General features: G+C 71.4%; 101 protein-coding genes, 5 tRNA genes and 3 pseudogenes (2 of these 109 only partly in view). 80 read left to right on the top strand and 29 right to left on the bottom strand.

Annotated elements, in window-relative coordinates; genetic code table 11:
• The 5 genes from OG627_RS08500 to OG627_RS08480 all read right to left on the bottom strand — a co-directional run.
• Positions 1 to 2,707: the 5' portion of a sensor histidine kinase gene (locus OG627_RS08500; protein WP_329063017.1), read on the bottom strand. The gene continues 548 nt to the left of window position 1, outside the view; 2,707 of the gene's 3,255 nt are visible here — the first part of the coding sequence; it begins with the start codon at positions 2,705 to 2,707; its stop codon lies off the left edge, out of view.
• A gap of 349 nt (positions 2,708 to 3,056) precedes the next feature.
• The gene (locus tag OG627_RS08495; RefSeq protein ID WP_114662275.1) at positions 3,057 to 3,644 is read right to left on the bottom strand and encodes a GTP-binding protein; all 588 of its coding nucleotides are present in this window, start codon (positions 3,642 to 3,644) and stop codon (positions 3,057 to 3,059) included.
• On the bottom strand, positions 3,625 to 4,032 hold the full coding sequence (locus OG627_RS08490) for a DUF742 domain-containing protein (RefSeq protein ID WP_114621845.1): 408 nt from the start codon (positions 4,030 to 4,032) through the stop codon (positions 3,625 to 3,627). The genes OG627_RS08495 and OG627_RS08490 overlap by 20 nt, the downstream gene beginning before the upstream one ends.
• Positions 4,033 to 4,141: 109 nt before the next feature.
• Entirely contained in the window at positions 4,142 to 4,555 is a 414-nt protein-coding gene (locus OG627_RS08485; RefSeq protein WP_030351794.1) for a roadblock/LC7 domain-containing protein, read from the bottom strand.
• A 9-nt stretch (positions 4,556 to 4,564) separates the two neighbouring features.
• Positions 4,565 to 8,536, bottom strand: coding sequence for a nitrate- and nitrite sensing domain-containing protein (locus tag OG627_RS08480; protein ID WP_329063011.1), 3,972 nt, complete (start codon positions 8,534 to 8,536; stop codon positions 4,565 to 4,567).
• A gap of 514 nt (positions 8,537 to 9,050) precedes the next feature.
• On the opposite strand from OG627_RS08480, the gene OG627_RS08475 reads away from it, so the two are divergent.
• The 8 genes from OG627_RS08475 to OG627_RS08440 all read left to right on the top strand — a co-directional run bounded on the left by OG627_RS08475 (position 9,051) and on the right by OG627_RS08440 (position 12,434).
• Complete coding sequence (locus tag OG627_RS08475) at positions 9,051 to 9,287, top strand: hypothetical protein (protein WP_329073216.1); 237 nt, start codon at positions 9,051 to 9,053, stop codon at positions 9,285 to 9,287.
• 186 nt (positions 9,288 to 9,473) lie between these two features.
• Complete coding sequence (locus OG627_RS08470; RefSeq protein WP_329063008.1) at positions 9,474 to 10,259, top strand: fumarylacetoacetate hydrolase family protein; 786 nt, start codon at positions 9,474 to 9,476, stop codon at positions 10,257 to 10,259.
• Entirely contained in the window at positions 10,252 to 11,742 is a 1,491-nt protein-coding gene (gltX, locus tag OG627_RS08465) for a glutamate--tRNA ligase (protein ID WP_329063006.1), read from the top strand. The genes OG627_RS08470 and gltX overlap by 8 nt, the downstream gene beginning before the upstream one ends.
• 215 nt (positions 11,743 to 11,957) lie before the next feature.
• Positions 11,958 to 12,029: transfer RNA gene (locus OG627_RS08460), tRNA-Gln, on the top strand.
• An 18-nt stretch (positions 12,030 to 12,047) separates the two neighbouring features.
• Positions 12,048 to 12,120: transfer RNA gene (locus OG627_RS08455), tRNA-Glu, on the top strand.
• Between the two features lie 61 nt (positions 12,121 to 12,181).
• Positions 12,182 to 12,254 (top strand) — tRNA-Glu (locus OG627_RS08450).
• 17 nt (positions 12,255 to 12,271) lie between these two features.
• Positions 12,272 to 12,343: transfer RNA gene (locus OG627_RS08445), tRNA-Gln, on the top strand.
• 18 nt (positions 12,344 to 12,361) lie between these two features.
• A tRNA-Glu gene (locus OG627_RS08440) sits at positions 12,362 to 12,434 on the top strand.
• Between the two features lie 64 nt (positions 12,435 to 12,498).
• Here OG627_RS08440 and OG627_RS08435 read toward each other — a convergent pair.
• Entirely contained in the window at positions 12,499 to 13,158 is a 660-nt protein-coding gene (locus OG627_RS08435; RefSeq protein ID WP_329063003.1) for a MerR family transcriptional regulator, read from the bottom strand.
• 94 nt (positions 13,159 to 13,252) lie between these two features.
• On the opposite strand from OG627_RS08435, the gene OG627_RS08430 reads away from it, so the two are divergent.
• Positions 13,253 to 13,741 (top strand): DUF4188 domain-containing protein, encoded by a 489-nt coding sequence (locus OG627_RS08430; protein ID WP_329063001.1) that lies wholly within the window; start codon positions 13,253 to 13,255, stop codon positions 13,739 to 13,741.
• Between the two features lie 116 nt (positions 13,742 to 13,857).
• Here the strand turns inward: OG627_RS08430 and ndgR are convergent, their stop codons facing one another.
• Entirely contained in the window at positions 13,858 to 14,574 is a 717-nt protein-coding gene (gene ndgR / locus OG627_RS08425; protein ID WP_114621840.1) for an IclR family transcriptional regulator NdgR, read from the bottom strand.
• A 181-nt stretch (positions 14,575 to 14,755) separates the two neighbouring features.
• Between ndgR and leuC the strand changes: the two genes are divergently transcribed.
• The 4 genes from leuC to OG627_RS08405 all read left to right on the top strand — a co-directional run bounded on the left by leuC (position 14,756) and on the right by OG627_RS08405 (position 17,926).
• Positions 14,756 to 16,195 carry a 3-isopropylmalate dehydratase large subunit gene (gene leuC, locus OG627_RS08420; RefSeq protein WP_329062998.1) on the top strand — a complete coding sequence of 480 codons (1,440 nt, stop codon included), beginning with the start codon at positions 14,756 to 14,758 and terminating at the stop codon, positions 16,193 to 16,195.
• Positions 16,196 to 16,197: 2 nt separating this feature from the next.
• Entirely contained in the window at positions 16,198 to 16,806 is a 609-nt protein-coding gene (gene leuD / locus OG627_RS08415; RefSeq protein ID WP_329062997.1) for a 3-isopropylmalate dehydratase small subunit, read from the top strand.
• Positions 16,807 to 16,910: 104 nt separating this feature from the next.
• The gene (locus tag OG627_RS08410) at positions 16,911 to 17,138 is read left to right on the top strand and encodes a hypothetical protein (protein WP_114621837.1); all 228 of its coding nucleotides are present in this window, start codon (positions 16,911 to 16,913) and stop codon (positions 17,136 to 17,138) included.
• Between the two features lie 143 nt (positions 17,139 to 17,281).
• The gene (locus OG627_RS08405) at positions 17,282 to 17,926 is read left to right on the top strand and encodes an HU family DNA-binding protein (protein WP_329062994.1); all 645 of its coding nucleotides are present in this window, start codon (positions 17,282 to 17,284) and stop codon (positions 17,924 to 17,926) included.
• A gap of 105 nt (positions 17,927 to 18,031) precedes the next feature.
• On the opposite strand, the gene OG627_RS08400 is transcribed toward OG627_RS08405, so the two are convergent.
• Positions 18,032 to 18,235 (bottom strand): hypothetical protein, encoded by a 204-nt coding sequence (locus OG627_RS08400; protein ID WP_114621835.1) that lies wholly within the window; start codon positions 18,233 to 18,235, stop codon positions 18,032 to 18,034.
• A gap of 43 nt (positions 18,236 to 18,278) precedes the next feature.
• Positions 18,279 to 18,968: a 2-phospho-L-lactate guanylyltransferase gene (gene cofC, locus OG627_RS08395; RefSeq protein WP_329062992.1), complete on the bottom strand. Its 690-nt coding sequence runs from the start codon at positions 18,966 to 18,968 to the stop codon at positions 18,279 to 18,281.
• Between the two features lie 170 nt (positions 18,969 to 19,138).
• Between cofC and OG627_RS08390 the strand changes: the two genes are divergently transcribed.
• From OG627_RS08390 to OG627_RS08380, 3 genes are read left to right on the top strand one after another with little or no spacing between them, the layout of a single operon-like run.
• Complete coding sequence (locus OG627_RS08390) at positions 19,139 to 19,885, top strand: lysophospholipid acyltransferase family protein (protein WP_329062990.1); 747 nt, start codon at positions 19,139 to 19,141, stop codon at positions 19,883 to 19,885.
• A complete protein-coding gene (locus OG627_RS08385) occupies positions 19,882 to 20,883 on the top strand; it encodes an NAD(P)H-dependent glycerol-3-phosphate dehydrogenase (RefSeq protein WP_329062988.1) in 1,002 nt (333 codons plus the stop codon). The genes OG627_RS08390 and OG627_RS08385 overlap by 4 nt, the downstream gene beginning before the upstream one ends.
• 56 nt (positions 20,884 to 20,939) lie before the next feature.
• A complete protein-coding gene (locus tag OG627_RS08380) occupies positions 20,940 to 22,118 on the top strand; it encodes a D-alanine--D-alanine ligase family protein (RefSeq protein ID WP_329062986.1) in 1,179 nt (392 codons plus the stop codon).
• 11 nt (positions 22,119 to 22,129) lie between these two features.
• Here OG627_RS08380 and OG627_RS08375 read toward each other — a convergent pair whose 3' ends face one another.
• The gene (locus OG627_RS08375; protein ID WP_329072486.1) at positions 22,130 to 22,570 is read right to left on the bottom strand and encodes a DUF3515 domain-containing protein; all 441 of its coding nucleotides are present in this window, start codon (positions 22,568 to 22,570) and stop codon (positions 22,130 to 22,132) included.
• A gap of 190 nt (positions 22,571 to 22,760) precedes the next feature.
• A complete protein-coding gene (locus OG627_RS08370; protein ID WP_329062984.1) occupies positions 22,761 to 22,994 on the bottom strand; it encodes an Lrp/AsnC family transcriptional regulator in 234 nt (77 codons plus the stop codon).
• A 206-nt stretch (positions 22,995 to 23,200) separates the two neighbouring features.
• Here OG627_RS08370 and OG627_RS08365 point away from each other — a divergent pair, with 206 nt between their 5' ends.
• Together OG627_RS08365 and thiD are read left to right on the top strand one after the other, a co-directional pair.
• Positions 23,201 to 24,172 carry a thiamine-phosphate kinase gene (locus tag OG627_RS08365; RefSeq protein WP_329062983.1) on the top strand — a complete coding sequence of 324 codons (972 nt, stop codon included), beginning with the start codon at positions 23,201 to 23,203 and terminating at the stop codon, positions 24,170 to 24,172.
• 63 nt (positions 24,173 to 24,235) lie between these two features.
• Positions 24,236 to 25,072 (top strand): bifunctional hydroxymethylpyrimidine kinase/phosphomethylpyrimidine kinase, encoded by an 837-nt coding sequence (gene thiD / locus OG627_RS08360; protein ID WP_329062981.1) that lies wholly within the window; start codon positions 24,236 to 24,238, stop codon positions 25,070 to 25,072.
• A 101-nt stretch (positions 25,073 to 25,173) separates the two neighbouring features.
• Here thiD and rpmB read toward each other — a convergent pair whose 3' ends face one another.
• Entirely contained in the window at positions 25,174 to 25,359 is a 186-nt protein-coding gene (gene rpmB / locus OG627_RS08355) for a 50S ribosomal protein L28 (protein ID WP_078877327.1), read from the bottom strand.
• Positions 25,360 to 25,626: 267 nt separating this feature from the next.
• Here rpmB and OG627_RS08350 point away from each other — a divergent pair, with 267 nt between their 5' ends.
• The 9 genes from OG627_RS08350 to mutM all read left to right on the top strand — a co-directional run bounded on the left by OG627_RS08350 (position 25,627) and on the right by mutM (position 34,979).
• A complete protein-coding gene (locus OG627_RS08350) occupies positions 25,627 to 27,270 on the top strand; it encodes a DAK2 domain-containing protein (protein ID WP_329062977.1) in 1,644 nt (547 codons plus the stop codon).
• A 36-nt stretch (positions 27,271 to 27,306) separates the two neighbouring features.
• Positions 27,307 to 29,493: an ATP-dependent DNA helicase RecG gene (recG, locus tag OG627_RS08345; RefSeq protein WP_329062975.1), complete on the top strand. Its 2,187-nt coding sequence runs from the start codon at positions 27,307 to 27,309 to the stop codon at positions 29,491 to 29,493.
• A gap of 218 nt (positions 29,494 to 29,711) precedes the next feature.
• Positions 29,712 to 30,296, top strand: a complete 585-nt coding sequence (gene rsmD / locus OG627_RS08340) for a 16S rRNA (guanine(966)-N(2))-methyltransferase RsmD (protein WP_329062973.1) — start codon at positions 29,712 to 29,714, stop codon at positions 30,294 to 30,296.
• A 26-nt stretch (positions 30,297 to 30,322) separates the two neighbouring features.
• Positions 30,323 to 30,802, top strand: a complete 480-nt coding sequence (gene coaD, locus OG627_RS08335; RefSeq protein ID WP_329072484.1) for a pantetheine-phosphate adenylyltransferase — start codon at positions 30,323 to 30,325, stop codon at positions 30,800 to 30,802.
• A gap of 100 nt (positions 30,803 to 30,902) precedes the next feature.
• A complete protein-coding gene (locus OG627_RS08330) occupies positions 30,903 to 32,120 on the top strand; it encodes an ATP synthase F0 subunit B (RefSeq protein WP_329062971.1) in 1,218 nt (405 codons plus the stop codon).
• 189 nt (positions 32,121 to 32,309) lie between these two features.
• Positions 32,310 to 32,951 (top strand): YceD family protein, encoded by a 642-nt coding sequence (locus tag OG627_RS08325; RefSeq protein ID WP_329072482.1) that lies wholly within the window; start codon positions 32,310 to 32,312, stop codon positions 32,949 to 32,951.
• A gap of 2 nt (positions 32,952 to 32,953) precedes the next feature.
• Positions 32,954 to 33,127 carry a 50S ribosomal protein L32 gene (gene rpmF / locus OG627_RS08320; protein ID WP_053675094.1) on the top strand — a complete coding sequence of 58 codons (174 nt, stop codon included), beginning with the start codon at positions 32,954 to 32,956 and terminating at the stop codon, positions 33,125 to 33,127.
• 19 nt (positions 33,128 to 33,146) lie between these two features.
• On the top strand, positions 33,147 to 34,022 hold the full coding sequence (gene rnc, locus OG627_RS08315) for a ribonuclease III (RefSeq protein WP_329062969.1): 876 nt from the start codon (positions 33,147 to 33,149) through the stop codon (positions 34,020 to 34,022).
• 96 nt (positions 34,023 to 34,118) lie between these two features.
• Positions 34,119 to 34,979: a bifunctional DNA-formamidopyrimidine glycosylase/DNA-(apurinic or apyrimidinic site) lyase gene (mutM, locus tag OG627_RS08310; protein WP_329062967.1), complete on the top strand. Its 861-nt coding sequence runs from the start codon at positions 34,119 to 34,121 to the stop codon at positions 34,977 to 34,979.
• Positions 34,980 to 34,993: 14 nt separating this feature from the next.
• On the opposite strand, the gene OG627_RS08305 is transcribed toward mutM, so the two are convergent.
• Together OG627_RS08305 and OG627_RS08300 are read right to left on the bottom strand one after the other, a co-directional pair.
• Positions 34,994 to 35,395, bottom strand: coding sequence for a winged helix-turn-helix transcriptional regulator (locus tag OG627_RS08305; protein WP_329062965.1), 402 nt, complete (start codon positions 35,393 to 35,395; stop codon positions 34,994 to 34,996).
• A 100-nt stretch (positions 35,396 to 35,495) separates the two neighbouring features.
• Positions 35,496 to 36,464 (bottom strand): CAP domain-containing protein, encoded by a 969-nt coding sequence (locus OG627_RS08300; RefSeq protein WP_329062963.1) that lies wholly within the window; start codon positions 36,462 to 36,464, stop codon positions 35,496 to 35,498.
• Positions 36,465 to 36,599: 135 nt separating this feature from the next.
• Here OG627_RS08300 and OG627_RS08295 point away from each other — a divergent pair, with 135 nt between their 5' ends.
• The 4 genes from OG627_RS08295 (at position 36,600) to OG627_RS08280 (ending at position 43,017) form a co-directional block, all read left to right on the top strand.
• Positions 36,600 to 36,881: an acylphosphatase gene (locus OG627_RS08295; protein WP_329062960.1), complete on the top strand. Its 282-nt coding sequence runs from the start codon at positions 36,600 to 36,602 to the stop codon at positions 36,879 to 36,881.
• 379 nt (positions 36,882 to 37,260) lie between these two features.
• Positions 37,261 to 37,479 (top strand): hypothetical protein, encoded by a 219-nt coding sequence (locus OG627_RS08290; protein WP_114621816.1) that lies wholly within the window; start codon positions 37,261 to 37,263, stop codon positions 37,477 to 37,479.
• A 198-nt stretch (positions 37,480 to 37,677) separates the two neighbouring features.
• Positions 37,678 to 41,355, top strand: coding sequence for an AAA family ATPase (locus OG627_RS08285; protein WP_329062956.1), 3,678 nt, complete (start codon positions 37,678 to 37,680; stop codon positions 41,353 to 41,355).
• A gap of 240 nt (positions 41,356 to 41,595) precedes the next feature.
• A complete protein-coding gene (locus OG627_RS08280; protein ID WP_329062954.1) occupies positions 41,596 to 43,017 on the top strand; it encodes a sugar porter family MFS transporter in 1,422 nt (473 codons plus the stop codon).
• Between the two features lie 4 nt (positions 43,018 to 43,021).
• Here the strand turns inward: OG627_RS08280 and OG627_RS08275 are convergent, their stop codons facing one another.
• Entirely contained in the window at positions 43,022 to 44,488 is a 1,467-nt protein-coding gene (locus tag OG627_RS08275) for a purine-cytosine permease family protein (RefSeq protein WP_329062952.1), read from the bottom strand.
• Between the two features lie 170 nt (positions 44,489 to 44,658).
• Between OG627_RS08275 and ftsY the strand changes: the two genes are divergently transcribed.
• Positions 44,659 to 45,858 carry a signal recognition particle-docking protein FtsY gene (gene ftsY, locus OG627_RS08270; RefSeq protein WP_329062950.1) on the top strand — a complete coding sequence of 400 codons (1,200 nt, stop codon included), beginning with the start codon at positions 44,659 to 44,661 and terminating at the stop codon, positions 45,856 to 45,858.
• Between the two features lie 84 nt (positions 45,859 to 45,942).
• Here the strand turns inward: ftsY and OG627_RS08265 are convergent, their stop codons facing one another.
• Entirely contained in the window at positions 45,943 to 46,614 is a 672-nt protein-coding gene (locus tag OG627_RS08265; protein ID WP_329062948.1) for a bifunctional DNA primase/polymerase, read from the bottom strand.
• Positions 46,615 to 47,063: 449 nt separating this feature from the next.
• Between OG627_RS08265 and nsdA the strand changes: the two genes are divergently transcribed.
• From nsdA to ffh, 5 genes are all read left to right on the top strand, one after another.
• Positions 47,064 to 48,542 (top strand): transcriptional repressor NsdA, encoded by a 1,479-nt coding sequence (gene nsdA, locus OG627_RS08260; protein ID WP_329062946.1) that lies wholly within the window; start codon positions 47,064 to 47,066, stop codon positions 48,540 to 48,542.
• 346 nt (positions 48,543 to 48,888) lie between these two features.
• The gene (locus OG627_RS08255; protein WP_329062944.1) at positions 48,889 to 50,178 is read left to right on the top strand and encodes an ammonium transporter; all 1,290 of its coding nucleotides are present in this window, start codon (positions 48,889 to 48,891) and stop codon (positions 50,176 to 50,178) included.
• Complete coding sequence (locus OG627_RS08250) at positions 50,175 to 50,513, top strand: P-II family nitrogen regulator (RefSeq protein WP_101390346.1); 339 nt, start codon at positions 50,175 to 50,177, stop codon at positions 50,511 to 50,513. Before OG627_RS08255 ends, OG627_RS08250 begins: the two co-directional genes overlap by 4 nt.
• Positions 50,514 to 50,529: 16 nt before the next feature.
• Positions 50,530 to 52,998, top strand: coding sequence for a [protein-PII] uridylyltransferase (locus tag OG627_RS08245; RefSeq protein WP_329062940.1), 2,469 nt, complete (start codon positions 50,530 to 50,532; stop codon positions 52,996 to 52,998).
• Between the two features lie 222 nt (positions 52,999 to 53,220).
• Entirely contained in the window at positions 53,221 to 54,759 is a 1,539-nt protein-coding gene (gene ffh / locus OG627_RS08240; protein ID WP_329062938.1) for a signal recognition particle protein, read from the top strand.
• A 90-nt stretch (positions 54,760 to 54,849) separates the two neighbouring features.
• On the opposite strand, the gene OG627_RS08235 is transcribed toward ffh, so the two are convergent.
• Positions 54,850 to 55,734 carry a methyltransferase domain-containing protein gene (locus tag OG627_RS08235; RefSeq protein ID WP_329062936.1) on the bottom strand — a complete coding sequence of 295 codons (885 nt, stop codon included), beginning with the start codon at positions 55,732 to 55,734 and terminating at the stop codon, positions 54,850 to 54,852.
• Between the two features lie 662 nt (positions 55,735 to 56,396).
• Here OG627_RS08235 and OG627_RS08230 point away from each other — a divergent pair.
• From OG627_RS08230 to OG627_RS08150, 17 genes and pseudogenes are all read left to right on the top strand, one after another.
• A complete protein-coding gene (locus tag OG627_RS08230) occupies positions 56,397 to 56,990 on the top strand; it encodes a hypothetical protein (protein ID WP_329062934.1) in 594 nt (197 codons plus the stop codon).
• Positions 56,991 to 57,185: 195 nt separating this feature from the next.
• Positions 57,186 to 57,623, top strand: coding sequence for a 30S ribosomal protein S16 (gene rpsP / locus OG627_RS08225; protein WP_114621803.1), 438 nt, complete (start codon positions 57,186 to 57,188; stop codon positions 57,621 to 57,623).
• Between the two features lie 2 nt (positions 57,624 to 57,625).
• Positions 57,626 to 57,865, top strand: coding sequence for an RNA-binding protein (locus OG627_RS08220; protein ID WP_030351741.1), 240 nt, complete (start codon positions 57,626 to 57,628; stop codon positions 57,863 to 57,865).
• Positions 57,866 to 58,023: 158 nt separating this feature from the next.
• Positions 58,024 to 58,623: a ribosome maturation factor RimM gene (rimM, locus tag OG627_RS08215; protein ID WP_329062929.1), complete on the top strand. Its 600-nt coding sequence runs from the start codon at positions 58,024 to 58,026 to the stop codon at positions 58,621 to 58,623.
• Entirely contained in the window at positions 58,620 to 59,441 is an 822-nt protein-coding gene (trmD, locus tag OG627_RS08210) for a tRNA (guanosine(37)-N1)-methyltransferase TrmD (RefSeq protein WP_329062927.1), read from the top strand. The genes rimM and trmD overlap by 4 nt, the downstream gene beginning before the upstream one ends.
• Before the next feature lie 129 nt (positions 59,442 to 59,570).
• Positions 59,571 to 59,921, top strand: coding sequence for a 50S ribosomal protein L19 (gene rplS / locus OG627_RS08205; protein ID WP_329062925.1), 351 nt, complete (start codon positions 59,571 to 59,573; stop codon positions 59,919 to 59,921).
• 72 nt (positions 59,922 to 59,993) lie between these two features.
• Complete coding sequence (lepB, locus tag OG627_RS08200) at positions 59,994 to 60,893, top strand: signal peptidase I (RefSeq protein ID WP_329062923.1); 900 nt, start codon at positions 59,994 to 59,996, stop codon at positions 60,891 to 60,893.
• Positions 60,886 to 61,975, top strand: a pseudogene (gene lepB / locus OG627_RS08195) (signal peptidase I). Before lepB (OG627_RS08200) ends, lepB (OG627_RS08195) begins: the two are co-directional and overlap by 8 nt.
• Positions 61,872 to 62,840: a signal peptidase I gene (lepB, locus tag OG627_RS08190; RefSeq protein WP_329072480.1), complete on the top strand. Its 969-nt coding sequence runs from the start codon at positions 61,872 to 61,874 to the stop codon at positions 62,838 to 62,840. The pseudogene lepB (OG627_RS08195) and the gene lepB (OG627_RS08190) overlap by 104 nt, the downstream one beginning before the upstream one ends.
• An 84-nt stretch (positions 62,841 to 62,924) precedes the next feature.
• Positions 62,925 to 63,689 carry a signal peptidase I gene (gene lepB, locus OG627_RS08185; protein WP_329062921.1) on the top strand — a complete coding sequence of 255 codons (765 nt, stop codon included), beginning with the start codon at positions 62,925 to 62,927 and terminating at the stop codon, positions 63,687 to 63,689.
• Positions 63,690 to 63,786: 97 nt separating this feature from the next.
• Complete coding sequence (locus OG627_RS08180; RefSeq protein ID WP_329072478.1) at positions 63,787 to 64,254, top strand: NUDIX hydrolase; 468 nt, start codon at positions 63,787 to 63,789, stop codon at positions 64,252 to 64,254.
• 55 nt (positions 64,255 to 64,309) lie between these two features.
• Entirely contained in the window at positions 64,310 to 64,618 is a 309-nt protein-coding gene (locus tag OG627_RS08175; protein WP_114621795.1) for a DUF2469 domain-containing protein, read from the top strand.
• A gap of 270 nt (positions 64,619 to 64,888) precedes the next feature.
• Entirely contained in the window at positions 64,889 to 65,266 is a 378-nt protein-coding gene (locus OG627_RS08170) for a YraN family protein (RefSeq protein WP_329062917.1), read from the top strand.
• On the top strand, positions 65,266 to 66,891 hold the full coding sequence (locus OG627_RS08165; protein ID WP_329062915.1) for a YifB family Mg chelatase-like AAA ATPase: 1,626 nt from the start codon (positions 65,266 to 65,268) through the stop codon (positions 66,889 to 66,891). The genes OG627_RS08170 and OG627_RS08165 overlap by 1 nt, the downstream gene beginning before the upstream one ends.
• Positions 66,888 to 68,050 (top strand): annotated as a pseudogene (gene dprA / locus OG627_RS08160) (DNA-processing protein DprA). Before OG627_RS08165 ends, dprA begins: the two are co-directional and overlap by 4 nt.
• A gap of 292 nt (positions 68,051 to 68,342) precedes the next feature.
• Positions 68,343 to 69,179: an RNA polymerase sigma factor WhiG gene (whiG, locus tag OG627_RS08155; RefSeq protein ID WP_329062911.1), complete on the top strand. Its 837-nt coding sequence runs from the start codon at positions 68,343 to 68,345 to the stop codon at positions 69,177 to 69,179.
• A gap of 79 nt (positions 69,180 to 69,258) precedes the next feature.
• The gene (locus OG627_RS08150; RefSeq protein WP_329072476.1) at positions 69,259 to 69,798 is read left to right on the top strand and encodes a TetR/AcrR family transcriptional regulator; all 540 of its coding nucleotides are present in this window, start codon (positions 69,259 to 69,261) and stop codon (positions 69,796 to 69,798) included.
• A gap of 215 nt (positions 69,799 to 70,013) precedes the next feature.
• Here the strand turns inward: OG627_RS08150 and OG627_RS08145 are convergent.
• Positions 70,014 to 70,421: pseudogene (locus OG627_RS08145) on the bottom strand (peptidoglycan DD-metalloendopeptidase family protein); the annotation flags it as partial.
• 317 nt (positions 70,422 to 70,738) lie between these two features.
• Here OG627_RS08145 and rpsB point away from each other — a divergent pair.
• The 9 genes from rpsB to OG627_RS08100 all read left to right on the top strand — a co-directional run bounded on the left by rpsB (position 70,739) and on the right by OG627_RS08100 (position 80,610).
• Positions 70,739 to 71,680 (top strand): 30S ribosomal protein S2, encoded by a 942-nt coding sequence (gene rpsB, locus OG627_RS08140; RefSeq protein WP_329062909.1) that lies wholly within the window; start codon positions 70,739 to 70,741, stop codon positions 71,678 to 71,680.
• A gap of 94 nt (positions 71,681 to 71,774) precedes the next feature.
• Entirely contained in the window at positions 71,775 to 72,611 is an 837-nt protein-coding gene (gene tsf, locus OG627_RS08135; RefSeq protein WP_329062907.1) for a translation elongation factor Ts, read from the top strand.
• A 158-nt stretch (positions 72,612 to 72,769) separates the two neighbouring features.
• Entirely contained in the window at positions 72,770 to 73,537 is a 768-nt protein-coding gene (gene pyrH / locus OG627_RS08130) for a UMP kinase (protein ID WP_329062905.1), read from the top strand.
• 127 nt (positions 73,538 to 73,664) lie between these two features.
• Positions 73,665 to 74,222, top strand: coding sequence for a ribosome recycling factor (gene frr / locus OG627_RS08125; protein ID WP_329062903.1), 558 nt, complete (start codon positions 73,665 to 73,667; stop codon positions 74,220 to 74,222).
• Positions 74,222 to 75,253 (top strand): phosphatidate cytidylyltransferase, encoded by a 1,032-nt coding sequence (locus OG627_RS08120; RefSeq protein WP_329062902.1) that lies wholly within the window; start codon positions 74,222 to 74,224, stop codon positions 75,251 to 75,253. Before frr ends, OG627_RS08120 begins: the two co-directional genes overlap by 1 nt.
• Before the next feature lie 80 nt (positions 75,254 to 75,333).
• Positions 75,334 to 76,440 (top strand): 23S rRNA (adenine(2503)-C(2))-methyltransferase RlmN, encoded by a 1,107-nt coding sequence (rlmN, locus tag OG627_RS08115; protein ID WP_114623400.1) that lies wholly within the window; start codon positions 75,334 to 75,336, stop codon positions 76,438 to 76,440.
• A gap of 251 nt (positions 76,441 to 76,691) precedes the next feature.
• A complete protein-coding gene (locus OG627_RS08110; RefSeq protein ID WP_329062899.1) occupies positions 76,692 to 77,810 on the top strand; it encodes a thiamine ABC transporter substrate-binding protein in 1,119 nt (372 codons plus the stop codon).
• Between the two features lie 86 nt (positions 77,811 to 77,896).
• A complete protein-coding gene (locus tag OG627_RS08105) occupies positions 77,897 to 79,510 on the top strand; it encodes an ABC transporter permease (protein ID WP_329062897.1) in 1,614 nt (537 codons plus the stop codon).
• On the top strand, positions 79,510 to 80,610 hold the full coding sequence (locus tag OG627_RS08100) for an ABC transporter ATP-binding protein (protein ID WP_329062895.1): 1,101 nt from the start codon (positions 79,510 to 79,512) through the stop codon (positions 80,608 to 80,610). Before OG627_RS08105 ends, OG627_RS08100 begins: the two co-directional genes overlap by 1 nt.
• A gap of 81 nt (positions 80,611 to 80,691) precedes the next feature.
• Here OG627_RS08100 and OG627_RS08095 read toward each other — a convergent pair whose 3' ends face one another.
• The 4 genes from OG627_RS08095 to OG627_RS08080 all read right to left on the bottom strand — a co-directional run bounded on the left by OG627_RS08095 (position 80,692) and on the right by OG627_RS08080 (position 84,710).
• Positions 80,692 to 81,909 (bottom strand): hypothetical protein, encoded by a 1,218-nt coding sequence (locus OG627_RS08095; protein WP_329062893.1) that lies wholly within the window; start codon positions 81,907 to 81,909, stop codon positions 80,692 to 80,694.
• Positions 81,891 to 82,619 (bottom strand): ABC transporter ATP-binding protein, encoded by a 729-nt coding sequence (locus tag OG627_RS08090; protein ID WP_329062891.1) that lies wholly within the window; start codon positions 82,617 to 82,619, stop codon positions 81,891 to 81,893. Before OG627_RS08090 ends, OG627_RS08095 begins: the two co-directional genes overlap by 19 nt.
• 220 nt (positions 82,620 to 82,839) lie before the next feature.
• Positions 82,840 to 84,219: an aspartate aminotransferase family protein gene (locus tag OG627_RS08085; protein ID WP_329062888.1), complete on the bottom strand. Its 1,380-nt coding sequence runs from the start codon at positions 84,217 to 84,219 to the stop codon at positions 82,840 to 82,842.
• Positions 84,204 to 84,710 (bottom strand): Lrp/AsnC family transcriptional regulator, encoded by a 507-nt coding sequence (locus OG627_RS08080; RefSeq protein WP_329072474.1) that lies wholly within the window; start codon positions 84,708 to 84,710, stop codon positions 84,204 to 84,206. Before OG627_RS08080 ends, OG627_RS08085 begins: the two co-directional genes overlap by 16 nt.
• Positions 84,711 to 84,927: 217 nt before the next feature.
• On the opposite strand from OG627_RS08080, the gene OG627_RS08075 reads away from it, so the two are divergent.
• Positions 84,928 to 86,373 (top strand): gamma-aminobutyraldehyde dehydrogenase, encoded by a 1,446-nt coding sequence (locus tag OG627_RS08075; RefSeq protein ID WP_329062886.1) that lies wholly within the window; start codon positions 84,928 to 84,930, stop codon positions 86,371 to 86,373.
• Between the two features lie 151 nt (positions 86,374 to 86,524).
• A complete protein-coding gene (locus OG627_RS08070) occupies positions 86,525 to 89,044 on the top strand; it encodes a SpoIIE family protein phosphatase (RefSeq protein ID WP_329062884.1) in 2,520 nt (839 codons plus the stop codon).
• On the opposite strand, the gene OG627_RS08065 is transcribed toward OG627_RS08070, so the two are convergent.
• Entirely contained in the window at positions 89,041 to 89,808 is a 768-nt protein-coding gene (locus tag OG627_RS08065) for a glycerophosphodiester phosphodiesterase (RefSeq protein WP_443073432.1), read from the bottom strand. The genes OG627_RS08070 and OG627_RS08065 overlap by 4 nt on opposite strands.
• Entirely contained in the window at positions 89,793 to 90,818 is a 1,026-nt protein-coding gene (locus OG627_RS08060) for an adenosine deaminase (RefSeq protein ID WP_329062882.1), read from the bottom strand. The genes OG627_RS08065 and OG627_RS08060 overlap by 16 nt, the downstream gene beginning before the upstream one ends.
• Before the next feature lie 186 nt (positions 90,819 to 91,004).
• On the opposite strand from OG627_RS08060, the gene OG627_RS08055 reads away from it, so the two are divergent.
• A complete protein-coding gene (locus OG627_RS08055; protein WP_329062879.1) occupies positions 91,005 to 91,760 on the top strand; it encodes a DUF4190 domain-containing protein in 756 nt (251 codons plus the stop codon).
• On the opposite strand, the gene OG627_RS08050 is transcribed toward OG627_RS08055, so the two are convergent.
• Positions 91,757 to 92,437: an NADAR family protein gene (locus OG627_RS08050; RefSeq protein ID WP_329062877.1), complete on the bottom strand. Its 681-nt coding sequence runs from the start codon at positions 92,435 to 92,437 to the stop codon at positions 91,757 to 91,759. The genes OG627_RS08055 and OG627_RS08050 overlap by 4 nt on opposite strands.
• Positions 92,438 to 92,623: 186 nt before the next feature.
• Here OG627_RS08050 and OG627_RS08045 point away from each other — a divergent pair, with 186 nt between their 5' ends.
• The 7 genes from OG627_RS08045 to OG627_RS08015 all read left to right on the top strand — a co-directional run bounded on the left by OG627_RS08045 (position 92,624) and on the right by OG627_RS08015 (position 100,703).
• Positions 92,624 to 94,162, top strand: a complete 1,539-nt coding sequence (locus tag OG627_RS08045; protein ID WP_329062875.1) for a gamma-aminobutyraldehyde dehydrogenase — start codon at positions 92,624 to 92,626, stop codon at positions 94,160 to 94,162.
• Positions 94,163 to 94,187: 25 nt separating this feature from the next.
• Entirely contained in the window at positions 94,188 to 95,456 is a 1,269-nt protein-coding gene (locus tag OG627_RS08040; protein ID WP_329062873.1) for an ABC transporter substrate-binding protein, read from the top strand.
• An 84-nt stretch (positions 95,457 to 95,540) separates the two neighbouring features.
• Positions 95,541 to 96,800: an ABC transporter ATP-binding protein gene (locus OG627_RS08035; protein WP_329062871.1), complete on the top strand. Its 1,260-nt coding sequence runs from the start codon at positions 95,541 to 95,543 to the stop codon at positions 96,798 to 96,800.
• Complete coding sequence (locus tag OG627_RS08030) at positions 96,797 to 97,741, top strand: ABC transporter permease (protein WP_329062869.1); 945 nt, start codon at positions 96,797 to 96,799, stop codon at positions 97,739 to 97,741. The genes OG627_RS08035 and OG627_RS08030 overlap by 4 nt, the downstream gene beginning before the upstream one ends.
• Complete coding sequence (locus tag OG627_RS08025; RefSeq protein WP_329062867.1) at positions 97,741 to 98,535, top strand: ABC transporter permease; 795 nt, start codon at positions 97,741 to 97,743, stop codon at positions 98,533 to 98,535. The genes OG627_RS08030 and OG627_RS08025 overlap by 1 nt, the downstream gene beginning before the upstream one ends.
• Before the next feature lie 49 nt (positions 98,536 to 98,584).
• Positions 98,585 to 100,000: an NAD(P)/FAD-dependent oxidoreductase gene (locus tag OG627_RS08020; protein WP_329062865.1), complete on the top strand. Its 1,416-nt coding sequence runs from the start codon at positions 98,585 to 98,587 to the stop codon at positions 99,998 to 100,000.
• 166 nt (positions 100,001 to 100,166) lie between these two features.
• Entirely contained in the window at positions 100,167 to 100,703 is a 537-nt protein-coding gene (locus OG627_RS08015; RefSeq protein WP_329062863.1) for a hypothetical protein, read from the top strand.
• Here OG627_RS08015 and OG627_RS08010 read toward each other — a convergent pair.
• The gene (locus OG627_RS08010) at positions 100,679 to 101,656 is read right to left on the bottom strand and encodes a phosphatase PAP2 family protein (protein ID WP_443073431.1); all 978 of its coding nucleotides are present in this window, start codon (positions 101,654 to 101,656) and stop codon (positions 100,679 to 100,681) included. The two genes, OG627_RS08015 and OG627_RS08010, sit on opposite strands and share 25 nt — an antisense overlap.
• Before the next feature lie 226 nt (positions 101,657 to 101,882).
• Positions 101,883 to 103,217 (bottom strand): 4-aminobutyrate--2-oxoglutarate transaminase, encoded by a 1,335-nt coding sequence (gene gabT, locus OG627_RS08005; RefSeq protein ID WP_329062859.1) that lies wholly within the window; start codon positions 103,215 to 103,217, stop codon positions 101,883 to 101,885.
• A gap of 431 nt (positions 103,218 to 103,648) precedes the next feature.
• Between gabT and OG627_RS08000 the strand changes: the two genes are divergently transcribed.
• From OG627_RS08000 to OG627_RS07985, 4 genes are all read left to right on the top strand, one after another.
• Positions 103,649 to 106,054, top strand: a complete 2,406-nt coding sequence (locus OG627_RS08000; RefSeq protein ID WP_329062857.1) for an ATP/GTP-binding protein — start codon at positions 103,649 to 103,651, stop codon at positions 106,052 to 106,054.
• 145 nt (positions 106,055 to 106,199) lie between these two features.
• Entirely contained in the window at positions 106,200 to 107,852 is a 1,653-nt protein-coding gene (locus OG627_RS07995; RefSeq protein ID WP_329062854.1) for a PucR family transcriptional regulator, read from the top strand.
• A 322-nt stretch (positions 107,853 to 108,174) separates the two neighbouring features.
• On the top strand, positions 108,175 to 109,620 hold the full coding sequence (locus tag OG627_RS07990) for an aldehyde dehydrogenase family protein (RefSeq protein ID WP_329062852.1): 1,446 nt from the start codon (positions 108,175 to 108,177) through the stop codon (positions 109,618 to 109,620).
• A 193-nt stretch (positions 109,621 to 109,813) separates the two neighbouring features.
• A complete protein-coding gene (locus tag OG627_RS07985; protein ID WP_329062850.1) occupies positions 109,814 to 111,787 on the top strand; it encodes an acyl-CoA dehydrogenase family protein in 1,974 nt (657 codons plus the stop codon).
• Positions 111,788 to 111,896: 109 nt separating this feature from the next.
• Here the strand turns inward: OG627_RS07985 and OG627_RS07980 are convergent, their stop codons facing one another.
• Complete coding sequence (locus OG627_RS07980; RefSeq protein WP_329062848.1) at positions 111,897 to 112,136, bottom strand: hypothetical protein; 240 nt, start codon at positions 112,134 to 112,136, stop codon at positions 111,897 to 111,899.
• Between the two features lie 6 nt (positions 112,137 to 112,142).
• Between OG627_RS07980 and OG627_RS07975 the strand changes: the two genes are divergently transcribed.
• Positions 112,143 to 112,682 carry an LppU/SCO3897 family protein gene (locus OG627_RS07975; RefSeq protein ID WP_329062846.1) on the top strand — a complete coding sequence of 180 codons (540 nt, stop codon included), beginning with the start codon at positions 112,143 to 112,145 and terminating at the stop codon, positions 112,680 to 112,682.
• Here OG627_RS07975 and OG627_RS07970 read toward each other — a convergent pair.
• Entirely contained in the window at positions 112,675 to 113,871 is a 1,197-nt protein-coding gene (locus tag OG627_RS07970; RefSeq protein WP_329062844.1) for a glycoside hydrolase family 64 protein, read from the bottom strand. The two genes, OG627_RS07975 and OG627_RS07970, sit on opposite strands and share 8 nt — an antisense overlap.
• Positions 113,872 to 114,086: 215 nt before the next feature.
• Between OG627_RS07970 and OG627_RS07965 the strand changes: the two genes are divergently transcribed.
• Both OG627_RS07965 and dxr read left to right on the top strand, forming a co-directional pair.
• Positions 114,087 to 114,884: a hypothetical protein gene (locus OG627_RS07965; protein ID WP_329062842.1), complete on the top strand. Its 798-nt coding sequence runs from the start codon at positions 114,087 to 114,089 to the stop codon at positions 114,882 to 114,884.
• Positions 114,885 to 115,025: 141 nt separating this feature from the next.
• Positions 115,026 to 115,343, top strand: partial view of a 1-deoxy-D-xylulose-5-phosphate reductoisomerase gene (gene dxr / locus OG627_RS07960; protein WP_329062840.1) — the 5' end (the start) only. Its footprint extends 957 nt past the window's final position; the window shows 318 of its 1,275 coding nt (coding positions 1-318); its start codon is at positions 115,026 to 115,028; the stop codon falls past the right edge of the window.

Genomic DNA, 115,343 nt, shown 5'->3' with positions numbered 1-115,343 from the left:
GTCCCGGACGGTCGAAGCCTACGCGTTCCCGGTCGATCTCGGGAGCGCTGTCCACGGATTCCGGTTCGGTCCGCCGCTCCGGCTCGAACGGGCTTTGGTACGTACCTTGACCAGCCCACTCGTCCTGCTGGGCAGGCGGAGGGAAGGACTCCGGATACGGCTGCGGCGGGAACTGCTCGTACCCCGTCGGCGCGTACTGCGCACCGGCCGCCGGCGGCTGCGGCGCGTAGCTCTGCTCGTAGGAGTTCTGCTGCGGTTCCTGCGCCCCGAACGGGCCGTCGGCCTCTTCGCGGTACTGGCCGTGCACCTGGTCCTGGAAGAGCGGCCCCGCGGCGCCGGGCGGCGTGCCCAGCGCGGCCCGGCGCTCCTCGCGCTTCTGCGAGCGGTCGACCGGGTCGAGCTGCTGGGGGCTCTCCTGCGCGGGCTGCTCGTACCGGGAGTCGTCGAAGCCCAGCTCCGCCGCCGTCAGCATCGGAGCGGTCTGGAAAGGCCGCTCCTCCACCGGGGCCGGCTGCTCGGGCAGGACCTGCGTGACGCTGAAGTCCGCGACCGGGGCGGCCGTGGTGCCGCCGCCCCCGTGCGTGATCGCGTCCGGGAGCATCACCAGCGAGGTCGTACCGGCCTGTTCGCCCGAGGGACGCAGCTGCACGCGGATGCCGTGCCGGTCCGAGAGCCGGCCGACCACGAACAGGCCCATGCGCTGCGACACCGAGGCGTCCACGACCGGCGGGTTGGACAGCTTGTGGTTGATGTCCGCGAAGTCCTCGGCGGTGAGGCCGATGCCCTTGTCGTGGATCTCGATCATCACCCGGCCGTCGGGCAGCCTGGTCGCGGTGACCCGGACCTTGGTCTGCGGCGAGGAGAACGTGGTGGCGTTCTCCAGCAGCTCGGCGAGCAGGTGGACGAGGTCGGTGACGGCCTGGCCGTGGATCTCCGTCTCCGGGACGCCGGTCAGCTCGATGCGCTCGTACGACTCCACCTCGGAGGCGGCCGCGCGCAACACGTCGACCAGGGGCACCGGCTGGTTCCAGCGGCGGCCCGGCTCCTCGCCCGCGAGGACGAGGAGGTTCTCGCCGTTGCGGCGCATCCGGGTCGCGAGGTGGTCGAGCCGGAAGAGGTTCTCCAGCTGGTCCGGGTCGCCCTCGTTGTTCTCCAGGTCGGAGATGAGGGTCAACTGCCCCTCGATCAGCGACTGGTTGCGGCGCGAGAGATTGGTGAAGATCGCGTTGACGTTGCCCCGCAGCATGGCCTGCTCGGCGGCGAGCCTGACGGCCTCGCGGTGCACCTGGTCGAAGGCGCGGGCGACCTCGCCGATCTCGTCGCGCGAATCGATGGGGATCGGTTTGACGCGGGTGTCGACCCGGCCGGGCTCGGCGCGCGAGAGCTGGTCGACCAGCATCGGCAGCCGCTGCTCGGCTATGCCGAAGGCGGCCGTACGCAGCGACAGCATCGAGCGGCTCAGCTGCCGCGCCATGATGCCGGCCAGCACGAACGCGGCGAGCAGCGCGATCACGACGATGGCGCCGTTGGTGATGGCGCTGTTCCTGGCGTTCTCCGAGATCTGCGCCGCGTCGGTCACCGCCCGGCCGAGCAGATCCTCCTCGACCTCCGAGTAGCCGTCGAACTTGGCGGTGGTGGCCGCCATCCACGCCTCGGGCGTCACTCCGCGCGAGGCGAGCTGCTCGGGGTTGTCGCCGGTCGCGATCGCCGCGACCATGCCGTCGAGTACGGAGCCGTCCTTGCTCGGCGGGGCGATGAAGTCCTGGCCCGCGGCCATGGCCTGCTGCTGGGCGGAGGCGAGCTTCTTGGCGCCCTCGGCCGTCTTCTCCCGCATCACCTGCTGGAGCTTGGCCAGGTCCGCCTCCGTACCGCCGGAGACGAACTCGCCGACGGCGATGTCCTCCAGATAGGCGTACGAGGAGAACGCGATGGCCTGACCGCTCTTGACGTCGGCCTTCTGGCTCGGCCTGACCAGCAGATGCATGCCGATCGAGCGCTGGAGCGACTCGGCGCCCTTGGCGAGTTGAAGCGCGTAGACCGTACGGCCGTAGCTGGTGCTGTTGCCGCTGCCGAAACCCAGCTCGTTGGAGAACTCCATGAGCGTGTGCTCCAGCGGCACGTAGCTCTCCTCGGTGGCCACGGGACCGCCGTTGTCACCGCTCTTGTCCGGCGTCTCCACCCCCGCGGTGTACGCGGTCTTGCGGATGTTCACCAGGGTCGGTTCCACGCTCCTGAAGAGCGCGAGCCTGCGGTCCAGGCCCTCCTTGTGGGGCATGTCCCGGACCGCCGCGTCGAAGTTCTTGGCCGCCGCGTCCGTGGCCGCGTAGGCCTGGGACACGGCGGGGGCGTCGCGCTTGTTGGTCAGCAGCGGCTGAGCGGTGAGGTCCCGCTCGTTGAGCAGCGCCTGACCGTACTCCGAGGCGGACCGTACGACGCGGGCCGTGCGCTCGGCGTCCTGCGCCTCCTGCCAGGTGTCGACGGACCCCTTCACCTGGAAGCCGCCCATCACCAGACCCACCAGAACGGGGATCAGGAGAATGGCGTTCAGCCGGGTGGGCACGCGCCAGTTGCGCGGCGAGAAACGGCTTGAACTGCCTCCCGGCGGCGGCGAGGCGGTCTTGACCGCGGGTGGCGCCGCAGCGCGCGGCGGCGGGGTGAAGTTGCCCCGCGCCTGCTGCTCCGCGGAGCCCGTCTTGCTTCGCCTCACTCGACCAACAACCTCTCGGCGTCGGCACCTACGTCGTGCCGCGTTTTGTTTCAGGGGCCGTACTAGCCGTAGTTCTCAGGAGTCGCTGAATTCCAGCACGGGGAAGGGCCGCAATCCAAACAGCAGGAATCAGCCATTCCGAGTGGTACAAGCCTCGCGTAAAACGGGCATAAAGAACGAGCCCCGTCAAAAGACGGGGCCGATGTGAGCGCAGTGGCACCGGGCGAGTGCGTCGGGTGTCCGGAGCGCGTGAATTCTCTGTCGAAATGTTATGAACAAGGAGGCGGGCCGTGTCGAACGACATAGCCCACCTCCAGCTTCGTATACGGCAACTTCCGTAGCCGGCCGTCTACTTGAGTCGGGCCATGAGGGCGTGTTCGACGAGGGTGATGAGTCCGCTTTTGGCGTCGGCGCGGTGGCGGGCGTCGGTGGTGATGATGGGGGTGTCGGGGCCGATCTGGAGTGCTTCGCGTACTTCGTCGGGGGTGTAGGGCTGGTGTCCGTCGAAGCCGTTGAGGGCGATGACGAAGGGGAGTCCTGAGTTTTCGAAGTAGTCGACGGCGGGGAAGCAGTCGGCGAGGCGGCGGGTGTCGACGAGGACGACGGCGCCGATGGCGCCGCGTACGAGGTCGTCCCACATGAACCAGAAGCGGTCCTGGCCGGGGGTGCCGAAGAGGTAGAGGATGAGGTCTTGGTCGAGGGTGATGCGGCCGAAGTCCATGGCCACGGTGGTGGTGGTCTTGTCTCCGGTGTGGGTGAGGTCGTCGATGCCGGCGGAGGCGCTGGTCATGACGGCTTCGGTACGCAGCGGGTTGATCTCCGAGACGGCGCCGACGAACGTGGTCTTGCCCACGCCGAAGCCGCCCGCCACCACGATCTTCGCGCTGGTGGTCGACCGTGCCGTACCGGCACCGCCACTAGAGCTTGCGAAGTCCACTGAGCACCCTTTCGAGCAGTGTCACATCCGGCGTGCCGCCGGCCTCTCCGTTGCCCGGCTGGTGGATGGCCACCATGCCGGCTTCCGCCAGGTCGGCCACGAGGATCCGGGCGACACCGAGCGGCATCGTGAGCAGCGCCGACACCTCCGCCACGGACTTGACCTCACGGCACAGGTGGCAGATCCGCTGGTGCTCGGGGAGCAGGGTGGCGAGATGTGCCGGGTCTGCCGTCGTACTGACCAGTGCCTCGATGGCGAGCTGGTACCGCGGCCGGGTCCGGCCGCCGGTCATGGCGTACGGACGTACCAGCGGCTGATCGCCCTCCGAGCCGTAGGACGCGTCCATTGAGGCACCGTACGGATCGTGAGAGGCGGGTGGCGGGGTCATGAATCCTCCGGGCGTGACAGCAAGATGCCTTGTGCCGTCTGACTTGGCCGGTGGGGGGCCGGTTGGGCGGCCGGACGGTGGTGGGAGCTGGGGGCGGTACCTGGAATCCTCAGTGCAGCAGACTTCCCTGGAGTTCGGCGCGCAGGTCCGGAGTGAGGACCGTACCGGCGCGGTCGACCAGAAGGGCCATCTCGTAACCCACCAGGCCGATGTCGCACTCGGGGTGGGCGAGCACGGCCAGGGAGGAACCGTCGGAGACCGACATGAGGAAGAGGAAGCCGCGCTCCATCTCCACCACGGTCTGGTTGACCGGGCCGCCTTCGAAGATCCGGGACGCCCCCGCGGTCAGCGAGGTCAGACCGGACGCCACGGCCGCGAGCTGATCGGCGCGGTCGCGGGGGAAGCCCTCGGACATGGCCAGCAGAAGTCCGTCTGCGGAGACCACCACGGTGTGGGACACCCCAGGGGTGTTGTCCACGAAGTTGGTGATCAACCAGTTCAGATTCTGCGCAGCCTGACTCATCGGACTCAACTAACGCTCCTGCTGGTGAGAGGTGCCGAGGTTGAATCCGTTGCTCGCCGGGCCGGTGTTGCCCGCCTGACGACCTTGCTGGATACCCCGACGGAGATTGGTCAGCCGGCCGCGTACGTCAGCGGGTGCACGAGAGACCTGCGGACCGGCCTGGGTGTTCTGTTCCTGCGCGGTTCCCGGCACCAGGTTGGCGCGCGGTACCCGGCGGGGCAGACCGGAGGTGGTGAGACCGCCGGCCTGGGGCTTTTTGGCCCGCTCGGCCTGGCGTACCAGCTCATCGTTGGGCGAGGTGCGCCAGGAGGAATTGGCGCCCACGCCGTTCGTGCCTGAACCGCTGTTTCCCGAGCCGTTGTCGCCCGAGGGAGCACCGAAGCTGTTGGTGCCCGAGTCGATGGTGCCGAAGCCGCCGGCGCTGGTGCCGTTGATGCCGGAGCCGTTCGTGCCCCGGCCGTTCGTCCCCGAGCCGTTGGCGCCGGAGCCGTTCGAGGAGTCCCGCCGGGGCATGAGCGGTTCACGCCGGGGCATCGGAGGTTCCTGCCGACGCGGGGGCTCGAACGAGGACGGCTCGTACGCGGCGGGCTCGTACGCGGCGGGCTCGGAGCGCGGCGGCTCGAACGCGGAAGGCGCGGACGAGGGCTGTGCGGGGAACTGCGATTCGTCCCGCCGCTCCGGCTCGCCGGACTGCGGACGGCCGTCCGGAACCCCGCCGCCCTGCTGCGTCGTGTGGAACCAGTTGGTTTCCAGGTTGTCGTACAGCGGAGTGCTGCCGTCGCCGGGACCGGCCGGAGGCAGTGCCTCCGGCTGAGGCTGCGCCGGCAGGCTCGGCGGACGGTAGCCGCCCTCCGAACCGGGCACCGGGGCGGGTGCCGGGGGCCGCGGGGCGTTGAAGTCCTGCTGGCCACCGAAGTCGGACTGCGGGCGGAAGCCGGACCTGTCGTTCTGGTCCTGCCTGCCGTTGTACTCCGCGTTGTAACCCGTCGGCGCCGGGGCGCCGAAGTCGGGCCGGGGGAACTGGGCCGTGGCCGCGGCGTCCTGGGCACTGCCCAGCGGGGCGTTCTGGTCGGGGCGCGGAGCGTTGAAGTCCGGGCGCGGGAACTCCGCCGTGGCGGCGGGGCCCTGCTGGTCGCCGGCCGGCCGGGGGAACTGACCGGTGGAGTCGTGCTCCTCGTGGCCGCGCGGGGCGTCCGGCGAGGGACGCTGCGCGCCCGACGACTGGTCGGCGCCCCAGCTGGTGGTCTGCGGGCGCTTCGGCTGCGGGTTGCCGCCGGGGAGTTCGGCGCGCGGTCCGCCGGGCGGCGGAAGCTGCCGGCCGCCGGGGGCGCCGCCCTGCTGGAAGGTGTTCTGGGCCCGGCCGCTGAAGCCGTTCTGACCGCCCTGACCGCCACCTTGGCCGCCCTGACCACCCTGGCTGCCGACCTGGCCGCCCTGACCGCTCTGGCCCTGGGGCGCCGGGGGCTGGCCGCCGCGGTTCTGCGGCGGGGGACCGAAGGCGTTCTGCGCGAAGACGCTGGGCTGGCCGCCGCCCTGGCGCTGCGGGTCCTGGGGACCGCCGGAGCGCGGGGGACCCGCCTGCGGACCGCCCTGCGATCCGCCCGGCGTACCGTCCCTGGCCGGCAGCGCGGCGCGCGGGCTCGCACCGGGGCCGACCTGGCCGCGCGGCGCACCCGCGCCGAGCAGACCGGGAGCGGGCGAGCCACCGGGGGCCGCGCCGGGACGGCCGCCACCGGCCGCGCCGGAACCACCGGGCAGCTGGCCGCCGACCGGTCCGCCCTGGCCGGGACCGTTCTGGCCGGGCCGGCCCACCGGGCCCTTCTTGCCGCCGTGGGCGACATCGACGGGCAGCATGACCAGCGCGGTCGTACCGCCGGAGTCGGAGGGGCGCAGCTGGATCCTGATCCCGTGGCGCAGGGACAGCCGGCCGACCACGAACAGACCCATGCGGCGCGAGACCGAGACGTCCACGGTGGGCGGCGAGGCGAGCCGCTCGTTGATCGCCGCGAGGTCTTCGGGCGACAGGCCGATGCCGGTGTCGTGGATCTCCACGAGCACCCGTCCGTCGGGCAGCGCGTGGCCGGTCACCCGGACCTTCGTCTGCGGCGAGGAGAACGACGTGGCGTTCTCCAGCAGCTCGGCGAGCAGGTGCACGAGGTCGTTGACGACGCGTCCGGCGACCTCGGTCGCGGGGACCTGGGCCAGTTCGATGCGTTCGTACTGCTCCACCTCGGAGGCCGCGGCGCGCAACACGTCGACCAGCGGTACGGGCCTGGTCCAGCGGCGGCCCGGCTCCTCGCCCGCGAGGACGAGGAGGTTCTCGCCGTTACGGCGCATACGGGTCGCGAGGTGGTCGAGCTTGAAGAGGGAGGACAGCTGGTCCGGGTCGGCCTCGCGGGACTCCAGTTCGGAGATGAGCGAGAGCTGACGCTGGATGAGGCCCTGGCTGCGGCGCGAGAGGTTGGTGAACATCGCGTTGACGTTGCCCCGCAGGAGGGCCTGCTCGGCGGCGAGTCGTACCGCCTCGCGGTGCACGTCGTCGAAGGCCGCGGCGACCTTTCCGATCTCGTCCCTGGAGTGCACACCGACCGACTCGACGGAGGTGTCGACGTCCTGCGGGTCGGAGTCGGAGAGCTGCTTGACCAGCTCGGGCAGCCGGTCCTGGGCGACCCTGGTCGCCGTGTCCTGGAGCCGGCGCAGCGAGCGGATCATGGAGCGGGCGACCACGAAGGCGCCGACCAGCGAGACGCCGAGCACGAGGAGGATCACGGCGCCGTTGATGAGCGCGTCGCGCTGCGAACTGTCGCGCAGCTCGCGGGCCTTGGCCTCCATCTCGCCCAGCAGCGTGGCCTCGATGTTCTTCATCGCGACGATGCGCGTGGACGCCTGGTCGGTCCAGTCCAGATACGAGCGGTTGGGCTGCGCGGCGAGGCCGCCGGTGCGGTCGAGCACCCGGTCGGCGTACTTCTCGGACGCCTGGATCTCGGGGCTTCCCTGGCCGTTGAGCGGGGCCATCAGCGCTTCGGCGTCGCCGCCCATGGCCTCGTACAGCGCGCGGAAGGAGGTGAGCGCGTTGCGCTCCTTCTTCTGCGCGGCCAGACCGTACAGCCGGTCGTTCTCGTTGAGCGTGCCCTTGTTCTTCGGGTCGGCGGGGAGCGCGGCGGCGATGATGGCCCGCTGGATGGACGCGTACTCCTTGGCGGACGAGAACGCGGCCAGCGCGCGGGTCCGCTTGATCATGTCGGGGTTGCTGGTCGCCTGCGCCATGTCCTGCGACAGGCTCAGCAGGGAGTCGATCAGCCCGCTGTACGCGTCGACGGTCAGCGAGTGCGCGTCCGACCTGTACGCGTCCTTGCGGATGTCGTTGATGCCGTTGACCTGGGTGGCGATCTGGTTGACGTTCGAGCGGATGCTCTCCAGCGCCTGGTCGCCGTCGGTGTTGCCGATGTCGACCGTGGTGTCGAGGAAGCCCTTCTTCGCCCGGTCGGTCTTGGTACGGCGGTCCTGGACCCGGAAGTCCTTGGCGTTGGCGCCGTTGGTGAGGGGGCCGGCCGACTCGTCGCGCTCCGCCTGGAGGGCCTGCGCGAGGTTGGTCGCCTCCTTCGTCATCTTCGTCAGCAGCTGCATGTGCTCCAGCTGCTGCATCTCGTTCAACGAGTCGTTGATGCGGAGGCCGCCCAGCGTGGTCGCGGCGACCACCGGGAGGGTCAGCAGCGCCACCAGGCGGGTGCTGATGCGCCAGTTGCGCAGGGCTACGCGTGAGCCGGGGTCGGTGGGGTCCTTGGCCTTCGCCCCGGGCTGGTCGGCCGGGGCGTCGTGGCCTCCGGACTTCGCGCCGGGGGGGCCGCCGCGGCCGCCGCTCTCGCCCGAAGGCGCCGGGCCCGGGTTCTGGGTGTGCTGGGGCGAGGAGCCGCGGTCGGTTCCGCCGCGGGGCTCCTGCTCCGCCGCAGCGCTGCTATCCCTCTTGAAACGTCCCTGCACTAGCGTCGCAACCTCTGGACCAGGCGTCCCCCCGCGAACGGGAGAACGGTGTCGGCGTCGTGGGGCGCAGAACGCTCCCCATGGTGGTCGTGAGTGACCGGCGCTTGCTCCCCTTCCCCGCCGCCGCTCGACGCTGCGTTGCGCCCTTGCGCGCCGGACCTGAAACCCGCGGCGGTGGGGGGAATTCCAGCACAGTGCAGGATCTCCAACAAGGCCAGTGGGCAGGGCTGTGACGGGAATGACACGGCGTGAGCGCCGGATCACGAGCCGTACAAAGTGTTCACGGAGGAAACGGACTTTTATTGACGAGTCGCTTACGGGTGGGGGGTGTCCCAGTCTTCATGATCAGCAGCGGAATGCAACGTTCAGTAAGGCAATGTCCGTTTCCGGGGTCACCGACAACCGCCCGCCATGCGGCAAATGTCCATCGATTCGTGAGCAAACTCACACGGTGATCGCCATTGGATCCCGGTTCCGGTGGGGAATTGGATGTCTAGCCTGACGCTTTACAGGGATGGCATATCCGACAACCGGCGCTCCCGCGCCCGTACTCCGACAGGGTCTGACACCACAGATGAAGACGACGATGATGTTCCGTGCCACCGCGAACCCCCGCCGCACCACGCTGGCGCACCTGGAGGACGCCGAGGACCTCGTCCCCACGGAGTACCCGGAGCACCCCGCCACCGTGCCGAACCGCACCGCCAACCCTCGCCGTACGACGCTCATGGTCGCCCCCACCGCTCAGTAGGCTTCCCCCGGGTTCCACGGGTCATGCCCCTCGCGCACTCTTACGCGGGCCCGGCGGTCCGCGTTCAGCGCTTCGCCCTCGACGGCGGGGGCGGACGCGAGCGGACCGCGAGGCGGTCCCCGGCCGCGCGCTAGCCTGGAGCGTCAGTCTCCAGACCAGCGAGCAAGTGAGGGGCGACAGCATCCCGTGCGCATCGCCAGATTCTCCATCGACGGCAATGTCGCCTTCGGCGCGGTCGAGGGCGAAGGCAGCGGCGACTCCGCCGGCCTCGTCCTCGACATCATCAAGGGCGTCCCGTACTCCGACTTCGAGCTCTCCGGGACCAAAGTCCCGCTGAGCAAGGTACGGCTGCTTCCGCCCGTACTGCCCAACAAGGTCGTGGGTTACGCCCGTAACTACCGGGAACACGCGGCGGAGCTGGGCAACGAGGTCCCGCCCGCGCCGTTCTCCTTCCTCAAGCCCACCACCGCGGTGATCGGCTCCGGCGACGCGATCGAGTACCCGACGTTCTCGAACGACGTCAGCTACGAGGCCGAACTCGCCGTCGTCATCGGCCGGATGTGCCGCGAGGTGCCGCGCGAGCGCGTCAAGGACGTCATCTTCGGCTACACCTGCGCCAACGACGTCACCGCGCGCGACACCCAGAAGACCGAGAAGCAGTGGGCCCGCGCGAAGGGCTTCGACACCTCGTGCCCACTCGGCCCCTGGGTGGAGACCGAACTCGACCCCTCCGACGTGACGATCCAGTGCACGGTCAACGGCGAGCAGCGTCAGCTGGGCCGTACCAGCGAGATGGTCAACTCCGTCGAGGACCTCATCGTCAACATCTCCGAGGCCATGACCCTCCTCCCGGGCGACGTCATCCTCACGGGCACCCCCGCGGGGGTCGGCCCCCTCAGCGTCGGCGACGAGATCGCCGTCACCATCGAAGGCATCGGCACTCTCACCAACAGGGTGATCAAGCGTGGCTAGCGCACACTCCGGCACGGACGCCGGCGTCCGGGTACGTTTCTGTCCCTCCCCGACCGGCAACCCCCATGTGGGACTGGTCCGCACCGCCCTGTTCAACTGGGCGTTCGCCCGCCACCACGGCGGCACCCTGGTCTTCCGCATCGAGGACACCGACGCGGCGCGCGACTCCGAGGAGTCGTACGGCCAGCTGCTCGACTCGATGCGCTGGCTCGGGCTCGACTGGGACGAGGGCCCCGAGATCGGCGGCCCGCACGCGCCCTACCGCCAGTCGCAGCGGATGGACCTCTACCGCGACACCGCCGAGCGGCTGCTCGCCGCCGGCCACGCGTACCACTGCTACTGCGCCACCGAGGAGCTGGACGCGCGCCGCGACGCCGCCCGCGCGGCCGGCCGGCCCTCCGGGTACGACGGCCACTGCCGCGACCTGAGCGCCGAGCGGAAGGCGGCGTACGAGGCCGAGGGCCGTACCTCCATCGTCCGCTTCCGGATGCCCGACGAGCCGATCACCTTCACGGACCTGGTCCGCGGCGAGCTGACGTTCACCCCGGAGAACGTCCCGGACTACGGCATCGTCCGCGCCAACGGCGCCCCCCTCTACACGCTCGTCAACCCCGTCGACGACGCGCTGATGGAGATCACCCACGTCCTGCGCGGCGAGGACCTCCTCTCCTCCACCCCGCGCCAGGTCGCGCTCTACAAGGCGCTGATCGAGCTGGGCATCGCCAAGGACATCCCGGCGTTCGGACACCTTCCGTACGTGATGGGCGAGGGCAACAAGAAGCTCTCCAAGCGCGACCCGCAGGCGTCACTCAACCTCTACCGGGAGCGCGGGTTCCTGCCGCAGGGGCTGCTCAACTACCTCTCCCTGCTGGGCTGGTCACTCTCGGCCGACCGTGACCTCTTCTCCATGGAGGAGATGGTCGCCGCGTTCGACATCGCGGACGTCAACGCCAACCCGGCGCGCTTCGACCTGAAGAAGGCCGAGGCGATCAACGCCGACCACATCCGGCAGCTGGACGTGGCGGCGTTCACCGAGGCGTGCGGCCCGTGGCTGAAGGCCCCGTACGCGCCCTGGGCGCCGGAGTCCTTCGATGCCGCCGCCTTCGCGGAGCTGGCGCCGCTCGCCCAGACCCGGGTCACGGTCCTCTCCGACATCACCGCCAACGTCGACTTCCTCTTCCTCGACGAGCCGGTGACGGACGAGGCGTCCTGGGCGAAGGCCATGAAGCCGGGCGCCGACGCGCTGCTGGCCACCGCCCGTACGAAGATCGCCGAGGCCGAGTGGCACGCCGAGGCGCTCAAGAACGCGGTCCTCGCGGCCGGCGAGGAGCACGGCCTCAAGCTCGGCAAGGCCCAGGCGCCGGTCCGCGTCTCGGTCACGGGCCGCACGGTCGGCCTGCCGCTCTTCGAGTCCCTGGAACTCCTGGGCCGCGAGCGCACGCTGTCCCGGATCGACGCGGCGCTGGCGAAGCTGGCGGCGTGACGAGCTGACGCGTACGGGCGCGGAAGGGGCGGGTTTCCCGGCGGGAGGCCCGCCCCTTCCGCACCTCCGGAAGCGTGTGTACGCAGGCACGTTTACTCGTTTTGGAGCGCCGTCCACGATCAGGTAATGTTCTTCCTGCGCCGCCCGAGAAGGCCGAAAGGCCCGGTCGGGAAGCGCAAGCCGGAACAGACCCCCAGCAGGGGGTTCAGTTTTGGTGGGCTATGGTGTAATTGGCAGCACGACGGTTTCTGGTTCCGTTAGTCTAGGTTCGAGTCCTGGTAGCCCAGCGCAGATGTTTCTGCAACGCCCCCGTTGTGTAGCGGCCTAGCACGCTGCCCTCTCACGGCAGTAGCGCCGGTTCGAATCCGGTCGGGGGTACAGATCCTTCTCTCCGACGTCTTCGGGTCGCACCCGGAAACGTTGATGCAGGATCGCTAGGGCCCCCGTTGTGTAGCGGCCTAGCACGCTGCCCTCTCACGGCAGTAGCGCCGGTTCGAATCCGGTCGGGGGTACTGAACTGAATAACCCATGGGCTATGGTGTAATTGGCAACACGGCGGTTTCTGGTTCCGTTGTTCTAGGTTCGAGTCCTGGTAGCCCAGCGCAGATGTTTCTGCAACGCCCCCGTTGTGTAGCGGCCTAGCACGCTGCCCTCTCACGGCAGTAGCGCCGGTTCGAATCCGGTCGGGGGTACAAGAACACGAAGAGGCCCTCCCCAGTCGGGGAGGGCCTCTTCGCGCTGCCCGCCGGTCCGCCCTCAACCACCGCCGCCGAAACGCCTGTTGGACTCCTCGGCCTCCGCGAGCCGGCGCAGACCGAGCAGGACCGGTTCGTACAGCACCGTCAGCGCCACCGCCGCCTCGACCTGGCCGGCGCCCGGCTCGTACCGCTCCACCATGTCCAGGTCGACCGCGCCGAGGACGGCGGCCGAGCGCGCGTACGCCAGCAGATCGGCCGGTGCGCAGGGGTAGCCGGCCCGCCACAGACCGGCGACGGCGTTCACCAGCATGCGGTACGCGGGGGAGTAGTCGCCCTCCGCGCGGCCGAAGGTCCAGCCGATCTCCTCCAGCACCTCGTCCACGGCCCGCCGCGCCTCCTCCCGCGCCTCGTCGGGGCCGTCGTCGCCCGCCGGGTCCGGCGAGCCGTGCGGGAGCGCCCAGACCGCCGCGCCGATGCGCTTGTGACGGTCGAGCGACTCGTCCTCGACCGCCACCAGCACCTCACGCGCCGTGGCCACCGGCATCCGGCCCACCTGGATCAGCGCCCGCACCAGCCGCAGCCGCCGCAGATGCTCCTCGTCGTACTCGGCCTGGGTGGCGCTCACCCGGCGGCCCGGCCGCAGCAGCCCCTCGCGCAAGTAGTACTTGATCGTGGCGGTGGCCACTCCACTGCGTTCACTCAGCTCCGCCATGCGCACGCGCTTGCACCTTTCCCTGGAGAGTGCCACTATCCAAGCATGGATAGTGGAGCTATCCAATGATGGGCGGAAGCATCGACGAAGGGGGACCGGTATGTCCGCGAAGCCGATCAAGGGACGCATGACCGCACGCGCGGAGGGGGAGGTGACGGTCTTCCTCATCGGGATGCGCATCAACAAGTTCCGTGCGGCGCGCGACTGGTGGCCGGTGGTCGGCGCGATGCCGCGCATGCTCCGGGAGCTGTCGCGGGACAAGGGCAGCGGGCTGATCGGGGCGCGCACCCTGATCGGGGGGCCCCGGCTGATCTATGTCGTCCAGTACTGGGACTCGAAGGAGAAGCTGCTGGCCTACGCGTCGGCCACCGACGGGCAGCACCGCCCCGCCTGGGCCGCCTTCAACCGCAGGATGCGGGCGGCGAGGGGCGGGGTCGGGTTCTGGCACGAGACCTACGCCGTACCGGCGGGCTCGTACGAGAACGTCTACGTCGACATGCCGGAGTTCGGCCTCGGAAAGGCCACCGGTGTGATCCCGGTGGGCCGGCGCGGGGAGAGTGCCGCCGAGCGGCTCGCCTCGCGGGGGTGATCCGGTCCGGCCGCTGCGGCGCTGGAGCGGCCTGCCGGTGTCCGTGCGGGGCGGAAGGGGGGTGGCGAGGGGGGAGCGGGTGGGGGGAGAGTGGGTGGCGGGGCGGGGGAAGCGGCTCAGCTCGTACGGCGCAGGGCCTCGCTCAGCCGGCCCGCCGCGTCGATCACCGCCTGAGCGTGCATCCGGCCCGGGTGCCGGCTGAGCCGCTCGATCGGTCCGGATACCGAGACCGCCGCGACCACCCGGTTCGACGGCCCGCGCACCGGCGCCGAGACCGAGGCCACCCCCGGTTCCCGCTCGCCGATCGACTGCGCCCAGCCCCTGCGCCGTACGCCCGAGAGCGCCGTCGCGGTGAAACGGGCGCCCTGAAGGCCGCGGTGCAGCCGCTCCGGCTCCTCCCAGGCCATCAGGATCTGGGCCGAGGAACCGGCTTTCATGGTGAGGGTCGAGCCCACCGGCACGGTGTCCCGAAGCCCGGAGAGCCGTTCCGCCGCCGCCACGCATATCCGCATCTCGCCCTGGCGGCGATAGAGCTGGGCGCTCTCGCCGGTCAGGTCCCGCAGATGGGTGAGTACGGGTCCGGCCGTGGCCAGCAGGCGGTCCTCGCCGGCCGCGGCGGCCAGCTCGGCCAGCCGCGGACCGAGGATGAACCGGCCCTGCATGTCCCTCGCCACCAGTCGGTGGTGTTCCAGTGCCACGGCCAGTCGGTGGGCCGTGGGCCGTGCGAGCCCGGTCGCCGCGACCAGCCCGGCGAGGGTGGCCGGACCGGACTCCAGGGCGCTCAGTACGAGAGCAGCCTTGTCGAGAACGCCGACGCCGCTAGAGTTGTCCATGAAACGATACTCGCGTCTCACTCTGTGAAACGCAAGTTCAATTTCCCGGGGAACTTGCCAACCTGTATGTACGGGCTCGCGGAGTATCGGGTCCCAGCCGACGTCCGGTGCGTGGGGTACGGACGTAGGCCCACACATCTCTAGGAATGCCGGCCGCCAGAGGCCGGCCGGAGGGAAAGCGATGGGTAGGACACTCGCGGAGAAGGTCTGGGACGACCATGTCGTCCGGCGCGCCGAGGGCGAGCCCGACCTCCTCTTCATCGATCTGCACCTGCTGCACGAGGTGACCAGCCCCCAGGCGTTCGACGGCCTGCGCAAGGGCGGTCGGCAGGTCCGGCGACTCGACCTCACCATCGCGACCGAGGACCACAACACCCCGACGCTCGACATCGACAAGCCGATCGCCGACCCCGTCTCCCGGATCCAGTTGGAGACGCTGCGCAAGAACTGCGCGGACTTCGGCGTACGGCTGCACTCGCTGGGCGACGTCGAGCAGGGCGTCGTCCACGTCGTGGGCCCGCAGCTGGGGCTGACCCAGCCCGGCACCACCGTGGTCTGCGGCGACAGCCACACCTCCACCCACGGCGCCTTCGGCGCGCTGGCGTTCGGCATCGGCACCAGCCAGGTCGAGCACGTGCTGGCCACCCAGACGCTGCCGCTGGCCCGTCCCAGGACCATGGCCATCACGGTCGAGGGCGAACTGCCCGCCGATGTCACCGCCAAGGACCTGATCCTCGCCGTCATCGCCAGGATCGGCACCGGCGGCGGCCAGGGCTACATCCTCGAATACCGGGGCCCGGCCATCGAGAAACTCTCGATGGAGGCCCGGATGACCATCTGCAACATGTCCATCGAGGCCGGCGCCAGGGCGGGCATGATCGCCCCGGACGACACCACCTTCGACTACCTCAAGGGCCGCGACCACGCACCCGCGGGCGACGAGTGGGACGCGGCGGTCGCCTACTGGCGCACACTGCGCACCGACGACGACGCGGTCTTCGACGCCGAGGTCCTCATCGACGCCGCCGCGCTCGCCCCGTTCGTCACCTGGGGCACCAACCCCGGCCAGGGCGCGCCGCTCTCCGCACAGGTCCCCGACCCGGCTTCGTACGAGGACGCTTCGGAGCGGTACGCCGCCGAAAAGGCCCTGGAGTACATGGGGTTGACCGCCGGACAGGCGCTGCGCGACATCAAGGTCGACACCGTCTTCGTAGGCTCCTGCACCAACGGCCGTATCGAGGACCTGCGCTCGGCGGCCTCGCTGCTGGACGGCCGCAAAGTGGCCGACGGGGTACGGATGCTGGTCGTCCCCGGCTCGGTACGGGTCGCCCTCCAGGCGGTCGCCGAGGGTCTGGACAAGGTTTTCACCGCCGCCGGCGCCGAATGGCGGCACGCGGGCTGCTCGATGTGTCTGGGCATGAACCCCGACCAACTCGCGCCCGGCGAGCGCTCGGCGTCGACCTCCAACCGCAACTTCGAGGGCAGGCAGGGCAAGGGCGGCCGGACCCATCTGGTCTCGCCGCAGGTCGCCGCCGCCACCGCGGTACTGGGCCATCTGGCCTCGCCCGCCGATCTGTCCGACGCCGATGCCACCGGCCGTACGCCCGCTGGAGCGCGATAACCATGGAAGCCTTCACCACACACACCGGTCGCGCCGTTCCGCTGCGCCGCAGCAACGTCGACACCGACCAGATCATCCCGGCGCACTGGCTCAAGAAGGTCACCCGCGACGGCTTCGAGGACGGGCTCTTCGAGGCGTGGCGCAAGGACGCGTCGTTCGTGCTCAACCGGCCCGAGTACGCCGGGGCCACGGTGCTGGTCGCCGGACCCGACTTCGGCACCGGCTCGTCGCGCGAACACGCCGTGTGGGCGCTCCAGAACTTCGGCTTCAAGGCCGTGATCTCGTCCCGGTTCGCCGACATCTTCCGCGGCAACTCGCTCAAGAACGGCCTGCTGACCGTCGTGCTGGAGCAGCCGGTCGTGGACGCCCTGTGGCAGATCGCCGAGAGCGACCCGCGGGCCGAGGTCACCGTCGACCTGGAGAAGCGCCAGGTTCGCGCCACTGCCCCTGACGGAGCAGCGCTTGTGGCCGATTTCGAGCTTGACGAGAACGCCCGCTGGCGGTTGCTGAACGGGCTGGACGACATCAGCCTCACCCTTCAGAACGAAGCCGACATCGCCGCTTACGAGGCCGCCAGGCCGTCCTTCAAACCGCGCACGATTACCGCCTGATCAGCGCTTTTCCCCTACTGCACCCCCTGCCTACGGGCAGGGGGTGCAGTTGCTTGTTGAGCCCCCGTCGGGCGACAACTCGCCCCAGATGGCACAATCGGTGCATGGAACGCGACAACCAACTCAAGCTTTACGGGTTGGTCGCCGAACAACTCAAAGAAGCGCACGCGACGGTGCGTGCACTGCAGGTCCCGGATGGCGTGCGCAAGGCGCTCTCCCGGAAGCTGCTCGTCATCACGGCGGCGGCGAAACACGATCTCCCGGACGCGGCAAGGCGTCTGGACCGCTTGATGAAGGACCTCGACGAGGGTCGTTTTCCCGAAGGTGACTGACCTCCGCGGAACTCCACCAGGTCGACTTCGTTGCGGCACTAGGGTGATTAGCCCGTTTCGTGTTTGATTTGCGGTATATATCTGCCTAACGTGCGAAAAAGCTTGAACACTTTCGTTCTGGCAATGTCTCCGAAGGGGAAGACGTGAACAAGGCGCAGCTCGTAGAAGCGATTGCGGACAAGGTCGGCGGCCGGCAGCAGGCCGCGGACGCGGTCGACGCGGTACTCGACGCGATCGTCCGTGCGGTCGTCGCGGGGGACCGGGTCTCGGTGACCGGCTTCGGCTCGTTCGAGAAGGTCGACCGCCCGGCCCGTTACGCCCGTAACCCGCAGACGGGTGAGCGCGTCCGGGTCAAGAAGACCTCGGTGCCGCGCTTCCGCGCGGGTCAGGGCTTCAAGGACCTGGTCAGCGGCTCGAAGAAGCTCCCCAAGAACGACGTGGCCGTCAAGAAGGCCCCCAAGGGCAGCCTCTCGGGCGGATCTTCCAGCCGTACGACGGTGAAGGCGGCGGCGAAGAAGGCCACCGCCAAGAAGGCCACGGCGAAGAAGGCCGCGGTCAAGAAGACCACGGCCGCCAAGAAGACCACCACGGCGAAGAAGGCCACCGCCAAGAAGACCAGCCCGGCGGCGAAGAAGACCACGGCCAAGAAGACCACGGCCACCGCCACGGCGAAGAAGGCCACGGCGAAGAAGACCGCGCCCGCCAAGAAGACGACGGCCAAGAAGGCCCCCGCCAGGAAGGCGACCGCGCGCACCACCACGGCGAAGAAGACCGCCGCCAGGAAGTAGCGGCAGAGCAGAGGATGTAAAAGCAGGGCCACACGCGCCGGGCCGGGCTCCCCTCGGGGAGCCCGGCCCGCGGCGTTCGCCCGCGCCACCGGGGACGGGAGGGCCTCAGAGCGTCTGGAGCGTCACCAGCGTGACGCGCAGCGACGCGCCCTCCCCCTCGGTCTCGATCCGCACCCGCTGACCCGGTCGGAGCAGTCGCAGTCCGCCGGCGTCGAAGGCCGCAGCGTCGAACTCCACCGGGGTGCCGTCGTCCAGCAGCACACTTCCGGTGCGGGTCTCGGATTCATAGGTGTACGAAGTCGCCTGCATGAGCCGAGCGTATCGGTCCGCGAACCGGCCCGTTCCCGGCCGCTCAGAGCCCGGAAGGCCGCGCCGCCGGCCGTTCGTGTCCGGCGTACCGGGACGCCGTGAATGCCCCCAGTCCCAGCCCGGCGGCCACCCTCAGATCGTCGCCCGTGTCGACATCGCGCCGTACGGAATCCACCCCGGCCAGCTCGATTTCCACCGCGCCCGACAACAAATGGCGGTGCCTGGACGGCCCGCCGAAAGCCGGATTCAATTCCGTCCCGGGCGCCGCGGCCAGCAATGTCGTACCGATTTCGGCGGCGTCCGCGAGAAAAGCCCGGCGGAAAGAGCCCGCCACGCCCAGCACCCGGCCCAGTTCCCGGGGGCGCAGCGCCGGCAGATCCGCGTTGAGCGCGGCCACCGCCGCCTGCGGCCTGGACGCCCTGACGGCCCGCGCACCGTGCGCCAGCGCCGCGTTGAGACCGCCTCCAGGGGTGTCGGGTACGACGCGCGCACCCAGCGCGCCCAGCGCCTCCGCCGCCGTCGGATCGTCCGTGACGACCACCACATCGCGGACCGCCGCGCAGGCCAGCGCCGCGGCCACCGTGTCCTGCGCGAACGCGAGGGCCAGCCGGGGGCGCAGCGCGTCCCCGGCGGAGGCGGCGAGCCTGCTCTTGGCCAGCCGCAGCGGTTTGAGCGGAACAACCAGGGACCAGCGGGCGGTCGGGTCGGTGTCCGTGGCGAACTCTCCGTCCATGCGTAGCGGCCCTCCATTGTCGCCCGGCGCCCCCGCGCCCCGCCCTCCCGGCCCACCGTCCCCGACCCGGAGGCGAGGCGTACCGTGTTCTCGACAGAGCAGGGGGCCGGGGCCACACTTGATCCCCGGCAGCCGGGCGTGGAGCCGGGCGAGAAGAGGAAGGTGTCCGAGTGTCCCGCCGCAGAATCGGCTTCTGGTACCGCCTGGCGGCGGTCATCGCCAAACCGCCGCTGATCGTACTGCTCAAGCGGGACTGGCAGGGGGCGGAGCACATCCCGGCCGACGGCGGATTCATCACGGCGGTGAACCACAATTCACACATCGACCCGTTCGCCTATGCGCACTTCCAGTACAACACGGGACGCGTTCCGCGCTTCCTCGCGAAGAACGGCCTATTCACCTCGGGATTCATCGGCGCGGTGATGCGCGGTACGGGGCAGATCCCCGTCTACCGCGAGAGCACCAACGCGCTCAGCGCCTACCGGGCCGCCATCGACGCCGTCGAGCGCGGTGAATGCGTGGCCTTCTACCCCGAGGGCACGCTCACCCGCGATCCGGCGCAGTGGCCGATGACCGCCAAGACCGGTGTCGCCAGGGTCGCGCTCCAGACGCGCTGCCCGGTCATCCCCGTCGCGCAGTGGGGCGCCAACCTGCTCCTGGCCCCGTACGCCAGGAAGCCCGAGCTGCTCCCGCGCAAGACGCACCGGGTGCTGGTCGGCCCGCCCGTCGACATCTCGCGCTACTACGACGAGGAGATCACCACCGAATTGCTGCGCGAGGTCACCGAGGTCATCATGGCCGCGATCACGGAACTGCTCTCCGAGCTACGCGGGGAGCCGGCGCCGACGGCCCCGTACGACCATCGCGAGGCCAGGGCGGAACAGCGGCGCAAGGCCGCGGAAGAGGGGTCGAAGTGACGCGGGTCGCCGTATTCGGGGCTGGTTCATGGGGCACGGCGTTCGCCATGATCCTGGCCGACGCGGGGTGCGAGGTGACGGTCTGGGGCCGCCGCGCGGACGTCGCGGAGTCCATCAACACCACGCGCACCAACCCGGACTATCTGCCGGGGTTCGAACTGCCCCCGGGCATACGGGCCACGACGGATCCGGCCGAGGCCGCCCGGGGCGCCGAGTTCACCGTACTGACCGTGCCGTCGCAGACGCTGCGCGCCAACCTCGCCGCGTGGGCGCCCGTACTGCCCCGCGACACCGTCCTCGTCTCGCTGATGAAGGGCGTCGAACTCGGCACCGCCAAGCGGATGAGCGAGGTCATCGAGGAGGTCGCCAAGGCGCCCGCCGACCGGGTCGCCGTGGTCACCGGGCCCAACCTCGCCAAGGAGATCGCGGGCCGGATGCCCGCCGCCGCCGTCGTGGCGTGCCGGGACGAGGCGGTCGCCCGGCGGCTCCAGACCGCGTGCCACACGCCGTACTTCCGCCCGTACACCAACACCGACGTCGTCGGCTGCGAACTCGGCGGAGCGGTCAAGAACGTCATCGGCCTCGCGGTCGGCATCGCCGACGGCATGGGGCTCGGCGACAACACCAAGGCATCCCTGATGACCAGGGGACTGGCCGAGACCACCCGGCTCGGACTCGCCATGGGCGCCGACCCGCACACCTTCTCCGGACTCGCCGGAATGGGCGATCTGATCGCCACCTGTTCCTCGCCGCTCTCCCGCAACCACACCTTCGGCACCAACCTCGGCCGCGGCATGACCCTCCAAGGGACCATCGCGGTCACCAAGCAGACCGCCGAGGGCGTCAAGTCCTGCGAGTCCGTACTGGATCTGGCGCGGCGCCACGAGGTCGACATGCCGATCACCGAGACCGTCGTGGACATCGTGCACAACGGCAAGCCGCCGCTCGTCGCGCTCAAGGAACTCATGTCGCGCAGCGCCAAGCCCGAACGCCGCTGACTCCGGCGCCACCTACGCTGACTCGGGCCCCCTCCAACAGGTACTCTCATCGCGATATGAGCAGCGAGAACTCCTCCCAGAGCCCTGAGCAGCAGCTCCGCAAGCCGCGCGTGGCCGTCGTCTTCGGCGGACGTAGCTCCGAGCACGCCATTTCGGTGGTCACGGCCGGCGCCGTACTGCGGTCCATCGACCGTACGAAGTACGACGTCCTGCCCATCGGAATCACCACCGACGGCCGCTGGGCGCTCACCGCCGACGATCCGGAGCGGATGGCCATCGTCGGCCGCACCCTGCCGAGCGTCGAGCAGATCGCGGAGTCCACGGACGGCACGGTCGTCCTGTCCGCCGACCCCGGCAACCGCGAAGTCGTCTACAGCGAACCGGGCTCGGTGCCCAAGGCGCTGGGCGACGTCGATGTCGTCTTCCCCGTGCTGCACGGCCCGTACGGGGAGGACGGCACCCTCCAGGGGCTGCTGGAACTCTCCGGCGTCCCGTACGTCGGCGCGGGTGTCCTCGCCTCGGCCGTCGGCCAGGACAAGGAGTACATGAAGCGGGTGTTCACCTCCTTCGGGCTGCCCGTCGGCCCGTACGTGGTGATCCGCCCCCGCGAGTGGGAGCGGGGGGCGGGCTCCGCCGCCGACCGGGCCGCCGCCGTCCGCAAGAAGATCGTCGACTTCGCCGGCGAGCACGGCTGGCCCGTCTTCGTGAAGCCCGCGCGGGCCGGCTCCTCCGTGGGCATCTCCAAGGTCGACGACCTCGCGGGACTGGACGAGGCGATCGCCGAGGCCCGTCGCCACGACCCCAAGATCCTGGTGGAGTCGCTGCTGCGCGGTCGCGAGATCGAGTGCGGTGTGCTGGAGTTCGAGGACGGCCCGCGCGCCAGCCTGCCCGCCGAGATCCCGCCCGTCACGGCGCACGACTTCTACGACTTCGAGGCCAAGTACATCGACTCCGCCGCCGGACTGGTCCCCGCGCCGCTCACCGAGGAGCAGACGGCCGAGGTCCAGCGGCTCGCGGTCGAGGCGTTCGACGCGGCCTCCTGCGAGGGGCTGGTCAGGGCCGACTTCTTCCTCACCGAGGACGGCGAGTTCGTCATCAACGAGATCAACACGATGCCGGGCTTCACACCCATCTCCATGTACCCCCGGATGTGGCAGGAGAGCGGCGTCGGCTACGCGGAGCTGATCGACGTCCTCATCCAGGCGGCGCTGCGCCGCTCCACCGGTCTGCGCTGAGCGAAGACGCCCTAGAGGCTGGACGGGATCGTCTTCCCGACGGGCCCGGCCAGTGGGGCGAGCGGGGTGGAGTCATGGGTGAAGCGCTCGTCCATGGTGACCTCCACATACGTCTCGCGGTACGTCGTCGTGAAGCGGGGGCCCGAGTCCCGTTCCTCCAGCATCCAGTTGACGCCGTTCGCCTCCACCCCCTGCGCCTGCGGGTCGCCCATCCGCTCCGGCCGGGGGACACCGCACCGCAGGACGATCGCGCCGTCCCCCCAGCCGGCGGTCAGTTCCGAGTGCGGCCGCGGATCGTTCCTGCCCAGGTCCGCGAGGGTCTTCGGCAGTTCCTCGTGCAGCGCGCGGCAGAGCGCCGCTTCCTTCTCGGTGGGGGTGGGAGCCGCGACCGACGGCGCGCCGTCCGTGGTGGAACAGCCCACCGCCGCCGTCAGAAGGGCGACGGCGGTCATACGGGCGGCGAGAAGGCCGGATAGCCTGCGGCGGGAACGTATCACCGGTCAAGCGTAGACGGCGGCCGTCCGGGGCCGGCCGCCACGTGCGGGGTGGGAGAGGGAGCACGGCGAAGCCATGGTGAGCGACGACAGCAGGATGAGCCGCGCGCACCGTCCCCGTGCCGCCGCCGTGCCCGTGCCCGTCCGGCTACAGATGCACCACCGGGCAGGTCAGGGTGCGGGTGATGCCCTCCACCCGCTGGATTCTGGCGACGACCATGCGCCCCAGTTCATCGACGGTGTCGGCCTGTGCGCGCACGATCACGTCGTACGGGCCTGTGACGTCCTCGGCCTGGATGACTCCCGGAATCTTCGCGATGGTCTCGGCGACGGTCGTCGCCTTGCCCACCTCGGTCTGAATAAGGATGTACGCCTGTACCACGGAACCTCCAGGGCGGCCACGAGGATCATGTGGGGTGGAAAGAGACGCCACGGTATCGCGTCGCCGTGGACCGCGGGGAGACCCGCGGGCCCGGTGGCGTCCGACGGGTGGCGCACGCGGGACGAAGTTGACGCGGGGCATGACGGAACCGACAGCAGTGCAGGACCGCGACCGCAGGCGCGGCCGGTGAGGAGAGGGGAGACTCGGTGAAGGGAACCGTGGGCGAGTTGGGGGAGTTCGGTCTCATCAGAGAACTCACCTCCCGGCTCACCACCACCCCGGCGGTCCGGCTCGGGCCGGGCGACGACGCCGCGGTCGTGGCCGCGCCCGACGGCAGGGTCGTGGCGAGTACGGATCTGCTGCTGGAGGGACGGCACTTCCGGCGTGACTGGTCGACGGCGTACGACGTGGGCCGCAAGGCGGCGGCGCAGAACCTCGCCGACATCGCGGCGATGGGCGCCGTCCCCACCGCGCTGCTGCTCGGCCTGGTCGTCCCGGCCGAACTGCCGGTCACCTGGCCCACCGAGCTGATGGACGGCATCCGGGACGAGTGCCAGGTCGCGGGTGCGGCGGTGGTCGGCGGCGATGTCGTACGCGGTGACGCCATCACCATCGCCATCACCGCGCTCGGTGATCTGCGCGACCACGAACCGGTGACCCGGTCGGGCGCCAGGCCCGGCGATGTCGTCGCGTACACCGGCTGGTTGGGCTGGTCGGCGGCGGGTCACGCGGTGCTCTCGCGCGGCTTCCGCTCGCCGCGTGCCTTCGTCGAGGCGCACCGCAGACCGGAGCCGCCGTACCACGCGGGCCCCGCGGCGGCCGGGCTCGGCGCCACCGCCATGACGGACATCAGCGACGGACTGGTCGCGGATCTCGGTCACATCGCGGAGGCCAGCAAGGTCCGGATCGATCTGCGGTCGGGGCTGATCGACATCCCCTCGCAGATGCACGACATCGGGCAGGCGGTCGGTATCGACCCGCTCCAGTGGGTGCTGACCGGGGGCGAGGACCACGCGATCGTCGCCACGTTCCCGGCGGACGCGAAGCTGCCGGCCCGCTGGAAGGTGATCGGCGAGGTCCTCAAGCCGTCGGCGCCGCCGCAGGTGACGGTCGACGGGGCGCCCTGGACCAGCAAGGGAGGCTGGGACCACTTCGGGGACGCCGACGGGGACCGCTGAGCGGCGCGGTGCGGCGGTGACCGCGCGGGCGGGTCACCGCCGGCGCGCTTGTAGATTCGGTCCATGCCGATATCCGCCTCGTCCGCGTCCTCCGCACGGGAGCGCTCCTCGTGGGTGCCTCCCCGTGTCCTCACCGTCGCCGGATCCGACTCCGGCGGCGGTGCGGGCATCCAGGCGGACCTGAAGACCATGCTGGCGTTCGGAGTGCACGGCATGAGCGTGCTCACCGCCGTCACGGCGCAGAACTCCCTGGGGGTACGGGGCGCCTGGGAGCTGCCGGTGGAGGCGGTACGGGCCCAGTACCGCGCGGTCGTGGACGACATCGGCGTCCAGGCCGTGAAGACCGGAATGCTCTCCTCCGCCGGGCTGGTCTCCGCCGTCTCCGAACTCCTCGCCGGGACCGGCGCACCCGTGGTCGTCGACCCGGTCGGCGTCTCCAAGCACGGCGATCCGCTGCTGGCCGCCTCGGCGCTGGAGACCGTACGGACCGAGCTGATGCCGGTCGCGACCGTCGCCACCCCCAACCTGGACGAAGTGGCGCAGCTCACCGGGGTACGGGTCACGGACGAGGCGGGCATGCGGCGCGCGGCCGGGGCCGTAATCGAATTCGGCCCCCGCTGGGCGCTGATCAAGGGCGGTCATCTGCCGGGCGACGCGGTCGACCTGCTCTGGGACGGCACCGAGGAGCACTGGCTGCGCGCCCCGCGCCACGACAACCGGCACACCCACGGCACGGGCTGCACCTTCGCGGCGGCGATCGCCGCCGGACTGGGCGGCGGGCAGGACGTGGTGGAGGCGGTCGTGGCGGCCAAGGAGTATGTGACGGGCGCCATCGCGGGCGGCTTCGCGCTGGGCGGCGGGATCGGCCCGGTGGACCACGCCTGGCGCACGCGCGCCTGACCCGTACCCGCCCGCGCTCACGCGGGTACGGCAAAAAGCCGGTCCACCGAGGTGGACCGGCTTTTCAAGGCAACCGCAGGGGCTGCGCTACGACGCAGGCGTCAGCGCGAGACCTTGCCGGCCTTGATGCACGAGGTGCAGACGTTGAGCCGCTTCGGCGTCCGACCGACCACGGCACGCACGCGCTGGATGTTCGGGTTCCAGCGACGGGACGTACGGCGGTGCGAGTGGGAAATGCTGTTGCCGAAGCCCGGCCCCTTGCCACAGACGTCGCAGTTGGCAGCCACGGGTCACTCCAAAGACTTCAGATGCTCGTACAGAGGAATCCGGCGTGGCTTGAATCAATGAATGATGCGGCGTTGCCGGAGGATTGGCCCGACTCTCATCGGGCAACCGCAGCAGCATACAACGCCTGCCTCGGTACAAGAAAATTACCATGACGCCGGTCGCCCCCGTTCCGCCCGGTACCCCGCCGCCCGCCTCGGACGGTGGGGGTTACCGGCGGCTACCCTGCGGTTCAGCCCGCGTCACGGCCGCTCAAGGAGGACTCCCAGGTGCCGCAGACCCTCGATGCCGCAGCGGTGCGGAGCTGGTGCTCACTGGCGCTGGACGCCCTCGGCCGGGAACGCGAGGAGATCGACGCGATCAACGTCTATCCGGTCGCGGACGGTGACACCGGCACCAATCTCTATCTGACCGTGGAGTCCGCCGCACAGGCCGTGGAAGCCGTCTTCGCCGCGCACGCGACGCGCGCCACCGAGCCCACGCCCGGCGACGCCGTACGGGCCATGGCGCACGGCGCGCTGATCGGGGCCCGGGGGAACTCGGGCACCATCCTGGCCCAGCTGCTGCGCGGGATGGCCGAGGTGCTCGCGCCGCCCGCGCCCGGTGACGGGGATCACGCCGCGCGGCTCGCCCCGGCGCTGCGGCGGGCCGCCGAACTGGCCCGCGCCGCCGTCGCCCATCCCGTCGAGGGGACGATCCTCAGCGTCGCCTCGGCGGCGGCGGACGCCGCCGAGGCCGCTGAGGCGGGGGCGGGCGGTAGGACGGCCGACGGAGGCGCCACCGTGCGCGCCGCGTACGCCGGGGCACGCGCCGCGCTCGCCGCCACCCCGGACCAGCTGGCCGTACTCGGCCGCGCGGGCGTCGTGGACGCGGGCGGGCGCGGGCTGCTCGCCGTGCTCGGCGCGCTCGTACGGGCCCTCACGGGCGAGGTGCCCGCGGCCCTGCCTGCCGGCCACCGGCGCCACGAGGACCCCGCGACGGTCGCCCCGGGGGCCGGCGCAGGGGAGGACGGCCGGCCCGCGTTCGAGGTGATCTACCTGCTGGAGGCCGGGGAAGCCGCCGTCACGCGCCTGCGGGAGCGCCTCGACCGGCTCGGCGACTCCCTGGTCGTCGTCGGCGGTGACGGGCTGTGGAACGTCCACGTCCATGTCGACGACGCGGGCGCCGCCGTCGAGGCGGGCGTCGAGGCGGGACGCCCGTACCGCATCCGCATCACCCACTTCGGCGCCGCCGCACACCCTCCCGAGCAGGTCCAGCGGGCCGTCGTCGCGGTGGTCCCCGGCGAGGGGCTCGCCGGGCTGTGCGCCGAGGCCGGCGCGACCACGGTCCTCGCGCGCCCCGGGGAGCCGCCCGCCAGCGGAGAGCTGGTCGAGGCCATCCGGCGCGCCCACGCGCGCGAAGTGGTCCTCCTGCCCAACGACGCCGCGCTGCGCCACACCGCCGCGGCGGCGGCCGAACAGGCGCGTACCGAAGGGGTACGGGTCGCCCTGATCCCCACCCGGGCCGCCGTCCAGGGCATCGCCGCGCTCGCCGTGCACCAGCCGGACCGGCGCTTCGACGAGGACGTGGTCGCCATGACCACCGCCGCCGGAGCCACCCGCTACGCCGAACTGGCCGTCGCCGAACGGCAGTCCTGGACGATGGCGGGCATCTGCCAGGCCGGCGACGTCCTGGGGCTGATCGAGGGCGACGTGGCGGTGATCGGCGCCGACCTCGCCGCCACCGCCGAGGCGGTCCTCACCCGGATGCTGGCGGCCGGCGGCGAGCTGGTCACCCTGGTGCTCGGCGAGGACGTGCCGGACGCGCTGGCCGACCGGCTGGAGCGGTACGTACGCGAGGGCCACCTCGCCGTCGACACCGTCGTGTACCGGGGCGGCAGACAGTCCGTACCGCTGCTCGTCGGCGTCGAGTAGCGTCGCGCCGCCCCGCTGTCGGTGGTCCCTGCGAAGATGGACCGCGTGTCCGCGCTGGATGAACCTCTCAAGAAGACGCTCGGCCCCGCCACCGCGAAGGTGATGGCCGAACACCTCGGCCTGCACACGGTCGGCGACCTGCTGCACCACTACCCCCGGCGGTACGAGGAGCGCGGCCAGCTCACCACGCTCGCCGACCTCCCGCTGGACGAGGACGTCACCGTGGTCGCGCAGGTCGCCGACTCCCGCGTGCTGACGTTCAACCACGGGCGCGGCCAGCGGCTGGAGATCACCCTCACCGACGGCAGCGGCCGGCTCCAACTGGTCTTCTTCGGCAGGGGACTCCACAAGCCGCAGAAGGATCTGCCGCCCGGCAGCCGGGGGATGTTCGCGGGCAAGGTCTCCGTCTTCAACCGCAAGCTCCAGCTCGCGCACCCCACCTACGTACCGCTGGGCAGGGACGACGGGGAGGAGGCCGTCGACTCCTTCGCGGGCCGGCTGATCCCGATCTACCCGGCCTGCAAGGGACTGGAGTCCTGGAAGATCACCAAAGCGGTCGACGCGGTGCTCCCCAGGGCCGTCGAGGCCGTCGACCCGCTGCCGCCCGCGCTGCGCGAGGGGCGCGGATTCGTCCCGCTGCCCGAGGCGCTGCTCAAGATCCACCGGCCGGAGACCAGGGCCGACATCGAATCCGCCAGGGACCGCCTGAAGTGGGACGAGGCGTTCGTCCTCCAGGTCGCCCTGGCCCGGCGCCGGTACGCGGACGCGCAGCTCCCGGCCGTGGCCCGGACCCCGGTGGCGGACGGGATCCTCGACGCCTTCGACGCCACCCTGCCGTTCACCCTCACCGAAGGGCAGCGGAAGGTCACCGCCGAGATCTTCGCCGACCTCGCCACCGAACACCCCATGCACCGGCTGCTCCAGGGCGAGGTCGGCTCGGGAAAGACGCTCGTCGCGCTGCGCGCGATGCTCGCCGTCGTGGACGCGGGCGGCCAGGCCGCCATGCTGGCGCCCACCGAGGTCCTCGCCCAGCAGCACCACCGTTCCATCACCGAGATGATGGGCGGGCTGGCCGGGGGAGGGATGCTCGGGGGAGCGGAGAACGCGACCAAGGTCGTGCTGCTCACCGGCTCCATGGGCACGGCCGCGCGGCGTCAGGCGCTGCTCGACCTGGTCACCGGCGAGGCCGGGATCGTGATCGGTACGCACGCGCTGATCGAGGACAAGGTGCGCTTCCACGATCTGGGACTGGTCGTCGTCGACGAGCAGCACCGCTTCGGGGTGGAGCAGCGCGACGCGCTGCGCTCCAAGGGCAAACAGCCCCCGCACCTGCTGGTCATGACCGCCACGCCCATTCCGCGTACGGTCGCGATGACCGTCTTCGGCGACCTGGAGACGTCCGTCCTGGACCAGCTCCCGGCGGGCCGCTCACCGATCGCCAGCCATGTCGTCCCGGCCCAGGACAAGCCGCACTTCCTGGCCCGCGCCTGGGAGCGGGTCCGCGAGGAGGTCGGCAAGGGCCACCAGGCGTATGTCGTCTGCCCCCGGATCGGTGACGACGAGGACGAGAAGGCGAAGAAGAAGGCCAAGGCGGACGACGCGGAGAAGCGCCCGCCGCTCGCCGTGCTGGAGGTCGCGGAGCAGCTGGCCAAGGGGCCGCTGACGGGGCTGCGCGTCGAGGTGCTGCACGGCCGGATGCAGCCCGACGACAAGGACGCAGCGATGCGCCGCTTCGGCGCGGGCGAGGTGGACGTCCTCGTCGCGACCACCGTCATCGAGGTCGGGGTGAACGTGCCCAACGCCACCGCGATGGTGATCATGGACGCGGACCGGTTCGGCGTCTCCCAGCTGCACCAGCTGCGCGGCCGGGTCGGCCGGGGCTCGGCGCCCGGCCTGTGTCTGCTGGTCACCGACGCGCCGGAGGCGAGCCCGGCCAGGGCCAGGCTCGGCGCGGTCGCCACCACGCTCGACGGCTTCGAGCTGTCCCGTATCGACCTCGAACAGCGCCGCGAGGGTGACGTCCTGGGCCAGGCGCAGTCCGGGGTGCGCTCCAGCCTGCGGATGCTCGCCGTCATCGAGGACGAGGAGATCATCGCCGCCGCCCGCGAGGAGGCCGTCGCGGTGGTCGCGGCCGATCCCGAGCTGGCGGACAGCCCGGAGCTGCGTACGGCGCTGGACGCGCTGCTGGACGCGGAGCGCGAGCAGTTCCTCGACAAGGGCTGAGAGTCCGACGAGGGCCGAGCGAGAGCGGGCCGCCGCCGGACCCAGGATCCGGGGCGGGGTCCGGGGTCCGGGACGTCAGTAGGGGCCCGGGAGACGAAGTCAGGGGGGTCACCGGCCGGGCCCGCCCGCCGGGTACGCCATATCGTGGGGACAGCACCCGCCCCGCGCCCCGCGTGGGCGGACCGCCCGTTCCGCCCACGAACCGAGGACCGACACCCATGACCCGCGTGATCGCCGGTGCCGCCGGCGGACGCCGTCTCGCCGTACCGCCCGGTACCGGTACCCGCCCCACCTCCGACCGCGCCCGCGAGGGCCTCTTCTCCAGCTGGGAGTCGCTCCTCGGCACCCTGGAGGGCCGCCGGATCGCCGATCTGTACGCGGGCTCCGGCGCCGTCGGCCTTGAGGCGCTCTCGCGCGGCGCCGCGCACGCGCTGCTGGTGGAGGCCGACGCCCGCGCCGCCCGTACCGTCCGGGACAACGTGCGGACGCTCGGGCTGCCCGGCGCCGAGGTCCGTACCGCCAAGGCGGCGCAGACCGTCGCGGGACCGCCCCCGGGGACCCCGTACGACCTGGTCTTCCTGGACCCGCCGTACGCCGTCACCGATGACGATCTACGGGAGATCCTCCTCACACTCCGCACCGGGGGCTGGCTCAGCGCCGATGCGGTCGCCACCGTGGAACGCAGCACCAGAGGCGGGGAATTCGGCTGGCCGGAAGGGTTCGAGCCACTGCGCTCCCGTCGCTACGGCGAGGGAACGCTTTGGTACGGTCGCGCCGCCTCTATGTGCGAAGACGCACGATGACCGGACCGGAGAGCGAGGGAATTCAGTTGCGCCGCGCCGTCTGTCCGGGGTCCTTCGACCCCATCACCAATGGACATCTCGACATCATCGCCCGCGCCTCCAAGCTGTACGACGTCGTACACGTGGCGGTGATGATCAACCAGTCCAAGAAGGGACTGTTCTCCATCGAGGAGCGGATCGAGCTGATCCGCGAAGTGACGGCCGAGTTCGGCAATGTCGAGGTCGAGTCCTTCCACGGTCTGCTCGTCGACTTCTGCAAGCAGCGCGACATCCCGGCCATCGTCAAGGGCCTGCGCGCCGTCAGCGACTTCGACTACGAACTCCAGATGGCCCAGATGAACAACGGGCTCTCGGGCGTCGAGACGCTGTTCGTGCCCACCAACCCCACATACAGCTTCCTGTCCTCCTCACTGGTCAAGGAAGTCGCCACCTGGGGCGGCGACGTCTCCCATCTGCTGCCTCCGGCGGTCCACGCGGCCGTCATAGAGCGGCTCGGCAGACACTGACGTGTCCGACGGGCCGTCACCAGGTGTCGGCGGGGCGCGAACTGGCCGTACAGTCGGTGCGTCCGTCTCCATACCAGCTGTAGAGAGTGGCGAGCACCCGGTGGACGTGCAGAAGAAGCTCGACGAGATCGTCGACACGGTCGGCAGCGCCCGTTCCATGCCCATGTCGGCGTCCTGCGTGGTGAACCGCGCCGAGCTGCTCGCGCTGCTCGAAGAGGTGCGGGAGGCGCTCCCCGGGTCGCTCGCCCAGGCCCAGGAGCTGCTCGGCGGCCAGGAACAGCTGGCCGAGCAGGCCCGCCAGGAGGCCGACCGGATCATCGAGAGCGCGCACGCCCAGCGCTCCACCCTGATCTCCGACACCGCCGTCGCCCGCCAGTCCCAGGAGGAGGCCGACCGCATCCTCGCCGACGCCCGAAGGGACGCCGAGGAGATCCGCGCCGAGGCCGACGACTACGTCGACTCCAAGCTCGCCAACTTCGAGGTCGTCCTCACCAAGACCATCGGCTCCGTCGACCGGGGCCGGGACAAGCTGCTCGGCCGCTCCCCGGGCGGCGCGGCCGGATACGGCGAGGACGACGACGCCCCCGAGTACAGCGCCGACCCCGAGACCCTGATCCGGCGGGCCGACGAGTACGTGGACGCCAAGATCGGCGCCTTCGAGGCCGTCCTCTCCAAGACGCTCGAAGCCGTCGGCCGAGGCCGGCAGAAGCTGCACGGCCGGACGGACTCGGACGAACTCGGCGCGCACATGGCCGCCCAGGACGCCGCGGGCCCGCAGGGGCGCACCAGCGACGCCGACTACCTCGCCGACCTCGCCGGGACCCCCCGGGAGTCCCTCCGCGCGCCGGCGCGCACGCCGGCTCCGGCCGAGGAGCCCCCGGCGCCCCTCCAGCAGCCGTACGCCGACCCCGGCTACGCGCAGCCGGGCACCGGCTACCAGGACCCCGCCTACGCCCCGGCGGAGCCCGGCTACCAGGACCCCGCGTACGCGGCAGCCGCCGACGCCGGCGGATACCCCGGGTATCAGCAGCAGGACGCGTACGGCTACCAGCAGCAGGACCCCTACGCGTACCAGCAGCAGGAGTACGGGCAGATCCCGGCGCAGAACCAGGGCTACGACCCGAACTACGGCTGGCAGCAGCAGCCCGGCGCCCAGGCGCAGCCCCCGATGCCCGCGCTGCCCCCGGCCCTGCCCCCCGCGCCGCACTCGGGTCCGTCCCAGGGCGCCGACCAGCAGAGCGCGCTGGACGAGACCAGCCTCTTCGACACCAGCATGATCGACATCGACCAGCTGCGCCGGTACGAACAAGGTCTCTGAGGCTCCGGGGCGCGGGTCCGCGGGCCCGGCCCCCCGCTGGAGCGGACCTGGACCGGACCTGGATTGGGTCTATGGCGGCCGGTCCAGTACCCTGGTCCTTCGGCCGTGTGCATATCCGCGGCTCAGGCTGCCCGCTTCGCTCTCGCGACGGTGGCGGCCCCCCTCACGATCCGAAAGCGGGAACAAGCCCTGAACGCGCGCCTCGACCACCTCAACCCCCTCGTGTTCGACACGCACGAGCTGGGGCGGCGTCCTGGTGCGCTCAGGAAAGTGACCCGCTCGGTGCCCGCCCCCAAGGACTTCGGTATCGCGGGGGTGATCGGCGCTCCCGAGGGCGCGCCCGTGGAGCTGAACCTCCGCCTCGAATCCGTCATGGAGGGGGTGCTCGTCACGGGCACCGCCGATGCGACGGCCGAGGGGGAGTGCGTAAGGTGTCTGGAGCCGCTCAGCCAAGAAGTGGCGGCGGACTTCCAGGAGATGTTCTCGTACCACGAGTCCGACAGCCGGGGCCGCGTCCGCGCGGAGCCGGCCGACGACGCCGAGGAGGAGAACGAGGACAGGCTCTACATCGAGGACGGCCTGTTCGACCTCGAACCCGTGCTGCGTGACGCGGTGGTGCTCGCACTGCCGATGCAGCCGGTGTGCCGGGAGACCTGCGCCGGTCTGTGTTCCACATGTGGGATCAGGCTGGACGAGAACCCGGACCACCACCATGACGCCGTCGACATCCGTTGGGCGGCACTGCAGGGACTCGCCGAGACCGTCAAGGACGGCGAGAAGGACAACATGGGCGGCGCCGAAGCGGGCGTCGACGAGAAGCAGGAGAAGTAGCCGTGGCTGTTCCGAAGCGGAAGATGTCGCGCAGCAACACGCGCCACCGCCGGTCGCAGTGGAAGGCTGCGGTCCCCAACCTGGTTTCGTGTGAGCGTTGCCAGGAGCCGAAGCTCCAGCACATCGCGTGCCCGAGCTGCGGCACCTATAACAAGCGCCAGGTCCTCGAGGTCTGAGCGGCTGGTGAGAGGCTCAATGTCTGAACTGTCCCATGCCAAGAAGCAGACAGACAATGTCAGCACAGCCTCGTCCCACACGCTTCTGGAAGGGCGGCTCGGGTATCAGCTCGAGACCGCCCTTCTGGTACGTGCGCTGACCCATCGCTCGTTCGCGTACGAGAACGGCGGTCTGCCCACCAACGAGCGGCTCGAATTCCTCGGGGATTCGGTGCTCGGCCTGGTGGTCACGGACACGCTGTACCGGATCCACCCCGATCTGCCTGAAGGCCAGCTGGCCAAATTGCGGGCCGCGGTGGTCAATTCACGTGCGCTGGCGGAAGTGGGCCGCGGCCTCGAACTCGGCTCCTTCATCCGGCTCGGCCGGGGCGAAGAGGGCACGGGCGGCCGGGACAAGGCGTCCATCCTCGCCGACACCCTTGAAGCGGTGATCGGCGCCGTCTATCTGGACCAGGGCCTCGACGCGGCGTCCGAGCTGGTACACCGGCTCTTCGACCCGCTGATCGACAGGTCCTCGAATCTCGGGGCGGGCCTGGACTGGAAGACCAGTCTCCAGGAACTCACCGCGGCGGAGAGTCTCGGCGTGCCCGAGTATCTCGTCACGGAGACGGGACCCGACCACGAGAAGACCTTCACCGCTGCCGCCCGCGTCGGTGGTGTCTCGTACGGCACCGGCACCGGCCGCAGCAAGAAGGAAGCGGAGCAGCAGGCGGCGGAGTCCGCCTGGCGGGCCATCCGGACCGCCGCGGACGAGCGGAAGGCCGCGGGCGGGTCCGCGGCCGAAGCGAAGGCCGGTACCGAAGCGGACGCCGACACCTCTTCGGTTCCCGCCGAGCAGGCTCCGCCGGACTCCGGTCCCGCGGACCGGACCCCGGTGGATCAGGCCGACGCCTGAGCCTTCGTGCTCTTCTTCCTGATACGCCCCTCGCGTCGCTTCCGGCGCGAGGGGCGTCTCCCGTTCCCGTACCCCCCCGATGAGGAGCCAGTCGCCGTGCCCGAGCTGCCCGAGGTCGAAGTCGTCCGGCGTGGACTCGAACGCTGGGTCGCCGGCCGTACCGTCGCCGCGACCGAAGTACTGCACCCGCGCGCGGTACGGCGCCACCTGGCCGGGGGCGAGGACTTCGCGGCCCGGCTGAAGGGGCACACCATCGGCGCGGCCCGCCGGCGCGGCAAGTATCTGTGGCTGCCGCTCACGGACACGGACGCCTCGGTCCTCGGCCACCTGGGGATGAGCGGTCAGCTGCTCGTCCAGCCCCGGTCCGCGCCCGACGAGAAGCATCTGCGGATCCGGATCCGCTTCGCCGACGACCTCGCCACCGAACTGCGCTTCGTCGACCAGCGCACCTTCGGCGGGCTCTCGGTCCACGACAACACCCCCGACGGGGTGCCGGACGTCATCGCGCACATCGCCCGCGACCCGCTGGACCCGGAGTTCGACGACGCCGCGTTCTTCGCCGCGCTGCGGCTGCGCCGTACGACCATCAAGCGCGCGCTGCTCGACCAGTCGCTGATCAGCGGTGTGGGCAATATCTACGCGGACGAGGCGCTCTGGCGCGCCAGGCTCCACTACGAACGCCCCACCGCGACCCTCACCCGGCCGCGCGCGGCGGAGCTGCTGGGGCATGTCCGGGACGTGATGAACGCGGCCCTCGACGCCGGTGGCACCAGCTTCGACAGCCTGTACGTCAATGTGAACGGCCAGTCCGGGTACTTCGACCGGTCGCTGGACGCGTACGGGCGGGAGGACGAGCCCTGCCGCCGCTGCGGGACCCCGATGCGGCGGCGGCCGTGGATGAACCGGTCCAGCTACTTCTGCCCGCGCTGCCAGCCCGCGCCGCGCGCCACCGCGTAGGCGCCCGGTCCGCGCTACGGGGCGGTGGCGCCGCGCGCCGCGTCGTAGCGCTCCTGGGCCGAGAGCACCTCGGGCATCCGCCCTTCGACCAGCGCGATCAGGTCCAGCAGCCGACCGGCCACGTCCCGGCCCAGCGGGGTCAGCTCGTAGTCCACGCGCGGCGGGTTGACCGGCTGTGCCTCGCGGTGGACGAGCCCGTCCCGTTCCAGCGCGTGCAGGGTCTGGGAGAGCATCTTCTCGCTCACCCCGTCCACCCGGCGGCGCAGCTCGTTGAAGCGCAGCCGGCCGCAGGACAGGGCGCCGAGCGTGAGGGAGCCCCAGCGGCCCGTCACATGCTCCAGCGTGGGGCGCGAGGGACACCCCCGGGCGAAGACGTCGAAGGCGGAGAGGCCGCAGTCGGCGGGATGACCGTCCATATCGGTCACCTTACAATCGAAAAGCGCCACCCCATAGGTGGCGCTTTCTCGTAGTAAGTGATCCAGCGCCGGGTACGGGCCGCGGGGCGCGGTGCGCGGGTCAGAAGCCGAAGTCCTGGGTCCACCACGGACCGCCCGAGCCGGTGTGCACCCCGACGCCGAGGCGCGTGTAGTCGCAGTTCAGTATGTTCGCGCGATGGCCGTCGCTGTTCATCCAGGACTCCATCACCGCCTGGGCGGTGGCCTGCCCCCTGGCTATGTTCTCGCCGCCGAGGTTCTTGACGCCCGCCTTGTCGGCCCGGTCCCAGGGCGTCCTGCCGTCCGGGTCGGTGTGGTCGAAGAAGCCGCGCGCCGCCATGTCGTCGCTGAACGCCTGCGCCAGCGCGTCCAGGCTCGCGTCGGCGCGCACCGCCGCGCATCCCACCTTGGCCCGCTCCTTGTTGACCAGGGAGAGGACGGCGGCGGCGGTGGCGGAGTCGGGCGCGACGACGGCGCGGTCCTCGGTGGCGTTCTCGGTCGCTGGCGCCGTACCCGAGGCCGGTCCCGAGTCCGTACCCGAGCCGGAGGACGCACCGGATCCCGGGCCCGAGGGGGTCTCGGTCACCGTCGGCTTCGGCGGCGCGGCGGCGGCCTTGGATTCCTTCGAAGGGGTGGCGCTGGGCTTGGCCGAGGGCGAGGCCGACTTCGCGGGCGCCTTCGTCCGCTCGGCGCCCCGGCTCGGGGAGACCGACGCGTCGCGGGTGGGCTCCTCGGAGGCACCGCCCTGCTGCTCGAGCTCGGGCGCGATGTCGCTGCGGATCTGCTCGCCCGTGGCGCCGCCGCCGTTGACCGTGAACTGACCGCCGCCGGGCAGCAGGCCGGAGGCGACCGCCACCGCTCCCACCGCCATGGCCGCCGAGGCACCCAGCAGCCCGGTCCTGACCGGCCTGGCCACCCGCCCCTTGCGGCGCGCGGCGCCACCCGTGCCGTGGCCGGCCGCCGCGGCGTCGTCTCCGTGCGAGCCCAACGCGCGGGCGTCGGGGGAGACGACGGGCGCGCCGGGCGCGTCGTTCCGTCGATGGCGTCCCATCCGCTGTGCCTTCCTCATGCTCTCGACGACAACGTGACTCACCCGTACGAGTGAGGCTCATTGCGAGGGGACTGTACGGCATGGCACGTGGGGGCGCCGGGCCCAGCGGGCAAATGGCCGGGTTAGCTTGCGGGCATGAATGAAGAGGTACGTCTCACCGCCTGGGTGCGCGGTCGAGTACAAGGAGTCGGCTTCCGCTGGTTCACCAGGGCCAACGCTCTGGAGATCGGAGGGCTCACCGGATTCGCCCTCAATCTGGACGACGGCAGGGTTCAGGTCGTCGCCGAGGGGCCACGTGAGAATTGCCACCGCCTGCTGGAGTGGCTGATGTCCGCCGACACACCCGGGCGGGTAACGGGAGTCACTGAGATCTGGGACACCCCGCGCGGCGGCTACGAGAGCTTCGCCATCCGCTGATCCGTCCACCGCGCGACCGGCCTCCGGAGGCCCCGGAATGCCCTTGGCATATACGCAGGTCAGCGATGACCTGGTGGTTGCCAGGAACGGCCGGTCGTGCCAGGCTTCGCGGGATACGACGATCTCCACGCCCCAGGGCCCCGCGAGAGAGCCGGCGCCGCGCCAGAAGCGGCCCCGAGCCCCCGGCCGCCCATGGGTACGGGCTGTGATCGTGTTGACCGTCAAACTTTTTGGTGAGACTCTGGAATCCCCGCGCACCTCAGCTGTTTGGCAGTAGGAACCGCAGTGAAGAACAAGCACTGCCAGGCACCGCGGGTGCAATTTCCCTCACGACCCACACCGCATTCGGTCGGTCACTCAGTGTGGAGGACCATTCATCATGGCAAAGGCGCTTCTCGGTTATGTCGGCGGCTCCGACCCGCGACTCCTCGCCGAGATGCGACGGCTTCAGCAGCGCGTCCAGGACCTCGAATCCGAACTTGTACGGATCCAGTCCGAGAACGACGTGCTGAATGCTGCTGTCGCACAGCACCCCGGAGAGTCGCTGCTCGACGGCATCGACATTGACGTACCCCAGGCGGAGCCCGCGCTCACCTGACGACAGCCCCCGCCGGGGTCAGGTGAGAGACACTCCGCAAGATATGCAAGGGACGCTTCGGCGTCCCTTCTTTCTTTCCATCTTCCGTTCCACGAAGCGTGGTTGGCGTTGCGGGCTCTTTCTTAACGACTGATGTGCCCCGCGCGTTCGCCGGTGAAACCGCCAAAGGGCGATCCGCGCCGGGTAGAGTCCGGCGGCGTGCACCTCAAGGCCATGACCCTGCGCGGGTTCAAATCCTTCGCCTCCGCCACGACGCTGCGCTTCGAGCCTGGTATCACCTGCGTCGTGGGCCCGAACGGGTCCGGCAAGTCGAATGTCGTGGACGCGCTCTCCTGGGTCATGGGAGAACAGGGCGCGAAGTCCCTGCGCGGCGGAAAAATGGAAGACGTGATCTTCGCCGGTACCACCGGAAGGCCGCCACTCGGCCGCGCCGAGGTCTCGCTCACCATCGACAACTCCGACGGTGCGCTGCCCATCGACTATGCCGAGGTCACCATTACGCGGATCATGTTCCGCAACGGCGGCAGCGAATACCAGCTCAATGGCGATACCTGCCGACTGCTCGATATCCAGGAACTGCTCTCCGACTCCGGCATCGGACGCGAGATGCATGTGATCGTCGGGCAGGGGCAGCTCGACTCCGTACTGCACGCCGATCCCATGGGCCGCCGCGCCTTCATCGAAGAGGCCGCGGGGGTACTCAAGCACCGCAAGCGAAAAGAGAAGGCGCTGCGGAAACTGGAGGCGATGAAGGCGAATCTCGCCCGCGTCCAGGATCTGACCGACGAACTGCGGCGGCAGCTCAAACCGCTCGGAAGGCAGGCCGCGGTCGCCCGGCGGGCCGCAGTCATCCAGGCCGATCTGCGCGACGCGCGCCTGCGGCTGCTCGCCGACGATCTGGTGACCCTGCGTGATGCTCTGCGTACGGAGATCGCCGACGAGGCGGAACTCAAGCGCCGCAAGGAGGACGCGGAGACCAGGCTGAAGGCCGCGCTCGTCCGGGAGGCGGAGCTGGAGGACGAGGTACGGCGGCTCGCGCCGCGGCTCCAGCGCGCCCAGCAGACCTGGTACGAGCTGTCCCAGCTGGCCGAACGGGTACGCGGCACGATCTCGCTCGCCGACGCGCGGGTCACCAGCGCCACCGCCGCGCCCCCGGAGGAGCCCCGCGGCCGCGACCCCGAGGATCTGGAGCGCGAGGCCGCCCGGATCCGCGAGCAGGAGGCCGAGCTGACCGCCGCGCTGGAGGCCGCCGAGCACGCGCGCGAGGACACCGTCACGCACCGCGCCGAGCTGGAGCGGGAACTCGCCGCCGAGGAACGCCGGCTGAAGGACGCCGCCCGCGCCCTCGCCGACCGCCGCGAAGGGCTCGCCCGGCTCTCCGGCCAGGTCACCGCCGCCCGCGGCCGGGCGGCGTCCGCCCGGGCCGAGATCGGCCGCCTCGCCGCCGCGCGCGACGACGCGGCCGCGCGCGCGGCCGCGTCGCGGGAGGAGTACGAGCAGCTCGAAGCCGAGGTGGCCGGGCTGGACACCGAGGACCGGGAGCTGGCGCTGCGGTACGAGACGGCCCGGCGCGCGCTGTCCGACGCCGAGAGCGCGCTGAGCGCCGCGCGCGAGGCCGCCACCACCGCCGAGCGCGCCCGCGCGGCCCTCACCGCCCGCCACGACGCCCTCGCCCTCGGCCTGCGCCGCAAGGACGGAACCGGGGCCCTGCTCGACGCCCGCGACCGGCTCACCGGGCTCCTCGGCCCGGCGGCCGAGCTGCTGACCGTCACCCCCGGCCACGAGATCCCGGTGGCCGCCGCCCTCGGCGCCGCCGCCGACGCCATCGCCGTCGCGGGCCCCTCGGCCGCCGCCGACGCCATCCGCCTGCTGCGCCGGCAGGACGCCGGGCGCGCGGCGCTCCTGCTGGGCGGCCCGCCGGCCGACGCGGTGGCGGGCGTCCCAGGCCAGGCCACCGAGGAGCCCGCCCGGGGCGGGGTTCCCCCGCAGGGCGGCGGGCCCGGCGGTGGGGGCGGCGCACCGCGCGCGGCGCACGAGCCCGGCACCGTACGCACCGCTGTCGCCGCGCCGTACGCCATCGACCTCGTCCGGGGACCGGCCGAGCTGATGGCGGCCGTGGCGCGGCTGGTGGGCGACACGGTGGTGGTGGCGACCCTCGAAGACGCCGAGGAGCTGCTGGCCGCGCACCCCGGGCTGACCGCCGTGACCGCCGAGGGCGATGTGCTCGGCACCCACTTCGCGCACGGCGGCTCCGCCGGGGCGCCGAGCCTGCTGGAGGTGCGGGCCTCCGTCGACGAGGCCGCCGCCGAACTGGCGCGGCTGGACGTACGGTGCGCGGAACTGGCCGAGGAACAGCGCACCGCCACCGCGCGGCGGGCCGCGTGCGCGGCGCTCGTCGAGGAACTGGACGTATGGCGCCGGGCGGCCGACCGGGAGAGGTCCGAGGTGTCGGGGCGGCTCGGACGGCTCGCCGGGCAGGCCAGGGGCGCCGAGGGGGAGGCCGAGCGCACGGCCGCCGCCGTCGCCCGCGCGGAAGAGGCGCTGGAGCGCGCCACCGCCGAGGCGGAGGAGCTGGCCGAGCGGCTGCTGAACGCCGAGGAGTCCTCCCCCTTCGGGGAGGGAGAGGACGAGCCCGACACCTCCGTACGGGACCGGCTCGCGGCCGACGGCGCCAACGCCCGGCAGACTGAGATGGAGGCGCGTCTCCAGGTGCGTACGCACGAGGAGCGGGTGAGGGCGCTCGCGGGCCGCGCCGACGGACTCGACCGGGCCGCCCGCGCCGAGCGCGAGGCGCGGACCCGCACGGAGCGCCGCAGGGCGCGGCTGCGCCACGAGGCCCGGGTCGCCGGCGCGGTCGCGGCCGGCGCCCGGCAACTGCTGGCGCACGTCGAGGTGTCGGTCGTGCGCGCCGAAACCGGGCGGGCCGCCGCCGAGGAGGCCAGGGCCGTACGCGAACAGGAGCTGACCGCCGAGCGGGACCGGGGCCGCGCCCTCAAGAGCGAGCTGGACAGGCTCACCGACTCCGTCCACCGGGGCGAGGTGCTCGGCGCCGAGAAGCGGTTGCGCATCGAGCAGTTGGAGGCCAGGGCCCTGGAGGAGCTCGGCGTGGAGCCGGCCGGGCTGATCGACGAGTACGGGCCCGCCCAGCCCGTACCGCCGTCACCGCCCGCCGAGGGCGAGGAGCTGCCCGACGATCCCGCGCACCCGCGCCATCGGCCGGTGCCGTACGTGCGGTCCGAGCAGGAGAAGCGGCTGCGGGCGGCCGAACGGGCGTATCAGCAGCTCGGAAAGGTGAATCCGCTGGCTCTTGAGGAGTTCGCGGCGCTGGAGGAGCGGCACCGGTTCCTCTCCGAGCAGCTGGCCGACCTGAAGAAGACCCGGAGCGATCTGCTGCTGGTCGTCAAGGACGTCGACGAGCGGATCGAGCAGGTCTTCACCGAGGCGTACCGGGACACCGCCGAGGAGTTCGAGGGCGTCTTCTCCCGGCTCTTCCCGGGCGGCGAGGGCCGGCTGGTCCTGACCGACCCGGCGAACATGCTCACCACCGGAGTGGACGTCGAGGCCAGGCCGCCGGGGAAGAAGGTCAAGCGGCTGTCGCTGCTCTCCGGCGGCGAACGGTCGCTGACGGCCGTGGCGCTGCTGGTGTCGATCTTCAAGGCCAGGCCGAGCCCGTTCTATGTGATGGACGAGGTGGAGGCGGCGCTCGACGACACCAACCTCCAGCGGCTGATCCGGATCATGCGGGAGCTGCGGGAGAGTTCCCAGCTCATCGTGATCACGCATCAGAAGCGGACCATGGAGGTCGCCGACGCGCTGTACGGGGTCTCCATGCAGGGGGACGGGGTGTCCAAGGTCATCAGCCAGCGACTCCGGTGAGCCGGGACCGCGTTGACCTTCGTCTCTTCACGCGTGTACGTCTCCATACTTTGAACATTCTGTGCGGGTTGTGGCCGCGAATATGCCCGAGGTGCCCCCGAATATCTCTTCATGAATTGAAGGCATAACCTCGTTCGCGTTGCTTTTCCCTTCAAGTGGTGCCTGACGGCAGGTTATGTACCACTGGAAGGGCTCACCCCCCACGCCCGGCAACGCAGCCGGGCGGCCCCAGGAGAACACGTGACCAGCACAGCGCAGGTTCCGCCGCCCGGCGGCCGGGCGGCTCAGCCGGACCATCTCGGCCATGTCATCTTCATCACGGCCGCCGCCGCGATGGGCGGTTTCCTCTTCGGCTACGACAGTTCGGTGATCAACGGCGCCGTCGAAGCCATTCGCAGCCGGTACGACATCGGCTCGGCCGCTCTCGCCCAGGTCATCGCCATCGCCCTGATCGGCTGCGCGATCGGGGCCGCCACCGCGGGCCGGATCGCCGACCGGATCGGCCGCATCCGCTGCATGCAGATCTCCGCCGTGCTCTTCACCATCAGCGCGGTCGGCTCCGCGCTGCCGTTCAACATCTACGACCTCGCGGTCTGGCGCGTCATCGGCGGCTTCGCGATCGGGATGGCGTCGGTGATCGGCCCGGCCTACATCGCCGAGGTCTCCCCGGCCGCCTACCGGGGCCGGCTCGGCTCCTTCCAGCAGGCCGCCATCGTCATCGGCATCGCCATCTCCCAGCTGGTGAACTACGGCATCCTCCAGCTGGCCGACGGCGACCAGCGCGGCAAGCTGCTCGGTCTCGAAGCCTGGCAGTGGATGCTCGGTGTGATGGTGATCCCGGCGCTGCTGTACGGTCTGCTCTCCTTCGCGATCCCCGAATCGCCGCGCTTCCTGATCTCGGTCGGCCGGGTGGACCGCGCCAAGGAGGTCCTCGCCGAGGTCGAGAGCAAGGGCGTCGACCTGGACGCCAGGGTCGCCGAGATCCAGCACGCGATGCACCGCGAACACAAGTCGACCTTCAAGGACCTGCTGGGCGGCGGCGGTTTCCTCTTCCTGCCCATCGTCTGGGTGGGCATCGGGCTCTCGGTCTTCCAGCAGCTCGTCGGCATCAACGTCGCGTTCTACTACTCGGCGACGCTCTGGCAGTCGGTCGGCATCGACCCGTCCAGCTCGTTCTTCTACTCGTTCACGACCTCGATCGTGAACATCATCGGCACCGTGATCGCGATGGTCCTGGTGGACCGGGTCGGCCGCAAGCCGCTCGCGCTGACCGGTTCCATCGGCATGGCGGTCGCGCTCGCCTTCGAGGCGTGGGCGTTCTCGGCGAAGCTGGTCGACGGCAAGCTGCCCAGCACCGAGGGCACCGTCGCGCTGGTCGCCGCCCATGTGTTCGTGCTGTTCTTCGCGCTGTCCTGGGGTGTCATCGTCTGGGTCTTCCTCGGCGAGATGTTCCCCAACAGGATCCGCGCCGCCGCCCTCGGTGTCGCTGCCTCGGCGCAGTGGATCGCCAACTGGGCCATCACCGCGAGCTTCCCGAGCCTGGCCGACTGGAACCTCTCGGGGACGTACGTCATCTACGCCTGCTTCGCCACGCTCTCCATCCCCTTCGTGCTCCTGTTCGTGAAGGAGACGAAGGGCAAGACCCTGGAAGAGATGGGCTGAACCGTCACACGGAGAGACTCTCCGCGTCCTCCCCGGCCCCTGCCCCCGCCGCCGGACCGGCGGCGGGCGCCGGGGCCTTCGCGCGCTCGCGCGGCAGCACCGCGTACAGCGCCGCCGCGACCAGCACGGTCACGGCCCAGCCCAGCCCGTTCCGGCCGATCCACGTCCCGGCGAACGGACCGGAGAACCACTCCACCTCCGTGAAGAGCAGGCCCACCACCAGCGCCGTACCCCAGGACACCATCGCCGACGGCGCGAAGCCGCCCCGGTACCAGTAGCCGCTGGTGCGGCCGGTGTCCATCAGCGCGGTGCCGTCGTACGTACGCCGCCGGAGCATGTCCACGCCGAACACGCCGATCCAGGCCGAGAACGCCACGGCGAGCAGCGTCAGGAACGAGATGAAGGAGCCGATGAAGCTGGTGGCCACCACCATCAGCAGGAAGCCGAGGACCAGGCTGATCACCGCGTTGACACTCACGGCCCACGCGCGGGGCACCTTGATGCCCAGGGTCTGCGCGGTGAAGCCCGCCGAGTACATCGACATCGAATTGATCAGCACCATGCCGATCAGCGCGATCAGCAGATACGGCACCGAGATCCAGGTCGGCAGCAGCTTGCCGATGAAGGACACCGGGTCCTGCGCGGCGGCCAGATCCGGGGTGGCGACCGCCATCACCGCTCCCATCAGCACCATCGGCGCCACCACGATCCCCGCGCCGCCGATCGTCGAGCCGACCATGGCCCGGCCGGACGCGGTACGCGGCAGATAGCGGGTGAAGTCCGGGCCCGAGGGCACCCAGCTGATCCCGCCCGCCGCGATGGTGCCGATACCGGCGATCATCATGGCGGTCGATCCCGCCGGCCGGGCGAAGACGGCCGCCCAGTCGGTGTGCGTGACGAGATGGATCAGCACCAGCACGCTGAACGCGCCGAACAGGTACGCCGACCACTTGCTGCACACCCGCAGCGCGTTGATGCCCAGCCCCGAGACGAGGAAGGTGCACGCCACGAAGAGCAGCAGCGTCACCACGATCAGCGGCGTGCTGCTGCGCACCCCGAAGAGCAGGTCCAGCACCGACAGCATCGCGTAGGCACCGGTGACCGCGTTGATCGTCTCCCAGCCCCAGCGGGCCACCCAGATCAGCGTCCCGGGGAAGCGGTTGCCGCGCTGGCCGAAGACGGCGCGCGAGAGCGCCATCCCGGGCGCCCCGCCGCGCTTTCCGGCCACGGAGATCAGCCCCACGATGCCGTACGAGACGACGGGCGCGGCGAGGGCGACGGTCAGCACCTGCCAGAGGTTCAGACCGTTGAAGACGATCAGACCGGCGCCCATCGTGAGCAGCAGCACGCTGATGTTCGCGGCGACCCAGGTGGGGAAGAGTTCACGGACGTGACCGGTGCGCTCGTCGTCGGGGACGGGCTCCAGGCCACGGGTCTCTATCGCGCCTTCGGATGCGGAGGCGTGGGGCATGAAGAGGCTCCGTACAGAGGTGGGGGCTCCTGGGGGAGGCGGAGTCCGGGCGATGCCCAGAACCACCAGCATCGTACGTACGGGGCAAAAGGTCCAAATCGTGACCCGCATCCCGGTTCGATCCGCCGAATCCGGGGCCCGGGGCGGCCGTGGCTGATACTGGGTGGGTTATGGAAACCGTCATCCTTGTTGTAGTCATCGCCCTGGTCGCCATCGGCGCCATCGGCGGGCTCGTGGTCGGCAGCCGCAAGAAGAAGCTGCCGCCCTCGGAGCCGTCGAGCACGCCGACCATCACCGCTCCGCCCGCCGAGCCGCATGTCGGTGACGAGGCGGAGACTCCGCGCGACGAACCGCGCCGCACCATCGAGGAGGTCGGCCTCCCGGACTCCGGCGGAGCGCCGGTCACCGTCGAGGAACCGCCCGCGCCGCCCGCGCTCGAGATCCCCGAGCCGTCCGCCGGCCGGCTGGTCCGGCTGCGCGCGCGGCTCGCCCGCTCGCAGAACTCCCTCGGCAAGGGGCTGCTCACCCTGCTCTCCCGTGAGTATCTGGACGAGGAGACCTGGGAGGAGATCGAGGAGACCCTGCTGACCGCCGACGTCGGCGTCGCGCCCACCCAGGAGCTGGTGGAGCGGCTGCGCGAGCGGGTGCGGGTGCTCGGCACGCGCACCCCGCAGGAGCTGCGCACGCTGCTCAGGGAGGAGCTGGTCCAGCTGCTCGACCCGGAGTTCGACCGGGTGGTGAAGACCGAGAGCGGACTGGACACCCCGGCCGTCGTGATGGTCGTCGGGGTCAACGGCACCGGCAAGACCACGACCACCGGCAAGCTGGCGCGGGTGCTCGTCGCGGACGGGCGCTCGGTCGTGCTCGGCGCGGCGGACACCTTCCGCGCCGCCGCCGCCGACCAGCTCCAGACCTGGGGCGAGCGGGTCGGGGCCCGTACCGTACGCGGTCCGGAGGCCGGCGACCCGGCGTCGGTGGCCTTCGACGCGGTCAAGGAGGGCATTGCGGAGGGCGCGGACGTCGTCCTCATCGACACGGCGGGCCGGCTGCACACCAAGACCGGGCTGATGGACGAGCTGGGCAAGGTCAAGCGGGTCGTGGAGAAGCACGGCCCGCTGGACGAGGTGCTGCTCGTCCTGGACGCCACCACCGGGCAGAACGGGCTCGTGCAGGCGCGGGTCTTCGCCGAGGTCGTGGACATCACCGGCATCGTGCTGACCAAGCTGGACGGTACGGCCAAGGGCGGCATCGTGATCGCGGTCCAGCGGGAGCTGGGCGTGCCGGTGAAGCTGGTGGGCCTGGGGGAGGGGCCGGACGATCTCGCGCCCTTCGAGCCCGAGGCGTTCGTGGACGCGCTGATCGGCGACTGAGGTACGGAAGTACCGAGGCACGGCACGGGCGGGAGCGGGACCGCGGCCGGTCCCGTCTCCCCGCCGCGCACCGGGGGAGCGGCGCTACCCCGTGGCCGACCGGTGGCAGATGTACGCCAGGGTGCCGAGCAGCAGCCGGGCCTGGGGCGGGGCGGCCGCCGTGTCCAGGGACGGCGGGCGCAGCCAGCGGACCGGGCCGAGACCGGCCACCCGGGACGGCGGGGCCGCCACGTGCGTACCGGGCCCCAGGGCGTGCAGGTCGAGGTCCGCGTCGTCCCAGCCCATGCGGTAGAGCAGCTCGGGGAGTTCGGCCGCCGCGCCCGGCGCGACGAAGAAGTGCGCGCGCCCGGCCGGGGTCGCCAGGACGGGCCCCACGGGCAGCCCCATCCGCTCCAGCCGGACCAGCGCCCGGCTGCCCGCCGGTTCCGCGACATCGATGACGTCGAAGCCCCGGCCCACCGGGAGCAGCACCGCCGCGCCCGGCACCCGGGACCACGCCTCGCTGACCTCGCCGAGCGTCGAGCCCGCCGGAATCTCGTCCGGGCCCAGCGGATGGGCGCCGGGCGCCGCGCAGCCCGTATCGCCGCAGGAGCATCTCCCGCCCCCGCCCGGGACGCCGGGGACCACGTCCCAGCCCCAGAGGCCGGTGTACTCCGCCACCTCGGTGCACTCCGTGGCGCGCCCCCGGCGGCGTGAGCCGGAGCGCATCTCGCGGATGCCGCCCATCGTCCGGATACCGCCGATCGTGAAGACCATGCCCCCTCCAACGGGTTGGACTCGCCGGTGGTTACGTGTCGCAGTGTGCCCGTTACACTCCGTTGCCACCGGGGTGATCCGGGCGGCGCCAAGAAGCACTGAGGGGGGTGTAATGCGACTCGTGCGCCCCGGAATGCCACTGTGCGCCGTCCCTGACCGTGGTGTGTCAAGTCAATCGCGCCTTGTCGGGGGCGAGTTCATTCGAAGGGGTGGCGAATGGTGGCGATTGTGCCGCCACCCTCGCTGAAGGGGTGATCGTAGGATTACTTTCGGTGCACGGGTTTCGGGGACGGTGCGCTCGTGGGTATGCCAAAGGCAACTCGGTTTCCTGTTCGAAGAGGCACAAGCTCCGGACAGACGGCCGTCGCTCGCGGCATTCTGATACCGCCTCGCGCGGTGACACCTTCAGCGGCAGGGCTACACAGTTTTCGGTGGATGGGGGCTTTCCAGTGGACGGCAGTGGCGCAGACGGCACGAACACCGGCAAGCGCCCGAATGGGCAACTCGGCTCGTGGTTCCTGCGCAGCGGCTGGTCCAAGGGCGAGCTGGCACGTCAGGTCAACCGCAGGGCCCGCCAGATGGGCGCGCACCACATCAGCACGGACACCTCCCGCGTACGCCGCTGGCTCGACGGCGAACAGCCGCGCGAACCGATCCCGCGCATCCTCTCCGAGCTGTTCTCCGAGCGCTTCGGCGCCGTCGTCGCCGTCGAGGACCTCGGGCTGCGCGCCGCGCACCAGTCGCCCTCGGTCTCCGGCGTCGACCTGCCGTGGTCCGGCCCGCAGACGGTCTCCCTGATCAGCGAGTTCTCCCGCAGCGACCTGATGCTGGCGCGGCGCGGCTTCCTCGGCAGCTCGCTGGCGCTGGCCGCGGGACCCGCGCTGGTGGAGCCCATGCAGCGCTGGCTGGTGCCCGCCCCGGCGGGCGACCCGGCCCGCGGCGAGCCGCGGCCGGCGTCCCTGCCGCGCGGCACCCGGCTCTCCGGACCCGAACTCGACCTGCTGGAGTCGACCACCGCGATGTTCCGCGAGTGGGACGCCAAATGCGGCGGCGGACTGCGCCGCAAGGCCGTCGTCGGCCAGCTGCACGAGCTGACCGACCTGCTCCAGGAGCCGCAGCCCGAGGCCACCTCCCGGCGGCTGTTCCGGTGCGCGGCGGAACTCGCCGAGCTGGCGGGCTGGATGAGCTACGACGTGGGCCTCCAGCCCAACGCCCAGAAATACTTCGTGCTCGCCCTGCACGCCGCCAAGGAGGCCGGGGACAAGCCGCTCGGCTCGTACGTCCTCTCCTCCATGAGCCGCCAGATGATCCACCTGGGCCGGCCCGACGACGCGCTGGAGCTGATCCACCTCGCGCAGTACGGCAGCCGCGACAGCGCCACCTCCAGAACCCAGGCCATGCTGTATGCGATGGAGGCGCGGGCGTACGCCAATCTGGGCCAGCCGAGCAAGACCAAGCGCGCCGTCCGGATGGCCGAGGACACCTTCTCCGACGTCGGTCTGGACGGCGAGCCCGAGCCCGACTGGATCCGCTTCTTCTCCGAGGCCGAGCTGAACGGGGAGAACGCCCACTCCTACCGGGACCTGGCCTATGTCGCGGGCCGCAGCCCCACCTACGCCTCCCTCGCGGAGCCGGTCATGCGGCGCGCCGTCGAGCTGTTCGGCAAGGACGAGGAGCACCAGCGGTCGTATGCGCTGAACCTCATCGGCATGGCCACCGTCCACCTCATCAAGCGGGAGCCCGAGCAGTCCACGGCCCTTGCGGAACAGGCCATGGAGGTGGCCGCCAGCGTGCGCTCCGAGCGCGTCAACACCCGGCTCCGCAAGACGCTCTCCACGGCCGCCAGGGACTTCGGACACGTCGGCGACATCGTCGACCTCACCGAGCGCATCGCCGCCCGGCTGCCCGAGTCCGCGGAGGCCGTCTGACCCCCGGGCGCGCCCCGTCCCACCCCTCGCACCGCCCGCGCCCGCCCCAGGCCCCGGCCGCGGCTCTCACCCCGTACAGCCCGACACGGCTCCCCCGCCGCCAGGACAGCAGGGTGACGGCCGCGGCCGGTTTTCGATGCTCCGGTGATGGACGCAGATGGTATGCGCGGACACCGGGCCGGACCCGGCGGTTCATCGGCTCGTAACACACGGGACGCCTTCGTCACTGCCGCGAAACATCGAGCGGCACTGGCCGAAACCGCGCTGCGCCAATCTCCTCAGCACAGTCGGCCCCAGAACCTGAGCATCCGCACGGGCCGTTCCCACCCACGAGGAGACGCTGGCCTTGAATGGCGCAGATACCGCATTCGTACTGATCAGTGCCGCGCTCGTCATGCTGATGACGCCCGGCCTGGCATTCTTCTACGGCGGCATGGTGCGGGTGAAGAGTGCCCTCAACATGCTCATGATGTCCCTGATCTCGCTCGCGATCGTCAGCGTCGTGTGGGTCCTCTACGGATACTCACTGACCTTCGGTGACGACATCGGCGGCGGGCTCCTGGGCAACCTCGACCACATCGGCTTCAAGGGCATCTCGGTCGACCTCCTGACCGACGGCAAGACCGGAATCCCGGTCTTCGCCTTCGCGCTCTTCCAGATGATGTTCGCGATCCTCACCCCGGCCCTGATGAGCGGCGCGCTCGCGGACCGCGTGAAGTTCAGCGCCTGGGCACTGTTCATCACCCTCTGGGTCTCCGTGGTCTACTTCCCGGTCGCGCACTGGGTCTGGAGCAGCGACGGCTGGCTGCACAGCCTCGGTGTGATCGACTTCGCCGGTGGTACGGCGGTCCACATCAACGCCGGTGTCGGCGCCCTCGCCGCGGTCCTCGTGGTCGGCAAGCGCATCGGATTCAAGAAGGACCCGATGCGGCCGCACAGCCTGCCGCTCGTCGTCCTCGGCATGGCCCTCCTGTGGTTCGGCTGGTTCGGCTTCAACGCCGGCTCGGAGCTGGCCGCCGACGGCACCGCCGCGCTGATGGCCTTCAACACGCAGATCGCCACCGCCGCAGCGATGGTCGGCTGGCTCGCCTACGAGCGGATCCGGCACGGCGCGTTCACCACGCTGGGCGCCGCCTCCGGCGCCATCGCCGGTCTGGTCGCGATCACGCCCTCCGGTGCCAACGTCAGCCCGTTCGGCGCCATCCTCATCGGTGTCGTCGCCGGCGCGATCTGCTCCTGGGCGGTCAGCCTCAAGTACAAGCTCGGTTACGACGACTCCCTCGACGTCGTCGGCGTCCACCTCGTCGGCGGTGTCATCGGCACCCTGCTCGTGGGCCTGCTGGCCACGGACGGCATGGGCGGCCTGGAGCAGTTCGGCAAGCAGGCCGTCGGAGCCTTCTCCGTCATGGCGTACTCCTTCGTCGTCTCCTGGATCCTCGCCAAGATCGTCGACGCCACCATCGGCTTCCGTGCCTCGGAGGACGACGAGACCAGCGGTGTCGACATGGCGTACCACGCGGAATCGGCGTACGACTACAGCGCGGTCGGGGGCTCCCCGTCCGGCCGTAGTAGCGTCGCCGCCCCGGACCAGGACCAGACCGTCGCCGCCGCGACGAGCAAGAAGGTGGACGCATGAAGCTCATCACCGCAGTCGTGAAGCCACACCGGCTGGACGAGATCAAGGAGGCCCTCCAGGCCTTCGGCGTCCAGGGGCTCACGGTCACGGAGGCCAGCGGATACGGCCGGCAGCGCGGCCACACCGAGGTCTACCGGGGTGCGGAGTACACCGTCGACCTCGTACCGAAGATCCGTATCGAGGTACTGGTCGAGGACGACGACGCCGAACAGCTCATCGATGTGGTGGTCAAGGCCGCCCGCACCGGCAAGATCGGTGACGGGAAGGTATGGAGCGTGCCGGTCGAGACGGCGGTCCGGGTCCGGACCGGCGAACGCGGCCCGGACGCACTTTAGAGACGGGAACGACTGGGTGACGAGCCTCGAAGAGACCACCGAACAGACAGACTCGGGACCCAGCGGTTACGCGGCGGCCCGGCTGCGCCTCCTCCAGGAGAAGGCGCGGTCCGGGCCGCCGCGCCGTGCCGCGCTCGCCCGGCTCACCGACGACTGGCTGAACGCGCTGTTCACCACCGCCGCCCGGGAGACCTCGGTCCAGGGCGCGGCCCTCGTCGCCGTCGGCGGCTACGGACGCGGGGAACTCTCCCCGCGCAGCGACCTCGACCTGCTGCTCCTGCACGACGGCAAGTCGTCCCCGGCCGCCGTCGCGGCCCTCGCCGACCGGGTCTGGTACCCGGTCTGGGACCTCGGACTCGCCCTCGACCACTCCGTCCGCACCCCCGCCGAGGTGCGCAGGACCGCCGCCGACGACCTCAAGGTGCAGCTCGGGCTCCTCGACGCCCGCCACATCGCCGGCGATCTCGGCCTCGTCACCGGCGTACGCACCGCGGTCCTCGCCGACTGGCGCAACACCGCCGCCAAACGCCTGCCCGCCCTGGACGAACTCTGCCGGGAACGCGCAGAGCGCCAGGGCGAGCTGCAATTCCTGCTCGAACCCGACCTCAAGGAGGCCAGGGGCGGCCTGCGCGACGCCACCGCGCTGCGCGCCGTCGCCGCCTCCTGGCTCGCCGACGCGCCCCGCGAAGGGCTCGCCGACGCCCGCCGCCGGCTCCTCGACGCCCGCGACGCCCTGCACCTGACCACCGGCCGCGCCACCGACCGGCTCGCCCTCCAGGAACAGGACACCGTCGCCACCGAACTCGGCCTGCTCGACGCCGACGCCCTGCTGCGCCAGGTGTACGAGGCCGCGCGCACCGTCTCGTACGCCTCCGACGTCACCTGGCGCGAGGTCAACCGGGTGCTGCGCTCCCGGTCCGTACGCCCCAGGCTGCGGGCCATGCTCGGCGGCAAACCCGCGCCCGACCGCACCCCGCTCGCCGAGGGCGTCGTCGAACAGGACGGCGAGGTCGTCCTCGCCCGCACCGCGCGGCCCGAGCGCGACTCCGTGCTGCCGCTGCGCGCCGCGGCCGCCGCCGCGCAGGCCGGGCTGCCGATCTCCCTGCACGCCGTACGCCGCCTCGCCGTCGCGGCCAAGCCACTGCCGGTGCCCTGGCCCGCCGAGGCCCGCGAGGAACTCGTCACGCTGCTCGGCGCGGGCGAGTCGACCGTCCCCGTCTGGGAGGCGCTCGAAGCCGAGGGACTGATCAGCGGGCTGCTGCCGGACTGGGAGCGGGTCCGCTGCCGCCCCCAGCGCAACCCCGTCCACACCTGGACCGTCGACCGGCACCTCGTGGAGACCGCCGTCCAGGCGTCCTCCCTGACCCGCCGCGTCGGCCGCCCCGACCTCCTGCTGGTCTGCGCGCTGCTGCACGACATCGGCAAGGGCTGGCCCGGCGACCACTCCGTGGCCGGTGAGGTCATCGCCCGCGACGTCGCCGCCCGGATCGGTTTCGACCGCGAGGACATGGCCGTCATCGCCACCGTGGTCCGCCACCACCTGCTGCTCATCGACACCGCGACCCGGCGCGACCTGGACGACCCCGCCACCGTCGGCTCGGTCGCCGCCCGGGTCGGCTCGCTCACCACGCTGGAACTCCTGCACGCCCTCACCGAGGCCGACGCGCTCGCCACCGGGCCCGCCGCCTGGTCGTCCTGGCGCGCCTCGCTCGTCACCGACCTCGTCGCCCGGGTGGCCGCCGTCCTCGCGGGCGACGACCCCGCCGAGCCGGAGCCCACCGCGCCCAGCGCGGAACAGGAACGCCTCGCCGTCGAGGCGCTGCGCACCGGCGGTCCCGTCCTGGCGCTGCACGCCCAGACCGAGCCCCCGAGGGAGACGGCGGACGGCGCGGGCCAGGACACCACGCCCGAACCCGTCGGCGTCGAGCTGCTCATCGCCCTGCCCGACCGGCCCGGCGTGCTGCCCGCCGCCGCCGGGGTGCTGGCCCTGCACCGGCTCACCGTGCGGGCGGCCGATCTGCGCGCCGTCGAACTCCCCACCGAGCTGGGCACCTCCGAGGTCCTGCTGCTGAGCTGGCGGGTGGCCGCCGCCTACGGCTCCCTGCCGCAGGCGGCCCGGCTGCGCGCCGATCTGGTCCGCGCCCTGGACGGCTCCCTGGACATCCGCGCCAGGCTCGCCGAGCGCGAGGCCGCCTACCCCCGCCGCCGGGGCGTGCAGGCCCCGCCGCCGCGCGTCACGGTCGCCCCGACCGCCTCCCGGCACGCGACCGTCATCGAGGTGCGCGCCCAGGACGCGCCGGGGCTGCTGCACCGCATCGGCCACGCGCTGGAGACGGCGGCGGTACGGGTGCGCAGCGCGCACGTCTCCACCCTGGGCGCCAACGCCGTGGACGCCTTCTACGTCACCACCGAGCGCGGTCGCCCCCTCCCGGCGGCGGACGCCGCCGAGCTGGCGAGCGCGGTGGAGACGGCGCTGCGCGGCTGACCAGGACCGCGTCGCGCGGCGCCGTCCCGGACGGCGCCGCGCGGCCGTTCCGTACGACCGGGGGCGGAGCCCGTTCCTCCCCGTCGTACCGGTCCACGTACGGTCCACCCACCCACGGGGCAGACCGCACCGCGCGCGGCCGGATACCCTGGGGGACGGTCTGTCCCGCACCGCGCGGAACGGGCCCCCACCCGCTCCCGACACCGAGGATTCGCGACCGCCGTGTTCGATACTCTCTCCGACCGCCTCGCAGCCACATTCAAGAGCCTCCGGGGCAAAGGGCGCCTCAGCCCGGAGGACATCGACGCCACGGCCCGCGAGATCCGCATCGCCCTGCTCGAAGCCGACGTGGCGCTGCCCGTCGTCCGCGCCTTCATCGCGAAGGTCAAGGAGCGCGCGGCCGGCGCCGAGGTCTCCCAGGCGCTGAACCCCGCCCAGCAGGTCATCAAGATCGTCAACGATGAGCTGATCGGCATCCTCGGCGGCGAGACCCGCGTCCTGCGCTTCGCCAAGCAGCCGCCGACCGTGATCATGCTCGCCGGTCTCCAGGGTGCCGGTAAGACCACCCTCGCCGGAAAGCTCGGCCTCTGGCTCAAGGGCCAGGGCCACACCCCGCTGCTCGTCGCCTGTGACCTCCAGCGCCCCAACGCCGTCACCCAGCTCTCCGTGGTCGCCGACCGCGCGGGGGTCGCGGTGTACGCCCCCGAGCCGGGCAACGGCGTCGGCGACCCCGTCAAGGTCGCCAAGGACTCCGTCGAGTACGCGAAGACCAAGCAGCACGACGTCGTCATCGTCGACACGGCGGGCCGTCTCGGCATCGACGAGGAGCTGATGCGCCAGGCCGCGGACATCCGCGACGCCGTCAGCCCCGACGAGGTCCTCTTCGTCGTGGACGCGATGATCGGCCAGGACGCCGTCAACACGGCGGAGGCGTTCCGCGACGGTGTCGGCTTCGACGGTGTCGTCCTCTCCAAGCTCGACGGCGACGCCCGGGGCGGCGCGGCCCTCTCCATCGCGCACGTCACCGGCAAGCAGATCATGTTCGCGTCCAACGGCGAGAAGCTGGACGAGTTCGACGCGTTCCACCCGGACCGCATGGCGTCGCGCATCCTCGACATGGGTGACCTGCTCACCTTGATCGAGCAGGCCGAGAAGACGTTCAGCCAGGCCGAGGCCGAGAAGATGGCCTCCAAGCTGGCGAGCAGCAAGGGTGGCAAGGACTTCACCCTGGACGACTTCCTGGCGCAGATGGAGCAGGTCAGGAAGATGGGCTCCATCTCCAAGCTGCTCGGCATGCTGCCCGGCATGGGGCAGATCAAGGACCAGATCAACAACATCGACGAGAAGGACGTGGACCGCACCGCCGCGATCATCAAGTCGATGACCCCGGCCGAGCGCCACGACCCCGTCATCATCAACGGTTCGCGCCGGGCCCGTATCGCCCGGGGTTCCGGTGTCGAGGTCAGCGCCGTGAAGAACCTCGTGGAGCGCTTCTTCGACGCCCGCAAGATGATGTCCAAGATGGCGCAGGGCGGCGGGATGCCGGGCATGCCGGGCGTCCCGGGGATGGGCGGCGGCCCCGGCCGCGCGAAGAAGAAGGTCAAGCAGGCGAAGGGCAAGCAGCGCTCGGGCAACCCGATGAAGCGCAAGGCCGAGGAGCAGGCGGCGGCGGCACGCCGCGCGGAGGGCGGCGGCCTGCCGGCGGCGGAGCCGGACAAGTCCTTCGAGCTGCCGGACGAGTTCAAGAAGTTCATGGGCTGACCGGCCCGCACACCTCGGGCCCTCCCCGCACACCTCGGACCGGCCCGGCGTCTCCATGCCTCCCATGGGCGAGCCCTCGCCCATGGGAAGTCAGGGCGTTCTGGCGATCAGGTACCGGAAGACATTGGGCATCCACACCGTGCCGTCACGCCGCAGATGGGGATGGAGCGCCTCGCCGATCTCCTTCTCCACCTGCCGCCGGTCCGTCGCCCGGATCGCCCCGTCGAACACCCCGGTCGACAGCAGCCCGCGTACCGCGCTGTCCTGGTCCGCGTACCCGAAGGGGCACGCCACCCGGCCCGAGCCGTCCGGTTTCAGTCCGGCGCGCGCCGCGACGTCCTCCAGGTCGTCCCGGTGCGCCGGGTGCCAGCCGCCCTTGCGCAGCCGGTCGGTCAGCCGGCCGGCGACCCGCAGCACCGCGTCCGTGGCGCACCGCTCCGGCGGCCCCCAGCCGGCCAGCACCACCGGGGTGCCGCGCCCGGCCAGCGGTATGGCCGTCCGCAGCGTCGGCCCGAGCCCCCGCGCGCCGTCGGCCGCGCTGCCGATCGGCTGGAACGCGGTGATCAGGTCGTACGGCGCGCGTCCCGGCTCCGTACCGGCATCGGCCATGTCGGCCATGCGCTCCTCCGGCAGCAGCGTCCCGGCGCCCGGCGGCGGTGCGGCGGCGCCGTCGTGGTCCGCGCTCGCGGCCAGCCGCTCCCTGGCCAGCGCGAGCCGTTCGGTGTCGGAGTCCACGCCGGTCACCCGCGCGCCCCGGGTGGTGGCGAGCAGCAGGGCGAGGCCGGTGCCGCAGCCGAGTCCGAGTACCCGGGTCCCGGCGCGCACCTCCAGGCGTTCGTAGACCGCTTCGTAGAGCGGGACCAGCATCCGTTCCTGGATCTCGGCCCAGTCCCGGGCGCGTCCACCGGCGTCCGCGGCGAGCGCCGGAGCCGTACGTGACGGCTGCTGATCGTGCTGGGTGAGCGTACGTGTCATGGATAGCGCCCCAATCCGCCGAGAGGTGTTGGCCGTGCCGCCGTGCCGGCCCCCCGTGTACGTGCGCGCTCACATCCCCCGTAAGCCAGAGAACTCCCCATCCGTGCCCGCGTCCAGTGGGTGACCGGGCCCGGCGGGTGTCATGGGGGGCGCGCTCCGGGAGTGCGCCCTCTGGAGAATGGCCGGTTCCCGTCGCCCCGGGAGAGGTTCGCGACGCCGGCGCACGGCAAGTGCCGAGGTCGGGGGCCCGGCCGTCCCGAAGTCGCTCCGCGGCGCGATGGAAATAGGCCAAATGGGTGAGGATCGGTGCGCTGTGAACCGGCGTGGGACCGGGCGTCCCGGGGCGGGCGGTGCGTAAAGCGGACGCGGCCCCCGGTACTGTCGCCGTCGAGCACCGTGCCCGCCGGAGCCGGCGCGTACGCCCCCGGTGGGCGGTGCGCGCGCCTGCCGCACGGCCCGCCGGTGCCGCTGGACGTAGATCGTCTACGCGCCGCTACGTACCCGCCGCTACGTACCGGCTTGCCACGGGCTGCGAGGCTTTCTCCGCAGATCGACGCACCCGCCCTCGTCAGGACGCATCAAGGGCAACTGACGGGTACGTGCAAATTATTTGGGATGCCCCGTAATGGAACCCGGGAGGCTTCCGGCTCGTTGTTCACGACGTGAGCACGACACCACCTGTTCTCGCCGCAGAGCTGGCACAGGCGTGGGCCGACATTCAGCGGTCCCACCCCGAGCTGCCGGATCTTGCCGCGCCAGAGTCCCTGATCGGAGAGTCGTCGTCCGCCTGCGGCGCCGAGCTCTCCTTCGAACGACTGCTTCACGAAGCGGTCCACGGCATCGCCGCGGCCAGAGGTGTCCGTGACACCTCGCGCGCGGGCCGCTACCACAACCGCAGATTCCTGGCGATCGCCGAGGAGATGGGCCTCGACCACCCCGACGAACCGCATCCCAGCAGCGGTTTCTCGCTGGTCGCGCTCAGCCCCGAGGCCAAGCGCCGATATCGCCCGACCATCGAGCGACTCCAGCGCGCCCTCAAGGCGCACACCGTCGCGACGGCCGCCGACACCAAGCGCAGCTTCCGCGGCCCGGCCGCCCGGCACGGCTCCTCCGGTGGAGGGGTGCGCGTCAAAGCGGTCTGCGACTGCGGGCGGAACGTACGGGTCGTCCCGTCGGTCCTCGCCCAGGCGCCGATCGTCTGCGGCGGCTGCGGCAAGCCCTTCCGTATCCCGGAAGCGGTCGCCGCTGCGAGTTGAGCGTCGCTGTTCCACCCCGCCCGGGGCCGGGTCCGGCCCCGGCGCCGGGTGTGGCAGAATGGCCAGCTGTACTCGACAGTCGCACAGGACCCCTCTCTCCTCCGGCTGACGCGTCCATCGGGCGGATCGGGTACCGCAACCCCACGCGGCATCCCGGTGTGCCCAACCACGTCAAGACCAGGAGACACCACTCCAGTGGCAGTCAAGATCAAGCTGAAGCGTCTGGGCAAGATCCGTTCGCCTCACTACCGCATCATCGTCGCCGACTCCCGTACCCGCCGTGACGGCCGGGCCATCGAGGAGATCGGTCTGTACCACCCGGTGCAGAACCCCTCGCGGATCGAGGTCGACTCGGACCGCGCGCGTTACTGGCTGTCCGTCGGCGCCCAGCCGACCGAGCCGGTTCTCGCGATCCTCAAGCTGACCGGTGACTGGCAGGCGCACAAGGGCCTGCCGGCCCCCGCGCCGCTGCTCCAGCCGGAGCCGAAGGCCGACAAGCGGGCCCTCTTCGAGGCGCTCACGAAGGACGGCGACGAGCCGAAGGGTGAGGCCATCACCCCGAAGGCGAAGAAGGCCGACAAGAAGGCGGACGAGGCCGAGACCCCGGCCGCCGCCGAGTCGACCGAGGCCTGAGCATGCTCGAGGAGGCTCTTGAGCACCTCGTGAAGGGCATCGTCGACAACCCGGACGAAGTGCAGGTCGCCTCGCGCAACCTGCGGCGCGGCCGGGTGCTGGAGGTCCGGGTGCACCCCGACGACCTCGGCAAGGTGATCGGCCGCAACGGCCGCACCGCACGTGCTCTGCGGACCGTTGTGGGCGCCATCGGCGGCCGCGGCATCCGCGTCGATCTCATCGACGTGGACCAGGTCCGCTGACACAGCTGAACACCGGCTCGGGCCGGGGAAGGCCACGGCGGCCCTCCCCGGCCCGTGTCCGTTTCCGGTGCTGACCGGCCGCCATCAACGAACCACCACGGCAGACGACTCCTCCGCGCGAGCGGGCGGCGGTCCGGCCGCTAAAGGAGCAGCGCAGCGTGCAGTTGGTTGTCGCGCGGATCGGCCGCGCTCATGGCATCAAGGGTGAGGTCACCGTTGAGGTGCGTACGGACGAGCCCGAACTGCGGCTCGGACCCGGCGCCGTACTCGGCACGGAGCCGGCCTCGGCCGGACCGTTGACGATCGAGACCGGCCGGGTGCACAGCGGCAGGCTGCTGCTGCGCTTCGCGGGCGTACGCGACCGCACCGGCGCCGAGGCGCTGCGCAATATCCTGCTGATCGCCGAGATCGACCCGGAGGAACTCCCCGAGGACCCGGAGGAGTTCTACGACCATCAGCTGATGGACCTCGATGTGGTGCTGGCCGACGGTACGGAGATCGGCCGGATCACCGAGATCTCCCATCTGCCCTCGCAGGACCTGTTCATCGTGGAGCGCCCCGACGGCAGCGAGGTGATGATCCCCTTCGTCGAGGAGATCGTCACCGAGATCGACCTGGAGGAGCAGCGGGCCGTCATCGACCCGCCCCCGGGACTGATCGACGACCGCGCGGAGATCGCCGCCGGCGGCGACTCCGGCGGCGGTTCCGTCGCCCAGGACGGCGAAGGCGAAGGGCGCGGCGGGGACGGCGACCGATGAGGCTCGACGTCGTCACGATCTTCCCGGAGTACCTGGACCCGCTGCACGTCTCGCTCGTCGGCAAGGCCCGCGCGAGCGGTCGGCTCGACGTCCATGTGCACGACCTCCGGAGCTGGACGCGCGACCGGCACAACACGGTGGACGACACCCCGTACGGCGGCGGTCCCGGCATGGTCATGAAGACCGGGCCCTGGGGCGAGGCGCTGGACGAGGTGCTGGCCGACGGTTACGAGGCGGACGCACGCGGCCCGGTCCTCGTCGTCCCCACCCCCAGCGGGCGCCCCTTCACCCAGGAACTCGCCGTCGAGCTGTCCGCACGCCCCTGGCTGATCTTCGCGCCCGCCCGTTACGAGGGCATCGACCGCCGGGTCGTGGAGGAGTACGCGACCCGGATACCGGTCGTGGAGGTCTCCATCGGGGACTACGTGCTCGCGGGCGGCGAGGCGGCCGTGCTCGTGATCACCGAGGCCGTGGCCCGGCTGCTGCCCGGGGTCCTCGGCAACGCCGAGTCGCACCGCGACGACTCCTTCGCCCCCGGCGCCATGGCCGATCTGCTGGAGGGGCCCGTCTACACCAAGCCGCCCGAGTGGCGCGGCCGGGGCATCCCGGACGTCCTGCTCAGCGGCCACCACGGCAGGATCGCGCGGTGGCGGCGGGACGAGGCGTTCCGCCGTACGGCGCTCAACCGGCCCGATCTGATCGAGCGTTGCGACCCGGCGGCCTTCGACAAGAAGGACCGCGAGACGCTCTCCATCCTGGGCTGGTCGCCCGAGCCCGGCGGCCGATTTTGGCGCAGGCCGGACGGCGTGGAAGAATAGGCCGCTGCCGTACGTCCGATGTGCGCCCCTGCCACAGGGGGACCGACGCCCGCCCGACGCGAACGGCACCCAGACTCTCTCTCGATCATCCGCTGATGACCTGTGGCATCAGCGAGGAAGCAGAACGACATGCCCAACCTGCTCGACGCCGTCGCCTCCGCGTCGCTCCGTACCGACCTGCCCGCCTTCCGCCCCGGCGACACGGTGAACGTCCACGTACGCGTCATCGAGGGCAACCGCTCCCGTATCCAGCAGTTCAAGGGTGTCGTCATCCGCCGCCAGGGTTCGGGCATCAGCGAGACCTTCACGGTCCGCAAGGTCTCCTTCTCCGTCGGCGTGGAGCGCACCTTCCCGGTCCACAGCCCGATCTTCGAGAAGATCGAGCTGGTGAGCCGCGGTGACGTCCGTCGCGCCAAGCTCTACTACCTCCGTGAGCTGCGCGGCAAGGCCGCGAAGATCAAGGAGAAGCGCGACCGCTGAGCGCGTCGCTACGGGGCGCGGGGTTCCACTCCCGCCCGGGTCCACACGGCCGCCGGATAAGATCTGGCCCCGATGGACACCGAAGCACAGCACACGGAGCGTGACCGCTCGTCCCCGCCCCCCGAGGGGGACGGGGACCGGTCACGCTCCGCGCGTTTTTCCGGACCTGTTCCGGACGCCGGGGCCGGATCTGTTCCGGACGCCGGGACCGGACCTGTTCCGGACGCCGGGACCGAAGATGTCCCGGACGGCGAGACCGGTCGCGGACCCCTGGGCGGAGCGGACCCGGCGGCCCGGCGGCTCGCCCGGCTGTCCTGGCGGCGGGCCGGACTGCTGAGTCTTACCTGCGCCGTTTTCGTACTCCTCTTCAGCACCTTCGTGCTCCAGCCCTTCCTGATCCCCAGTGGCTCGATGGAGCCGACCCTCCAGGTGGGGGACCGGGTGCTCGTCAACAAGTTGGCGTACCGTTTCGGTACCGAGCCGGAGCGCGGTGATGTGGTCGTGTTCGACGGGACCGGATCCTTCGTCCAGGAGCCCCCGGGGGAGAACCCCGTCACCGGCCTGCTGCACCGGGCGGCCGCGGCCCTCGGTCTCGCCGAGCCCGCCGAGACCGACTTCGTCAAGCGCGTGGTCGGGGTGGGAGGCGATCGGGTGGTCTGCTGCGACAAGGGGGGCAGGGTCGAGGTGAACGGCCGTGCGGTCGGAGAACGCTATCTGTACCCGGGGGACGAGCCCTCCGCCGTCCCCTTCGACATCGTCGTACCCGGGGGAAGACTCTGGGTCATGGGCGATCACCGCAGCAACTCACGCGACTCCCGGGACCATCTCGGCGAGCCCGGCGGCGGCATGGTGCCGGTGGACAAGGTGATCGGCAGGGCCGACTGGATCGGCTGGCCGCTGGACCGCTGGACGGCTCCGGGGCGTACGGACGCCTTCCGGGACGTCCCGGCCCCGGGGGGCGCTCATGGGTAAGCGCCGGCGTCCTGCCGCCCACGGGTCCGACACCCGGCTCCCGACCGGCAGCCGGCCCACGACGGGCCGGGCGCTGCCGGGACGTGCCGAGCGGCGCAAGCTCGCCCGCCGGGTCAAGACGCGCCGCCAGCGCAACGCGATGAAGGAGATCCCGATCCTCGTCACCGTGGCGCTGGTGATAGCGGTCGTCCTCAAGACCTTCCTGGTACAGGCGTTCGTCATCCCGTCGGGGTCGATGGAACAGACGATCAGGATCAGCGACCGCGTGCTGGTGGACAAGCTGACGCCCTGGTTCGGCTCGAAGCCCCAGCGCGGCGACGTCATGGTCTTCAAGGACCCCGGCGGCTGGCTGGACGACGAGAAGCCCCCGCCGGACAACTCCCCGGCGGTCGTCAAGGGCGCCAAGCAGGTGCTCACCTCCATCGGGCTGCTGCCGTCCGCCGACGAGCAGGACCTGATCAAGCGCGTCGTCGCGGTCGGCGGTGACACCGTCAAGTGCTGCGACCAGAACGGCAAGGTCACCGTCAACGGCATGCCGCTCACCGAGCCGTACATCCAGCCGGGCGACGCGCCCTCCACCATCTCCTTCGAGGTGAAGGTGCCCGCCGGCCGCTACTTCGTGATGGGCGACCACCGGTCCAATTCGGCCGATTCCCGCTTCCACCTCCAGGAGGAGTACGGCGGTACGGTCTCGCAGGACGAGGTCGTCGGCCGCGCCGTCTACATCGCCTGGCCCTTCAGCCACTGGACCGGCCTCGAACAGCGCGACACCTACGCCTCGGTCCCCGACGCGACTCCCGCGCCGACGCCGGTGCCAGCGCTGTCGAATAGTGTGTCTCCGCGAGATCTGAACGGATTGCCGCGGCTCCCGAGCCCTGCGGAACTCCCGCTCGTTATGGGAGTGGTGGGCCTGTCCCGTCTCCGGGGCAGGCGATCTCACGGAGTATTCGCACGGAGTAAGGAGTGGATGTGGGGGATGTGGCGGTCGGCGCACGATCCGGACACGACGATCCCGAGGAGGGACGCGAGCAGCTCGCCGAGTCGCCCGAACCCGTGACGGACCGGACAGCGCGATTCGGTGACGACGACGGTGAACGGAGCGGCGGCGGCGGGCCGGGCGGCGCCGAGCGGAGCGACGGCGAGCGGGACGACGGGGAGGGCGCGCCGGTGACGGCCAAGCCACGCTCCTTCTGGAAGGAGCTGCCGCTCCTGATCCTCATCGCGCTGGCGCTCGCGCTGGTGATCAAGACCTTCCTGGTGCAGGCGTTCTCGATTCCCTCGGACTCCATGCAGGACACCTTGCAGCGGGGCGACCGGGTGCTGGTGGACAAGCTGACGCCCTGGTTCGGAGCGGAGCCGCAGCGCGGCGAGGTCGTGGTCTTCCACGACCCGGACAGCTGGCTGGGGGACACCCCGACGGTGGAGCCCAACATGGTGCAGCACTTCCTGAGCTTCATCGGACTGATGCCGTCCGCCGAGGAGAAGGACCTGATCAAGCGGGTCATCGCGGTCGGTGGCGACACGGTGGAGTGCAAGAAGGGCGGCAAGGTCACGGTCAATGGCCACGCGCTCAACGAGACGGACTTCATCTACCCGGGCAATACGCCCTGTGACGACAAGCCGTTCGGGCCGATCAAGGTGCCCAAGGAGCGGATCTGGGTGATGGGCGACCACCGGCAGAACTCGCTGGACTCCCGGTACCACCAGGAGCTGGACGGCAACGGCACGGTTCCCAACGACAAGGTCGTCGGCCGCGCCTTCGTAGTGGCCTGGCCCGTCAACCGCTGGTCGATGCTTCCGGTGCCCGGCACCTTCGACCAGTCGGGGCTGAGCGCGGCCGCCGCGGTCGCCCCGGCAGCCGTCCCGGGGGCGCTCGGTCTCGCCGGAGCTGTCCCGCTGGTCCTGTGGCGCAGGAGGAGGCTGACCCGCACGCGGACCGGCGGGTAGGGTGCCGTCCCGGATCGTCTAAGTCCGAGGATCACGCTCCGCCGCGCGGGGCGATCGTTCTCCGGAGACCGGGGGAGTGCTGGGATGAGCGCGACAGGACGTAGGAACGACGGCCGCGGCCGTCTCGGCAGTGCGCTGTCGGGGCTGGCCGTGGCCGTCGGCTGTGTGCTCTTCGTCGGCGGATTCGTGTGGGCCGCCGTCGTGTACCGGCCGTATGCCGTGCCGACCAACTCGATGGACCCGACCGTGAAGGCCGGGGACCGGGTGCTGGCCCAGCGGATATCCGGCGACGAGGTACGCCGGGGCGATGTGGTGGTCTTCACCGACGCGCAGTGGGGCGACATGCCGATGGTGAAGCGGGTGGTCGGCATCGGCGGCGACAAGATCGCCTGCTGCGACGCCGACGGCCGGCTCACCGTGAACGGCAAGTCCGTCGAGGAACCGTACGTCCAGGGAATGATCGGCGGACGGGCGTCCACGAGCGACTTCGACGCGACGGTGCCCACGGGCCAGCTGTTCCTGCTCGGCGATGAACGCAGCGGCTCCCTGGACTCCCGGGTCCACCTCCAGGACCCCGGGCAGGGCTCGGTGCCGCGCTCGGCGGTGAACGCGCGCGTGGACGCGGTGGTCTGGCCGCTGGGCGGTCTGATCGCCCGGCCGGACGGCTTCGCGGCGCTGCCGGGCGGGGTCTCCGAGCCCGGCCCGGTGAAGCCGATCGTCGCGGCGGTGCTGGCGGGGGTGGCGCTGATCTTCGGCGGTGCGCTGTACGGGCCGGTCGCACGGCTCGCCACCCGCTCGCGCGGCGCCGGCCGGCGCAAGGAGGAGGTGCCCGCGCGTGGCACGCGATGAGGCGGCACCCGAGGAGGGGACAGCCGAGCGGGGGACAGCCGAGCAGGGGGCAGCCGAGCAGGGGACAGCCGAGGAGAGCGGCGGGGCGCCGCGCAAGGTGGCCCGGGTGGTGCTGCTGGATCCGCGGGACCGGATCCTGCTGCTGCACGGCCATGAGCCGGACGACCCGGACAACAACTGGTGGTTCACACCGGGCGGCGGTCTGGAGGGCGGCGAGAGCCGCGCGGAGGCCGCGCTGCGGGAGCTGGCCGAGGAGACGGGGATCACCCAGGTGGAGCTGGGGCCCGTGCTCTGGCGCCGGACCTGCTCGTTCCCGTTCGACGGGCGCCGCTGGCATCAGGACGAGTGGTACTTTCTGGCCCGTACGGCACAGACCGAGACCTCCCCGGCCGGGCTGACCGAGCTGGAGCTGCGCAGTGTCGCCGGGTCGAGGTGGTGGACCTCCGCCGAACTGTCGGCGGCGCGTGAGACGGTGTATCCGACCAGGCTCGCCGAGCTGCTGCGCACGCTGCTCGACGAGGGTCCTCCCGGTGCGCCGGTGGTTCTCGCCCCCGAAAACGTCTGAGGGGAGCGGCGGCCGGAGCACAATGGGGGGACGTACGGCTGAAGGGGAACATGCCATGAGCGCCGAGGACCTCGAAAAATACGAGACCGAGATGGAGCTGAAGCTCTACCGGGAGTATCGAGATGTCGTCGGTCTGTTCAAGTACGTGATCGAGACCGAGCGGCGTTTCTATCTCACGAATGACTACGAGATGCAGGTGCACTCCGTCCAGGGTGAGGTCTTCTTCGAGGTCACGATGGCCGATGCCTGGGTCTGGGACATGTACAGGCCGGCCAGATTCGTCAAACAGGTCCGCGTGCTCACTTTCAAGGACGTGAATATCGAGGAGCTGAACAAGAGCGACCTCGAAATGCCCGGCGGCTGATGGGCTGCTGCTGAAGACACTGCCGCACTGCCGCACTGCTGAACGCGCCGCTGAGGGCACTGCTGGGCCGAGGGCGCCGAGGGGCTGAGGCGCAGACGGGCTGAGGCGCAGACGGGCTGAGGCGCCGACGGCGCTGAGGCGCAGACGGGCTGAGGGCGGACCTCGCTCACTCCGAGGAGTGAGCGAGTTGTCCACAATCCCGGGGTTCTCCACCAAGATCCACCGACTCCGGGAGATCGCGGCAGAGTCGGTGCCGGAGGTGGTGCCGATATGAACGCTACGGGGGCGCTCGGGCGATACGGCGAGGATCTGGCGGCGCGACGGCTGGTCGCGGCGGGGATGACCGTGGTGGCCCGCAACTGGCGGTGCGGCAGGACCGGCGAGATCGACATCGTGGCCAGGGACACCGAGTCCCGGGGCCGAGAGGTGCTGGTCGTCTGCGAGGTCAAGACCCGCAGGGCCGGCTCGTTCGAACATCCCATGGCGGCGGTCACGCCCGTCAAGGCCGACCGGCTCAGACGGCTCGCCGCCTGCTGGCTGGAGCGGTCCGGCGGACCGCCGCCCGGCGGAGTGCGCATCGACCTGATCGGAGTGGTGCTGCCCAGCAGGGGCGCCCCCGTGGTCGAGCACGTACGGGGGGTGGCCTGATGGGATTCGCACGCGCGTGTTCGGTGGCGCTGGTCGGGGTCGAGGGCGTGGTCGTCGAGGTCCAGGCCGATCTGGAGCCGGGAGTCGCCGCCTTCACCCTGGTCGGGCTGCCGGACAAGAGCCTGGTGGAGAGCCGGGACCGGGTCAGGGCGGCGGTGGTGAACTCCGGCGGGGAGTGGCCGCAGAAGAAACTCACGGTGGGGCTGAGCCCCGCCTCCGTGCCGAAGGGCGGCAGCGGTTTCGATCTGGCCGTCGCGGCGGCCGTGCTCGGCGCCGCCGAACGGATCGACCCCGGGGCCATCGCCGATCTGGTGCTGATCGGCGAGCTGGGGCTCGACGGCCGCGTCAGGCCGGTGCGCGGGGTGCTGCCCGCCGTGCTCGCCGCGGCCGAGGCGGGCTACCGGCAGGTGGTCGTCCCCGAGCGGACGGCGGGCGAGGCGTCCCTCGTGCCCGGGGTATCGGTCCTCGGGGTGCGGAGCCTGCGGCAGCTGATCGCGGTGCTGACCGACGAGCCGGTGCCCGAGGAGCCGACGGAGCCCGAGCCCGGCCGCCCCGATCCGATGCTCGCCGGGCTGCTGGTCCCGGGAGCCGGGGTGGGCACCGGCCTGGCCGTCCGCGCCGGAGCCGGGGAACACCGGCCGGATCTGGCGGACGTGGCCGGTCAGCAGGCGGCCCGTGCGGCTCTGGAGGTGTCGGCAGCCGGCGGACACCATCTGCTCCTCCACGGTCCGCCGGGCGCGGGCAAGACCATGCTGGCGGAGCGGCTGCCGGCCGTCCTGCCGCCGCTGAGCGACCAGGAGTCCCTGGAGGTCACCGCCGTGCACTCGGTGGCCGGGATGCTGCCGCCGGGGGAGCCCCTCGTGCGTACCGCGCCCTACTGCGCGCCGCACCACTCGGCCACCATGCAGTCGCTCGTCGGCGGTGGGAACGGGCTGCCGAGACCGGGCGCGGTCTCCCTGGCACACCGCGGCGTGCTTTTTCTGGACGAGGCGCCGGAATTCTCGGGGCGGGCGCTGGACGCGCTGCGCCAGCCGCTGGAGTCCGGTCATGTGGTGGTCGCGCGCAGCGCCGGGGTGGTGCGCCTGCCGGCGCGCTTCCTGATGATCCTGGCGGCCAACCCCTGCCCGTGCGGGCGGCACACACTGCACGGCGCCGGGTGCGAATGCCCGCCCTCGGCGGTCCGCCGCTACCAGTCACGGCTGTCGGGGCCGCTGCTCGACCGGGTCGATCTGCGCGTCGACGTCCAGCCCGTCAACCAGGCTGACCTGCTGGGACAGTCGGGCCGGGGGGAGTCGACGGCGGTGGTCGCGGAGCGGGTACGGGAGGCCAGGGCGCGGTCGTCGGTCCGGCTGGACGGCACGCCCTGGTCGGTCAACAGCGAGATCCCCGGCCATGAGCTGCGCACCCGCTGGCCGGTCGCTCCCGGGGCGCTCGCCGCGGCCGAACGGGATCTGGAGCGCGGACTGCTGACCGCGCGCGGTATGGACCGGGTGCTGCGGGTGGCCTGGACGATCGCGGATCTGGCCGGGCACGACCGCCCGCAGGTGCGTGATGTGGCGCTCGCGCTGGAGCTGCGCACCGGTATCGCGCGCGGCGCGACCGCGGCGGCCGGGGGTGCGTCATGACGCCCGTCGGGACGGACGAGAGGCTGGCCCGGGCCGCGCTCACCCGGGTGTTCGAGCCTGGGGACGAGCGCGGCGGCCGGTGGCTGCGGCGGTTCGGCGCCGTCGGGCTGCTGGAGCTGCTCAGCTCGCCGGACGCCGGCCGGGAGCGGCTCACCGGCGTCACCGGAGAACGGCTCGGCGGTTACCGGATCCGGGCCGGAGCGGCGCTTCCCGAGCGCGATCTGGCGGCGATCGCCGCGCTCGGCGGCCGGTTCGTCTGCCCCGGTGATCCGGAGTGGCCCAGCCAGCTCGACGACCTCGAAGCGGCCCGCCCCATCGGTCTGTGGGTGCGCGGCGGACCGGATCTGCGGATCTGGTCACTGCGGTCCGTCGCCGTCGTGGGCGCCAGGGCGTGTACTCCTTACGGGGCACATATGGCGGCGACTCTGGGCGCCGGTCTGGCCGAGCGCGGCTGGGTGGTGACGTCCGGCGCCGCCTTCGGAGTCGACGGCGCCGCCCACCGGGGCGCGCTGTCGGCCGGCGGGGCCACCGTCGCCGTACTGGCCAGCGGAGTCGACAAGGTCTATCCGCCCGGCCACGCCGAGCTGATCGGACGCATCGCGCAACAGGGCCTGCTGGTCGCGGAGCTGCCGCCCGGCGATCATCCCACCCGCAGCAGATTCGTTCTGCGCAACCGGGTGATCGCCGCCCTCACCAGGGGAACGGTCGTGGTGGAGGCCGAGTACCGCAGCGGATCCCTGGTCACCGCGCGCTGCGCGCAGCGGCTCGGCCGGTTCACGATGGGCGTGCCGGGGCCCGCCACCAGCGGGCTGTCGGCCGGTGTGCACGAACTGCTGCGCGGGGAAGGCGTGCTGGTCACCGACGCGGCCGAAGTGGCGGAACTGGTGGGCGACATCGGCGAACTGGCCCCGTCGCGCCGTGGTCCCGTACTCGCCAGGGACCTGCTGGACCCCGCCAGCGCCCGGGTGCTGGAGGCGCTGCCGGCCCGGGGCGCGGCCGAAGGGCGTGAGGTGGCCCGGGAAGCCGGGACGACCGTGGACGAGGCGCTCGGCAGGCTGTACGAACTCCACTCGTTGGGGTTTGTCGAACGGTGCGGCGACGGATGGCAGTTGACGCCCCGTCCGACACCGGCCGGGCCACGCGGCGAGGCGGTACTTGACCTGGGGCATTCGGGTGAAAGGGTGTAGGCAGCTGATCCTCGCTCCTCCGTCGGTGGCACCCGGAGGGCCGGCGCGACCCACGTCGGCCCCTGATCAAAGATGTGGCCGACGGAGGGTGCCCGGGGCGGACGCGGCCGTCCACTCCTCGCGCAGAGCGACTCTGCGGTCACGCTACGCTCACCTGCATTCCGCTCCGACAGAACTCCCCCCGCTCGTACTTCCACCCGCTCGTACTCTCTCCCCCCGTACTCCCCGCCCCCACACTTCACGCAGAACGGCTCAAGGCGACGCATGCCCCAGCACACCTCCGGGTCTGACCGCGCGGCAGCGCCCCCGGCTGCCCGGAGCGGCGTGCGGCCCCCCGAGCCCTCGTCACTCGACGAGCTGTGGCGTTCGTACAAGACCACGGGTGACGGACGGCTGCGCGAGCAGTTGATCCTGCACTACTCGCCGCTGGTGAAGTATGTCGCCGGCCGGGTGAGCGTCGGGCTGCCGTCCAATGTCGAGCAGGCCGACTTCGTCTCCTCCGGGGTCTTCGGACTCATCGACGCCATCGAGAAGTTCGACATCGAGCGGTCGATCAAATTCGAGACATACGCGATCACCCGGATCCGTGGCGCGATGATCGACGAACTGCGGGCCCTCGACTGGATTCCGCGCTCCGTGCGGCAGAAGGCGAGGGCGGTGGAGCGTGCCTACGCCACGCTGGAGGCGCAGCTGCGGCGTACGCCCTCGGAGAGCGAGGTGGCCGCTGAGATGGGGATCGCCCTGGAGGAACTGCACGCGGTTTTCAGCCAGTTGTCCCTGGCGAACGTCGTGGCGCTGGAGGAGCTGCTGCACGTCGGCGGTGAGGGCGGCGACCGGCTCAGCCTGATGGACACCCTGGAGGACACCGCCGCCGATAATCCGGTGGAGGTCGCCGAGGACCGGGAGCTGAGACGGCTGTTGGCGCGCGCCATCAACACCCTGCCCGACCGGGAGAAGACGGTGGTCACGCTCTACTACTACGAGGGGCTCACCCTCGCGGAGATCGGCAATGTCCTCGGCGTGACCGAGAGCCGGGTCAGCCAGATCCACACAAAGTCGGTGCTCCAGCTGCGCGCCAAGCTGGCCGACGTCGGACGCTGACGCTGTGCCGCCGCCGCCCCATCCGTAGAGTGGTGGGGTGCCCAGGATTCGAGCGGCCTCCGTGGCCGAGCACCGGACCATGCAACGCGGCGCCCTGCTGGACGCCGCGCGCTCCCTGCTGTCCGAAGGCGGTACGGAGGCGCTGACCTTCCCCGCCCTCGCCGAGCGCACGGGCCTCGCGCGGTCCTCCGTCTACGAGTACTTCCGCTCGCGCGCGGCCGTCGTCGAGGAGTTGTGCGCGGTCGACTTCCCGGTCTGGGCGGCCGAGGTCGAGGCCGCCATGGACGGCGCGGACACCCCCGAGGACAAGATCGAGGCGTATGTGCGCCGGCAGCTCGCCCTGGTCGGGGACCGGCGCCACCGCGCTGTCGTCGCCATCTCCGCCAGCGAGCTGGACGCGGGCGCCAGGGAGAAGATCCGCGCCGCTCACGGCGGTCTGATCGCCATGATCGTGGAGGCCCTCGCCGACCTGGGCCACGAACATCCCCGGCTGGCCGCGATGCTCCTCCAGGGCATCGTGGACGCGGCGGTCCGGCGGATCGAACTCGGCGCCGCCGAGGTGCCCCCGGAGATCGTCGAGGCGGCCGTGTCCATGGCGCTGCGTGGCGTACGGGGCTGACCCGGCCACGCCCCGTACCGTCCCGGTGGCACCAGCGCCGGGGCAGGCGCCGGGGCCGGTGTCGGTGTCGGTGTCGGGTCCGGTTCGGGGACGCCCAGGACCGGCAGCAGCCGTGACGGCCTGCGGCGCAGCAGCTCGGCGGGGAGCAGGGACAGCGGGTTCAGATAGGTCCTACCCCGCCGCAGCCCCCAGTGCAGACAGCCCGTCGCGCAGTGCCAGGGACCGGCAGCCAGTGTCGCCACCGGCTGCCCGGCGACCACCAGCTCGCCCTTCTCGACCAGCGGCTCCACCGGCTCGTACGTGGTGCGCAGCGCGGGATCGCCGGTCCCCGGCAGGGTGAGGGAGAGCACCCCGCGCCCCGCCACCCGGCCGGTGAACGAGACCCGGCCGGCCGCCGCCGCCCGTACCGTCGCACCGGCCGGCGCGGCGAGATCCACGCCCCGGTGACCGGGACCGTACGCCGAGGCCGGCGGCTGCCAGCCCCGCTCCACCGCCGGGCGTGAGCCCAACGGCCAGGCCCGGCCGCCGTCGGGAGCGCCCCCCTCGGCGGGGAGAGCGGCCGGGAGAGCGACCGGGACGGCGGTCGCGCCGACGGCGGACCGGCCGGGCGCGACGAGGAACATCAGGGCGAGCGCGCAGGCGAGAACACGGAAAGTGACCATGTCCCGCACTGTCGCGCGGATCCCGCGAGCGCGCTGATCATGGGCCGGATCTGTGGAGTACCGACCGGTTGTGGACAGCTCCGTCACCCGGAGGTGCGAAGGTCCCGTACACTTCATGTGGCGATCCGGGCCACCGGATCGACTTCGCACGCCCCGCCATCGGCCTTCTGAAGCCGATGTCAGCGCTTCTCGGTCCTCCGTGGCACAGCGCGGCCGGGGCGTCAGGCGCGACTGCCGTCCGGCGGACGCGACAACCGAGTATCTCAAGGAGTACGGCCATGGCCGTCGTCACGATGCGGGAGCTGCTGGAAAGCGGCGTCCACTTCGGTCACCAGACCCGCCGCTGGAACCCGAAGATGAAGCGTTTCATCTTCACGGAGCGCAACGGCATCTACATCATCGACCTGCTCCAGTCGCTGTCGTACATCGACCGCGCCTACGAGTTCGTCAAGGAGACCGTCGCCCACGGCGGTTCCATCATGTTCGTCGGTACCAAGAAGCAGGCGCAGGAAGCGATCGCCGAGCAGGCGACGCGCGTGGGCATGCCCTACGTCAACCAGCGCTGGCTGGGCGGCATGCTCACCAACTTCTCCACCGTCTACAAGCGCCTTCAGCGTCTGAAGGAGCTCGAGCTCATCGACTTCGAGGACGTGGCCGCCTCCGGCCTCACCAAGAAGGAGCTGCTGGTCCTCTCCCGCGAGAAGGCCAAGCTGGAGAAGACCCTCGGTGGTATCCGCGAGATGCAGAAGGTGCCCAGCGCCGTCTGGATCGTCGACACCAAGAAGGAGCACATCGCCGTCGGTGAGGCGCGCAAGCTCCACATCCCGGTCGTCGCGATCCTCGACACCAACTGCGACCCCGACGAGGTCGACTACAAGATCCCGGGCAACGACGACGCGATCCGCTCCGTCACCCTGCTCACCCGCGTGATCGCCGACGCCGTCGCCGAGGGCCTCATCGCCCGTTCCGGCGTCGCCACCGGTGACTCGAAGCCGGGCGAGAAGGCCGCCGGCGAGCCCCTCGCCGAGTGGGAGCGCGACCTTCTCGAAGGTGAGAAGAAGGACGACGCCGAGAAGCCCGCCGAGGCCGCTCCGGCCGCCGCCGAGGCCGAGAAGCCGGCCGAGGCCGCTGCCGAGGCTCCGGCCGCTGAGGCCCCGGCCGCCGAGGCCGACGCCCCCGCCGCCGAGGCCGCCCCGGCCACGGACGCCGAGCAGGCCTGACCTTCACCAAGGTTCGGCAGTTGACGGCGGGGGCCCACCGGCCCCCGCCGTTCACCCGTAGATCTTTCAGACCTCCGAAAGAGAATTACAGATCATGGCGAACTTCACCGCCGCTGACGTCAAGAAGCTCCGCGAGCTGACCGGCGTCGGCATGATGGACTGCAAGAAGGCGCTGGACGAGGCCGACGGCAACGTCGACAAGGCCGTCGAGCTGCTCCGCGTCAAGGGCCAGAAGGGCGTCGCCAAGCGCGAGGGCCGTTCCGCCGAGAACGGGGCCGTCGTCGCCCTCATCGCCGACGACAACTCCTCCGGTGTGCTGGTCGAGCTCAAGTGCGAGACGGACTTCGTCGCCAAGGGCGACAAGTTCCAGGCCGTGGCCAACGCCCTCGTCGCGCACGTCGCCGCCACCTCCCCGGCCGACCTGGAGGCGCTGCTCGCCTCCGAGATCGAGGCCGGCAAGACCGTGCAGGCGTACGTCGACGAGGCCAACGCCAACCTCGGTGAGAAGATCGTCCTGGACCGCTTCGCGCAGTTCACCGGCGGTTACGTCGCGGCGTACATGCACCGCACCATGCCCGACCTCCCGCCGCAGGTCGGCGTCCTTGTCCAGCTGGACAAGGAGAACGCCCAGGTCGCCAAGGACGTCGCGCAGCACATCGCCGCGTTCGCGCCGAAGTACCTGAACCGCGACGAGGTCCCGGCCGAGACGGTCGAGAACGAGCGCCGCGTCGCCGAGGCGACCTCCCGCGAGGAGGGCAAGCCCGAGGCCGCCCTTCCGAAGATCATCGAGGGACGCGTCAACGGTTTCTTCAAGGACGTCGTCGTCCTGGAGCAGGCGTTCGCCAAGGACAACAAGAAGTCCGTCCAGAAGATCCTGGACGAGGCCGGCGTGGCCCTGGAGCGCTTCACGCGCATCAAGGTCGGCGTCTGAGTCCGTACGCGATCAACCACGGACCCCGATAGGGTCTGAGGCAGTCGCCCGCGTCACGCGCCGGGCGATCGCAGATCTGACGAGGAGGCCATTGCCGTACAGGGAACCGCAAGGACCCCCGGCAATGGCCTTCTTCGTATGTGCACGAGGAGATCTCCATGAATCAGGCCGACCACATCGACGACGGCACGAAGAGCGGCACGAAGCACGGACGTTTCATGCTGAAGCTGTCCGGTGAGGCGTTCGCCGGCCGGGGAGCGCTCGGCGTCGACCCCGATGTCGTACACGCCGTGGCCCGCGAGATCGCCGCCGTCGTCAGGGACGGCGCCCAGATCGCGGTCGTCATCGGCGGCGGCAACTTCTTCCGCGGCGCCGAACTCCAGCAGCGCGGCATGGACCGGGCGCGCTCCGACTACATGGGCATGCTCGGTACGGTCATGAACTGCCTGGCCCTCCAGGACTTCCTGGAGAAGGAGGGCATCGACTCCCGCGTCCAGACGGCCATCACCATGGGCCAGGTCGCGGAGCCGTACATCCCGCTGCGCGCCGTACGCCACCTGGAGAAGGGCCGCGTCGTCATCTTCGGCGCCGGCATGGGCATGCCCTACTTCTCCACCGACACCACCGCCGCCCAGCGCGCCCTGGAGATCGACGCCGAGGCGCTGCTGATGGGGAAGAACGGGGTGGACGGGGTGTACGACTCCGACCCCAAGGCCAACCCGAACGCGGTGAAGTTCGACGCGCTGGAGTACAGCGAGGTCATCGCCGGCGATCTGCGCGTCGCCGACATGACCGCGATCACGTTGTGCCAGGACAACAAACTGCCGATCCTCGTCTTCGAATTGCTGACCGAGGGCAATATCGCGCGTGCGGTCAAGGGTGAGAAGATCGGCACACTCGTGAGCGACCAGGGCACCCGGGACTGACTCCGGAGGGCCCCGCACGGGGATGGACAAAGCCCTGCCGGTCGGACACCGTGCAGGAACAAGACGCGACGCAGGTTCCGCCGGCCGGTCAACGTGCCGGGCCACTCAAGACACGCAGGAGCAAGTGGTGATCGAAGAGACCCTCCTCGAGGCCGAGGAGAAGATGGAGAAGGCCGTCCTGGTCGCCAAGGACGACTTCGCCGCGATCCGTACCGGGCGCGCGCACCCGGCGATGTTCAACAAGATCGTGGCGGACTACTACGGTGCCCTGACCCCGATCAACCAACTCGCCTCGTTCGCCGTGCCGGAGGCGCGGATGGCCGTGGTGACCCCGTTCGACAAGAGCGCGCTGCGCAACATCGAGCAGGCGATCCGCGACTCCGACCTCGGCGTCAACCCGAGCAACGACGGCAATATCATCCGGGTGGTCTTCCCCGAGCTGACCCAGGACCGCCGCAAGGAGTTCATCAAGGTCGCCAAGACCAAGGCCGAGGACTCCAAGATCTCCATCCGCGCCGTGCGTCGCAAGGCCAAGGAGACCATCGACAAGCTGATCAAGGACGGCGAGGTCGGCGAGGACGAGGGCCGTCGCGCCGAGAAGGAGCTCGACGACACCACCGCGAAGTACGTCACGCAGGTGGACGAGCTGCTCAAGCACAAGGAAGCCGAGCTGCTAGAGGTCTGATGAACGACTCATCCCGGGGGGCCCCACCGACAGCCGGTTACCGGGGACCGACCGACCAGGGGGCCATCCCGGCGGGTCCCGCCTTCGACGGGCACGCGGCGCAGCAGACTCGGCCCATGCCCATCGCGCCCGACGGATTCGGCGACGAATTCCGTGACGAACTCCGTGACGAGACTCCGCAGGAGCCCATGGCCGCCCCTCCACCGCCGCCGCAGAAGAAGCGGGCCGGCCGTGACCTGCGAGCGGCCATAGGGGTCGGCGTCGGACTCGGCGCGGTGGTCGCGGCGTCCCTCTTCATCGTCAAGGCCGTCTTCGTCGGCGTCATAGCGGTCGCGGTGGTCATCGGGCTGTGGGAGCTGACCTCACGGCTGGAAGAGAAGAAGGGCATCAGGGCCCCGCTCGTACCGCTGGCCGTGGGCGGCGCCGCGATGGTCGTCGCCGGATACGCGCGCGGTCCCGAGGGCGCCTGGGTCGCCATGGCCCTCACCGCCCTCGCGGTGCTGGTCTGGCGGATGGCGCAGCCGCCCGAGGGCTATCTCAAGGACGTGACCGCGGGGGTCTTCGCCGCCTTCTACGTACCGTTCCTGGCGACCTTCGTCGCGCTGCTGCTCACGGCGGACGACGGCCCGCTGCGCGTGCTGATGTTCCTGCTGCTGACGGTCGTCAGCGACACCGGCGCGTACGCCGTCGGCTGGCGCTTCGGCACCCACAAGCTCGCGCCGCGCATCAGCCCCGGCAAGACCAGGGAAGGGCTCGGCGGAGCCGTCCTCTTCGCCATGGTGGCCGGCGCGCTCTGCATGGAATTCATGATCGACGGCGGGCACTGGTGGCAGGGGCTGCTCCTCGGCCTGGCGGTCGCGGCCAGCGCCACGCTCGGCGACCTGGGCGAGTCGATGATCAAGCGCGACCTCGGCATCAAGGACATGGGCACGCTGCTGCCGGGCCACGGCGGCATCATGGACCGGCTGGACTCCCTGCTGCCGACGGCGCCGGTCGTCTGGCTGCTGCTGGTGCTCTTCGTAGGCTCCTGATCAGCGTTTTCGCCGGAAGGGGGTCCGTTGTCCACAGGGCAGCGGACCCCCTTCCGCATGTCTGCGACACTGGATCCACCATGCCTGTACCTGGAGAACTCACTTTCGTCGCGCCGCGCGGAGCCAAGAAGCCCCCGCGCCATCTCGCCGACCTCAGCCCCGACGAGCGCCGCGAGGCCGTCACCGCGATCGGTGAGAAGGCGTTCCGCGCCAAGCAGCTGTCGCAGCACTACTTCGCGCGGTACGCCCACGACCCCGAGCAGTGGACCGACATCCCGGCCGCCGCCCGCGAGAAACTCGCGACGGAGCTGCTGCCCGACCTGATGTCGGTGGTGCGGCACATCTCCTGCGACGACGACACCACCCGCAAGACCCTCTGGCGGCTGCACGACGGCACCCTGGTCGAGTCCGTGCTGATGCGCTATCCCGACCGCGTCACCATGTGTATCTCGTCCCAGGCCGGGTGCGGGATGAACTGCCCGTTCTGCGCCACCGGACAGGCCGGTCTCGACCGCAACCTCTCCACCGCCGAGATCGTGCACCAGATCGTCGACGGGATGCGGGCGCTGCGCGACGGAGAGGTTCCCGGCGGTCCCGCCCGGCTCTCCAACATCGTCTTCATGGGCATGGGCGAGCCGCTCGCCAACTACAAGCGCGTCGTGGGGGCGATCCGCCGGCTCACCGACCCCGAGCCCGACGGGCTCGGCATCTCGCAGCGCGGGATCACCGTCTCCACGGTCGGTCTGGTCCCGGCGATGCTGCGCTTCGCCGACGAGGGGTTCAAGTGCCGCCTCGCCGTCTCGCTGCACGCGCCGGACGACGAGCTGCGCGACACCCTCGTGCCGGTCAACACCCGCTGGAAGGTCCGGGAAGTGCTCGACGCCGCCTGGGAGTACGCGGAGAAGTCCGGCCGCCGTATCTCCATCGAGTACGCCCTGATCCGTGACATCAACGACCAGGCGTGGCGCGGCGACCGGCTGGGCCGGCTGCTCAAGGGCAAGCGGGTGCACGTCAACCTGATCCCGCTCAACCCGACCCCCGGGTCGAAGTGGACCGCCTCGCGCCCCGAGGACGAGAAGAAGTTCGTCGAGGCGATCGCCGCCCACGGAGTGCCCGTGACCGTCCGCGACACCCGTGGTCAGGAGATCGACGGAGCGTGCGGACAGCTGGCCGCTTCGGAGCGCTGAGACCGTACACCTGTAGCCTGGGGCCGAAAAGCACCACTCGATTTCCGACAGGGGAGCGCCACAGCGCTGAGAGTGCGGCACATGTCCGTGAGAGCGGGCAGCGGCCGCAGACCCTCTGAACCTTGCCCAGGTCATTCTGGGTAGGAAGTTCGGACACCACTCAAGCTGTTGCGCCCTGCCCCGGTTCCGGTCCGTCCGGATGCCGGGGCAGGGCCGCGTCTTCTCCTGGACATCCCAGGAGGAAAACACCAGTGAGCACCACCCGTAACGGCGCCGGAAGACTGGCCGCCGCCGCGCTCGCCACCGCACTCGGGGTCTCGACGCTCGCCGCCTGCGGCGGGTCCGACGGCTCCGGAGACTCGGCGGACGGCGGATCCGCCGGTACGAAGTCCAAGACCGTCACCCTCGTCAGCCACGACTCGTTCAACGCCTCCCCCTCCGTGCTGAAGGAGTTCACCAAGGAGACCGGCTACACGGTCAAGGTGCTCAAGAGCGGAGACGCGGGCGAGGCACTCAACAAGGAGATCCTCACCAAGGGAGCGCCCCAGGGCGACGTCTTCTTCGGCGTCGACAACACCCTGCTCTCCCGCGCGCTCGACAACGGCCTGTTCACGCCGTACGAGGCGAAGGGGCTCGGCGACGTCGACAAGGCCGCGCAGCTCGACCGGGACCAGCACCGGGTCACGCCCATCGACACCGGCGACATCTGCGTCAACTACGACAAGAAGTACTTCGCCGACAAGAAGCTCGCGCCCCCCACGTCCTTCGACGACCTGGTGAAGCCCGCCTACAAGAACCTGCTCGTGACGGAGAACGCCGCCACGTCCTCGCCGGGGCTGGGCTTCCTCCTCGGCACCATCGGGCGCTACGGCGAGGACGGCTGGCAGGACTACTGGAAGAAGCTGAAGGCCAACGGCGTCCAGGTCGTCGACGGCTGGGAGCAGGCATACAACGAGAACTTCTCCGGCTCGGCCGGCGGCAGGAAGGCCAAGGCCGACCGCCCGATCGTCGTCTCGTACGCCTCCAGCCCGCCGGTCGAGGTGCTGTACGCGAAGCCGCGGCCCAAGACGGCTCCGACCGGGGTGGCCACCGGCACCTGCTTCCGGCAGACCGAGTTCGCCGGGCTGCTCACCGGCGCGAAGAACGAGGCCGGCGGCAAGGCGCTGCTGGACTTCCTGATCAGCGAGAAGTTCCAGGCCGACATGCCGCTGAACATGTTCGTGAACCCGGTGGTCAAGAACGTTCCGCTGCCCGCGCTCTTCACGGAGTTCGGCGCGACCGTCGACCGGCCCGAGACCGTGGCTCCGGCGAAGATCGCCGCCAACCGTGAGCAGTGGGTCCAGTCGTGGTCCTCGCTCGTAGTGAAGTAACCACGAAGACGCCGACACGCGGGTCCGGGCCGCCCGGGCGACCGGGCAGGTCCGGGCGGCGGGCGACCGCCGTCCGGCTCGCCCTCATGGCGCTGCCCCTCGCGTTCTTCGCCGTCTTCTTCGCCTATCCCGTCGCCGCGATCGTCGGGCGCGGGCTGAAGACCGCCGAGGGCTGGCAGTTCGGCCAGATCGCCGATGTGCTGAGCCGTCCCGACATCCTCGGCGTCCTGTGGTTCACCACCTGGCAGGCGCTCGTCTCCACCGCGCTCACCCTGCTGATCGCGCTGCCCGGCGCCTATGTGTTCGCGCGCTTCGACTTCCCGGGCAAGGGGGTGCTGCGCGCGGTGGTGACCGTGCCGTTCGTGCTGCCGACCGTCGTCGTCGGCACGGCCTTCCTGGCGCTGCTCGGCCGCGGCGGGCTGCTGGACGAGCTGTGGGGCGTACGGCTCGACACCACCGTCTGGGCGATCCTCCTCGCGCATGTCTTCTTCAACTACGCGGTGGTCGTCAGGACCGTGGGCGGACTGTGGTCGCAGCTCGACCCGCGGCAGGAAGAGGCCGCGCGGGTGCTCGGCGCGGGCCGCCTCGCCGCCTGGCGACGGGTGACCCTGCCCGCCCTCGGCCCCGCCGTCGCGGCCGCCGCGCTGATGGTCTTTCTGTTCACCTTCACCTCCTTCGGCGTCGTACAGATCCTCGGCGGGCCCGCCTACTCCACCCTGGAGGTGGAGATCTACCGGCAGACCGCGCAGATCTTCGACCTGTCCACCGCCGCCGTACTGACGCTGATCCAGTTCGCCGCCGTCGGCTCGGTCCTGGCGGTGCACGCGTGGACCGTACGGCGGCGCGAGACAACGCTGCGGCTGGTCGACCCCGCGCTGACGGCGGCCCGGCCGCGCGGGAAAGGGCAGTGGGCGCTGCTCGGCGGCGTCCTCGCCTCCGTCCTGCTGCTGATCCTGCTGCCGCTCGGTGTGCTGGTCGAACGCTCCCTGGACGGACCCGGCGGCTACGGGTTCGGCTTCTACCGGGCCCTGGGGTCGGTCGAGGCGAGCGGCGGCACCTTTCTCGTGCCTCCACTGGAGGCCGTCGGGAACTCACTGCGGTACGCGCTCGCCGCGACCGCGATCGCGCTGGTGGTGGGCGGGCTGGCCGCCGCCGCGCTGACCCGGCGGGCGGGCCGCCTCGCGCGGGGCTTCGACGCCCTGCTGATGCTGCCGCTGGGGGTCTCCGCCGTCACGGTCGGCTTCGGCTTCCTGATCACCCTCGACAAGCCGCCGCTCGATCTGCGCGCCTCCTGGATCCTGGTCCCGCTCGCCCAGGCGCTGGTGGGCGTCCCCTTCGTCGTACGGACCATGCTTCCCGTCCTGCGGGCCGTGGACGGGCGGCTGCGCGAGGCGGCGGCGGTCCTCGGGGCGTCCCCGTCGCGGGTGTGGCGGGAAGTCGATCTGCCGCTGGTACGGCGGGCGCTGCTGGTCGCCGCCGGGTTCGCCTTCGCCGTCTCGCTGGGGGAGTTCGGCGCGACGGTCTTCATCGCGCGCCCGGACCGGCCGACGCTGCCGGTGGCCGTGGCCCGGCTGCTGGGGCGGCCGGGTGAGCTGAACTACGGCCAGGCGATGGCGCTGTCCACGGTGCTGATGGTGGTGTGCGCGGTGTCGCTGCTGGTGCTCGAACGTATCCGTACCGACCGCTCCGGAGAGTTCTGATGGCCCTGCTGACCCTGTCGGACGTGACCGTACGGTTCGGAGCCCGCGCGGACGCGCGGACCGCCCTCGACGCGGTGGATCTGCGCATCGCCGAGCACGAGATCGTCTGCGTGCTCGGCCCCAGCGGCAGCGGCAAGTCCACGCTCCTGCGGGTCGTCGCCGGGCTCCAGCACCCGGACGGCGGGCGGGTGCTCCTCGACGGCGCCGACCAGTCGGGGGTCCCTGCCCACCGGCGCGGCGTCGGGCTGATGTTCCAGGACCACCAGCTCTTTCCGCAGCGGGACGTGGCGGGCAATGTCGCCTTCGGGCTGCGGATGCGCGGAACGGCCCGCGAGGAGCGGGCGGCCCGGGTGACGGAGCTGCTCGACCTCGTCGGCCTGCCGGGCGCGGGCCCGCGGGCCGTCGCCGCGCTGTCCGGCGGCGAGCAGCAGCGGGTCGCCCTGGCCAGGGCCCTCGCGCCGAGCCCCCGGCTGCTGATGCTCGACGAACCGCTCGGTCAGCTCGACCGCGGCCTGCGCGAGCGCCTCGTGGTCGAGCTGCGCGGCCTGTTCGGACGGCTCGGTACGACGGTGCTCGCCGTCACCCACGACCAGGGCGAGGCGTTCGCGCTCGCCGACCGGGTCGTGGTGATGCGCGACGGGCGCGTGGCCCAGACCGGCACCCCGCTGGAGGTCTGGCAGCGGCCAGCCTCCGCCTTCGTCGCCCGGTTCCTCGGCTTCGACAACGTCGTGCCCGCCACGGTGAGCGGCGGGGCCGCCGACACGGTCTGGGGCCCCGTCCCCGTACCGGACGGCTCCCCGCAGGGCGAGCGGACACTGCTGGTCCGGCCCGCCGGCGTACGGCTGGGGGATCCCGCCGAGGGGCTGCGCTGCACGGTCGGGGCGCGTACGTTCCGCAGCGGCCGGGTCGCCGTCCTGCTGCGCCCGGCCGGACCGGGCGAGGCGCCTCTACTGGAGGCCGAGTGCGGGCTGCGGGACGCGCCGGCCGAGGGCCAGGCGGTGGGGGTGACCTTCACGGCGGCCGAGGTCGTGGTGCTGCCGGCCCAGGAAGGCCAGGACACCGTCCGCGGGGCGCCGGCGGTGGCGAAGGAGCTCTCGTAGCCGTAGCACTCGCAGCCGTAGCAGCGCCGAAGGGCCCGGCCGTCCTCGACGGTCGGGCCCTTCGAGACCGGTGCGGCCGGCTCAGGCGGACAGCGGAATCGCCGCCAGCGAGGCCACCGCCCAGGTCAGCGGGGTGAACACGGCCAGCACGGTGGTCGCTCTGACCGCCGCCGCCGTACGGACGAGAGCGGCCGGGGCGCCCGCCAGACGCAGCGTGCGGGTGGTGGCGGACCGTACCTGCCGGGCCTCCAGGGTCGCGGTCAGGAGCGTGGCGGCCGTACAGCCGATCACCAGGGCCGCGCCCAGGGCGGTGAGCGGACCGAAGGGACGTTCGTCGCCGGGGCCGTACAGGGAGTTCGCGGCGAGCACACCGGAGAGCACCGCGCACAGCACGCCCAGGGGCCGGCCGATCCGCCGGGCCTCGGCCATCAGCGTGCGCCCCGCCAGCAGCCGGATCGCGCCGGGGCGCAGGACCTGGAGCAGCCAGCCGCACGCATGGGTGATCCCGGGGCCTGCCAGCGCGAGCCCGAGAGCCGTCAGCGACCAGCCCGCCAGCACCCCGGCAGGGCTGCCGTCGAAGTGGCCGGGCAGCGGCAGCACGGAGCCCGCGCCGCCCCGGCTCGCGTACGTCTCGACCGCGAGCCCGGCCGCCGTCAGGGCGACGCCCCACGGCAGCCCGCCCGGCGCCGGAGCGGGGTGGGGGAGGGGCCCGGCCGGCGCGGGATCCGCCCCGGAGTCCGCCGCCGGATCCGGCGCGGCCCCCGACGCGCGGGCGCGCGCCCGGCGGGGGTTCGCGCCGCCCCGGTCGCGCAGCGCCAGCGCCGTCGCCACCGTCGCCAGAACGGGCACCACGGCGAGCAGTGTCAGCGCCCCGCCCAGGGGCAGCGACTGATCGGCGGCGAGCAGCTCCGCCGCCTCCCCGTCGAACGGCATCCCGGTCAGATCACCGCGCAGATGCAGGAAGAACAGCAGCGCCACCGCGCTCCCCAGCGTGCAGGACACGGCGGTCGACGTGGCGGCGAGCGCCGTCAGCCGGGCCGGGCCGAGGCCCACCGCCGACAGCCCGGCGCGCGGCCGGACACTCGGATCCGTACGGGCCACGGCGACCGCGAACTGCACCGTCGCCGCCAGCGGGATCAGACACCAGAGCAGACGCACCGTGGACCCGGCGGGGTGGCCCATGGCCCAGCCCAGCGTGCACAGCAGCAGGAACCCGACGCCCGCCGAGGCAGCGGCGACCAGCAGCCGGCGGAACTGGGCCAGGAGGTGGGTGCGGCGGCCTAGACGGAGAGCGAGCACGCGGCCCGGCCTTCCGCCTCGGAGGGCCGCGGCGCGTTGACGCGGCGGCCGTCCAGCAGGGTCACCGTACGGTCCGCGAGCGTCGCGACCTCCGTGTCCAGCGTGGCCAGCACCACGGTGATGCGGTGCGAACGGGCCGCCGTGGTCAGCGTGCGCAGCACCTGCGCCCGGTCGTTGCGGTGCAGCGGTGCGGTCGGCTCGTCGGCGAAGAGCACCGACGGCTCGGTGACCAGGGCGCGGGCGACGGCGACCCGCTGGCGCTGCGACTGGAGCAGCGCGCAGGGGCGTTTACGGGCGTACGCGCCGATGTCGAGACGCTCCAGCCACTCCATCGCGGCGGTCTTGGCGGCCCGGTGGGACGCGCCGCGCATCAGCAGCGGCAGGGCCGCGTTCTCCCAGGCGCTCAGTTCGGGCACGAGGGACGGCTCGGGATCGATCCAGCTGAAGCGGTCGCGGCGCAGCCGTTCCCGCAGCAGCGCGCTCATGGTGTGGACGGGCGTGCTGTTGAACCAGACCTCTCCCCGGCGGGGGACCAGCTGGCCGGACAGACACCGCAGCAGCGTCGTCTTGCCGCTCCCGCGCGGGCCGTTCACGGCGAGGATCTCGCCCTCCCGCACCCCGAGCGAGACTTCGTCGAGGGCGGGTGATCCGTTGTGGGAGTAGGTCAGGGAACGCGCCCAGAGCACGTCGTTGTCCGGCGGGGCCACCATGGCGTACACCTCGGTTCTGATCTGACGTACCGTCCCCGTCCGGGGAGGGAAGACGGCGACGATCGGTCACAGGGCACGCTAGGGACGCCGCGCCGGGTGTGCGACAGCACGCGGCCCGAATGCCCCCCTTCTCACTCGAAAGGGGGCACCCGGGCCGGTGGGCGGTCGGGCCGGATCGGTGCTTCGGCCACGCCTCGGCCGGATCAGCGCCTCGGCCGGATCAGAGCTTCGTCCACGCCTCCGTCAGGACCGAGCGCAGGATTCCCTCGATCTCGTCGAACGTCGACTGGTCGGAGATCAGCGGCGGCGCCAGCTGCACCACCGGGTCGCCCCGGTCGTCGGCGCGGCAGTACAGCCCGCTGTCGTACAGCTCCTTGGAGAGGAAGCCGTACAGGACGCGCTCGGTCTCCTCGTCCGTGAAGGTCTCCTTGGTGACCTTGTCCTTCACCAGCTCGATGCCGTAGAAGAAGCCGTTGCCCCGGACGTCGCCGACGATCGGCAGGTCGTGCAGCTTGCTCAGGGTGTCGTGGAACGCGCCCTCGTTGTCGAGGACGTGCTGGTTGAGGCCCTCGCGCTCGAAGATGTCGAGATTGGCGAGGCCGACCGCCGCCGAGACCGGGTGGCCGCCGAAGGTGTAGCCGTGCAGGAAGGTGTTGTCGCCCTGGTAGAACGGCTCGGCCAGCCGGTCGGAGATGACGCACGCGCCGATCGGGGAGTAGCCCGAGGTCATGCCCTTGGCGCAGGTGATCATGTCAGGGACGTAGCCGAACTTGTCGCACGCGAACATCGTGCCGAGCCGGCCGAAGGCGCAGATGACCTCGTCGGAGACGAGCAGCACGTCGTACTGGTCGCAGATCTCGCGCACCCGCTGGAAGTAGCCGGGCGGCGGCGGGAAGCAGCCGCCGGCGTTCTGCACCGGCTCCAGGAAGACCGCGGCGACCGTCTCGGGGCCCTCGAAGAGGATCTCCTGCTCGATCTGGTCGGCGCACCAGCGCCCGTACGCCTCGGGGTCGTCCCCGTGGATCGGCGCGCGGTAGATGTTGGTGTTGACGACCTTGTGCGCGCCCGGGACGAGCGGCTCGAAGGGGGCCTTCAGGGCGGGCAGCCCGGTGATGGACAGCGCTCCCTGCGGGGTGCCGTGGTAGGCGACGGCGCGGGAGATGACCTTGTACTTGGTCGGCTTGCCGGTCAGCTTGAAGTACTGCTTGGCGAGCTTCCAGGCGGTCTCGACGGCCTCGCCGCCACCGGTGGTGAAGAAGACCTTGTTGAGGTCGCCGGGCGCGTAGTGGGCGAGCCGCTCCGCCAGTTCGACGGCCTTCGGGTGCGCGTAGGACCACACCGGGAAGAAGGCCAGCTCCTGGCCCTGCCTGTACGCGGTCTCGGCCAGCTCGTGCCTGCCGTGGCCGGCGTTGACCACGAACAGCCCGGACAGGCCGTCCAGATAGCGCTTGCCCCGGTCGTCGTAGATGTAGGTGCCCTCGCCACGCACGATGGTGGGCACGGGCGCGTTCTCGTACGACGACATGCGGGTGAAGTGCATCCACAGGTGGTCGTACGCGGTCTTGGAGAGGTCCTTGCTCACGGCTATCGGGTTCCCCACATATAGGTCTGCTTCTTCAGCTTGAGGTAGACGAAGCTCTCGGTGGAGCGCACGCCGGGGAGCGCGCGGATCCGCTTGTTGATGACCTCCAGCAGATGGTCGTCGTCCTCACAGACGACCTCCACCATGAGGTCGAAGGAGCCCGCGGTCATCACCACGTACTCGCACTCGTCCATGGCCGCGAGCGCGTCCGCGACCGGGTCCGTGTCGCCCTCGACGTTGATCCCGACCATCGCCTGGCGCCGGAATCCGACGGTGAGCGGGTCGGTGACGGCGACGATCTGCATCACGCCCTGGTCGAGCAGCTTCTGCACGCGCTGGCGCACGGCCGCCTCGGAGAGGCCGACGGCCTTGCCGATCGCGGCGTACGGACGCCGTCCGTCCTCCTGGAGCTGCTCGATGATGGCGAGGGAGACCGAGTCGAGCGTCGGTGACGACCCGTTGCCGGTCCTCGAGTCCGGCTTGGAGTCCGGCCTCGCTTCGGGCCTGATGCCCGGCCCGGAAGGTGTTCTGGAGTCTGCGTTACGACTGGCCACGCGGTTCACTGTGCACTGCGACTCGTCCGTCCCGCAACCCTCAATCGATGAAATTCGTTGTTCAGGCGATCAAATAACACCGAATCCGAAGTTGTGGAGGGTCGGGCCTGTTGAATACGTCGACCGACCGATTAGGGTGGGTGTCTCACCCACCGGACATCTGACAGGAGGGATGGCAGTGACCACCGAGCTGCGCCGGCTGCGTAACTACATCAACGGGGAATTCCGGGACGCCGCCGACGGGCGGACCATCGAGGTGGTCAACCCGGCCACGGGCGAGGCGTACGCCACGTCCCCGCTCTCGGGTCCGGCCGACGTCGACGCCGCCATGGAGGCCGCCGCCGCGGCGTTCCCCGCCTGGCGCGACACGACCCCGGCCGAGCGCCAGAAGGCGCTGCTCAGGATCGCGGACGCCTTCGAGGAGCGCGCCGAGGACCTGATCGCCGCCGAGTCCGAGAACACCGGCAAGCCCCTGGAGCTGACCCGTACCGAAGAGATCCCGCCGATGGTGGACCAGATCCGCTTCTTCGCCGGCGCGGCCCGGATGCTCGAAGGGCGCTCGGCCGGGGAGTACATGGAGGGCCTCACCTCCATGGTCCGCCGCGAGCCGATCGGCGTCTGCGCGCAGGTCGCGCCGTGGAACTACCCGATGATGATGGGCGTGTGGAAGTTCGCGCCGGCCCTCGCCGCCGGGAACACCGTCGTCCTGAAGCCGTCGGACACCACCCCTGCCTCGACCACGCTGATGGCCGAGATCATCGGCGCGATCGTTCCCAAGGGCGTCTTCAACGTCATCTGCGGCGACCGCGACACCGGCCGGGCCATGGTCGAGCACCGCACGCCCGCGATGGCCTCCATCACCGGCTCCGTACGGGCGGGCATCGAGGTCGCCGGATCGGCGGCCAGGGACGTCAAGCGGGTCCACCTGGAGCTGGGCGGCAAGGCGCCGGTCGTCGTCTTCGAGGATGTCGATATCGCGAAGGCCGTCGAGGACATCGCGGTGGCGGGCTACTTCAACGCGGGCCAGGACTGTACGGCCGCCACCCGCGTCCTCGTCCACGAGTCGATCCACGACGAGTTCGTGACGGCGCTCGCCAAGGCGGCGGCCGACACGAAGACGGGCGCGGCCGACGACGAGGACGTGCTGTACGGCCCGCTCAACAACGCCGGCCAGCTGGCGCAGGTCTCCGGCTTCATCGAGCGGCTGCCCGCCCACGCCAAGGTCGAGGCGGGCGGCCACCGGGTCGGCGACAAGGGCTACTTCTACGCCCCGACCGTCGTCTCCGGCCTCAAGCAGGACGACGAGATCATCCAGAACGAGATCTTCGGCCCGGTCATCACCGTCCAGCCCTTCACGGACGAGGCGCAGGCCCTGGAGTACGCCAACGGGGTCGAGTTCGCGCTCGCCTCCTCGGTGTGGACCAAGGACCACGGGCGCGCGATGCGGATGTCGAAGGCGCTGGACTTCGGCTGCGTGTGGATCAACACCCACATCCCGCTGGTCGCGGAGATGCCGCACGGCGGCTTCAAGAAGTCCGGATACGGCAAGGACCTCTCGGCGTACGGCTTCGACGACTACACGCGGATCAAGCACGTGATGACGTCGCTCGACAGCTGACCGGCCGCTCGGCGGGCCGTGGAATCTCCTGTCCACGGCCCGCTTTCGCGTTCCCGGCCGCGAGCGCCACCCGCCCCCGCCTGCGTTTGTTGGTGATCGGCGATACGGGCATCCTGGTGGGTGAGGGGACCGCGAAGGCGAATCGAGAGCGATGAGCACTGGTGGCAACACTTCTCACGAGGGGCGAAGAGGCCGCCGGGAGCGGGAGTCCGCGGCCGTCGTCACCGTGGACACGCGCGGGACCGTCACCGGATGGAGCAAAGGCGCCGGATCCCTTCTCGGATACACGGCGGCGCAGGCGGTCGGCCGCCCCGCCGCCCGCCTCCTCGCCTCGGAGCCCGCCGAGACCGCGGCCGCCGTGGCGGCGCTGCGCCGCGCGGACGTGTGGCGCGGCACCGCCGCCGTACGGCACCGGGACGGCGGCCGGCTGGAACTCGGCCTGGTGGCCTGCCCGCTCCTGGACGCGGACGGCGGGACCAGAGGATTCGTGGTCACCGTCAACGCGATGGCCCAGCCGCCCGACGCCGACCCGCTGACGGTGGAGGCGACGGTCGCCCAGGCACCCGTGTCGATGTCCGCCGTCGACACCGAGGAGCGCTACATCCGGCTCAACTCCGCCGCCTGCGGGGTCCTGGGCCGCACGGAGGAGGAACTGCGCGGACGGTTCTTCAGCGACACCATCGCCATCGGCGACCACGACAGCCAGAACTTCCTGGAGCATCTGCGCCGGGTGAACAGGACCGGGAAGCCGCTGCACTACGAGAGCTACACCAACGCCCTGTCCTCGCCCCGCGTCCACGCCTGGAACATCCACATGTGGCCCGTGCGCGACGCGGACGAACAGCAGCGCGGCGTCGCCGTACTGGCCTTCGACAGCAGCGAGCAGTACTGGGCCCGACAGCGGCTGCTGCTGCTCAAGGAGGCCGGCACCGCCATCGGGACCACCCTGGACGTGGTGCGCACCGCCGAGGAACTCGCCCAGCTGGCCGTGCCCGTCCTCGGCGACTACGGAACCGTCGATCTGCTGGACTCCGTCATGCGCGGCGAGGAGCCGACCGAAGGGCCCGTCAACAACGACGTACGGCTGCGACGCGTCTCACACAAGGCCGCCGACCCGCGCATCACCACCGCCGCGGTCGAACTGGGCGGTCTTGAGACCTACCCGGAGTCCTCGCCGCCCGCCCGCTGCCTCACCACCGGCCGCCCCGCGCTCAGCAGGCTGGGCGATCCGGGGTTCACCCTGTGGATCGGGGCCAACGAGACGCGGGCCGCCATGGTCAGGGAACGGGGGGTGCACTCCCTGATGGCCATCCCGCTCCGGGCCCGGGGCATCACCCTCGGCGTCGCCGTCTTCACCCGCGCGCAGCGCGCCGAACCCTTCGAGCAGGACGACGTGGTCCTCGCCGAGGAACTGGCCAGCCGCGCCGCCGTCTGCATCGACAACGCCCGCCGCTACACCCGCGAGCACACCACGGCGCTGGCCCTGCAACGCAGCCTGCTCACCCAGCGGATGCCCGGCCAGAACGCGGTGGAGTTCGCCTCCCGCTATCTGCCCGCGGGCTCCCGCGCCGGTGTCGGCGGCGACTGGTTCGATGTCATCCCGCTCTCCGGGAACCGCGTGGCGCTCGTCGTCGGCGATGTCGTCGGCCACGGAATCCACGCCTCCGCCGCCATGGGGCGGCTGCGTACGGCCGTACGCACCCTCGCCGACGTGGACCTGCCCCCGGACGAGCTGCTCACCCACCTGGACGACCTGGTGAGCCACCTCGCCGAGGACGACGACGCGGCGGTCTCGGCCGCCGAGGCCACCGGCGAGTTCGGCGCCACCTGTCTGTACGCCGTCTACGACCCGGTCTCCCGGAGCTGCGCGATGGCCTCCGCCGGCCATCTGCCGCCCGCGGTCCGGCTGCCGGACGGCACGGTCGAGCTGTTCGGCATCGTCCCCGGGCCGCCGCTGGGCGTGGGCGCCGTGCCCTTCGAGGTCACCGAACGGGAACTGCCCGAGGGAAGCGTGCTCGCGCTGTGCACCGACGGACTGATCGTAGGCAGGGACCGTGATGTCGACGCGGGTCTCCAGCAGCTGTGCGAGGTGCTGGCCGCGCACCCGGACGGCGCGGGGACCCCGGACCCGCGGGACGGCGCCGGCCCCGGGCCGGATTCCGGCGAGCCGGGCTCGCCGGAGCCGGACTCGCTGGAGGCCCTCTGCGACCGCGTGATGTCGACGCTGCTGCCCGACCGGCCCACCGACGACGCCGCGCTCCTGGTCACCCGTACCCGCGCGCTCCACTCCGACCAGGTGGCGTCCTGGGAGCTGACCGGCGACCCGGCGCAGGTGGCCGACGCCAGGGACAACGCCTCGGCGCAGCTCGCCGCCTGGGGCCTGACGGAGGCCGCGTTCGTCACCGAACTCGTGGTGAGCGAGCTGGTCACCAACGCCATCCGGTACGGAGCCGACCCCATCCGGCTCCGGCTGATCCGCGACCGCACCCTCATCTGCGAGGTCTCCGACGGCAGCAGCACCGCCCCGCACCTGCGCCGCGCGCACGCCTTCGACGAGGGCGGACGCGGTCTGCTGCTGGTCGCCCAGCTCACCCAGAGCTGGGGCACCCGGCAGACCGCGTCCGGCAAGACCATCTGGGCGGAACAGGTCCTCACCCCGCTGGAGTTCTAGGGCGTACCGGGAACGTCCCGCGACGAGGTCAGCAGCCCGGACAGCACCTCGATCCGGTTGGTGGTGATCGAGTCGACGCCGCGCGCGATCAGCCGGCGCATACTGCGCCGGGTGTCCACCGTCCAGGCGGAGACCAGCAGCCCGTCGCGGTGGTTGCTGTCGGCCAGCTCCCGGCTGACCAGCCCGAAGCGGTAGTTGAGCCAGCGCGGCCTGACGGCGGCCAGCAGCGCCGGGCGCGGCGGGGCCAGGGTCGTCCAGGTCATCGCGATCTCGGCGGCCGGATCGGCCGCCCGCACGGCGAGCATCGTGTCCGGTCCCGCGCAGTAGTACACCCGCTCGGCGGCCCCGCACTCGCGCACCGTGCCGATGACCGTACGGACCGACTCCGCGGAGGCGCCGGGCAGATCGATCATCAGCCGGCCGGCGCTCCCGGTCGGCCCGTCCACCGGTGCGAGCGCCTCCCGCAGCGTCGGCACACCGTCCCCCGTCAGCTCGCGCACCTCGGCGTGCGTCAGCTCCGCGAGCCGCCGGTCCCGGCCCCAGAGCCGCTCCAGCGAGGCGTCGTGCAGCAGGACGGGCACGCCGTCGCGGGTCAGCCGGACATCGATCTCGACCGCGTCCGCGCCCCGCTCCCGGGCCGAGCGAACCGAGGCGAGCGTGTTCTCGCGGGCGCGGTAGGGATCGCCCCGGTGGCCCACGGCGACGACATCGCGCCCCGGGCCCCCGTGCTCCTGGCCGTCGCCCGCCACTACCGTGCGAGCCACTCGGAGGTGTACGTGTCGATCCGCGCGGCCAGCTCCTTCTTGCCCGCCGTGTCCAGGAAGGACGCCTCCACGGCGTTCTTCGCCAGGTCGGCGATCCCACGCTCGTCCAGGCCGAGCAGCCGGGCGGCGACCGCGTACTCCTGGTTGAGGTCCGTACCGAACATCGGCGGGTCGTCGCTGTTGACCGTCACCACCACACCGGCCGCGACCATCTCCTTGATCGGGTGCTGCTCCAGGTCGGCGACCGCGCGGGTGGCGATGTTGGAGGTGGGGCAGACCTCCAGCGGGACGCGGTGCTCGGCGAGATACGCCAGCAGCTCCGGGTCCCGCACGGCGCTGGTGCCGTGGCCGATGCGCTCCGCGCGCAGCTCGCGCAGCGCGTCCCAGATGGTGCCGGGCCCGGTCGTCTCCCCGGCGTGCGGCACGGAGTGCAGGCCCGCGGCGATCGCCCGGTCGAAGTACGGCTTGAACTGCGGCCGGGGCACCCCGATCTCGGGGCCGCCGAGCCCGAACGCGACCAGGCCCTCGGGACGCAGGTCCACCGCGAGCCGGGTGGTCTCCTCGGCGGCCCGCAGCCCGGCCTCGCCGGGGATGTCGAAGCACCAGCGCAGCACGACGCCCAACTCGGCCTCGGCCGCCTTGCGCGCGTCCTCGATGGCCTCCATGAACGCCTGCTCGGGGATGCCCCGGCTCGTGGAGCTGAACGGTGTGACCGTCAGCTCCGCGTAGCGGACGTTCTGCCGCGCCATGTCCCGGGCGATCTCGAACGTCAGCAGCCGGATGTCCTCCGGGGTGCGGAGCAGGTCCACGACGGAGAGGTAGACGTCGATGAAGTGCGCGAAGTCGGTGAACGTGAAGTAGTCGACGAGCGCCTCGAGGTCGGTGGGCACCTTGGAGTCCGGGTGACTGGCGGCCAGTTCGGCCACGATGCGGGGCGAGGCCGATCCGACATGGTGGACATGGAGTTCTGCCTTGGGCAGTCCCGCGATGAAGGGGTGCGGATCGGTCATCAGGATCCTCCGGGTGCTGGGGCGGGTGCCCCGATGTGCGGTGGTGGGGCTGCCGGGCGCGCGTCGGCGGGGGCGGTGCGCCCACTGCCCGCCCGGGACCGGACGGGCAGTGGTCATCGTAGGCCGGGCGGTCCGCGCCCCGGAAGCAGGCCGTAGCATGACCGGGAATCACTATGGGGGAGGACCATGTCAGACAAGAGCGAGCAGCCGTCGGGCGGCTACGAGCCGAATGATCCCTGGGCTCCGCCGGAGTACCGGGCGAAGCCGGACGGCGCGGGGGCGCAGCCGCCCCAGCCGCAGGGGCCGTCCGTGCACGACCAGCCGACGATCATGGGGATGCCGAGCGTGCTGCCGGGTTCCGGCACGGGCGCCGGTCCGGGCAGCGGATCCGCTGCCGTGCCGCCCCCGCCGCCCGCTCCCGGCGCACCGGGGGGCGCCCCGGGCGCCTACGGCTATCCCGGTGTCCCGCCCCAGCAGTCCGCCCCGGGCTTCCAGCAGCCTGCTTCGCCGTACGCCGCCGTTCCCGGCGCGGGCGCCGGTTACGGCTATCCGACGGCGCCGACTCCCGGCTATCCGGCGACCCCCGGCTATCCGGGGTACGGCCAGAGCGGCTGGCAGCAGTCCCCGGCCAACGGTATGGGCGTCGCCGCGCTGGTGCTCGGGATCATCTCCGTGGTGGGCTTCTGCTTCTGGGGTCTGAGCGTCATCCTCGGTGTCCTCGCGTTGATCTTCGGCATCATCGGCCGCCGACGGGCCGGCCGGGGCGAGGCCAACAACGGCGGCATGGCGCTGGCGGGCATCATCCTCGGCACGATCGGCGCGGTGATCGGCGCCGCCTTCCTCGCCCTGATCATCGCGGGCGTGGCGTACGGCGAGAAGAACGGAACCAGCGACAGCGAGGATCCGTTCGCCACGTCGTTCGTGGTCGGCGCCGACCGCTAACCCTTCCCCGTCCGTCCGGCCCCTGTCTCCCCGGCCCCTGCCCTCTCCGCCCTCGTCCCCGCCGTCCCGCTCCGGAGCCGCGTGCGCGCCTCCATCAGCGCGAAGCCCAGCAGATTGAGCCCGCGCCAGCGGGCGGGGTCGTGGGCGCGCTCGTCGTCCGAGGCCAAGCCGATCCCCCAGATCCGGTCCATCGGGCTGGCCTCGACGAGTATTCGTTCCCCCGTGGCCAGCAGGAACGTCCGCAGCGCGGCGTCCTGCCCGAATTTGTGGACGCTGCCCGCCACCACGATCTCGTAGCGCTCGCGCTCCCAGACGCTCTCCTCGAAGCCGCGCACCAGCCGCCCCGCCCGCTTGGCGAGAGCCGGATTCGCCGCGGTCACCGCCCGGTGCTCGGCCTCCTCGTCGCCGAAGAGCCGGGCCTTGCGCGCCATCATCCAGTGCTCCGCCGTCGCGTACTCCACACCGTCGACCGTGAACGGCGCGGGCCACCACTGGCTGAAACAGCCCGCCCCCAGCGTGCCGTCACGCCGGGGCTTGTGACCCCAGAAGTGCAGCAGCTTCACCGCCTCGCCCCGCGTGGTCCGCTCGGCCAACTCGCCGACGGCGTCCGCCCCGGCGACCGCGCCGACCACCAGGTCCGTGCCGCTCGCCCGCCCGTTCGCCCCGTTCTCCGTCATGCGGCCGAGTCTGGCACCCACCTCTGACATTCGCCCTGTCTTTCCTGCCGTCGCGCGGCCTGCGAGCGACCGAATCCGTCGCGTAACCAAAAGGCAACAACGGAATCCCTTGTTGAGGTGGGAGTGCTCTGTCAGGATCGGCACTCAATTGAACCCGGGGCAACAACCGCACCATCGGAGAGCGTCATGGGTGACCACTTCCAGATGCGCGACCGCTTCGCGAGCGGGGCGCAGTTCATCGGCGGGCGCATACGGGCCGGTACTTCGGGCCGCGCGCACACCGTGGTGAATCCGGCCACCGGCGAGGACGTCCTCGGCTACGAACTCGCGGGCCCGGACGATGTCGACGACGCCGTCGCCGCCGCGCACGCGGCCTTCCCCGGCTGGGCCGGGGCCACCCCCAGTGAGCGCTCGGACGCCCTGCACCGGTTCGCCGAGGTGCTGGCGGACCGGTCCGGGGAGTTCGCGTACGCCGAATCGCTCCAGTGCGGCAAACCGATCAAGCTCTCCACCGAGTTCGACGTCCCCGGCACCGTCGACAACGCCGCCTTCTTCGCCGGCGCCGCCCGCCGTCTCGAAGGCGTCTCCGCCGCCGAGTACAGCGGGGACCACACCTCCTACGTACGCCGCGAGCCGATCGGTGTCGTCGGCTCGATCGCGCCCTGGAACTACCCGCTCCAGATGGCCGCCTGGAAGATCCTCCCGGCGATCGCCGCAGGCAACACCATCGTGCTCAAGCCCGCCGAGATCACCCCGCTCACCTCACTGATGTTCGCCCAGGCCGCCCAGCGGGCCGGGATCCCCGACGGCGTCGTCAACATCGTCTCCGGAGCGGGCCCCGACGCCGGCGAACACCTCGTCGGCCACCCCGATGTCGTGATGACCTCCTTCACCGGCTCCACCGAGATCGGCAAGCGCGTCGCGCGGATCGCCACCGCCACCGTCAAGCGCCTCCACCTCGAACTCGGCGGCAAGGCCCCCTTCGTCGTCTTCGACGACGCCGACCTGACGGCCGCCGTCCACGGCGCGGTCGCCGGATCCCTCATCAACGCCGGTCAGGACTGCACCGCCGCCACCCGCGCCTACGTGCAACGGCCGCTGTACGACGCCTTCGTGAGCGGCGTCGCCGACCTGATGGGGACCGTACGCCTCGGTGACCCCTTCGACGACGCCACCGACCTCGGCCCGCTCATCTCGCACGCCCACCGCGACCGGGTCGCCGCGCTCGTCGACCGCGCCCGCGGCCACGCCCGGATCGTCACCGGCGGCGAGGCGCCCGGCGGCGACTGGAAGAACGGCGCCTACTACCGTCCCACGCTCATCACGGACGCCGCCCAGGACAGCGAGATCGTCCAGTCCGAGATCTTCGGCCCGGTCCTCGTCGTACTTCCCTTCGACTCCGACGACGAGGGCATCCGGCTCGCCAACGACACCCCCTACGGCCTCGCCGCCTCCGCCTGGAGCCGTGACGTCTACCGCACGGGCCGGGCCACCCGGGAGCTGCGGGCCGGCTGCGTCTGGATCAACGACCACATCCCGATCATCAGCGAGATGCCGCACGGCGGACACAAGTCCAGCGGCTTCGGCAAGGACATGTCGGCGTACTCCTTCGACGAGTACACGCAGGTCAAGCACGTGATGTACGACAACACGGCGGTGGCGGCGAAGGACTGGCACCGCACGGTCTTCGGCGACCGGCACCACCCGGCCGCCGATCCGTCCTGACCGTCCACCCGAAAGGGCACAGCGCATGGAGCAGTACGAGCCCGACCCGGAGCAGTACGAGCCCGACCGTCTCTCCGCGGCCCAGCTGGCCGCCGTACGGCGCAGCGTCACCGGCGGCCGGGGCGCCCTCACCCGCCGTTCCCTGCTGCGCGCCACCGGCGTCGGCACGCTCGCGATCGGCGGCCTCGCCGGTCTGAGCGGCTGCGGGATCCCGCCCGCGAAGCTGGCGGACGGGGGCCGGGCCTCCTCCGACCACTCGGCCGAGGAGAAGCGGGTGGTCTTCTCCAACTGGACCGAGTACATGGACGTCAGCGACGACGAGAAGCACTACCCGACGCTGGAGGCGTTCACCCGGCGCACCGGGATCAAGGTCAAGTACACGGCCGACATCAACGACAACGTCGAGTTCTTCGGCAAGATCCAGCCGCAGCTGGCCGCCGGGCAGGACACCGGCCGCGACCTGATCTGCGTCACCGACTGGCTCGCCGCCCGGATGATCCGGCTCGGCTACGCGCAGAAGCTCGATCCGTCCCACCTGCCGTACGCCTTCGCCAACCTCTCCCAGCAGTTCCGCTCGCCCGACTGGGACCCCGGCCGCGCCCACAGCTACCCGTGGACGGGGATCCCCACCGTGATCGCGTACAACTCCAGAGCCACCGGCGGACGTACCGTCGACTCCGTCTCCCAGCTGCTGGACGACCCTCAGCTCAAGGGCCGCGTCGCCTTCCTCTCCGAGATGCGCGACACCATCGGGATGACCCTCCTCGACCTCGGCAAGGACCCGGCGAAGTTCACCGACGACGACTTCGACGCGGCCGTCGCCCGGCTCCAGCAGGCCGTCGACAAGAAGCAGGTCCGCCGCTTCACCGGCAACGACTACACCGCGGACCTCGACAAGGGCGACATCGCCGCCTGCGTCGCCTGGGCCGGAGACATCGTCCAGCTCCAGCACGACAACCCCGACGTCAAGTTCACCATCCCCCGGGCCGGTTACATGCTCTCCAGCGACAACCTGCTGGTCCCGGCCAGGGCGCGGCACAAGACCAACGCCGAGCGGCTCATCGACCACTACTACCGGCCGCCGATCGCGGCCCGGCTCGCCGCGTACATCAACTACGTCTGTCCCGTCGACGGCGTACGCGCCGAACTCACGAAGATCGACAAGTCGATGGCCGACAACACGCTGATCCTCCCCGACGAGGCGATGGCCGCGGCCTCGCACGCCTTCCGCTCGCTGAGCGCCGGGGAAGAGACCGCGTACGAGCAGAAGTTCGCCAAGCTCATCGGCGCGTAGCGACCCACCGCCCCGCCGTACGCCCCGCCCGTCCACCCCTCCTCCTCCTTCTTCTCCTCCCTCTCCTCCCCGGGACCGTGATCCATGACAGAGACCACATCCACCAGCCGGGGCGGCGGCGACGTCCGCCTCACCGGGATCAGCAAGACGTACGGCACCTTCCAGGCGGTCCGCCCGCTCGAACTCACCGTGCCGCAGGGCTCCTTCTTCGCCCTGCTCGGCGCCTCGGGCTGCGGCAAGACCACCACCCTGCGGATGATCGCCGGCCTGGAGGAGCCGACCACGGGCTCGGTCCTCCTGGGCGACAAGGACGTCACCGCGCTGCCCCCGTACAAGCGCCCCGTCAACACCGTCTTCCAGAGCTACGCGCTCTTCCCGCACCTCGACATCTACGAGAACGTCGCCTTCGGACTGCGCCGGCGCGGCATCAAGTCCGTACGGCGGCAGGTCGGCGACATGCTCGACCTCGTCCAGCTCGGGGACTTCGCCCGGCGCAAGCCGCACCAGCTCTCCGGCGGCCAGCAACAGCGGGTCGCCGTGGCCCGCGCGCTCATCAACCACCCCCGGGTGCTGCTCCTCGACGAGCCGCTCGGCGCGCTCGACCTCAAGCTGCGGCGCCAGATGCAGCTGGAGCTGAAGCGCATCCAGACCGAGGTCGGCATCACCTTCATCCATGTCACCCACGACCAGGAGGAGGCCATGACGATGGCCGACACCGTCGCGGTGATGAACGCGGGCCGGGTGGAGCAGCTCGGCAGCCCCGCCGATCTCTACGAGAACCCCGACACCACCTTCGTCGCCAACTTCCTCGGCACCTCCAACCTCATCGGGACCGAGGTCGCCGGGGTCCACGGCGACGACATCGCCGTCACCGCAGGCGGCGCCACGTTCCGGCTGCCCGCCGCCCGATGTCCGGCGCCGGTGCGCGGCGGCGGCAGGCTGCTGGTCGGCGTGCGCCCCGAGAAGATCAGCCTGACCCACGCCGACGACGCGGACACCGTCCCCGAAGGGCGCAACCGCATATCCGGCCGGATCGCCGACTCCAGCTTCATCGGCGTCTCCACCCAGTACGTGATCGACGGCCCCGGCTGTCCCGGTCTTGAGGTGTACGCGCAGAACATCGAGCGCGACGGCCGCCTCGTCCCCGGCGCCGAGGTCGTCCTCCACTGGAACCCCGCGCACACCTTCGGCCTGGACGCCGGCCAGTCCGCGCAAGCCGGTACGACGGACGCCGACGGCACCACGGAAGCCGCCGGTACGAAGGACGCCGACGAGGCGAACAGGACACCGGCCGGGACAGCGGGCAAGCCGGCAGACAAGACGGTGGCCGAGGAGGCGTCGTGACCGCCACCGAGGCGCCGCCCGCCGCGCCCGCCTCCCCGCCGCCCGGGCCGCCGGATCCCCCCGTACGCAAGGCGTCCGCGCGCAAGCGGCTCGTACCGTACTGGCTGCTGCTGCCCGGCATCCTCTGGCTGCTGGTCTTCTTCGCGCTGCCGATGGTCTACCAGGCGTCGACCTCCGTACAGACCGGCTCCCTGGAAGAAGGCTTCCAGGTCACCTGGCACTTCGCGACGTACTGGGACGCGCTCCAGGAGTACTACCCGCAGTTCGTGCGCTCCCTGCTGTACGCGGGCACCGCCACGGCCCTGTGCCTGCTGCTCGGCTACCCGCTGGCGTATCTCCTCGCGTTCAAGGCGGGCCGCTGGCGCCATCTGCTGCTGGTTCTCGTCATCGCGCCCTTCTTCACCAGCTTCCTGATCCGCACGCTCGCCTGGAAGACGATCCTCGCGGACGGCGGGCCGGTCGTCGGCGTCCTGAACTCCCTGCACGTCCTCGACGTGACCAGCTGGCTCGGCTGGACCGAGGGAAGCCGCGTGCTGGCCACCCCCATGGCGGTGGTCTGCGGGCTCACCTACAACTTCCTGCCCTTCATGATCCTGCCGCTCTGCACCTCCCTGGAGCGGGTCGACGGACGGCTCCACGAGGCGGCGGGCGACCTCTACGCCCGGCCGTGGACCACCTTCCGCAAGGTGACCTTCCCGCTCTCCATGCCGGGCGTCGTCTCCGGCACACTCCTCACCTTCATCCCGGCGAGCGGCGACTACGTCAACGCCGAACTGCTCGGATCGACCGACACGAAGATGGTCGGCAGCGTCATCCAGACGCAGTTCCTGCGGGTCCTCGACTATCCGACGGCCGCCGCGCTCTCCTTCATCCTGATGGCCGTCGTCCTGGTGACGGTCACCCTCTACATCCGCCGAGCCGGGACGGAGGACCTCGTCTGATGCGCCTGCTCCGACGCAACCTCGTGGTCATCGCGGGACTGGGCACCCTCGCCTATCTGATCCTGCCGAACATCGTCGTGATGGTCTTCTCGTTCAACCGGCCGAAGGGGCGGTTCAACTACTCCTGGCAGACCTTCTCCCTGGACGCCTGGAAAGACCCCTGCGGCGCCGCCGACCTGTGCGGATCGCTGTCGCTCTCGCTGCGGATCGCGGCCTGGGCGACGCTCGGCGCCACCGTGCTCGGCACCATGATCGCGTTCGCGCTGGTCCGCTACCGGTTCCGGGCGCGCGGTGCGGTCAACTCGCTGATCTTCCTGCCGATGGCGATGCCCGAGGTGGTCATGGCCGCCTCGCTGCTGACGCTCTTCCTCAACCTCGGCGCGCGGCTCGGCTTCTGGACCGTACTCATCGCGCACATCATGTTCTGTCTCAGCTTCGTGGTGACCGCCGTCAAGGCCCGGGTCATGTCCATGGACCCACGGCTGGAGGAAGCGGCGCGCGATCTCTACGCGGGTCCGGTGCAGACCTTCGTACGGGTCACCCTGCCGATCGCCGCACCCGGCATCGCGGCCGGCGCGCTGCTCGCCTTCGCACTGTCCTTCGACGACTTCATCATCACCAACTTCAACGCCGGCTCCACCGTGACCTTCCCGATGTACGTCTGGGGATCGGCGCAGCGCGGTACACCCGTGCAGATCAACGTCATCGGCACGGCGATGTTCGCCCTCGCCGTGCTGCTGGTGGTCGGGGGCCAACTGGTCGGCAACCGGCGCAGGAAGTCCGCCGCCCGATGATCCGACTGTGTCACCGCCCGGTGATCCTCGTATGAAGGAGTGGGAAGCCATGGCCCCAGCCGCCCCGCGCGCGGTCGCCGCCGCACTCGCCGACGTCCGGCGGACCCCGTACTGGCTGGACGACCCCGGCAGGCCGGCGGCGCTGCCCGCCCTCACCGGGGACGAGCACTGCGACCTGCTCGTCGTCGGCGGCGGCTACAGCGGGCTGTGGACCGCGCTGCTCGCCAAGGAACGCGACCCGGACCGGGACGTCGTCCTGATCGAGGGGAACGAGGTGGGCTGGGCGGCTTCGGGCCGCAACGGCGGATTCTGCGCCGCCTCGCTCACCCACGGCTTCGCCAACGGGCTGGCCCGCTGGCCGGACGAGCTGGCGCGGCTGGAGGAGCTGGGCGGGCGCAACCTCGACGCCATCGAGGAGACCGTCGCGCGCTACTCCATCGACTGCGACTTCGAGCGCACCGGCGAGATCGACCTCGCCACCGAACCGCACCAGCTCGCCGAACTCCACGAGATGTACGAGCGGGCGACCGGCCTCGGCCTCACCGGCCTGGAGCTGCTGGACCGCGACGCGGTACGCGCCGAGGTCGACTCACCGACCTTCCTGGGCGGCGTCTGGGACCGGCGCGGCGTCGCCATGCTGCACCCCGCCAAGCTGGCCTGGGGGCTGAAGCGGGTCTGCGCGGATCTCGGCGTGCGGATCCACGAACACACCCGCGGCCTGGAACTGGCCCGGCACGGCGCCGCGATGGCCGTCCGTACGGAGCGCGGCAGGGTCTTCGCGCGGCAGGTGGCGCTCGGCACCAACGTCTTCCCCTCGCTGGTCAGACGCGTGCGCCCGTACACCGTCCCGGTCTACGACTACGCCCTGATGACCGAGCCGCTGACGGCCGGGCAGCTGAGCGCGATCGGCTGGCACCACCGGCAGGGACTCGCGGACAGCGCCAACCGGTTCCATTACTTCCGGATCACCGCCGACAACCGGATCCTGTGGGGCGGTTACGACGCGGTGTATCCGTTCGGCGGCCGGCTCAGCGCCGACCGGGACCACCGGCCGCGGACGTACCGCACGCTGGCCGCCCACTTCTTCCGCTGCTTCCCGCAACTGGAGGGCGTGCGCTTCAGCCACGCCTGGGGAGGCGCGATCGACACGTGCACCCGCTTCTCGGCCTTCTTCGGCACGGCGTACGGCGGCCGGGTCGCGTACGCCGCCGGGTACACCGGTCTCGGGGTCGGCGCGACCCGATTCGGCGGCGACGTGATGCTGGATCTGCTGGCGGGGGAGCGCGGTGGGCGTACGGAGCTGGAGATGGTGCGGGACAGGCCGGTACCGTTCCCGCCCGAGCCGGCCGCCTGGGCGGGCATCGCCCTCACTCAGTGGTCGCTGGCGCGCGCGGACGCCCGGGGCGGCCGTCGTAACGCCTGGCTGCGGACCCTGGACCGGCTGGGACTCGGATTCGACAGCTGAGCCGGGCCGCTCCACCGGCCCGTCCCATGGCCCGTTCCGTGGGCTGTGACCCGGATCACCGGCAGCCGGTGGGGCGAACCCGCGTCATCCTCCGGCCCCGGCGCTGTCCCCCTTGTGGACGGACCGTCCAACAAGGACGGTCCCCTACCGGGAGGAGGCCGGGCGGATGAGCGGCTCGGGGGAGAAGAACGCGGTGGAGTGGCTGGTATCGGTGGCGCCGGAGCCCGACGCCTGCCGCCGGGAATGGGAGCGAGACCCGCTCGGGGTGGCTCTCCTTCCCGCAGGCAGGCGCTGGGACGTGCTGATCCTGCCGGGGGAGCTGGGCTATCCGACCCTGGACGTGCTGACCAGGCTGGTCGACCGGCCGGGACCGGTGCTGGTCGGCTTCGGCGACGCGCGGATGGGTTTCTTCGTACCGCCGGACACGGTGGCCCGCTGGCTCGGTACGGGGGTGCGCGGCGCCGGGAGCGGCACCTGGATCGTCGTCCCGTACCCGGGGCGGGGGAGCGGCGGGGTGCGCTGGCTGATCCCGCCGGACGGCTCGGGGACGCTCACCGATCCGGTGCTGCTGGAGCTGGCGATGCACGAGGCGGCGGCGGGGATGGCGCGGGGAGGCGCGGGTACGGGCGCGGGTCGTGACCGCGACGGTAGGAAGGGCGACGGCCAGGAGGGCGACGGTCAGGGCGACGGGGGGCGGGGCTGACGGCTCTCGGTGGGCGGTTCCGGCCGATCCGACCGGCCGGGCCGCCGGGCCGGGGGCTCCGTCGCGCGCCCCTGAACCGGCCCCTGAACCGGCCCCTGAACCGGTTCCTGGACCCGCTCCCGAAGCCGGTCCAGAACCCGCGTCAGTACGAGCAGGAGCATCCCGCACAGCAGCACACTTCCCAGCACGTCCAGCGGCCAGTGGTAGCCGCGCAGGACGAGTCCGGTGCCCGTCGCCAGGGTGAGCACGACGGCGACGGGCACGGTCGCGCGCCGGCCCGCGTACGGGGTGAGCAGCAGCGCGGCGCCGCCGTACGCGACCATCGCCGTGGCCGTGTGCCCGGACGGGTAGTAGCCGGTCGCGTCGGTGAGCGGTCCCTGCCGGTCGATCCACAGCTTGAGCGGGACGACCAGGGCGGGGACCGCCGCCATCGTGACGCCGACCGCCAGCACCCGGCCCGCCTCGCCCCGCCCGCCGCGCCGGATCACGTAGCCGATCACCACGGCCAGTACGGGCAGCGCGACCGGCATACCGCCGAGGTCGGCGAGGAACTCCGTCAGCGGCTCGGGCCCGCGACCGGCGAGCGCGCGGCCGAGCCGTTCGTCCGCGGCGCGCGGCGGCCCGCCGGCCGTGGCCTGCCAGGTGACGAGTGCGAAGAGGACCGCGCACAGCGCGAAGGCCGCCGAGCGGGCGGGGGATCCCAGGGCCGAGCCGAGGGAGGAGAGGGAAAGAGAAAACGGCCGCCCGGGAACAGGGGGGGGAGTTCCGGGGCGGCCGTTCGGACCGGTGTGCCGCACGCCCCGGGGGGTTTGGGGCGGGCGGCCATCCGATCGGTGAGGAGATCCGGAGCCAGAGGCTCCAGTGGTGTGCGCGAAGGCACGACCAAAGCGGCGCTGGGGATGCCCCGCCTCGGCGTCGCCCGCAGTTCCCTGCGAGCGGGGTGTATCTCTCATCTGGGAAAACCGTACGTTAGGGGCGCGGGCTCCGACAGCCACAACGGCCTCCCGCCATGGCCCTCGCACACCTTCTTCACAGGCCCTGACGGCTGTGACGGCGGGGTTCACCGTTGCGGCCGTCCGCCCGGCCGGCGGCGCCGCTGTTCAGAGGGTGTGCGGGGGCGTACGCGGGCGTACTGCGTCCGCTCGGCCTTCGTTCGGCGTCCGTTCGGAGGGCGGTGCGTCAGAGGGCGGCGAACGCCTGCTCGATGATGTCGAGGCCCTCGTTCAGCAGGTCCTCGCCGATCACCAGGGGCGGCAGGAAGCGCAGCACATTGCCGTACGTACCGCAGGTGAGGACGAGCAGCCCCGCCGCGTGGCAGGACTTGGCGAGCGCGGCGGTCGCCTCCGGCGCGGGCTCCTTGGTGTCCCGGTCCTTCACCAGTTCGACGGCGATCATCGCGCCCCGGCCCCGGATGTCGCCGATGACGTCGTACTTCTCGGCGAGGGCGGCCAGCCGGCCCTTCATGACCGTCTCGATGCGGCGCGCCTTGCCGACGAGATCCAGCTCCTTCATCGTCTCGATGGAGCCGAGCGCGGCGGCGCAGGCCACCGGGTTCCCGCCGTACGTACCGCCGAGCCCGCCCGAGTGCGCGGCGTCCATGATCTCGGCGCGGCCGGTGACGGCGGCGAGCGGCAGACCGCCGGCGATGCCCTTCGCGGTGGTGATCAGGTCGGGGACGACGTTCTCGTCCTCGCAGGCGAACCACTGGCCGGTACGGCAGAAGCCGGACTGGATCTCGTCCGCCACGAACACGATCCCGTTGTCCTTGGCGAACCGCGCCAGCGCGGGCAGGAAGCCCTTGGCCGGCTCGATGAAGCCGCCCTCGCCGAGCACCGGCTCGATGACGATCGCGGCGACGTTCCCGGCGCCGATCTGCTTGCTGATCTGGTCGATGGCCTGGGCGGACGCCTCGGCGCCGCAGTTCTCGGCGCCGGTCGGCCAGCGGTAGCCGTAGGCGACCGGCACCCGGTAGATCTCCGGCGCGAACGGCCCGAAGCCGTTCTTGTACGGCATGTTCTTGGCGGTCAGCGCCATGGTGAGGTTGGTACGGCCGTGGTAGCCGTGGTCGAAGACCACGACCGCCTGGCGCTTGGTGTACGACCTGGCGATCTTCACGGCGTTCTCGACGGCCTCGGCGCCCGAGTTGAAGAGGGCGGACTTCTTCGCGTGGTCGCCCGGCGTCAGCTCGGCGAGCCGCTCGCAGACCTCGACGTACCCCTCGTACGGCGTGACCATGAAACAGGTGTGGGTGAAATCCGCCAGCTGGGCGGAGGCCCGGCGCACCACGGCCTCGGCGCTGGCGCCGACCGAGGTCACGGCGATACCGGAACCGAAGTCGATCAGCCGGTTCCCGTCCACGTCCTCGACGATCCCGCCGTCCGCGCGGGCGGCGAAGACCGGCAGCACGGACCCCACCCCGCCGGCGACCACGGCGGTACGGCGGGCCTGCAGCTCCAGCGACTTGGGTCCGGGGATGGGGGTGACGATGCGGCGCTCCTGCGGAACAGTGGTCATGAGGGGCTCCTGGGGGTCTCTGGGTATCTGTGAGATCTGCGGGATCTGTGGTTTGCGGGATCTGCGGGGTCTGCGGGGTCTGTGGGATCTGTGGTCTGGGGGTCCGGTACGAGGGGGAACGCCTCCGGGAGGGTTGCCGGGGGAGTCACCGGGGGTAGCGGGACTTTCTCCGGCTTCCTTTGGCTTTCCTCGCAGGCTAGGGGGGAGCGGGGGAGACGGGCATGCGCCGTTCGGGAGTGGTGTGCGCGTGTCGTTGTCCGCGACGGACATAGCGGCCGGGGGAGGGCGCGCGGGCCGCGGGTACGGTCCGCGCGGGTGCGGGAGGAGCGCGGGAGGCAGCCGGCCGGTGAGCTACCCGCTGAATGGCTTGCGGGGGCACTAGATTGACGGGTGCACAGGGCGGAGAAGACGGCTCAGGGGGCAGGGTTTTCATGGACACCGACGGCACACACGACGCACCGACCACACCCACCCCGCCACCCCCACGCTCCGCCCCACCCCGACCGGAGCCGCCGCGCCCCGCGTACGCCCCGCCCCGCCCGCCGCACGCGCCCCCCGGCGCCCCGTCGGCCGAGGCCGTGGCCCCCGCCTCCTCGCTCGACGACTGGCTGCGCACCCCGAGGCGTGGAGACGCCCCCGGTGTCTGGCGCTACGGCCATGTCCCGAGGCCGCCGGAGAAGCCCTACGGGGTGCCCAATCGCGCGCTGGTCGTCGGACTGCTGATCTCCCTGCTCTCCGGGACGCTCGTCTGGACGCTGTGGCGGCACGGCTACATCCCGTACCGGCTCGTTCCGCTGAAACTTTTCACCCCGCGCGACTGGTGGTTCGCCGGCAGCTTCGGTGGTCCCCGGACGCGGGAGGCGGAGCGGGCGGTCACCGTCTACGAGGCCCTCCTCTTCGGGCTGCTCGTCTACACCTGTGCCCGGCTCGGGAACTGGGCCGAGCTGTTCCAGCGCCATGTCGCGCGGCGTGGGCAGCCCTTCCTCGGCGTCGCCTCGGCGGTCGCCGGGGCCCTGGTACTGATGCTCGTCTGGAGGGACGCGCTGCCCGTCGCCCGGCCGGTGCTGATCGTCGTGGCCTGGATCGCGGGCGGTGAGCTGTTCCAGAGCCAGGGTGTCGTGAACGTGATCTACGTGCTCATCAGCGTGGGCGTGCTGTGGCCCTTCGCCCGCCTGGGCCAGTGGCGCGCGCTCGCGGCACGGTACGCGGGCGGCGGGCCGGGCCGCGCACCGGCCGGAGCCGGGTCCGCGCCGGCCCGACCGGCCGCCGCCTCCCCCGCCGACTGGCCGGAGCTGCGGGCGGCCGGAGAGTCGGACGCCGCCGACACCCTGACGGCCGAAGCACGCGCCGGCGGGATGAACGACGTGGACGTCGCACGGCTGCGCCACGCGTGGTCCGTGGCCAGGACCGAGCCGGGACGGGTCGGCCCCTTCACCGACGCCGTGCTGCGCCGGGGAGCAGCCGCCTGCCCGCACCCCTCCGGCGACCGGGATCTGCCGGGGCGCACCGCACCGCACGATCTGCTCACCGGGCAGGTCCGTATCGGCCGTTGCGCGGACGACCCGCACAACCCCTACGAGCGCCGCGGCTCCGGTGTGGCCCTGGACCCCGCGCTCCTCGGCACCTCGCTGCTGGCCGTCGGGCCGCCCGGCGCAGGCAAGTCCGGCCGGCTGGTCCGGCCCGTGGTGGAGTCCCTCGCCCTCCGTGCGCTCGCCGGGCAGTGCTCCGTGGTCACCGTCTGCGCCGCCGGCACACCGCTCGGCCCCGACCAGGCGTACGACGTCGTCGTCAGGATCGGTGACCCCGCCTCCCGCCACGACTTCGATCTGTACGGGGGCACGACCGACCCCGACGAGGCGGCAGCCCTGCTCGCGGAGGGCCTGGCCGGGGACATCCCCACCCTCGACAGCCGCCGGGCGGCCTCCGCGCTCGCCCAGCTGCTCGGCCCGTACCGCGCCGCCCACGGGCACTTCCCGCCGGTGCCCGCGCTCCGGGAGCTGCTCGACGGCGTGCCGTCCGCGCTCACCCGGCTGCGCGACGCGCTCGACCCGAGCGAGCACCACGCGCTGCTCCGTGAACTCGACGCGCGCGCCCGGCAGGCGGGGAGCGCGGGCGACCCGGGGCCCTTGCTCACCGACCGGCTCGCCCTGCTCGACCGGCCCGCCTTCGCGCAGTTCTTCGCCACCGGGCCGGAGGCGCGCCCGTTCTCGCTGCGCTCCGTGGAACAACTGCCCGTACGGGTACGGATCGACCTGCCGGAACGCGGCCACGCGGAGGCGTCCCGGCTGCTCGCCCGGCTCGTCCTCGCCCAGTTCACCGCCGTCGCGGCGGCCCGCGCGGACCGTTCGCTCTTCATCTGCCTGGTCCTCGACGACGCCACCCACACCCTCACCCCCGAGACGGTCCGGGGCGTGCGGCGACTGCGCTCGGTGAACGCGGGCGCGGTCCTCGCGCTGCGCACCATCGACGACGTCGCGGAAGGACTGCACACCCCGCTGCTCGGCGCGGTCGGCTGCTGCATGGCCTTCTCGGGCGTCACCACCTGGGACGGCAAGCGCTTCGCCGAAGTGTGGGGCAAGGAATGGGTCGAGACCCGGGAGGTCGCCCAGCACACCGTCTTCGCCGACCAGCCCTTCACCCGGGCCGTCCACGCGCTACGCAAACTCGTCACGGGCAAGGCCGTGACGACGGACGCCGTGACCGTACGGCAGGTCGAACGGGAACGGTGGTCGGCCTCCGAGCTGGCGTACTCCGTACCCGCGGGCCACGCAGTCCTCTCCCTTCGCACCGTCGCAGGGGAGCACGCCCCGCCGCTGCTGGTGGATCTGCGGAGCTGAACCGGGTCCGGGGCCCGCGTCCGGCCCCCGGCCCCCGGGTCCCGCCGGCGCTTGTGCGCGAGCGGGGTCCGTACAAGATGGCAGAATTGGGGGACGCCGTTCATACGGGACGTCGTAATTCTTCCGAAGGCCCTACGGTTCGACCATGCCGCCCACCCTCGCCTCACTCGTCCAGCACTCCGCGCTCAACCTCACCGTGCGCGCCGGGGAGGACCGGCTGCGGACGCCGGTGCGCTGGGTGCACGCGAGTGAGCTGGTCGATCCCGTGCCGTACATGGAGGGCGGCGAGCTGCTGCTCATCACGGCGACCACGCTGGACGCCGAGGACCCCGAGGCGATGCGGCGCTACGTACGGCGGCTGACCGGCGCCGGGGTGGTCGGGATCGGGTTCGCGGTGGGGGTGAATTACGAGGACGTGCCCGAGGCGCTCGTCGCCGCGGCGCGCGAGGCGGGGCTGCCGCTGTTGGGGGTGCCCCGGCGCACGCCGTTCCTCGCGATCAGCAAGGCAGTGTCGGCGGCCATCGCCGCCGACCAGTACCGCGCGGTGACCGCCGGCTTCGAGGTCCAGCGCGAGCTGACCCGCGCCGCCCTCGCCGACGGGCCCGCCGCCCTGCTGGCCCGGCTCGCCGCCCACGTGGACGGCTGGGCCGCCCTGTACGACGCGTCGGGCGCCGTCGTCGCCGCCGCGCCGGACTGGGCCGCGCGCCGCGCTGCCCGGCTGACCGCCGAGGTGCGGCGGCTGCGCGAGCGGCCCGCGCCCGCCAGCGCGGTGGTCGGCGCCGGCGCCGCGTCCGACACCAGCCCGGACTCCGAAGCGGATACCGACACCGACACCGACACGGACACCGGCGGCGACACGGGCGCCGAGGACCGCGTCGAACTCCAGTCCCTCGGCACCGGCAGACGCGTGCGCGGCGCGCTCGCGGTCGGCACCGGCGCCGCCCTGGGCACCACGGAGCGGTACGCCGTGCACTCCGCCATAGCGCTCCTGACCCTCACGACCGAGCGCTCCCGCACCTTGCAGGCCGCGGAGCAGCGCCTGGGCGCCGCCGTCCTGCGCATGCTGCTCTCCGGCCAGCCCGACCACGCGCGCGCCGTCGCGGGTGATCTCTACGGCGAGCTGCTGGACGCCCCCTTCCGGCTGCTGATCGCCGAGGCCACGACGGGATCCGCCGCACCCGACGCGCCCGACCACCCGCTCCACGTCCTCGCCGAGGAACTGGAGGCGGCGGCCGCGCGTGCGGGCGAGTCGGTCCTCGCCGTCCCGGACGGCGACGAGCGGCTCGCCGTACTCGCGGCCGACGGCGGAGCCGTCGTCACCGCCTGCGAGGCGTACGCCCTCCGCGAGTCCGACGAGGCGGGCGTCGTCATCGGCCTCTCGGCGACCACCGGCCCCATCGCGACGGCCGGCGCCTACAAACAGGCCGAACAGGCGCTCTCCGTGGCCCGCCGGCGCGGCCGGGCGCTGGTCGAGCACGAGGAACTGGCGACCGGCTCCATCCTGCCCCTCCTCGCCGACGACGCCGTACGCGCCTTCGCCGACGGCATGCTCCGCGCCCTGCGCGAACACGACGCCAAGGGCCGCGGCGACCTGGTGGCCTCGCTGCGCGCCTGGCTCTCCCACCACGGCCAGTGGGACGCGGCGGCGGCCGACCTCGGAGTCCACCGCCATACGCTGCGCTACCGCATGCGCAGGGTGGAAGAGATCCTCGGCCGCTCCCTGGACGACGCGGACGTACGGATGGAGCTGTGGCTCGCCCTGAAGACAACGGCGTCGGGCCCACCGGCCACCCCCTGAGCGCCCGACGACCAATGCCTGACCGCCACCTGACCGGACGCGCCCCGTCACGACCGGCCCAGCCGCTCCGGCCGGTCCCGGAAGCCTGTCCTGACGGCCGGTCCCGACAGCCGGCACCGCCCACGACAGCCCACGAACCGCCCACGACCGCCCTGGACCGCCCAGGCCGCCGGGGCGACCCTCGTACCCCCGCCCCCTCCTCCTGCGCCATTGCGGCACCCGCCCCGAGCCCACCACTCCACCCCGGACAACTCCGCGGGGGCCCTCGCCCCCCTACCGTGGGACTCATACAGCCGTCTACTCGGAAGGGCCCGGACTCGTCATGACTTCCACCCACGCTTTCTGGCTCGCCGGCCGCCAGGCCACCGGCGAGGACACTTTCGACGTCACCTCCCCCTGGGACGGCCGGCTCGTCGGCACGGTCGCCGTGCCGACCGACGCCCAGGTCGAGGAGGCCGTCGCGGCGGCGCACGCCGTACTGGCGGAGTTCGCCGCGACGCCCGCGCACGTCCGCGCCGCCGCCCTCGACCATGTCTCGCGCAGGCTCGTCGAACGCACCGAGGAGATCGCCCAGCTGATCTCCGCCGAGAACGGCAAGCCGCTCAAGTGGGCCCGCGGCGAGGTCGGCCGCGCCGTCTCCGTGTTCCGGTTCGCCGCCGAGGAGGCCCGTCGCTTCAACTCCGGCGAGGCCCAGCGGCTCGACACCGACGCGGGCGGCGCCGGCCGGCTCGCCCTGACCCGCCGCTTCCCGCACGGCGCCGTCCTCGGCATCGCGCCGTTCAACTTCCCGCTCAACCTCTGTGCCCACAAGATCGCCCCCGCCATCGCCGCCGGCGCCCCGATCATCCTCAAGCCCGCCCCAGCGACGCCCCTCTCCGGGCTGCTGCTCGGCGAGCTGCTCGCCGAGACCGACCTCCCGGCGGGCTCCTGGTCCGTACTGCCCGTGGCCAACGACCGCATGCCCGCCCTCGTCCAGGACGAGCGGCTGCCGGTGATCTCCTTCACCGGCTCCGACAAGGTCGGCTACGCCATCATGGATTCCGTCCCGCGCAAGCACTGCACGCTGGAGCTGGGCGGCAACGGCGCGGCCGTCGTCCTCGCCGACTACGCGAGCGACAAGGACCTCGACTGGGCCGCGACCCGGATCGCCGCCTTCTCGAACTACCAGGGCGGCCAGTCCTGCATCTCCGTCCAGCGCGTGATCGCGGACGCCTCCGTGTACGAGCGGCTGGTCCCCAGGATCGTCGCCGCCGTCGAGGCCCAGATCACCGGGGACCCCGCCGACGACGCCACCGATGTCGGCCCCCTCGTCAACGAGGACGCCGCCAAGCGGGTCGAGGCGTGGGTGGACGAGGCGGTGCGCGACGGCGCCCAGCTGCTCACCGGCGGCAAGCGGGACGGGGCGAGCTACACGCCCACCGTTCTCGCCGACGTCCCCGCGGACACCACCCTCGCCCGCGAGGAGGTCTTCGGGCCGGTTCTCACACTGCGCCGGGTCGAGAGCGAGAGCGAGGCGTTCGAGGCGGTGAACGACTCGAAGTACGGTCTCCAGGCGGGCGTCTTCACCCACGACCTCCAGACCGCCTTCCGCGCCCACCGCGCCCTTGAGGTCGGCGGTGTGATCGTCGGGGACGTCCCCTCGTACCGCGCCGACCAGATGCCGTACGGCGGCGTCAAGAAGTCCGGCGTCGGCCGCGAGGGCGTGCGGTTCGCCATGGACGACTACACCTACGAGCGCGTCATGGTCCTCACCGGCCTCGACCTCTGACACCCGGGCCCCGGCCCCTTCGCCCGAACCCCGTCAACCCGCCGCACCCTCAACCCGCCGCACCCTCACCCCGCCGCCCGCACCCGTCGCGTCACGACTGGTGCGGGCGGCGTTGTTCGGGTAGATACGGACAGGTAGTCCCAGCCGGTAAGAACCGTCATTGGACCCGACTCCGCGGCGAGGTGAGTTCCTCATGTCCGCCCCATCCGCACCCTCAGCAGCGTCCGCACCGCAGGAACCGCAGGGCAGGCCCACGGTCTCCGAGCGCGAGGCGCGACAGGTCGCAGAAGCCGCCCGTGAACAGGGCTGGCGCAAGCCCAGCTTCGCCAAGGAGATGTTCCTCGGCCGCTTCCGCCTCGACCTCATCCACCCCCACCCCCTGCCCGCGCCCGAGGACGTCAGGCGCGGCGAGGAGTTCCTCGCCAAGCTGCGCGCGTTCAGCGAGACGAGGATCGACGGCGCGCTGATCGAGCGCGAGGCCCGGATCCCCGACGAGGTCATCAAGGGCCTCAAGGAACTGGGCGCGCTCGGTATGAAGATCGACACCAAGTACGGCGGGCTCGGCCTCACCCAGGTGTACTACAACAAGGCCCTGGCGCTCGTCGGCTCGGCCAGCCCGGCGGTCGGCGCGCTGCTCTCGGCCCATCAGTCGATCGGCGTACCGCAGCCGCTCAAGATTTTCGGCACGCGGGAGCAGAAGGAGGCGTTCCTGCCCCGTCTGGCCCGTACGGACATCTCGGCCTTCCTGCTGACCGAGCCGGACGTGGGATCCGACCCGGCCCGGCTGGCGACGACGGCCGTGCCGGACGGCGACGCGTACGTACTCGACGGCGTGAAGCTGTGGACGACCAACGGCGTCGTCGCCGATCTGCTCGTCGTGATGGCCCGCGTGCCGAGGACGGCGGACTCCAAGGGCGGGATCAGCGCCTTCGTCGTCGAGGCGGACTCCCCGGGCATCACCGTCGAGAACCGCAACGCCTTCATGGGACTGCGCGGTCTGGAGAACGGTGTCACCCGCTTCCACCAGGTCCGGGTCCCCGCCGCGAACCGCATCGGACCCGAGGGCGCGGGACTCAAGATCGCCCTCACCACCCTCAACACCGGACGGCTCTCGCTGCCCGCGATGTGCGCGGGCGCCGGCAAGTGGTGTCTGAAGATCGCCCGCGAGTGGTCGGCCGCGCGCGAGCAGTGGGGCAAGCCCGTGGCCCGGCACGAGGCGGTGGGCGCCAAGATCTCGTTCATCGCCGCCACCACGTTCGCGCTGGAGGCGGTCGTGGACCTCTCCTCCCAGATGGCGGACGAGGACCGCAACGACATCCGCATCGAGGCGGCCCTCGCCAAGCTGTTCGGCTCGGAGATGGGCTGTCTGATGGCGGACGAACTGGTCCAGATCCGCGGTGGCCGCGGCTTCGAGACCGCCGATTCCCTGGCGGCCCGGGGCGAACGCGCCGTCCCCGCCGAGCAGATGCTCCGCGATCTGCGGATCAACCGCATCTTCGAGGGCTCGACCGAGATCATGCACCTGCTGATCGCCCGCGAGGCCGTCGACGCGCACCTCGCGGTGGCGGGCGACATCATCGACCCGGACAAGTCCCTCTCCGACAAGGCGAAGGCGGGCGCGCGGGCGGGCGGGTTCTACGCGCGCTGGCTGCCGAAGCTGGTCGCGGGCCCCGGCCAACTGCCCACCTCGTACGCCGAGTTCCATCCCGCCGGGTACCGGGATCTGTCGCCGCATCTGCGCTATGTGGAACGGACCTCGCGCAAGCTCGCCCGCTCCACCTTCTACGCCATGTCGCGCTGGCAGGGCCGGATGGAGACCAAACAGGGCTTCCTCGGCCGGATCGTCGACATCGGCGCCGAACTGTTCGCGATGAGCGCGGCGTGCGTACGGGCCGAACTGCTGCGGGCGAACGCGGACCACGGGCGCGAGGCGTACCAACTCGCCGATGTCTTCTGCCGGCAGTCCCGCCTCCGCGTCGAGGAGCTCTTCACCCGCCTGTGGTCCAACACGGACGACCTCGACCGCAAGGTCGTGGACGGGGTGCTGGCCGGTACGTACCAGTGGCTGGAGGAGGGCATCGTGGACCCGAGCGGCGAAGGCCCCTGGATCGCGGACGCGGCACCGGGCCCGTCCGAGCGGGCCGACGTCCACCGGCCGGTTCCCTGACCTCCGGCCCATCCCCTTGCCTTCGGCTCCCCGAGGAGGCGCTGTCGCGACGGGCTACAGTGCGACCGTCGTACATACAGGGGAGAGATCATCAATGGCGACGCCGCCGTCACCGGGCCCGTACCAGCAGCAGTACCCGCAACAGCAGTACCCGCAGCAGCCGTACGGGCCGCAGCACCAACAGACGCCGTACGGGCAGGGCTACGGACAGACCTACGGCCAACCGGGGCCGTACGGTCAGCCCGCCGGCCAACCGGGACCGTACGGGCAGCAGCCGCCGTACGGTCCCGCCCCCGTGTGCGGGATCTGCGGCGCCCAGCCCGCGGTGGAGGCCACGGTCCGCGGCCATCAGGGCATGATCGTCGTGATGCGCTCGCTCAAGAGCCGTGGCTTCTTCTGCCGTTCGTGCGGGCTCGCCACGTATCGCCGGATGACCTCGAACACGCTCGCGGCGGGCTGGTGGGGGCTGTTCTCCTTCTTCATCACGCCGTTTGTCGTCCTGCTCAATGTGGTGGAGGCGCGTGCCCGGTTCCGTAAGCTGCCGCCCCCGCACGGCGGCTGGCGCCCGCCCCTCGACCCGGGCAGCAGGGTCCTGTTCCGGGCGCCCGCCCTGCTGGTCCTGACGCCCCTCGCGCTGCTGGTGCTCGGCTTCGCCTCGCTGATCGTGATCGGCGTGGTGGTCGGCGACAGCGGGCCGGACCGGGTGTCGGTCGGCGACTGCGTGCGCAACGAGACAGAGTGGCCCGGCCAGGAGATCGAAGCGGTGAGCTGCGACTCCGGCCGGGCCCAGTACCGGGTGGCGGACGGTGACTCGTGCGCCACCACCGACTATCTGCTCTACCCCGAATACTGGGCCGAGGGCCAGTCGGGGCTGTGCGTCACACCGCTCAGCTGAACGGGTCGAGCGTGATGAACGCCTCCTGCGGGTCGCCGTTGTGCACCAGCGACTCGTGGTTGCCGACATCGTCGAACGCGAAGGCGTACGCCTTGCCGTCGGCCATCTGGGAGTGGAGCACCCGCGCGTAGTGGTTGGTCACCCCGTCCTGGTAGAAGCCCGCTGAACTCGTGTCGGGCTGGTTGGCGTTGGACAGCAGCGTGGAGCGGTTGTAACCCGCGCACAGGGTGCGGGAGATGGGGCCGCGCACGAGATCGTTCGGCGCGTCCAGCCGCTTGTAGCAGCCGAAGACGCTGTCCGCGTCGGGCTTCTGGAACGAGGTGACGACCGCGCCCGCGCTGTTCGTGAAGTTCATGACGTTGCCGGAGACGCGGCCGAAGTACTTGGTGTTCGGCTGGTCGCCGAACGGTGTCACCGTCAGCGTCGAACTCGCGTACTTGCTCCACACGCGGTTGATGTAGTCGTCCATCACCGACGCCGGCAGCGCACCCGACTCGATGCCGTGGCCCGGGGCGAGGGCGCGCAGGACGGTGCCGTCCGCCCGCGTCTGGATCAGATTGCCCCAGCCGCCCGACTGGCTCCTGAGCGCGTTGAGGAAGCCGTTGTAACCGCCCGGCTTGAGGTGTCCCGTGCTGCTGGTGGTGCCGTTCGGGGCCTTGACGCCGACGGCGTACGGCGCCGAGAACATGTCCACCTGCGTGCTGTTGATCCACAGCCCGGCGCCGTTGAGCGTGTACTCCGTCCAGTTGAACAGGATGTTCCTGTTCGGGTCAGACGGGTTCTGCACGGCGGGCTGTACGAGTCCGCCGGTGGTCAGCCGGAAGTCCAGCTTCTGCCCGTACGAGAAGTAGACCCGTCCGGAGAACTGCGGCATCCGGATGGTCTTCGACTGCCCGTTGGCGGGCCCGGCGATCGACGCGTCCGGCGCGGGAGTCGGCGGATTCCCGCCGACGGGCCAGGCGTGGAACGTACCGTTCGCGTCGGCCCAGCCCTGCTGGCCCGTCGAGAGCAGCGTTCCGATGTTGTACACATAGACCTGCTCGCCGCGGGCGGAGCTGTTCTTGATGGTGAGCGGGATGGTCGAAGGCACGGCAGCCTGCGCGACGGCCACGGGCCCGGCGGCCGTGAATCCTGTCGCGAAGACCACGGCGGCGGCCAGAGACGCCAGCAACTGTCTGATGGGGGGCACGGCTCTCCTCCTCGGGAGGTGCTTCCAGTGGTTCCAGTGGGGATGGAATCGGCTTCTGAGAGCGCTCTCAGAATCGGGCCACGCGAGAGGCATGTCAATAAGTCCAGACCAACCCGCTCCACACGAAAGCTCCGGCGACCGAGTCCGCCGTGCCCGCGCGCCAGTTACCGAACGCAACGCCGTTGCCACCGGTCGTCAGTGACCTCGCGCGCCTCATGCCGCACAATCGGAAGTCGAGCGCGATCACGTGGCGCGTCGAACTCACTACGGGGGTACGGATGTTCCGGGCTGCGCGGGAAGCGGTGGTGTGGGTGGCGGCCGGGGTGGTGGTCCTCGGTGCCGCCGGGTGCGGGGGTGGCGGTGGCGAGGAGCACGGCGACGGCAAGGCGGGCACGCCGTCCGCCTCCGCATCCGCTTCCGCCGTCACCCCGCTGACCCGGGCCCGGCTCACCGCCGCCTCCTTCACTGACGGCGAGCGGATCGGGAAGTACGCCGCCGGCGCGTACTCTCTCGGCGTCCCGCTCGGCGAGGACTACACCGCAGCGCCCGCCGTCTGCCAGCCCTTCGTCAGCCTCGCCGCGGGCGCCACCGCGTTCACTCCCGCGGCCGAGGTCCACCGCAGGGTCGACGTCCCCGGTGAGACGCTCGGCCCGACCGTCGCCGTACAGCTGCGTTCGTATCCCGGTCAGGGGGCGAAGGGGGTCATGAAGGCGCTCGGCCGGGCGGGGCGCGACTGTGCGGGAGGGTTCACCGAGGAGCGGGCGGTGGCGCGCGCGAAGTACCTGAAGGCGGAGGCCGTCACCGCGCCCCGGGTGGGCGACGAGGCCACCGCGTACCGCTTCACGATCCTGGACATCAAAGGGAAGCTCAAACTTTACGAATATCTGACCGTCGTGCGGTCGGGCTCCGCCACGCTCTCCTTCCGGGCCGAGATCACCGGGACCGAGGACGTCGGGGGAGTGCCGGAGGAAATCGTCCGCGCCCAGTGGGAGAAGTTCCGCGCGGCGCGGTGATCCGCGCGGCATGGTGAACGCGCACCGCGCGGTGAACGCGCGCGGCGCCGTGCATCCGCGCGGTGAAGAAGTCCGCATCGGACGGCGCACGGGGACACCCTCGGGGGCGCGCTGTCCGAGCGGCTCGCCGATGAGGCAAGAATGGGGGGCATGAGCGACAGCCCAGCCCCTCTCGCCGATCCGCATCTCACCTTCGATCCCACCGAAGGCCGCCGGGACATCGTCGTCCTCGGCTCCACCGGATCCATCGGCACGCAGGCCATCGACCTGGTCCTGCGCAACCCCGACCGTTTCCGTGTCACCGCGCTCTCCGCCGCCGGCGGACGCGTCGCCCTGCTCGCCGAGCAGGCGTGGCGGCTACGGGTCCGTACCGTCGCGGTCGCGCGGGAGGACGCGGTGCCCGAGCTGAGGGAGGCGCTCGGGGCGCGGTACGGGGCGGGGGAGCCGCTCCCCGAGATC

This window comes from Streptomyces sp. NBC_01429, from assembly GCF_036231945.1.
GTDB lineage: Bacteria > Actinomycetota > Actinomycetes > Streptomycetales > Streptomycetaceae > Streptomyces.
The sequence above is the reverse complement of the archived record's forward strand: the minus strand, read 5'-3'. Positions and strand labels throughout refer to the sequence as shown.

Coding starts and splice junctions, on each gene's coding strand:
- OG627_RS08490 (WP_114621845.1), bottom strand. CDS start 4,032: ATGACCCCGCCACCCGCCTCTCACGATCCGTACGGTGCCTCAATGGAC.
- OG627_RS08485 (WP_030351794.1), bottom strand. CDS start 4,555: ATGAGTCAGGCTGCGCAGAATCTGAACTGGTTGATCACCAACTTCGTG.
- OG627_RS08475 (WP_329073216.1), top strand. CDS start 9,051: ATGGCATATCCGACAACCGGCGCTCCCGCGCCCGTACTCCGACAGGGT.
- OG627_RS08430 (WP_329063001.1), top strand. CDS start 13,253: ATGTCCGCGAAGCCGATCAAGGGACGCATGACCGCACGCGCGGAGGGG.
- ndgR (WP_114621840.1), bottom strand. CDS start 14,574: ATGGACAACTCTAGCGGCGTCGGCGTTCTCGACAAGGCTGCTCTCGTA.
- leuC (WP_329062998.1), top strand. CDS start 14,756: ATGGGTAGGACACTCGCGGAGAAGGTCTGGGACGACCATGTCGTCCGG.
- leuD (WP_329062997.1), top strand. CDS start 16,198: ATGGAAGCCTTCACCACACACACCGGTCGCGCCGTTCCGCTGCGCCGC.
- OG627_RS08410 (WP_114621837.1), top strand. CDS start 16,911: ATGGAACGCGACAACCAACTCAAGCTTTACGGGTTGGTCGCCGAACAA.
- OG627_RS08400 (WP_114621835.1), bottom strand. CDS start 18,235: ATGCAGGCGACTTCGTACACCTATGAATCCGAGACCCGCACCGGAAGT.
- cofC (WP_329062992.1), bottom strand. CDS start 18,968: ATGGACGGAGAGTTCGCCACGGACACCGACCCGACCGCCCGCTGGTCC.
- OG627_RS08380 (WP_329062986.1), top strand. CDS start 20,940: ATGAGCAGCGAGAACTCCTCCCAGAGCCCTGAGCAGCAGCTCCGCAAG.
- OG627_RS08375 (WP_329072486.1), bottom strand. CDS start 22,570: ATGACCGCCGTCGCCCTTCTGACGGCGGCGGTGGGCTGTTCCACCACG.
- thiD (WP_329062981.1), top strand. CDS start 24,236: ATGCCGATATCCGCCTCGTCCGCGTCCTCCGCACGGGAGCGCTCCTCG.
- recG (WP_329062975.1), top strand. CDS start 27,307: ATGGACCGCGTGTCCGCGCTGGATGAACCTCTCAAGAAGACGCTCGGC.
- rsmD (WP_329062973.1), top strand. CDS start 29,712: ATGACCCGCGTGATCGCCGGTGCCGCCGGCGGACGCCGTCTCGCCGTA.
- rnc (WP_329062969.1), top strand. CDS start 33,147: ATGTCTGAACTGTCCCATGCCAAGAAGCAGACAGACAATGTCAGCACA.
- OG627_RS08305 (WP_329062965.1), bottom strand. CDS start 35,395: ATGGACGGTCATCCCGCCGACTGCGGCCTCTCCGCCTTCGACGTCTTC.
- OG627_RS08300 (WP_329062963.1), bottom strand. CDS start 36,464: ATGGGACGCCATCGACGGAACGACGCGCCCGGCGCGCCCGTCGTCTCC.
- OG627_RS08295 (WP_329062960.1), top strand. CDS start 36,600: ATGAATGAAGAGGTACGTCTCACCGCCTGGGTGCGCGGTCGAGTACAA.
- OG627_RS08290 (WP_114621816.1), top strand. CDS start 37,261: ATGGCAAAGGCGCTTCTCGGTTATGTCGGCGGCTCCGACCCGCGACTC.
- OG627_RS08275 (WP_329062952.1), bottom strand. CDS start 44,488: ATGCCCCACGCCTCCGCATCCGAAGGCGCGATAGAGACCCGTGGCCTG.
- ftsY (WP_329062950.1), top strand. CDS start 44,659: ATGGAAACCGTCATCCTTGTTGTAGTCATCGCCCTGGTCGCCATCGGC.
- OG627_RS08265 (WP_329062948.1), bottom strand. CDS start 46,614: ATGGTCTTCACGATCGGCGGTATCCGGACGATGGGCGGCATCCGCGAG.
- OG627_RS08250 (WP_101390346.1), top strand. CDS start 50,175: ATGAAGCTCATCACCGCAGTCGTGAAGCCACACCGGCTGGACGAGATC.
- OG627_RS08235 (WP_329062936.1), bottom strand. CDS start 55,734: ATGACACGTACGCTCACCCAGCACGATCAGCAGCCGTCACGTACGGCT.
- OG627_RS08220 (WP_030351741.1), top strand. CDS start 57,626: ATGCTCGAGGAGGCTCTTGAGCACCTCGTGAAGGGCATCGTCGACAAC.
- trmD (WP_329062927.1), top strand. CDS start 58,620: ATGAGGCTCGACGTCGTCACGATCTTCCCGGAGTACCTGGACCCGCTG.
- rplS (WP_329062925.1), top strand. CDS start 59,571: ATGCCCAACCTGCTCGACGCCGTCGCCTCCGCGTCGCTCCGTACCGAC.
- lepB (WP_329062923.1), top strand. CDS start 59,994: ATGGACACCGAAGCACAGCACACGGAGCGTGACCGCTCGTCCCCGCCC.
- lepB (WP_329062921.1), top strand. CDS start 62,925: ATGAGCGCGACAGGACGTAGGAACGACGGCCGCGGCCGTCTCGGCAGT.
- OG627_RS08175 (WP_114621795.1), top strand. CDS start 64,310: ATGAGCGCCGAGGACCTCGAAAAATACGAGACCGAGATGGAGCTGAAG.
- OG627_RS08170 (WP_329062917.1), top strand. CDS start 64,889: ATGAACGCTACGGGGGCGCTCGGGCGATACGGCGAGGATCTGGCGGCG.
- OG627_RS08165 (WP_329062915.1), top strand. CDS start 65,266: ATGGGATTCGCACGCGCGTGTTCGGTGGCGCTGGTCGGGGTCGAGGGC.
- whiG (WP_329062911.1), top strand. CDS start 68,343: ATGCCCCAGCACACCTCCGGGTCTGACCGCGCGGCAGCGCCCCCGGCT.
- OG627_RS08150 (WP_329072476.1), top strand. CDS start 69,259: ATGCAACGCGGCGCCCTGCTGGACGCCGCGCGCTCCCTGCTGTCCGAA.
- rpsB (WP_329062909.1), top strand. CDS start 70,739: ATGGCCGTCGTCACGATGCGGGAGCTGCTGGAAAGCGGCGTCCACTTC.
- tsf (WP_329062907.1), top strand. CDS start 71,775: ATGGCGAACTTCACCGCCGCTGACGTCAAGAAGCTCCGCGAGCTGACC.
- pyrH (WP_329062905.1), top strand. CDS start 72,770: ATGAATCAGGCCGACCACATCGACGACGGCACGAAGAGCGGCACGAAG.
- OG627_RS08120 (WP_329062902.1), top strand. CDS start 74,222: ATGAACGACTCATCCCGGGGGGCCCCACCGACAGCCGGTTACCGGGGA.
- rlmN (WP_114623400.1), top strand. CDS start 75,334: ATGCCTGTACCTGGAGAACTCACTTTCGTCGCGCCGCGCGGAGCCAAG.
- OG627_RS08105 (WP_329062897.1), top strand. CDS start 77,897: ATGGCGCTGCCCCTCGCGTTCTTCGCCGTCTTCTTCGCCTATCCCGTC.
- OG627_RS08100 (WP_329062895.1), top strand. CDS start 79,510: ATGGCCCTGCTGACCCTGTCGGACGTGACCGTACGGTTCGGAGCCCGC.
- OG627_RS08090 (WP_329062891.1), bottom strand. CDS start 82,619: ATGGTGGCCCCGCCGGACAACGACGTGCTCTGGGCGCGTTCCCTGACC.
- OG627_RS08075 (WP_329062886.1), top strand. CDS start 84,928: ATGGCAGTGACCACCGAGCTGCGCCGGCTGCGTAACTACATCAACGGG.
- OG627_RS08070 (WP_329062884.1), top strand. CDS start 86,525: ATGAGCACTGGTGGCAACACTTCTCACGAGGGGCGAAGAGGCCGCCGG.
- OG627_RS08060 (WP_329062882.1), bottom strand. CDS start 90,818: ATGACCGATCCGCACCCCTTCATCGCGGGACTGCCCAAGGCAGAACTC.
- OG627_RS08055 (WP_329062879.1), top strand. CDS start 91,005: ATGTCAGACAAGAGCGAGCAGCCGTCGGGCGGCTACGAGCCGAATGAT.
- OG627_RS08050 (WP_329062877.1), bottom strand. CDS start 92,437: ATGACGGAGAACGGGGCGAACGGGCGGGCGAGCGGCACGGACCTGGTG.
- OG627_RS08045 (WP_329062875.1), top strand. CDS start 92,624: ATGGGTGACCACTTCCAGATGCGCGACCGCTTCGCGAGCGGGGCGCAG.
- OG627_RS08040 (WP_329062873.1), top strand. CDS start 94,188: ATGGAGCAGTACGAGCCCGACCCGGAGCAGTACGAGCCCGACCGTCTC.
- OG627_RS08035 (WP_329062871.1), top strand. CDS start 95,541: ATGACAGAGACCACATCCACCAGCCGGGGCGGCGGCGACGTCCGCCTC.
- OG627_RS08025 (WP_329062867.1), top strand. CDS start 97,741: ATGCGCCTGCTCCGACGCAACCTCGTGGTCATCGCGGGACTGGGCACC.
- OG627_RS08020 (WP_329062865.1), top strand. CDS start 98,585: ATGGCCCCAGCCGCCCCGCGCGCGGTCGCCGCCGCACTCGCCGACGTC.
- OG627_RS08015 (WP_329062863.1), top strand. CDS start 100,167: ATGAGCGGCTCGGGGGAGAAGAACGCGGTGGAGTGGCTGGTATCGGTG.
- OG627_RS08010 (WP_443073431.1), bottom strand. CDS start 101,656: ATGAGAGATACACCCCGCTCGCAGGGAACTGCGGGCGACGCCGAGGCG.
- gabT (WP_329062859.1), bottom strand. CDS start 103,217: ATGACCACTGTTCCGCAGGAGCGCCGCATCGTCACCCCCATCCCCGGA.
- OG627_RS08000 (WP_329062857.1), top strand. CDS start 103,649: ATGGACACCGACGGCACACACGACGCACCGACCACACCCACCCCGCCA.
- OG627_RS07995 (WP_329062854.1), top strand. CDS start 106,200: ATGCCGCCCACCCTCGCCTCACTCGTCCAGCACTCCGCGCTCAACCTC.
- OG627_RS07990 (WP_329062852.1), top strand. CDS start 108,175: ATGACTTCCACCCACGCTTTCTGGCTCGCCGGCCGCCAGGCCACCGGC.
- OG627_RS07985 (WP_329062850.1), top strand. CDS start 109,814: ATGTCCGCCCCATCCGCACCCTCAGCAGCGTCCGCACCGCAGGAACCG.
- OG627_RS07980 (WP_329062848.1), bottom strand. CDS start 112,136: ATGGCCGCGGACCGTGGCCTCCACCGCGGGCTGGGCGCCGCAGATCCC.
- OG627_RS07975 (WP_329062846.1), top strand. CDS start 112,143: ATGATCGTCGTGATGCGCTCGCTCAAGAGCCGTGGCTTCTTCTGCCGT.
- OG627_RS07965 (WP_329062842.1), top strand. CDS start 114,087: ATGCCGCACAATCGGAAGTCGAGCGCGATCACGTGGCGCGTCGAACTC.